This window comes from Hymenobacter sp. AT01-02, from assembly GCF_000961955.2.
In the GTDB taxonomy this organism is placed as follows: domain Bacteria; phylum Bacteroidota; class Bacteroidia; order Cytophagales; family Hymenobacteraceae; genus Hymenobacter; species Hymenobacter mucosus.
The window spans coordinates 1-91,807 of the sequence record NZ_JZIR02000007.1 but is presented as its reverse complement, the minus strand read 5'-3'; the positions used below and the strand labels follow the sequence as shown (position 1 = coordinate 91,807).

Sequence of the window (91,807 nt, the reverse complement as noted above, 5' to 3'; positions counted from 1 at the left end):
GGGCGTGCTCAACGAGGGCGGCGGGCGGCGGGTTTAGGTGGGCAGAGACGCCAGGCGCAAAGCCTAACGACGCGAGGCGGGTGGTTACGGCAGATTGCATCATAAAGCCGAAAACAGGGGGTTGGGTGGGAGTTGGAAGTGTAAGGGCGGAGGGTTGGCTACACGCATCGGTAGCCGATTGGGTACGAAAAGTAGCGAAAATTCGCTAACTAACAAATGGTAGTTAGAGCCATGCCTAACAAAGGGGGCCTGCTACTCAGGGTTAGGAAACTTTTGTAGCTTTACCCAACTGCCTTGCAGATATGGCTGCTTGCTTTTCCCTCTCACTTCTTTTTTATTGCCTTTCATGCAAACAACCTCCGCTGTTCAGGAGCCACCCGTAATGCGGCAAAGTCACCCGCCTGGCCTCTATTTGTTGTTCTTCACCGAAATGTGGGAGCGGTTCAGCTACTACGGCATGCGCGGCTTGCTGGTGCTGTATCTAACCAAGACTGCCCTCGAAGGAGGACTGGGCATTCCGGAAGCTAGTGCAACGCTCCTGTATGGCTACTTCACCGGTTTTGTTTACTTCACACCTATTATTGGTGGCTGGATAGCTGATAAGTTTATTGGCCATCGCCGCGCCATTCTCATTGGCGGTTTAACGATGGCAGTTGGGCAGTTTTTCCTGTTCATGCAGCCGTCGTTGTCTACGCAAGCCGCTGCCTTTGGCATGCCCTGGCCTACCATGCTAGGGCTACTGCTGCTAATTTTAGGCAACGGCTTCTTCAAGCCCAATATCTCGACTATTGTGGGTAAGCTCTACCAGCAGGGTGACCCGCTGCGCGACGCTGCCTTCACGATTTTCTACATGGGCATCAACACGGGGGCATTTATTGCACCACTAGTATGCGGCTTCCTGGCTGAAAACCTGTTTGCTACCAAAGACGCTAGCGGCGCCATCCTCAGCTACGGGTTCCGATATGGTTTCTTGGCTGCTGGTATCGGTATGCTCATTGGTCAGTTGGCATTTAACCTGCTGGGCCGCAAGTACCTCGGCGACGTGGGAATGTACCCCGAGGGCCAGAGCGCGGATTCCACTAAAACCACTGTAAAAGAGCCGCTTACCAAGGAAGAGACCGACCGAATGGCGGTAGTTTTCATCATCACCTTGTTTGTAGTGTTCTTCTGGGCTGGCTTCGAACAAGCTGGTTCTTCGCTTACGCTCTACACAGATAAGTACATCAACCGTGAAGTAGCGGGCTTCCTAATCCCTACCTCATGGTTCCAGTCAGTTAATGCAGGCTTTATCGTACTGCTAGGCGCGCCCGTAGCGGCCCTATGGGTAAGCCTCGGCCGGCGTGGCAAAGACCTGAGTATTCCCGTGAAAATGGGCTTGGGTATGGTGTTGCTCGGGGTAGGCTTCCTGTTCATGGTAGGAGCCGTTATGCAACGCGGTGGCGATGTTGCTGATCAAACTATCAAAGCCAGCATTTGGTGGCTGATAGCTACCTACTTCTTTCACACGGTAGGCGAGTTGTGCTTATCGCCGGTAGGCTTGTCCATGGTGTCACGCCTGTCGCCGCCGGCACTTACCTCAATGCTGATGGGCGTGTGGTTTTTGGCTCCCTTCGTGGCGCAGATTGCTGGCGGCTACATCGCTAAGTATGTAGAAGAACTGGGCGCCCTTAAGGTGTTCGGCCTCATTGCTGCCTTCGTAATCTTGGCCGGTCTCATCCTGATTGCCATTGCCAGAAAGCTGTTCCGTATGATGCACGGACGCGGCTAAGCTTCTGCCTTACGCACGCACGCAAAGAAGGTCTGCCAGATGCATCTGGCAGACCTTCTTTTTGAAGCACCCAGCAAGACAAGTAAGGGGGATATTCAACTTCCTTGCCCAAACCATTCTTTCCGTGTAGTTCTAAGTGCTTGCTGTACATCCAGCATGATATAGAAAAGCAAAAGGCCCGCCGGATTCCTATCCGACGGGCCTTTTTACTGGTCAGCGTACTGACAGGGAAGCTGATTACATCATGCCGCCCATGCCGCCCATGCCGGGAGACACGGCGCCAGCGCCTGCTTTCTCATCTTCTGGCTCATCCGAAATTACGCACTCAGTGGTCAGGAGCAGGCCGGCAATAGAAGCGGCATTCTCCAGGGCCAGACGCGTTACCTTGGTTGGGTCGAGGATACCAGCAGCCATCAGGTTCTCGTAGCGGTCTTCGCGGGCGTTGTAGCCGTAGTCGGCTTGGCCTTCGCGTACTTTCTGCACTACTACCGAGCCTTCACCACCAGCGTTAGCTACAATAGTGCGCAGGGGCGCTTCAATGGCCGTACGAATGATGTTCACGCCAGTACGCTCGTCGCCATTCAGGGTGTCAACGCTTTCCAGCGCATCCAGGGCACGCACTAAGGCTACACCACCACCAGGAACAACACCTTCTTCTACAGCAGCACGGGTAGCGTGCAGGGCATCATCAACGCGGTCTTTCTTTTCCTTCATTTCTACCTCAGTGCTAGCACCGATATAGAGGATAGCCACGCCGCCCGACAGCTTAGCCAGACGCTCTTGCAGCTTCTCTTTGTCGTAGTCAGAAGTAGTAGTGCCGATCTGCGCCTTAATCTCGTTTACGCGGCCGGTGATACCATCTTTGTCGCCACGGCCGTTTACAATGGTCGTGTTGTCTTTGTCGATGATAACTTTCTCAGCCTGACCCAGGTACTCCAGGGTAGCGCTGTCCAGCTTGTAGCCGCGCTCTTCCGAAATTACGGTACCACCAGTCAGCACAGCAATGTCTTCCAGCATGGCCTTACGACGGTCGCCGAAGCCAGGAGCTTTCACAGCAGCAATTTTCAGCGAGCCGCGCAGCTTGTTTACTACCAGGGTAGCTAGTGCTTCGCCGTCTACATCTTCCGAGATGATAACCAGGGGCTTGCCAGTTTGAACAACCTGCTCCAATACGGGCAGCAGCTCCTTCATGGTGCTCACCTTCTTGTCGTAGATGAGGATGTAGGGGTTGTCGAACTCAGCCTCCATTTTCTCCGGGTTGGTCACGAAGTAGGGAGACAGGTAGCCACGGTCGAACTGCATGCCTTCCACCGTTTTTACTTCGGTTTCAGTACCACGAGCTTCTTCTACCGTGATAACGCCTTCCTTGCCTACTTTGTCCATGGCGTCAGCAATCATTTTGCCGATTTCCATGTCGTTATTGGCCGAAATAGCGCCTACCTGGGCAATTTCTGACGAGTTCTCGATTTTTTTAGACTGGGCTTTCAGGTTAGCAACAACAGCCAGTACAGCTTTGTCGATGCCACGCTTCAGGTCCATGGGGTTAGCACCAGCGGCTACGTTTTTCGAGCCAGCGGCATAGATAGCCTGGGCCAATACAGTTGCAGTCGTCGTACCATCACCAGCCTGGTCAGCCGTTTTGGAGGCAACTTCTTTTACCAACTGAGCACCCATGTTTTCAACTGGGTCTGAAAGCTCAATTTCTTTGGCTACTGTTACACCGTCTTTGGTGATGCTTGGGGCGCCGAATTTCTTGTCGATAACCACGTTGCGGCCTTTGGGGCCCAGGGTTACCTTCACAGCGTTTGCTAGCTTATCAACGCCGCGCTTCAGTTTGTCGCGGCCTTCGGTATCGAATTGGATGTTCTTAGCCATCTTGGGTTCGGGTGTTTAGAGTCGGGAGGGGGAAAGCTTACAGTACGGCGAAAATGTCCGACTCCTTCATAATGAGGTAGTCTTGGCCATCAACGGTGATTTCAGTGCCGGCATACTTGCCGTAAAGCACTTGGTCGCCGGCTTTAACCTGGGGCTTGATGGTGGTACCGTTGTCGGCTACCTTGCCTTCGCCTACGGCAACTACTTCGCCACGCTGGGGTTTCTCCTTGGCCGTGTCGGGGATGATGATGCCCGATTTGGTTTTTTCCTCGGCAGCGGCCGGCGCGATGATTACGCGGTCAGCCAGCGGTTTGATGCTAAGCGACATATTGTACGTTTTGGTTGAAAGGTTTACTTGAAGTAAGACGGTGACGGCGGTGCTGCACTTCTTATGCCAGCCCTTGCAAACCTGACAGAATGGACACAGGCAGCCGTTTTTCGGTCAGGTTTGCACCTTATCGTTGTCAGACGTGGCAGATAAGAAGGCAGCAAGCATCCGTGACAGCCCGCGCGGCTGTACGCCTGGCAGGCGCTAGGGTTGGACTTGGCGGGGTAGAAAATTCGGGGCTGTATGTTGTGTCGCTCTGATTTGAAATTGCCGCTAAAGCAACAAGCCGATAGCTCCAGCTAAGGAACTACCGGCTTGCACGCCGAAGCAAAAACTAGGTTACTGACCTGGAGCCGGGGCCGGCTGGGTAGTAGCAGGAGTCGTTTGGGGAGTACCTGCTGGAGCAGCAGCACCAGGAGCGGTAGCACCACCGGGGATGGCTGGAGCAGGCGTGGCAGGAATACGCGTTTCCAGAGCCTTCTGCTGGTTTACGCTGCGTACAGGGCCAGATTGGTTGCCGTCGTCGATAACGTGGCTGCCAAGGCTAAGCACCATCAGGCCGATGGCAAAGCCCCAGGTTAAGCGCTCAAGCAGGTCACCCGTCCGCTTCACACCCATTAGCTGGGCTGCGCCACCCGAGCCAAATTGGCTAGAAATTCCGCCGCCTTTGGGGTTTTGAGCCAGCACCACGAGGCCTAACAGCAGGCATACGAACAGAATTAGAACAATAAGGGCAGCGTACATCTACTCTGAAGGTTGTTTCAATTGTTGAATTAGATCGGCAAAGTACGCCATTTTTTCTGGCTGACGTTGCATCAGCACCTCATATATTTCAATGGCCTTGTCGGTTTTGCCCTGCTTCACCATGATTTTGGCTAGGCTTTCGGAAGCCAATGTGGGAGCGGGTCGCGTGCTCCGCACCGACAAGTCGTCCTGCTCCGTTGCTGTCGGTGGAGGCGGACCCGTCGTCGTTTTAATACGCGGCTTTGCCTGCAAGAAGCGGTTAATCAAATCAATAGAAGAAGCGGATGGCTTAGGACGATTTGCTTTCAAGTAAGCCAGTAGCAAAGGATCTGGCTCAAAGAACGCATCGGCCGGCAAATTCAGGGTGTACCCATCATGCGGCTCCAAGTCGTACCCGAAGCGGCTGCCAGCACTGAGCGCGTAACCAAGTTGCTCATCGGCTCGGAAGGAGGAATTTCCGCCCGAGGTAGCTCACCTGGTACTGTCGAAGGCTCATCGTCATCTTCAAGCCCAAGAAGTTGATAACTAGAAGGGGGAGGCAGCGCTGGTTCTACTAAGCCAAACTCGAAGCGTGAGATACCGGCTTCTACAGGTGGGCGGATAGGCGGTGCCGTAGCGGGCAACAGATCGTCCACCACAGGAAACAACTCCAACGCCTGTTCTCCTACGGTAGCGGCTTCCTCGCCTACAGACGTGGTTTGCTCAGATAGTTGGGTGGCTAGGGTATCAGCAGCGCCATCACCTTCTACTCCTAGGCTAGGTACAACATGCGCCGGTTCTTCTTGCTGGTTTACTTCAGTGGTAGGTGCTTCAGCCTCGTGTTGTGCTATTGGCAGTAAGATGACCTCCGTTTTTTCTGAAATGGAATTAACGGTCTCACTGCTAGCTGTTTCTACAGAAGTGTCGTCTGTATCGGTGCCAGGCGAGAGAACAGGTGTATGGTCATTCCGCTGTTCTGGCTGTTCTTGTTCCGACGTTGCGGGTATTACAAGCAGGTTCTCAGAGGCAAGTGGCAGGTAGGCTTTGAATATTTCGTCTGGCTCGGTAAGCGCAGGCTCTGCCAACTCTGGTTCTGTAGTTGCGGGTGCTAAATGGTCGGCCGCTTCCTGCTTTGGGTCAGCTGCCGGGCGTGACTCGGCAAGCGCTTCCTGCGGCGTCGTAGGAAGTTGATCTGCTTCTAGTTCTGTAACTGCCTCTGGAGTAGCTTCGGCAAGGGTAGTTGCAACTGCCGCGTCATGAACAGATTGTTCGAGCACGGGTGCAGCCTCCCGGACTGATGGGGCTGGGGTTTCCAACAACTGACGCAGGAGGTCCCGGTTGGCCGCATACGTAGCCGCTCGGCGCAAGCGCTGACTCGCTAGCATACTGCCCCGATCATGCGCTGCCTTCGCGAGTAAAACGTGTGCTGTCTGGCAGTACGGAAATGCGGCCGCCAACTGTTCCAGCTCCCGGGTTTCGGCGTCCGAAATCTCGCTTACGTGGTTCAGAATATGTAAAAGCGACGCGCGAGTCATTCAGACTGAAGTTGAGCAGGTGAAATAAGAAAAGAAGCCTAAACCTAAACTGCGGCCGTGCTAACTATGTGTTTTTCAGCGAAGCGCGGGAGCATACCACTATGTCAAGCTCTGCCGTACCCGCTGATGAGGGCGACAAAGGTGGCTATTTTAGCTCGTAACAGCATTGCCCAAACTATATAGCGGCCCGAAATCTTCCGCATTTGGGTGTTGCTTGGCTTCTCTGTTCGCTGGATGATGAGTGCGTACTCTACCAGTTGGCTACCGATTTATTGAACGTATCGGTAATAATATTACGGAATAGCTCCCGCAACGCCGTGGGGTCGTTGTTGATGCTCGTAATGTCGCGAGTGGCTGGGAATGGGCGCGTGGTTTGGAAGGTCTCCTCAAAGTCCTGCTTCGGGTCTTTGGTGTTGGTGAATTTCACACGCACCTGGATAGTCAACTGGTTGGCACCCGCTAAATCTTGACCGTTTTGCTGCTGAATGGCCGCAGGCGCAAAATCATAGGCAATAATCTGCCCATCAAATTGCAAGTCTCCATCGCGCGGCACGAGCTTGAGCGAGGTATTGCGTTGAAAGTAATCCTTGTATTCTTCCGTGAAGCGCTGGGCTAGAAAGGAAGGACCATTGTTGGCGTTGTTGGCAAACGTCGAGATGGAAATAGTTTTAATGGAGGGGTCGAGGGTGGTGCCGTTGAATGAATACACGGCGCATCCACCCAGCAAAGGCAGCAGGAGCACTAGTACGCCCAGCAGCCAGTTACGCTTGTTCCAGGTCATATTGCTTGAGTTTGCGGTACAAGGTGCGCTCCGAGATGCCTAGGTCGTGGGCCGCGTGCTTACGCTTGTTGTTGTGCTTTTTCAGCGCCTTAATAATCATCTCCTTTTCCTTGGCTTCAAGGGAAAGGGTTTCCTCTTCCGTCTCGTGCGTAATATCCTCCACCCGATGGGCTTCGTCTTCATAATCAGCCGCATCATCACGGTTAGTTCCCGGGAGTTGAGGATGTAGTCAGAGGTCGCCCCATCGGTGGGAGCCGGGCGCAGGGGCCGGGCTGCTGCGGGGTTACCGTCGTAAGGTGCTACGCTCACGTTGGTAAACAAGTGGCTGTTTTGGCGCAGGAGCTCCTGCGCTTCCTGGGGGCGCTGCCCACCAGCCAAATCCAGCACTAGCTTCTTGAGGTCCGTCATGTCGCGACGCATGTCGAACAGCACTTTGTAGAGCAAGTCCCGCTCGGAGTATGCGTTGCCAGCTCCATCGGTGGCACTGCCCGCGGCGCTTACCAACATGGGCAGGCGGCTGCTCTGGTCGGCGGGCAGGTAGTTGCGTAAGCGCCGCGAATCTACCTCGCGCTCCGTTTCTAGCACCGACATTTGCTCGGCCACATTCTTGAGCTGGCGGATGTTGCCGGGAAAGCGGAAGCGCTGCAATTCTTGTACCGCATCGGATGTGAGACTAATCGGTTTCACCCGATATCGGTCAGCAAAATCGGTAGCAAACTTTCTAAACAATAGATAGATATCATCGCCACGTTCACGTAGTGGTGGAACTGTAATAGGTACCGTGTTGAGACGATAGTACAGGTCTTCGCGGAACCGGCCTTCGCGCACGGCATCCAGTAAATTTACGTTGGTAGCGGCCACCACACGCACGTCCGTCTTCTGCACCTTGGAAGAGCCAACCCGGATGAATTCGCCGTTTTCTAGCACGCGCAATAGGCGGGCCTGGGTGCCCAAAGGCATCTCCCCAATTTCGTCGAGGAAAATGGTGCCGCCGTTCGTGACTTCGAAATAGCCTTTGCGGGCTTCCTGCGCCCCGGTGAAGGAGCCCTTTTCGTGCCCGAAAAGCTCGGAATCAATGGTGCCTTCGGGGATGGCCCCGCAGTTGATGGCGATGAACTGCCCGTGCTTGCGCGGAGACAGGGCGTGAATGATCTTAGAGAAGGATTCTTTACCGGAACCGCTTTCGCCCGTAATGAGCACGGTCATGTCCGTGGGGGCTACTTGGGCCGCCACCTGGATGGCATAGTTCAGCGAAGGCGCATTGCCAATAATGCCGAACCGCTGTTTGATGGATTGTATTTCGGAAGGAGTCAAGGTCGATGATTGGTTTTCGTGGGGAAGACGAAAAGCGGAGATAGTTTATTTTGGGAGGCCCGGATAAAACATCATCCTGAGCCGTAGCCGAAGGCTCCCGCCGTGCCGATAACTGGTTACCTAGTAACCGTTGGCAGTAGCAGAAGGTCGTGCACTAGACTCAGGATGACAGAAAGTTATACCGCCTCGCCCAGCAGGGTATTGGTTGTAGACTCATGCACTAGCACATCTACATAGTCGCCTTTTTGATACTGTTTTTTGGGGAAAATAACAACCTGGTTCTGGCTATTGCGGCCGCTCAAGTGCTCCTTGCTACGCTTGGAAAAGTTCTCGACCAGCACGCGGTGCACCCGGCCTACGCTGCGTAGGTTACGCTCACGGCTATGCTGCTGCTGCAACGCAATGACCTCTGCCAAGCGACGCTTCTTCACTTCCAGCGGAATATCGTCCTCCAGCTTCCGGGCGGCCAGGGTACCGGGGCGCTCGGAGTAGAAGAACATGTATGCCATGTCGTACTTGACGTACTCCATGAGGCTTAGGGTATCCTGGTGTTCTTCCTCATTCTCAGAGCAGAAGCCCGAAATCATATCGGTACTGATGGCACAGTCTTCGCCCAAAATCCGGCGGATAGCCTGCACGCGGTCCTCGTACCAGGGGCGGTCGTAGGTGCGGTTCATGAGCTTGAGGACACGGGAGTTACCGCTCTGCGCCGGCAAGTGAATGTACTTGCAGATGTTGTCGTGGCGCGCATGGTGTACAGCACCTCATCGGTGATGTCCTTGGGGTGAGAGGTGGAGAAGCGCACGCGTAGTTCGGGGCTCACGAGGGCTACACTTTCCAGCAACTGGGCAAAGTTCACGTGTTCCAGACCGTCCTCGGAGGCCCATTTGTAAGAATCTACGTTCTGCCCCAGCAGTGTTACTTCCTTGTACCCTTGAGCAACTAGGTCGCGGGCTTCCTGCACAATGCTGTGGGCGTCCCGGCTTCGCTCACGGCCCCGAGTAAAGGGCACCACGCAGAACGAGCACATATTGTCGCAGCCGCGCATGATGCTGATAAAGGCCGTGATACCGTTGCTGTTGAGGCGTACGGGAGTAATATCGGCGTAGGTCTCCTCCCGGCTCAGCAGCACGTTCACGGCCTTTTGGCCGCCATCTACTTGCTGAATAAGCTGAGGAAGGTCGCGGTACGCATCGGGGCCTACCACTAGGTCTACAATTTTTTCTTCCTCTAAGAACTTGGTTTTCAGGCGCTCGGCCATGCAGCCTAGCACCCCCACTAGTAAACCGGGGTTACGCTTTTTGTGGCCGTTGATTTGCGAGAGACGCATGCGTACCGTTTGCTCGGCCTTCTCCCGGATGGAGCAGGTATTCAGCAGCACTAAGTCAGCTCCTTCTAATTCCTCCGTGGTGTCAAAGCCTTGCTCGTATAGAATGCTCGAGACGATTTCGGAGTCGGAGAAGTTCATCTGGCAGCCGTAGCTCTCAATATAGAGCTTGCGGGTACGGCCCGTGCGGGTAGCCGGATTCACGCGTACCTCACCCGAGGGTTCGTGGGCATGCGTGGTTGCGTCCACAGCCGGCGTGGGTAAGGAGGGAGTATCGAGGAAATCGAGGGTAATCAGTGGTTGGGACATGGGAAAAGCCTCAAGTAGGCGTCAGCTTCACAGTTCGGAGAACGGCAAAGGTAGGGGTTTTAGCCTAAAAAATGACAGAATGGCAGAGCTCAAAGGGGCGGATTTCCGGCCAGGGGCCCTAAGGCAGGTAATCGAGTACGGCGCGCACGTCACTGACTTGGTGAAAGGCGAGACCTTCTAGCTGCGCGGGGTCAACGTACTCAAAAATCCAGTTGGCGTGGTAAGGTACGTGCACAGCCCGCAGCCCCAGCCGTGCTACTGGTAAAATATCAGATTTAAGAGAGTTGCCAATCATGATAAAATCGGCGGCGGTAGCTCCGTAGCGCGCCAGCAGGCGGCTGTAGGTGGCCTCATCCTTTTCACTGACTACCTCCACGTGGTCGAATAAGTCGCCCAGGCCCGAGCGGGCAATCTTACTTTCTTGGTCAAACAAGTCGCCTTTCGTGAGCACCATGAGGCGGTGGCCACGGTGGCGCAGTTCCGTGAGCACCTCTACCACGCCAAGCAGCGGCTCAATAGGATATCGTAGCAAGTCTTTGCCCATGTCCAGGATTTGCTGAATATCGTGGCCCGTCACGGCACCTTCCGTTAGCTGGATGGCAGTTTCAATCATGGACAGCATAAACGACTTGGCGCCGTAGCCAAACAACTGCATGTTGCGGCGCTGCACATCATTGAGTTGGGTGCTGATGCGAACTACGTCGCCACAATGGGCCAGAATCTCAAACAAGCGGGCCTCCACTTGGTCGAAATGGGGCTGGTTGGGCCAAAGGGTATCGTCAGCGTCGAAGGCAATGAGGAGGGGAACAGCCATAGCAGGAGCAATAGGAAAAAACGCGGGAAGTACCCCACAAAGGCATCAAAGTTATCGAACTTGCCGCCTATGAAACAGCAGATTGACTTAGCTACCTGGAACCGTCGTGAGCATTTTACTTTCTTTTCGAGCTTCGACGAGCCGTTCTTTGGGCTGGTGGCGCCGGTAGAGTGCACGCGGGCGCAGGCCGAAGCCAAACGACTTGGGGTGTCCTTCTTCTTGTACTACCTCTACCACTCGGTGCAAGCAGCCAATCAAATACCTGAGTTTCGCTACCGCATTGAAGACGGGCACGTGTACTGCTACGACCGGGTGCACGCCTCCGCTACCATTGGCCGGCCCGACCATACGTTTGGGTTTTCCTTTATTGAACAGCACGATTCGTTGGAGGAATTTGTGGCAGCAGCCAAGGCGGAGGTGGCTGCTGTACAGGCTAGTACCGGCTTGCGTCTGAGCGAAACCACCGCCCGCCCCGACGTGCTGCATTGCTCGGCCCTGCCGTGGGTGCGCTTCAGTGGTCTTACCCATGCCCGTAGCTTCAGCCACCCCGACAGCTGCCCCAAGATTTCCTACGGCCAGACCTACCAAGAAAACGGCGCCACCTGGATGCCCGTATCGGTAAATGTGCACCACGGCCTAGCCGATGGTTACCACGTAGGACAATTTCTTGCAGCCTTCCAGGAGCGGCTAGCGTAGCAAGGCCCACGGGTAAGCCCCAAGCTTGCGTTGCCCTTCGGCCGACGCGAAGGTTGGCGACCTACTCGCGTGTAACGCCCAGCACGGCTAGCAGGGCGCGAGCTTTCAGCAGGCACTCCTCATATTCATGCTCCGGTACAGAGTCGTAAGTGATGGCAGAGCCCACTTGGAAGCTGACATGACCAGTGTCGGGCCGGTACTGCAAGCTGCGAATAACCACGTTGAAGTCGAAGTCCCCATTGGGAAGCAGGTAGCCAATGCTGCCGCTGTAAAGGCCTCGGCGGCTGTGCTCGTAGTGCTCAATGAGTTGCATAGCCCGTATTTTCGGGGCCCCCGTCATGGAGCCCATGGGGAAGGTCGCCCGCAGTAGGTCTACTACGTCGGCGGTGGGCTGGGCTTGTGCTTGCACCGAGGAAATCATCTGCCACACGTGCTGAAACGGATACAAGCCAAATAGCTGCGGTACCTGCACACTGCCGGGCTGAGCCACGCGAGCCAAGTCGTTGCGAACCAGATCCACAATCATCAGGTTTTCAGCCCGCTCTTTCTCGTTATGAAGCAGGGCGAGGCGCTGAGCATCATCCTCGGCCGGAGTGGTGCCGCGCCGGCTAGTGCCTTTGATGGGCTGAGAAAGGAGGGTGCTGCCCTCGCGGCGCAGAAACCGCTCGGGTGAGGCGCACAGGAGAAACTGCTGCTGATGACGGTAGAAACCCGCGAAAGGAGTAGGAGACGCTGCGTTGAGACGAAGAAAGACATCAACGGGGTCAAGGTGTACTCCTTCAGCGGTAAATTCCTGGCACAAGTTAAGTTCGTACACTTCCCCATTGAGGATGTCTTCCTGCACGGCCCGTACAGCCGCCAAGTAATCAGGCCGCGGAAACCGGGGTTGTAGGGCTACTCCAGTTGGCGGGGTAGCAAATGGCAGGGGCGTAGCTATAATCTGTTGGAAAACAGCAGCCGGAGTTAGCGCGTCGGTCGCATCCGGCGCCACGTAAATTTCTACAGTATTGGCCTGCCAGCACAGCCAAGCGCTAGCATGGAAGAAGTGCAGCATTGGCCACGCTAGGCCCGTTGGGTGGCTGCTGCTTAGCGCTTCAATTTCATCTTTCACCTCATAGGTGAGGAATCCGCAGCGGGGTGCGGTAGTTGGTTGCTGAAGCCAGGGCCGCAGCTCAGCCAGGGAAGCTGGGCCTGCGCTGGCATCGGTTGCAACGGCTAGCAACTGGCGAAAAGCGCCTTGCGGGTAGGAGAGGCCGCTGGGCTCGAAGTACGCACAATACGTAAACTCGGCGGCCCAGTGTAGGGCCTGGGCACGAAAAGAAACAGGGAGTTCGGAAAGTGGAATTGAAAGCACGTGACAAAAGTACGATGCCGCCGGCCCAGGACCTTGAGGCGCCCCTTCGCAGAAACAAACGGTTGTCCATTACAAACAACACAAGCTGCCGAATCGGATAACGTAATCAGGTAGTAGGATGATTGATTACCCTTGGTCTAGCGCTGATTAGGGCTGCTGAAGCTCGCGTAAGGCTAGTTTAGCCTTGGTATCGGTGCTATTCTTGTATTCGTGCCGGGGGTAGCTGAGGGCCTTCTGAAAGTACATCTTAGCTGTATTCTTCTGCCCCTCAGCCTGGTATAAGTACCCCAACTGTAAGGCCGATTGTGGGGCGAAGTAATAGGGCGCATTGCCCGCTCGGGCTACGGTTTGGGCATAAAATAGCCGGGCCGAGTCTAAGCGCCCTAGCAAGTGCCAGGCGCGGGCGCGGCGGTAGGGTTCCTCTAGCTGGTTGCGGAGGGGGGTGCTTGTCGTAGGGCGGAAGCCATTGAGGGTATGCAGGGCTTCTCGGTAGTAGCCACCATCAATTTGCAAACGGGCGCGGGTGAGCTGCCTGTTTAGTGGAAGCTTGTCCTCGAAGAAACGCTGGGCATAGTGATCCTCCTCCAAAATAGTGCGCCCACCCGTGCCGATCTGGCGGCGGTACTGCTCGGCTGCCGCGGCATCGCCCCCCAACCAAGCCGCCAAATACAGTTTAAAGGCTGCATCCTTCTGGTAGTGTTGTCCGTGGTATTCCTGTAGAAAGAGCTGATTGGCTCGTAGCGAGGCCGCATATTGCCCCTGGTACAATAGCAGGTCGGCGGCCATGTGATGCAGGTAGGGAAGGGGCAAGTAGCCCGAACCGGTAGGACGCGCCCGATACGCCGCCAGCGCAGCATCGGTGCGGTGCTGCTTTTTCTGGAGGCTAATAAGTAGGTAGCTAACCAGCAAATTGTCGGGCTGCTGCCGCCGCAGGTTCTCTACTAGGCTCAGAGCGGCCTCCGGTTTCTTGTAGTAGGTTTCCTCTAGTACGGCTAAAATTAAGCGAGCTTCTAGTTGAAAGTCATTGGGCTGAGTAGCTGCTAGGCGCAGGTTGTACAGGCCTGCCTCCACACTGCCCGGCAGGCCTAGCAGCTTCAGAAACCAGCGGTACGACTCAGGCAAGGAGCCGATGAAGAACTGCATCATGCCCAATGTTTTGCGCGCCGGTAAGTAGCGGGGGTAGCGCCGCACTATCTGCTGCATCTGCTGGTAGCTCTGGCGCAAATTCCAAGCTCCCTGAGCTTCGTGGCTGAACACTACCTGGGCGGCGGCTTTATGCAGGCGAATTTCGGCTTGGGCGTATTCAGCCAGGGCACTGCCCTCGGCGGCCTGCTCTAATAAGCGAAGCCGACGGTCTTGGGCAGTTATTATAGCCTCGTAGCGACTGGCGTTCTGGCTGATTAAAAGCTCCGTTATTTCTAAGCAGTCGTAGACCAGCAATGTGCCAGGCGCAGTCGGAGGAGCATCCTGCAGCAGCGCGCGCGCCGGGGCAGGCCGCAGCTTTAATACCTCGGCGTAAGCCCGCGCCTGCATTGTAGTAAACCCAGGCGTAGCAACTCGCTCAAGCTGAGGCTGCACCGCTAGCCCAGAGCGAAAGGACGCGCAGAGCAGTAATATCAACAGCCCAAACAGCCGGCTGGCCCTACGGCCCCTTTCCTTACGCGCTACTGCGGAGAACACACTCATAAACAAAAAAAGAACGGCGCGAGGCCGTTCTTTTTAAAAGGTCAGGAAGTAGTTGCTACGCGTTGCGAGCCTCCACATCGGCCAGCACGCGGCCGCAGTGCTCACATACGATAATCTTCTTGTGGGCAATGATGTCGGCTTGGCGCTGGGGAGGTACGGTGTTGAAGCAGCCGCCGCAGGCATCACGCTTTACCGTTACCACGGCCAGGCCGTTGCGTACGTTGCCGCGGATGCGGGTGTAAGCCGTCAGCAGGCGTTCCTCAATGGGCTGGGAGGCGCCGCCGCGCTCATCCATCAGCTTCTTCTCGTCGGCCTCACTCTCGCTTACGATGACGTCCAACTCGCCTTTCTTGTTTTCGAGGTCCTTTTTACGGTCTTCGAGGCGCTGCTTGGTGCCGGCGATGTCGGTATTTTTGAGTTCGATCTGGTACTGAGCTTCTTTGATTTTCTTCTCAGAAATCTGGATTTCAAGCTTCTGTAGCTCGATTTCCTTGCCAATAGCCTCGTACTCGCGGTTGTTGCGTACGTTCTGCTGCTGCTCTTCGTAGCGCTTAATCAGGCCATCCGCATCCTTGGCGGCTTGCTTGCGCTGCTTGATCTGGTCGTTGAGGGCGGCAATTTCTTCGTCGAACTTGCTCACGCGTACTTCATAGCCGGCAATTTCGTCCTCCAGGTCGCGCACCTCTTCGGGCAGGTCGCCCCGTACGCGCCGGATTTCGTCGAGCTGCGAGTCAATACGCTGCAGGTTCAGAAGGGCTTCCAGCTTGCTAGAAACGGGAGTTTCCGTGGAGGGATTAGAAATCATAACGGACGGGGTTGGTGAGGGTCTCAGCAGTTAAGAGCGCAAAAGTACTCCCAAAGTTGTCGGCAAGCAAATCCCGAAAGATTTCGCCGGTGAATTGCTCGCTCTCAAAATGGCCAACGTCGCAGAGGAGCAGGCGGCCTTCTGCCTGGAAGTATTCGTGATATTTCAGGTCGCCGGTTACGTAGGCGTTGGCACCAGCGGCGCGGGCTTTGCCAATCAGAAAGCTGCCCGCCCCGCCGCAAAGTGCAACGCGGGTGATGGGTTGCCCAAAATCGGTGTGCTTTACTACGGGCACGCCCAGGGCGGCCCGGAGCCGCTGCCGGAACTCCTGTGGGCTCAGATGTTCGGGTAGGTCGCCTACCATGCCCGCGCCGACACCTTGGTGCTCGTTTTCTAGCTTTAGCAGTTCGTAGGCCACTTCCTCGTAGGGATGAGCCTGGCGCAGTGCCCGCAAGGCCGCGCGTTGTAGGTGCAACGGCAGCAGTACCTCCACGCGCTGCTCGTGGGTAGTCTCTGGCTGCAAGGGCGTGCCGGTGTGGGGGTGGGTGCTGGCACCAGGCGTGAATGTTCCGGTGCCATCCATGCGGAAGCTACAGTCAGAATAGTCACCAATCTGGCCCGCACCGGCCTGATACAGGGCATGCAGCACAGCTTCGGTGTGCGTGTGGGCACGTACGTCACAAGCTTACCCAGAATACCTGTTTTGGGGTCGAGGATACGCAGGTTTTGGAGGCCCAGTTTCTCGGCCAGCTTTCGGTTTACGCCCTGATGTACGTTGTCGAGGTTGGTATGGGCGGCATAAATGGCTACGTCGTGCTTGATGGCCTTGATGAGGGTCTGCTCTACCTCGTTGGCTCCCGTAAGGCGCTTGAGGGGGCGAAATACCACCGGGTGGTGGGCCACTACCACGTTGCAGCCCCGGCGTACCGCTTCATCTACTACGGCTAGCGTGCAGTCGAGAGCAATAAGTACGCCTCGCACCTCCATCTGGGGGTCGCCGCATTGCAGGCCGGCATTGTCATACGATTCTTGGTAGGCGAGGGGAGCAGCGCGCTCGAGCACGCGGGCTAAGTCTTGAACAGTGGGCATCACTACTATACTAGGTGAAAGACGACACAAAGGTGGTAAAGGAAATAGAAGGCTGGCGCGGCAGGAGTAGCCCCCTAACCAGTACGGCTGGTTCGCGTTGTGTTATCGTCGCCTGTCAGCAGTGTACTCTGCAGAATTTCCACATAGTGAGCCACGTTTTCGGCCAATGCCTTCCGCTTGTATTGCATCAAAAACCGAGGATGGTCAAGGATGTGGATTTGCTGGAATAAGCCTAGCTCGTTGTTTAGCTTAGTGAAGTACTGTCCATTGCGGCGGCCAAGGCAGATGGCCGCGTGCTGGGCCAGTCCCACCTCATGCACCTGACGCCGCACCGAGTCCTGGATGCTGGGCCAGAGTGCCGCCGTCACGGCCGGGGAGTCGTAGAAATTATAGTTTAGCCCTTCACGCAGGAGCACCAGAGGGTAGAGTGAGCCCAGAAAAAAATGCTGATAAAAGGCCTGTGGCCCGCCCATGGCTTCAATAACGGCCTGCACAAATTCGCTCGATGGTTCTCGTCGGCGCGGCAAGTCGTTGGCAATTCCCCACGTAGTTAGGGCTACGGGGTCCGTGAAGGCTACACCAGTGCGGCCATTGCCGAGACGGCCAGGGTTAATGCCCAAGAGCGCCACCCGGGGTTGGTTGCCGGTGTAGTAGCGCTGAGCAAATTGCCAAAAAAGCTCCCGTGGGGTAGACTCTTGGTATGGACTGTAAGCATGCACGCTTTCCGGTAGCGGCGTAGCCGGGGTAGGAAATTGCGTTAGGAAGTGTAGGAGCCGGTCGGCGAACATAGAGGTAGGGAGCAGAGTGGAACTGCTTGTACGGGGCAGGTCTCAGGTGGTGCCCATTCAAACCAGCCTAATTCTAACCACGGCCAAGTCGTCCATAGGTACAAGCGAGTACCTGTTTTCTAGCCGTTTAAGCTTGATGTTCAACATTTCACTGCGCTCAGTAAGCTCGTCATCTACCAAGAGATAGTGCGCAATAGCACGGGTGTCGGAAGGAGAGGAATCGGTCGATTGAAAGCTGTCGATGCCATCAGTAGCCAGGCCCAGGTTGGTGCAGGAAGTGGAGTGGAATGACTGCTTGTGTTGAGCCAGCCACTCTTCAAAGTGCTGGCCCAAATGATAAGCTAGGTAGTCGGGCTGGTTGTCCTGCTCAAAGCGGGTGATACGCTCATTAATGGCCACGGTAGCATCGCCCACTGCCAACCCATATACCTCCCCCGTGTTTTGGTCGAGCAGCGCCATGACCAGGGTCGTCAGCAATTCGTTGGTGTCGAGCAGCAGGTAGTTACGCGCCTGCTGAAATTCTCCAAACAGGGCCGCCATAATCTCAACCAGTTCCTGCTGCACGGAGGTAGCTGAGATATCTTCGTGAAATTGCTGGTACTGCCGCTCCTTCACCACTTTGCGAATGATTTTGGCCGCCAGGGTAGAGGCAAAATGACTTTCTCGCCCCATCGTACAGCCGTCCATCACGGCGCATAGCCAACGGCCGCTGCCCATTGGCTGCACCACGCTGAAATCTTCGCAAAAGTCAGCGTGGTATTCTCCTCTCCTGAGGAGCTGATATACTTCCATGCAGATACTACCTTCAAACAGCCGGGCTACTGCAGTAGCGGAGAAAAATCGGGAAACTGATTAGGCCATGAAGTGAAGCAAATATCTGGCTTTTCAGGAGCTTTTATGCCTGCCTCTAACGAGCTTCTTGCGCAATATGTAAGGGCAACCCGCCGGAAGCTTTGCGCAACCCGCTATTTTTGCGGCTCCCGTCGCTTCTTTGCCTGCAATGCCTTCTCTGCTCACGCTTGTGCTCTTACCATTCAGCTGGCTGTATGCCACAGTGATGGCCGTGCGCAATGGGCTATATGCCACGGGCATTAAACCCTCAACTAGCTTTGCGGAGGTGCCCGTTATCAATGTGGGCAACCTGCGGGTGGGAGGCACCGGCAAAACGCCCCACGTAGCGTGGCTAGTGAATTGGCTGCTAGCCCAGGGGCAGCGCCCGGCCATGCTGAGCCGGGGCTATGGGCGTCGTACCCAGGCTACCGCCTGGCCAGCGCCGCCGATACGGCCGCCACAGTAGGCGACGAGCCTCTGCAGCAATGGCGCCACTTCCAAGGGAGCGTGCCGGTAGCCGTATGTGAGGACCGTACCGCAGGCATTCGTCAGCTGCTGCGAGACGCGCCTGCTACCAGCGCGCTGGTGCTAGACGACGCCTACCAACACCGGCGGGTACAACCCTCCTTCAACATTCTGCTTACGGAACAGGCCCGACCTTTCTACCAAGATTTTGTGCTACCCGCCGGGCGCCTACGGGAACGCCGTGCCGGGGCCCGTCGGGCCGACTTGGTTGTTGTAACGAAGTGTGAGCCAACACTGTCGGAAGCTAAGCGCCAGGAAATGACGCGCTGCATCCGGCGCTACGCCCGGCCCACTACTGCGGTGCTTTTTTCAACTTACGAATACGGTGCGCCGGTGCCGCTAGCTGCCAACGCCCCGGCAGAAGGCAAGGAAATAGTGCTACTCACTGGCATTGCCCAACCTGCTCCCTTGCGTGAGTTCCTCGAAACGGCGGGCTACCGGATTGTACAGCACGCCCGCTTTTCTGACCATCATACCTTTAGTGTGGCAGAGCTAGAAGCGGTAGCTACGCAATTACAACCTGGACAAAGCGTTTTCACTACGGAGAAAGACGCCGCCCGCCTGCGCGAACCTGCGCTAGCGGCCGTAGTCGCTCGGTTGCCCCTATTTTACCTCCCCATTCACGTCCGGTTTCTTGCTGATGGTGCCGTCCGTCTGCCCGAACTGCTGATGCCCTACTTTCAGCCCCACGCTGTTGTCTGATTTGCTATTAATTTCGCTTCTTCGGGCCGTGGTGCCCACCTTTTGGCTGACGAGAATGTACCGCCAGGGCCTAGCTGTTGGGGCTACGCTGCTGCTGCTGCTGGGGCTCTTGCCCAATGCCCGCGCCCAGGTGCTCGACGACTCTACCAAAAACCGCTACGGTGCCCGCACCACCTTCATCATTCGGGAGGCCGATGTGCTACGCCAGGATACGGTGGGGCGCATGATTGATACCACGCTTACTCGCCTCCCGCAGGTGCGCTACTGGGTGCACGACTCCACGTTTTACCAGGACCTAGGCAACTTCGGCACTGCTGCTCGTCCGTTGCTCTGGCAGCCTAATCTAGAGTTGGGGGCCCGCCTGGGTCGCAACGTATTCGACCGGTACACCCGTAATTCAGCCACCATTCCTTACTACGATACTCGCTCGCCCTATACTTTCTTTCGCTTTAATCAGGGAAATCCCTACGAGCAAGTATTTGAACTGTCTTACACGCGGAGCCTCAAGAAGGCGTTTAACGTGGGCTTTGCCTACGAGCGGTTTGGTGCCAATAAAGCCCTAGCCGTCTCGAACACTAGGTCGTCGCAGGTAGAGCACAGCAACTTCCTGTTGTTTGTGCGTTACCAGTCGCCAAACGACCGTTACCACATGGTCGCCAACCTGAATACGTCGCGGCATCGGGCAGTTGAACAGGGTGGCATTCAGCCCTTGGCTAGTGACACCCTGGAAAATGGGCGCACCGACTTAAGTAAGCTCTTCGAGTACCAGCGGGAAGTAGTCAACCTAACTAATGCTCTTAACCGCGACGACCGGGACGAATTCCGGCTGACGCATACCTATCGCCTCTTAGGCCGTGGCCTCACCGTGTATCACACCTTCGACTGGCGGCGACAGCAGAATAAATACGTGGATACGAAGTTGGAGTCTCCCGGTGGCACCCCACTGTTCTATCCGCAATTTTTAGTCAGCAACGTGGCTACCGATGACCGGACCACGATGCGGCAGGTAGAAAATACTGTGGGCCTTATGGGGCGGACGGCCGCGGTAGAATATCGCCTGTACGGCCGTCAGCGCTACCTCACCCTCACCGATCAGTATCGGCAGGGCAGCACGGAAGGGGTGGAAGTAACCGCTTTCAACATCGACACCTTGCAGCTGTTTGTGGGTGGTACGGCCGCTTTCAGCTACCGGCAGTTCGCCATTGAAACGGCCGGAGAGCTAAAGCCCTCGGCCCAGCTTGACCAAACTGAGTACTGGCTACGCGGGGCTGCTCGCTTGGGACCATTGGTGGGTGAACTGCTGTTGAACAGCTACTCGCCTACTCTCACGCAGCAGCGTTTCAGCGGCAACCACTACGCTTGGGATAACACGGGTGCAACTGCCTTCCGTAACACCAATGTGCAGCAGCTGCGCGTGAGTATTAGCCAGCAAGTGGGGGGGCAATACTTGGAGGCATCGGGCACGGCAGCGCGCATCGGAAACTTGGTGTACTATAACCAGTATGGCGTGCCAGCCCAAGCCGACTCGACCAACAACCAACAGCTATTCATTGCGGCTCTGCGCCACCGCTTTCACGTAGGGCATTTTTACTTCGATAATCAAGCAACCTACACCGCCGGGGCTGGCGAAGACAAAGCCCTGCGCATCCCAGCGCTAGTGGCCGAGTCGCGGATTTACTACCAGGGCTACGTATTCAAGCGTGCTCTGTTCGGGCAGGTAGGAATGCAGACCTACTTCCAGTCGCGCTGGAAAGCCTACAATTACAGCCCCAGCACGCAGCAATTTTATCTGCAGGACTACTTCACCATTCGCAACACGCCTCTGGTAGACGTGTTCCTGAGTGCCGATATCAAGACGCTGAGCATCTTTCTCAAGATGGCGTACATCAACCAGTTTCTTCCGCAGTCCGGTTATTACACCACCCCGTACTATACTGGGCTACCCCGACGGTTCCAATTCGGCATCCGTTGGCAGTTCTTCAACTAATCACTTGGTAGCTTGCTACGGGGGCTAGCAGAAACCCCGCCTGAAGCCTACTTGGCCCATTACCATTCGCTTAGCCACATGCAACCCGAAGGCAAAGAAAAAACCATCCTCAAGCTCAAGCTCAATACTGACCCGCGGTGGGTAGATATTGCCAGCAAAAACATAGAGGATATTCTCGTTGACCATGCTTACTGCGAGCAGAAAGCGGCCAGCACAGGCATTAGCCTAATTGTAAAGTATCCCGAGAAAACGCGCCTCGTGGATGAGCTCACACTTCTGGTAGCCGAGGAGTGGGCCCACTTTGAGCGGGTACTGCTAGAGCTGCGCAAGCGCGGGCACGAACTGGGTCGTCAGCGCCGCGACGAGTACGTGGTGCAGTTGATGACCCACGTGCGCAAAGGCGGAGCCCGCGAACGGCAGCTCATGGACCAGTTGCTGGTAAGTGCCCTGATTGAAGCCCGCAGCTGTGAGCGGTTCAAGCTTTTGTGGAAGCATATTCCTGACCCCGAGCTATCCAAGTTCTACTATGAACTGATGGTGTCGGAGGCAGGACACTTTGTGAGCTACGTGGACTTAGCCAAAGAATATTGCGACCCGAAGGAAGTAGACGTGCGCCTGCAGGAGCTACTCAAGATTGAAGGTGAGATCATCACCAACCTACCCGTCCGCGACGACCGGATGCACTAGTAGTAGTCAAGAGACTGCCAGGAACAAGGGGCGTAGTTCTGGGGTAGCACCAGGACTACGCCCCTTGCTCGTGCAAAGAGACTAGGGAGTGATACCAGGGCTGATAGCATGAGCTACAGCAAAGAGAAGCTTGGGAAAATTTTCTTCAAATGGGACACATACCCAGCAGTAAAAGTACTGTTCTATGGAAAGCAATGATATATTCGCTTCTTCCCTCACTGTACTTGTTCCCGAATGAAGAAACTTCTACTGCTGTTGACTTTAGTAAGTCCAGTGCTAGCGCTGGCACAAGCCCCAACCCCAGATGCCCCTCCCGCAGTGAACTTCTGCGGTATTGACCTAGTGGTGCCGGGCGGCTGCACCCCCGACAATAAGTACCAAGTGCATTGCCAAGGAATGCAACTGACGTGGATGTACCTAGATTACCCGATGCTGAAAGGCTTTCCTGATCAATTTGTGCGACAGCTTGAAAAAAAGCATAAGCACACGGAAAAGCAGCCGCTTGAGTGCTTTATTCTGGAAACGCCCGCGAAAGGCTATCGGCTGAGCTACCCCACCGAAGCGGGGGGCATGACGTATGAACTGGTAGCGTACGGCATTGCCAAGGGCCAGCCCGTGATGGTACAAGTAACTCTCGAAACCGACCCCGATAAAACGGCCGACCTACCAGCGCTGGCTCAGCAAATCATCCGGCTTCCCAAATAAGAAAAGCCTCGACAAAAGCCACCATCGCCCGAGCGCAGTAGTTGCAAAAAGAGTGGTTGCCACCCGACTTTCAGGTAGGACATTGCTTTTACAACTACTGCGCTCGGGCGATGGTGCTACTTTAGAAAAATACTATTCCTCCGGAGAGAAGTCACGGGAGTTTAGCAGGCCGGGGGGGACGGTAAGCTCGCCAGTGTGCGGGTCGATGACGCCATTGCGCTCATCTTCGATATTGGTGGCTTGCGTGTACACGTCGCCGGCAATAGGCCGGCGGCGCAGTTCCTGCTTGAAGGCACGAATGCGGTTGGTTCGCTCTTCTCCTTCCTGGGGCCCACCATAGTCGGCGAAGCCAAATCCGCCCCATTCACTTACAATAAGGGGCTTTTGACGGCGGTAGAAGAAGGCGTCGCCGATTACCAGCGGGAAAGCAGCAACTCCTACTAGCTCACCTCGCACAAGCCGGTCAAGCAAGTCTTGCCAGCGGCCTAGGTCAGGGGTGTAGAGGTGAGCCGTAAGCAAATCGGACTTCAAACGGCCTTCCTGCGAGATATGCTGCCAGCCGTCATTGTCCACTACCAGAAACTGCGGGTGCTCAATTTGCATATAGTGGTAAGTATCCACAATGTAGCGTCGTGTCTCGGGGTTGGTGGCAATATCTTGGCAGCCCCAATCCTCGTTATACAAGCTCCAAATAACTACGGAGGGATGCGACTCAATAAGTGCCAATAGGCGGAGTAGTTCGTCGCGGTGGTTCTGCCGGCTCCGGGTGCTTGACGTATGGGGACTAGGCACTTCTACCCACAAGAGCAGCCCCAACTCATCAGCCAAATTATAGATGCGCGGGTCGATGCCAGCAATGTGCACGCGCACCATATTGCAGCCCAGCTTTTGCATGGCGTGCATGTGGCGCTGCATTTCCTCGTATGTGGCCGTACCCGGCTGATAGAGGATGCCATCAAGATACGTGGGTTCATTGTTTAGGTACACGTGCTTGCCCCGGGACTCTATCTTGCGCAGTCCAAAATGCGTTTCGATTTGCGCTTCGTAGCCTTCCGAATCCACTAGTTGGGCAACCAGCAAGTACAGGTTGGGCGTTTCAGGGGACCATAGCTTGGCATCGGGCATTTCCAAAATGACGCGCTGCTGCTTTTGCCCGGCTTCCAGACGTAGTGGAAACTCAGAGGTATATAGGGGAGGAGAATCTTTGGGGGCGCCGCGTTCCGTTACTTTCAGCCGAAGTGTATAGCAGCCTGGGTCGTGAATGCGGGTAGTGAAGTTGAATCGAACCAGATGGTCTTCAATGATGCTGTCGACCCCGAGGCGGGAGCGGAGCCGGTTGCGCTCTACCACTTCCAGCCACACGCTACGCACAGCGCCGGTGTACGTCTGGTACCAGATTCCGCCGCGCTTATAAATGTGCGATTCTTGCTTGCCGCGGGTGATTTCGGCATCCATGGTATCGGCAATCCGCACTGTAAGCCGATTAACTAAGTGGAGATTTTCTTCTCGTAACTCGTAGGAAAACGAGGTGTATTCTCCGTAGTGGACATCCTCGCCTTCAATGGTGCGCAACTGTCGTCCGTTCAGCCAGACTTGGGTTTCGTAGCCGCAGGCCCCGAAAGTGAGTTGGAGCATGGATCGGCGCAGGGGCTCTTCTACCTCCGGAAGCGTAAATTCTCGCTCGTACCAAGCCACTACTTTATCTTGCCACGCAGTAGGCTGGGCCTGGCCGCGAGCCTCGGCCATGTGTGCTTCAATGGAGCCCGGCCACTGCGCTACGTATTCATAGTCGTGGCCGAGGTACCACCCTTCGCGCAAGCCTCTATCGTCAGGATCAAGGGCAAAATGCCATTGTCCGTCCAGGAGCGCATGGTTGCTGAGGCGCAGTACGGCACGCGGTAGGGGGTTGGCTATTTCTTCTACAGCCGCCGGTTCTTCCTGGCTGGCTGATAGGCTGTAATTGATGTGCTCTGAATTCATACAAGATGTTTCTGGCCACCGGCCGGGCGAGGAAAGGCACGCAATAGGTACTGGGTACGTCCCTTGTCTAGCTAATGATGCACGTACTGTCGAGAAAGAACTCCGCTACGCTTCAATGACAAACGCCCCTACCAGCAAAGGCAGAGGCGTTGGGAAGGCTACACACGCGAAGTAGCCTAGGTTTTTTGCTTCTTTTTCTTGGCTGCCGGAAACAGGATATTGTTCAGTATCAGGCGGTAGCCAGGCGAGTTAGGGTGCAGGGCCAGGTCGGTAGGTTCCTCTTCCACCATGTGCTGGTAGTCCTCGGGGTCGTGGCCCCCATAAAAGGTCCAGGTGCCTTTGCCCAAGGTGCCGTGCATATAGCGCACCTCCCCAGAAGCCTTGTTCTCACCCATTACTACCACGTCAGCCTTCACCAGAGACTTCCGGAAGGCTGTGGTCTGCCCCATGAACCCTTTGATAGTGCGCTCATGGTTCTGGGAAAGCATGGTGGGCACTGGGTCATACTTAGCCGAGAAGTTGAACAGTTGGAAGTAATCATTATCCTCGTACACCCCGCGTTCCTGGGGTTGCATGTCAATGTTGGAGTACTCGTACTCGTACGGGTCGCGCACGAGCTGGAAGTTCTGGAATGCCAGGGTGCGGTTGAAGTTGAGCTTGCTCTGAGCGGCTGGGTCGGCCGGATCACCATCGTACATGCTCTCGACCATATCAAGGCCCAAGCCAGCCAAGGCAATATCGTAGGAGTCAGTAGCCGAACACATAGCAAACATGAAGCCGCCGCCGGCAATAAACTCCTGCATTTTTACCGTCACGGCTCCCTTCATCTGGCTTACTTTTCCGAAGTTATTTCGCTTGGCAGCTGCCTCAGCATCGCGCTGCTGCTGCTGATACCAGGGGCGGTTGCGGTAGTTGCGGTAGAACTTGCCATACTCGCCCGTAAAGTCTTCGTGGTGGAGGTGAAGCCAGTCGTACTTCGGTAGGTCGCCGCGCAATACCTCGTCGTCGTAAATTTCTGTGTAGGGAATTTCGGCGTAGGTGAGCACCATGGTTACCGCATCATCCAAGGTTGCTTGCCTTTGGGCGTGTACACCGCAATTTTGGGTACCTTCTCCAGCTTCATCACATCCATGTTAGCGTTCGGGTCGGCTATTTCCGAGAGGATGCCGGTGTACTGCGCCTCGGAAATTACTTGGTACGTCACGCCGCGCACGGCCAATTCGTTTTCCGCACCTTGCACTACGTCGCAGGCGAAGGCCCCACCGCGGTAGTTCAGGAGCCAGTCTACTTCCACCTGCTTGCCCAGGAGCCAGTAGGCAGCTCCATACGCTTTCAGGTGCTCCTTCTGGGTGTTATCCATCGGGATAAGAATATGGTTGGCCCAAGCCGATAGGGGCTGACCGCAGCAGATTCCTACTACCAACAGTAAGGCAACAAGACGCGGGAAGTGTATCATATGAGAACGTAAGAAGATTTAAGGCAAGGTTTTTGTCAACCCGGGTCCCACGCAAGGAGCGAAAGCCCAAAACTAACCCACTCGTGCTTGCCTCAACGTCCGGTTAATCCGTGATTCTAAAGGTAACGAAACTGTGCGGCAGTTTAGTCCAAACCGCCTACCTTGCGCGACTCGCTGAGGGCCCAAGCGGCCCCGCACGGACCGCCTCAGCCGGGTCAGGATAATTTGCTCCGTTTGCTTGCTGTCGCCCTTATGCATCTGCTGGAAAACATCAAAGAGGCGTTTCGTTCCATTAACAGCAACCTGCTGCGAACTATCCTCACCGCTCTTATCGTCAGCATTGGCATCATGGCCTTAGTTGGTATTCTCACTGCCATTGATGCCATGAAGTATAAGCTCAATAGCACCTTCGCTAGCCTAGGGGCTAACTCGTTTGAAATCAAGGCGAAAGGTACAACAACCGCTCGCGTAGGGGAGGCGTGCAGGGCAAAACGTACCCGGTTCTCACGTATTTGCAAGCCCGCCAGTACAAGGACCGGCTCGGCGACAATGCCAAGGTGGGACTATCTGCTTTTATAGCTGGTGCCGTAGAGGTGAAGGCGAACGGGGAAAAAACCAACCCCAATATGCAAGTAGTGGCCGGTGACGAAAACTACTTGCTAATTCAAAGCTATAATCTGAGTGCGGGCCGCTCCTTTTCCACTAGTGAGTTACATGCGGGCAACAATGTAGCCATTGTTGGCACGGAGATTAAGGACAAGCTGTTCCCAAACCAAAGCCCCATAGATAAGTACATCTATCTGCTGGGACGGCGTTTTCAGGTTATTGGCGAGTTGGAGAAGAGCGGTAGCACGATGGGTGGCGGTGGTGCCGACCGTTTGGTACTTATCCCGCTGGAAACCGGCAATCAACTACCCCGGCAGCGGGCCCTTACCTACGACGTAAAAACGGCTACGCTTGACCCTTCCATGCTCACGTATCTCACGGGAGAAGCAACGGGCATTATGCGCGCCGTACGCCACGACCAACTAGGCCAGGAAGATAGCTTCGAGGTAGAAAGCAGCGAATCCTTAGCGGGTAAGCTAGATGATCTGTCAGGCAAAGTGCGTAAAGGAGGAAGTGTGCTGGCCTTCATTACATTGCTCGGCGCTAGTATTGCCCTCATGAATATCATGATGGTTTCTGTGACGGAGCGAACCCGCGAAATAGGCATCCGAAAGGCACTTGGCGCTACTGCTCAACAAATTCGCCAGCAGTTTCTTATTGAGGCAATTGTCATCTGTTTGATGGGAGGCATTCTAGGTGTACTACTAGGCGTTGCTGGAGGAAACCTGATTCCGTTGCTGATGCCGGGCGCAGGAGGCTTCTTTGTGCCTTGGTTATGGATGGGAGTAGGTATTGCTATTTGCATGTTGGTAGGGCTCATATCAGGTTATTACCCAGCTAGCAAAGCTGCTGCCCTTGACCCAATCGAGAGTTTGCGCTTCGAATAGAGGTAGCCCGCGGTTTGGTTTGTCCTGGACCTTTCTGCGCCCAGCCGCAGATGGTACTTGCGCCTGTACTATGCAACCTGAAGTAAGGAGCAAGAAAATAAACCGACTTTCCTTAGGGGTCGAGGAAAGTCAACTACTAGCATTGTTCAAACGGTAAGCTACAATAGGAAGGAGATAGGAGCGTGCCATATTAGATCCCGCTACATGTTAGTGGCGAGCGGTACCCGAGAAGGCCCATATCAGTAGGCCGCGTCCTCATTAGCAGTACATTCTTGTTTGACTATAGAGAAGCTATCTGATAATTGGGAAGTACCGTATGTAGGAAGTTACAATTAGCATCGACTTCCCTTCACCAAGCTCTCTTTTAGAGCATAAAAACCACAAAAACGGCCCCGAAAAACGCATTTTCGGGCCGTTAGGCGGGATGCAGAATCTATCCAAAAACCGACCGTTTTTGGACGCTCATAAGCCCGGCCTTTTGACCCCATCTTTTCGTATTCTTCGATGTGTAAGGCAGCCTAATACGGCAGCTCCTACCGTCAGCAGGCACATGACTCCCAGCAACAGGGGGAGGCTCGGGCTGGCGTTGCTGATCGATAGCAGGTACAACACGCTACTAAATGTACCCAGCCACGCGAGGCATGAAAATAGCAACGGCCCTGCCAGCCCAATCCTGTAGGCGGGATAGCCGGCCGTCATATACCAACGCGTGACGAGCCCAATGCCCACTGGAGGAAGGAGTCCACATAAAATAGCCCAGTAAATCCAGTTGTTCCCCTTCAGAAAGTCGGGGGTAGCATGTGCTCTGGCCGGTAAGCTCACCAGTAAATAACCGCCAAGCACTAGCGCAGGTAGTAAACGCGTGTTGCGATAAGCCATATCTCGAAAGGTTGAAACTATAGCTCGCTTGTAGGAGCAGCATGACTCTCCTGGCTGTTACCCTCAGCAAAGCACTGCGCCGGCTAGCTCCTCTAGCTGCCACGCTGCCTTAGCGCGAGTAGACGTCCTCGAATTCATGATAGGGTCGGCCCGCAGTTCGGTTCCGGGAAGGATAACGTAAGACTAGTTTATGGTCCGTGAGTTCTTTGACTACGACCGTAACCGAGCTGTAGGTAAAAGTGTCGGAACTCAGGTACGTGAGCTTGTCGCCGCCCAGCGGGGAGTTATCCTTCACGTCGTAGAAGAGGATGGAGTCCTTGGAAATGACGGTGTAAAAATAGAGAGCAGCGGGAGAGGAGTCCGACTTCTGGGTCAGTAACTTGCCCTCGGCGTCATACTCATAGTCTACCAATTCTTTAAGCGTCCAGCGGCCTTCGATGGAAGGTTTGGGCTTGCTTTCTTCTTTCTTACAGGCGGCGGTGAGCAGCGTCAGGCTCAACAGCAGGAGGGATAAGAAACGGGGCATGAAAATGCGTTAGAAGTGTTCTTTGTTTAGCGAGAACCCGTAAAGTGTCGTAGCGCGTGGATCCGGCTCGTTCTTACCTTGGATGGTATCATGCGGTAGCAGCCCACGGCATCTTTGCCCAGCGCTTTGGGGTCGGGGCCTTGTGCTTTGCCATAGCCCTGCCGTCCAACGGCCACTAGTTCTGCTTGGGGTGGAGCAGAATGCCGCAAGGTCAGCTGCTACTGCCTGCGAGTTCCTAGCCGTTTTAGATGATAATAAAGGTCTTAGCACCAAGTGCTCCCGATGCTGGCATGTAATAGGTGGTCGTATCTGAGGAGAAATTGATGAGGCTCCTTGTGCCACGCATTACCTTGATCCATCGTGGATGCTCCTGGCGGATAATGACTGCATCACCAGCCTGTATACGTAGGGCAGGACGGCCACCGAGCGTATCCCGTAGCTGACGATACAACACTGTGCCAGTAGCGAGCTGTAGCCCGCGAGGATTCATGCTACCACGCAGAACTTGTGCAACGTCAACTGGCTGAGGTGGCCTCACCATACGAGGACGTAGGGTGTCTTGCGCCCAAACTGTTGCCGGGACAAGTAAAACGGTACTGAGGAACATGTGCTTCATCAGGTTAGACGGTTTCTATTGCTCCGTAGCAACATCTAGCTCCTCAACCTCTGGTCGGCGCAGCAGGTCGCGGGTGATGATGACAATGACGCCAACTTGCAGAGTAGCGCTTAGCAGATTAAGCCCGGTTTGCGGCCAGGATGCCGTAAGCAGGGGCAGGCGTGCTAGATACAGGAGCAGGCTTGGTATGTGGAGCAGCAGGAGTACTACTTTAGCCCACCGGTGGCCTTCTCGTACTTCCCATCCTAGAATGACTAGCAGAAGGTATGTTACGACCTGACTTATATAGAATGCGTTCTGGCTAAGATGAGGGGTAGGCTTGAGGGGCTGCTGAAAGGCGAGGATTATGGTAACAGACACGGCTAGGCTCAGAAAGTACAGGTTTGATGCCTTGCGGTCATTGGCGGGTATAGTTACGGCCATAGCAATAGGGTTGCTTTTTACTTCTTCAACTGCATTTGCAGCAACTGGATGAGGCAGGAGCTATTCAAATAGCTCGTTTTTAATGGAAGCATTGGGGCGGTGAGTGAAGTTGTTTCGGAATAGAAAGTAGCAGATGATTGAGAGTATAATGAGGGAGAGCAGATTGCGAAGCACAGCCCAATAGTTAGGGGCACTGTCCGCCAGAGTCGGTACTTGACGGAGAATGAGGTAAACGTTCCAAGTGAAGAAGGCTAAAAACAGCGCCTTGGCATATGGTTTACCTGCCCTGATTCCGAAGCCCAGCCATGCTAAGAAGACTGGGGTTAGAATTAAAATGGCAAAGGCGATACTAGTGAGAACGTTGTCTCCTTTACGAGTAACAACCAGGACTATAAGCTTGAAAGAGGTGTAGTAATTAGATGCTAGGTTCAGTGTGGTTAGACCGAAGTACAGATAGGAGGCGATAACATTATCTCGGCGTAATGTTAATTTCATAAACAGGCGTCTAAATAGGTTACTTCTTCACTTGCATTTCCAACAGCTGGATGATGTGCTCCTTATCCTGCACCTGAATCCGAAGCGCCTCCTTCTCGAAGGCTGTAGCCTCTTCCAACCGCTTCGCGTCCGCTACCTGAATAACATCTCGCCTTTGCCGAGTAGAAGCCAAGTGGGGTTTACCTTATCAATTGAAATAGCAACTGTAGCAACGAACTCAGCAAGCGGTTTTGAGCCCTTATCAATGTAGTTGCATATGGCTGAGTCACTGACACCAAGCTTCGTACTGAAGCTTCGAACATTCATTCATAGAGTCTCTATTAGAATTCTTATACTCTGACTTTATAGCGCTTTGTCTCATTTATGCTCTTTGTGTAGAGTAATAATGTTCCTTTTGTAGCGTGTGCTTGTACATGTTCACCGCACAAGTAAGGAACCAGTTGGTGAAACCGCTCAAACACGCTGACGCTATACGTTACCTCTTGTTCAGCATTGCCGACCGATACCAGAGCTGATGCAGTAGCGTCAGACCCTCCAGCACCAGCTCCCGCTCCTCGGCCCAACTCCAGTGAATGTGGGGCGAGGGCGTCAGCAGTTCCAGCAGATCATCCGCCGGTACGGGACCGACGCCTGCTGGGGCAAGTGGGTGAGTAGAAACTCGCGCGCCTGCTCAAGCGGACTCTCGCTGCCGGCGTCGCCCGCCTGCGTGGCCTCTTCCAGGCGCTGGCCGAGGGTCTGTAAGCGGGAAAGAAGCAAGTCAGGTTCCATCAGCAAAGCCATACATACACGTTTCAAATCTACTCTTTTTCCCCATTGCTGTGACGGAAAAGCAGAAATACTATGCCCTGCTCTTGCAGTCACCCTCAACACATAGCAGGGCGTCGACAAGCAAGAACCTGTCAACACACGTACCGGGCAACAGCTCGGAAAGGGGGGCGTATTGGGGGCGGGTCCCTGCATTACGGTACTTAGCCCTACTTAGCGCTGCTGACGAAAATGACCTCTACGTCGCGTAGAGGCCGCTACGTTAAGACCCGGTAAGTACCAACGCAAAAAAGCCGTCCCCACCCGGAAACGGCTTTTCCACAATCGGAGCGCGGAGAAAATTCCCACCCAACTCCGGTCCGATTCTGACCCTGGACTTAGTGGCGGAACAAAAGTTCGCGGTACTTTACCAGAGGCCAGTCCTCATCGGCAACCATCAGCTCCAGCTTATCAACCGAGCGGCGGATGGTGTCGAAATGTGATTTGACAGTATCGCAATAGGCCACAGCCCGCTCGCGTGTATCGTCAATTTTGTTAGCCACTTTGCGGGCGTTGGTCATCTCGTCCACCTGGGTTTTGATGGTGAAGATGTGCCGCGAAATAGCCTTAATAGTATTCAGCGTTACTTCTGAATTCTCATCATCCAAGCCTAGCTCACGCAAGCCCCGAATGTTGGTAATCAGTTTGGTTTGGTAAGCAACAGCGGTAGGTATGATATGGTTTACGGCCAAGTCACCCATTACGCGGCTTTCGATCTGAATTTTCTTGATGTAGTCCTCCAGCAAAATCTCATGGCGAGCGTGCAACTCAACGTGAGAGAAGATGTGGTGACGCTCGAACAGGACGGCAGCCTCGTCTTGTACGAAAGCATCCAGGGCCTGCGGTGTCGTTGGTACGTTAGCTAAGCCGCGCTTAGCTGCCTCATCTTTCCACTCGTCCGAATAGCCATTGCCTTCGAAACGAATGTTCTTCGAGCTAATTACGTACTCGCGCAGAACTTCTACAATAGCTACTTCCTTTTTCTTGCCCTGGTCAATGAGTTTATCAACCGATGTCTTGAAATCGATAAGTTGCTCAGCAACAATAGCATTGAGCGTAGTCATGGCCGACGAGCAGTTCGCCGATGAACCTACTGCACGCAACTCGAACTTGTTGCCAGTGAAGGCGAAGGGTGACGTACGGTTACGGTCCGTATTGTCGAGTAGAATAGCTGGAATCTTATCGATGCCGAGCTTTAAGTAAATGTTGTCTCCTTTATCGAGGGGTACCTTGGCCGTGCGCTCCAGTTCGTCTAGTACCGAATCCAGCATTGAGCCCACGAAAACCGACATGATGGCCGGCGGTGCTTCGTTGGCACCCAGACGGTGGTCGTTGGAAGCGGAGGCAATGCTGGCGCGCAGCAACTCTCCGTAACGGTGTACGGCCTTGATGGTGGTGATAAAGAAAGCCAGGAACTGCAGGTTTTCCTTCGGACGACGACCAGGAGCTAACAGGTTTACACCCGTATCAGTGCTCATCGCCCAGTTGTTGTGCTTGCCCGAGCCATTGACACCCGCGAACGGCTTCTCGTGCAGCAGGACTTTGAAGTTGTGCTTGTCGGCTACGCGCTCCATGATGTCCATCAGCAGTTGGTTGTGGTCAACAGCGAGGTTAGCATCTTCGAACGTAGGAGCGCACTCAAACTGGTGCGGTGCTACTTCGTTGTGGCGCGTGCGCAGTGGAATACCAAGTTTGTTAGACTCTTCTTCGAAGTCCAACATGTAGGCATGCACCCGAGCAGGAATAGAGCCGAAGTAGTGGTCCTCTAACTGCTGGCCTTTGGCGGGGGCGTGACCAAACAAGGTCCGGCCCGTCATTACCAAGTCAGGGCGAGCAGCGTACAGGGCCTTATCTACCAGGAAGTACTCTTGCTCGATGCCCAGCGTAGTGTGTACACGCTGCACATCTTTATCAAAATACTGGCACACATCTACGGCTGCCTTTTCTAAAGCGGCCAGCGACTTCAGCAATGGTGCTTTGTAGTCGAGCGCTTCGCCGGTGTAGGCAACAAATATTGTGGGGATGCACAGCGTTTTGGCGCTGGCTGTTTCAATAATAAAGGCAGGTGAGGTAGGATCCCAAGCAGTGTAGCCGCGGGCCTCAAAAGTGTTACGAATGCCACCGTTCGGGAACGAAGAAGCATCTGGCTCTTGCTGCACGAGCGCCGACCCTTTGAAGTTCTCAATTGGACGCCCGTCGGAGTTCAGATCGAAGAACGAGTCATGCTTCTCCGCCGTGGCCCCAGTCAATGGCTGAAACCAGTGCGTGTAGTGCGTGGCTCCTTTAGCCATGGCCCAAGTCTTCATGGCCGATGCTACGGCATCTGCTACGGAGCGCTCAACAGGAGAACCCTGCTTGATAGCTGCCTGCAGCTTCTTGAAATACTCGCCAGGCATGGTAGCCCGCATCGCATCGAGGTTGAAGACGTTTTTACCGAAAGCGTCGGAACGACGTTCGCCGGTGATGTCGACGGCCAGCGGCTGGCGCTGGTCTACTAATTCGAGAGCTTTAAAGCGAAGAATTGCCATGTATGAGGTAAGCGTGACACTCGGTGGGGTTGAGTATGAGCAAAGGTAGAGGTGCTACTCGTAATTTTCCAAACTGGCCTTTAATTTTTACCCATGCTTTTCGACAAACTGTGGCTTTTTCACTGCTACCCCCTGTTTTTAGAAGGCTATTGCCGTAATATTCTATCTATTTTATCTTGCACAGCTAAATGTAGCATCTATCTGCCGCTGTTGCTGGTGGCTAGAGAATCATAGCGTCTTGTCGTACTGGTAGCCGTCGGCAATATAGTAACTGTTTTGTGCTGCTTCAGGTATCGGCGCGTAGGGCGTAAGCAACTACGGAGTTGGTTCCGTTACTTTTGCTGCTGTGAGAAACCGCTTTGCGTTTCAGCCGCGCTACTTTCTATTCTGGCTGATCTACTTCGTCCTTACCAAGGCCCTGTTTCTGCTTTACCATAGCACGCAAACCAAGGGCTTACTGCCAGAAGTTGTGGCGAGCATCTTCGGCTATGGGCTCCGGCTTGATGCGTCGGCTACTGCTTACCTGAGTGCTATTCCTTTCGGACTATTTATTGTTGGCAGCTTAGCAGGCCCTCGGTTTCCGCTAGAGCGCCTCATCCGTTTCTTTACGGCTGTGGCGGCCATTGTAGTAACTGTGCTGACCGTAGCCGACCTGGAATTGTACCGGGCTTGGGGCTTCCGGCTTGATGCTACGCCCTTACAATACTTGAATACGCCAGGAGAAATGGCAGCGTCGGCTGGTAGTGCTCCAGTCGCACTGTTGCTTCTGCTCCTGGTGGGGCTGCTGGTTGTAGGATGGGTGCTGTACACGAAGGTAGTAGGTAGGATACCGGTGCTACCTGCTGGGTTTGGACGCGGCCGGGCTGCATTGGCAGGCGTGCTCTACATGGCCTTATTAGTGCTTCCTCTGCGAGGTGGGGTGCAGCAGATTCCCGTCAACCAGAGCGACGTGTACTTCTCAAACCGGCCCTTTGCGAATCATGCTGCTGTCAACGTTGCTTGGAACGTTGTCAACTCGTTATTCCTGCAAAATGCCGGCCCTAATCCTTACCAGTTCTTGCCTGACACAACGGCTACGCGGGTAGTACAGGCGCTGTATACTCCTGCTGCTACCCGTAGTGATTCTGTTAGCTTGTTGCGTACGCCGCGGCCCAATGTGTTGTTTATCATCCTTGAAAGCTTTACGGGTAAGCTAGTAGGCCACCTGGGCGGCGAGCAAGGCGTGACGCCGACGCTCGATAGTCTGGCCCGCACGGGCGTGAGCTTTCGCCACCTATATGCTGCCGGCGACCGAAGCCAAAAAGGGCTGGTGGCCTTGTTGTCGGGCTACCCGAACCAGCCCGCCACCAGTATTATTAAGTATCCTCGCAAAACGGAGCGGCTGCCTCATTTGTGTCAATCACTCAAAGCTGCGGGCTATAGTTCAGCCTACTACCATGGGGGAGAATTGGCGTTTGCCAATATGAAAAGCTACCTCGTAACGGCAGGGTACGAACGATTTACGGAACGCTCTGATTTTGCCAGGCAGGAGCAAAACTCCAAATGGGGTGCCCACGACCACGTGCTACTGGCCCGAATGCTGCGCGAACTGCCTCAGCAACGTCAGCCATTCTTTGTGACGGCGTTTACCCTTAGCAGCCACGAACCCTTCGATGTGCCTATGCCTCCCCGCTACCTGGGGACCGACGAAGCTGCTCAGTTTCGCAACTCTATATATTATACGGACCACGTACTAGGGCAATTTCTGGCGCGTGCGCAGCAGCAGCATGGTGGGCCACTACCTTAGTAGTACTGGTGGCCGACCACGGGCATGCCCAGCCCAATGATACGCCACCCCACGCTCCGGAGAAATTTCAGATTCCGTTGTTGCTGACGGGTGGGGCGCTGCGTCCTGACGCAGCAGGGCGCTCCATAGAAACCATCGGCAGCCAAACCGACGTAGCGGCTACCTTGCTACACCAGCTCCAGCTACCTGCCACCAACTTTACCTGGAGCCGGGACTTGCTAAGTCCCGCCCCTGCGGCGGCCCCAGGTGGTTTCGCATTCTACTGCTTCACCGATGGCTTCGGAATGGTGAGCCCAACCGGCTGCGTAACCTACGACAACGTAGCGCGTCAAGTGATTGAGCGGCCTGCGCACGTACCGGCTACCCAGTTGCAGCTAGGCCAGGCCTATGAGCAGAAGTCATTCGGCGACTTTCTTTCCAAATAAAGCATGGCGGCTTCCCTTCCAGAACTTTTGTTTGTGTACAACGCCAATGCGGGGGCACTCAATGGCCTACTAGATACCTTACACAAGACTCTATCTCCATCTACTTACGCGTGTTCCCTGTGCGCCGTCACATACGGCGCAGCGCGCATGCGGCCAGAGTGGCGAGAGTTTCTACAAAGCCTACCCGTCAGTGCTACCTTTCTCCATCGCAATGAATTAGCGCAACAGCACCCATCTTTGTTGGCACACGCGCTACCTGCCGTGTTTTACCGGGCTACCAGCGCCGCGCCCTGGCAGTCGTTTCTTACGGCTGCCGAGTTGCAACGGATTAGCTTGGCTGCGCTTATGCAGCTTGTTCAGAAACGCCTGGCAGCTATTAGGCTGAGGCTATTCAGCAATGAACACGCCCATACGTCCCATTTGGTAATCGCGCATGGCTTCCATAATCTGAGACGTCGTGTTCATCACGTAGGGCCCTTGTTGCACCACAGGCTCGTGCAGGGGCGGTGCACTAGCCAGCAGCACCAAGCTCTCAGCAGTAGCGCGTAGCTGAATAGTGTTGCCATCGGGGCTAAGGTTCACTAGCGTTTGGGCAAGCGCTGATACGCCGTTCACGCTTACTTCCCCACGTATGATATAGAGCAGAATGGTATGACCAGCCGGCACTTCGGCGTATACGCGCCCAGCGCCGCCAGCCGAATCAGCCCTAGCCGCAACTGGGGCAATAGGGAGTGTACTGGCCCGCGCAACTCCTCCCACGGCCCTGCTATCACTGTTAGCAGCCCTTGCCCAGCATCCAGCTCTTTGGTAGGGAGTGCGTTGGCGGGCACGTTATGGTATCGAGGCTGCTCCATCTTCCGGGCAGCGGGTAGGTTTAGCCAAAGCTGCACTAGCTCCAACGTACCCCCATTGCGCCGGAATCTTGGGGTAGTATTTTCGGCGTGAATAATGCCACGGGCGGCAGTCATCCACTGAACACCGCCAGCGCCTACTATTCCTCGGTTGCCACGACTATCTTGGTGTTCTACTTCACCGGCTAGCACAAGCGTTACGGTTTCAAAGCCCCGGTGCGGATGCGGCCCAAATGGCAACCCGCCGTTGTCGGGCGGGAATACCTTGGGCCCGATATGATGAAGCAGCAGAAACGGATCTAAGGCGGGTAGCTTTTCCGAGGGCAACGGCTGCATAATGGCGAGTTCCTGGGCTTGATTGAACGTGGCAGGTACAAGTTGTAGAACGGAGTGCAAGGAGTTAGGCATTAGAAAAACAAGCAAGGGAAGTAGATACTGGCACTAAACTATACGCCTTGTTCTTGGGTTATAGCCGTCCGTTTTGGCGCACAGCCTGCTACTTGGCACTTCTCTAGCAAAGCCGCTTGGTAGCACCTACAACTTCGCGTCTGATCGTTGTATCTTTGCGGTCTTGTTTATGGATACCAGAAAAGTTGCCTTTTACACGCTGGGCTGCAAGCTCAACTTCTCCGAAACGTCGGCCATTGGTCGGCAGTTTGAGGAGCACGGCTTCGTGAAAACCTCTTTTGAGGATGCAGCCGATATTTACGTCATTAACACCTGCTCCGTCACGGACCATGCTGACCGCAAGTGCCGTAAGGTAGTGAAGGAAGCCTTGAAGCATAACCCCGAGGCTTTCGTTGCTATTGTAGGCTGCTATGCCCAGCTTAAGCCTCAGGAAATTGCCGAGATTCCGGGCGTGCACGCCGTCCTAGGTGCGGCCGAGAAGTTTCAGCTGGTAGAAACGTTAGCAGGATTTCAGAAGCCCGCCGCCGGACAGCCGGGCCACGTGTTTGCCTCCCCCATATCGGAGGCCACAGAATTCCACGCGGCTCACAGCTACGGAGACCGGACGCGTACCTTCCTGAAGGTTCAGGACGGATGCGACTATTCCTGCTCGTTTTGCACCATTCCGCTTGCCCGCGGAAAAAGCCGTTCTAACTCAGTGCAAAGCGTAGTAGAGCGCGTGCAGGAATTGGCCACAACGGGCGTAAAGGAAATTGTCCTGACGGGGGTAAACCTGGGTGACTTCGGCTTGCAGGGCCCCGAACGGGAGCGGAAAGAGAACTTCTACGATTTGGTTCGGGCCCTTGATGAGGTAGATGGCATTGAGCGGTTCCGCATTAGCTCGTGCGAACCCAATTTGCTTTCCGATGAGATTATTCGGTTCGTGGCTCGCTCCAAACGATTCATGCCCCACTTCCACATTCCGTTGCAGTCGGGGTCCAACAAGATTCTGGGCCTGATGCGCCGCCGCTACCGCCGGGAATTGTACCAGGAGCGCGTAGCGCTTATCAAGGAAGTGATGCCACATGCCTGCATCGGCGTTGATGTGATTGTGGGATTCCCTGGGGAAACGGAGGCTGAGTTTCAGGAAACCTACCAGTTCCTAAACGATTTGGATGTAAGTTACCTGCACGTCTTTCCATACTCTGAGCGGGAGAATACGTTGGCCCCTTCGCTACCCGGCCGGGTGCAAGACCGGGTGCGCCACGAGCGGACCACACAATTGCGTAGCTTATCGGAAAAGAAAAAACGCTACTTCTACGAGCAGCACGTGGGTATGGAAACGCAAGTTCTCTTTGAGGATGACGTAACCAATGGCAGATGGAAGGCTTCACACCCAACTACATCCGCGTAACGGCCAAATATGATCCGCTGCTGGTGGGCGATACGAAGCGTTTGCGGCTCATTAGTCTAAACCCTCATACTCTTATGGAGGCGGAAGAGGTTGGCATTGAAGTGTTTCACCACTAGCCAAGTCCTACCAAGTCAGTTTCAAACAAAAGCCCTTACTACGCAGTGTAGCAAGGGCTTTTGTTTGAAACAGGTTCTATTGCACTTCATTCTAACGGGCTAGCTGGCGTTGCATCAGGTCCATCATTTGTTGCATAAGCCGTTGTTGTTCCTGCAAATGCTGGTTCCGTAGCTCAGCTAGGGCTAATTGATGGGCCATTTGCTGAGTATAGAGTGCCGTTTGCCAGCTAGTGTCTGATGCGGTAGCCGCAGATGCTGTGGCTGGAGCCATTGCTGGTATTTCGGCAGCAATGGGTGGGGTTGGTACGGGAGGAGTAACCGGCTCGGAGCTAACAGGATTTGGCGCTGCAGGTTGGGGTGTTGGTAAAGGTTGGCTGCTGATTGGGGTTTCCTCTATTTTGGAGGGCGATACATCTGGCTTTTTTTCCTCAACAGCTTCCACCGGCACTTCCGTGGGGGCTGTCATCGGGGCAACGGGAGTAGAGCTAGGTGTAGCATAAAGCATGGGGCCTGTTCCTTGTAGAAGCCAGTCTTTAGATACATTTGGATATACTTCAAAGACTTTGCACAAAAGGTCAAAACCAGGTTTATTCCGCTCATCTACAAGATGTTGGATTACCGTGGCGGTTTTATCTAATGAAGCAGCAAAGGCATTTTTAGATATACCCAAATATGAAATAAGCTGAGTGAAGCGTTGCCCAACTGTTTCTTCAACTGCCATAATCCAAATGGTTTACTAGATGTTTGATGCAAATATATCAACAAATGGTTAATACGCTATGCTTTCTATTTATATTCCCCTTATGGGTATGATTCTTTGCTTAATTAAGCACCTGTTAATTCACACGAGTAGACGACTAGCTGTATCACAGAAATGCACAGGCAGCACACACAGGAACAAGTGTATTCTCTTCGGATTTGGCAAGAGCAGCACGGAGGGGCATGGTGCTGCTTACGCTTTTAAGAAATGGTAACACGTATAAATGCGGCTAAGTATAGCCTCCGATGTACGTGACCAATATCTAGCTTCTATCAAGAATACTGGAGCTATGCCTTTTCGCAGCCACATAGAGTCAAGTGATAGGTACAGCGTATCCGAAAAAGAACCCCAAGAAGAACATCATTTTGTAGGGAAAGTCGTGCAGATCGTGGTTTTGTAAGCCAATGCAACCCTTTTGTTCGCTTGAGGATCTACTATCTGCGTTACTAAATTCCACCCGTGATGAAGCACCTACTTGCCTCCTCCTTATTACTGGTTACATTTCTTTCTTGCCAGAAAGAAGAAATACCAGATGCTAACCTTAACGTCTATCCCCAAACGTGGCAGCTAGCTAAAATGACGGGGAATTTTCCAGTTTTTGTTAAAACAGGCTCTGATCTTCCTTTTCAAGAAACGTATGTTTTCCAGGCAGACAGTACCTTTACTAGAACCCGACAACAAGGTGGTCAGGTGATAGAGGTCAGCGGTACATTTTCCGCACGTAGCTACACGGACGGGCCCCATCTAACGCTCACTTACCCGGCGGATAACAACCTCATTAATAATTGTACCGCTGAGCCAAAAGAGACGCTGATCTTCCAAGCGGAAAACAAGACGCTGACGAGCTCGTCGCAACCCTGTGATGGTCCTTTGCTCGAGTATACTATGTCCAATAGATAGTACTCAACTTCCGGCGCAACAGCCTGACTACCTACGAAAGCACTTGAGACAAAGACCAGGGGCAACGAAATCACATCCACCTACGCTGGAACGCAGCGTTAGACGGCTGTTCTAAACCAAGCCGCTAGCCCAGGCGCGCGCTCTGCTAATCTGGTCGAAGCGCTGAATTTCAAAGCGTACATCAGGAGATGCCTGATGATACATTGACGCAATAGTTAGGCGGTTAAGAGTATCGCTAGACTCTAACAAGGCAAAGCGCTGTAAACCAATAGTGTCTAAGGGGAGCAATATCTTCTCGTGAGTCCATTGCAAATCTCGGGGACGGACCGCCCCCAACAGACGGTCGTCGGCAATCCACCCCTTAACTTGAAGCTGACGGCCTAGTTGCAACGCCTGGGTAAGGGAGGCGCGGAAGTCCGTACTGTTGGCGAATCCAAGCCAGTGAGTTTCGAGGGTAGGTGAGGGTACCTCGTGAATGTAAACGTTTAGGTAGGGGAAAGAGAGAGCGGAACGCATGAATAAGGGCACTAGTGCGTTTGAGAGGCCTAGGTGCAGGCTTCTGTAAGCAGAAAATGAAGTTGCTTGGTACGTAAACTATCTGAAACAGATACGTAAACTTGCTAATAATGAATCAATTGCTAGTGCTTTGGCCTCTTAATCAAGAGCCCAAAGCACTAGCAGGTTGCGGCAATACTACACGGAATAATGCTAGTAGCATAGCGCTGGACTTGCACTATGCGCGGCTCTAATAGCCTTCATTCTAAGGAAATCTTTTTGGCCTGTGGAGCACCTGTGGCAACCAGTACGTTGGGTAAGATATCTTTGAAAAGCCCATACTACGTTGCGCTAGTAAAGAGCTAGTGTGGTTACGCGGCAATGGTAGAAGAGAGGACTGTTCTTAGGTGGCCTCTGCACACCCAGGGGAAGCAAATTATTCTTGTAAGGTCTGCCAAGCAGCAAATGCTGCGTGCATAGCCAAGCTGTCTATTCAACTCCTCATTCCGTGAGTGCTACAGAACAGTGCACAGTATTTTAATCAGCGACTCTTGCGCTAAAAGCCACGTAGCGGGCGCAAGCACGGGCGTAGGGGAAGCAACGGGAGAAAGTAGCGTGGTAACGCGAGAAATCTGATTGATAACCAATGGCTTGCTTGGCACAGAGTCGCCCGTTCGGTTGATATGAGGCCATTCGTCGTGCGGCCATTGCAGGAGAAAATACTCACTCTGATCGGTAAGCCGGGCTAGGCGGGCCGTGGCGTAAGGAGTGGAAGGAGAAAGGGCTCGGGTTTGGCTTAGTAGGCCCCGCAGCACTACGCTGCGGCTGTGTGCGGAACTGAGGGTAGAAGCTGGCATGTCGCGAAGTGACGCAACGGAACGCTGAAGCAGTAGGGGCACGGTATTCTGTGTTTGTACCTTCGTCAACGCCGCTTTGAGTAGCAATCAGGAAATAGTATTACTGGGTAAGAGGGTGAGAAAAGAACTCTTGGGCAGAAAAGATAGTAGCGCGCAGAGCTGCCAAGCAGCGCGCAAGCAGGGAGGAGAGGTACGGTACATAGGCTAAAAATTGTGCTAACGGATGCAGACGAGCTTAGGATGCGTTAGAAGCGCGGTAGTTCACAAAAAGCTTCGCTACCGTTGCGCAGCAAAGCTCTTCGTGAGCTACTTACCTCATTTTTTAACTTCAACTGTTCAGGCGAAAGGCACTAAAGCGGAGAGCAAAATAGTTGTCACCTGCTGCCACCGGGTGTAAGACCACGGGTGAGAAGCAGGCACGTAGGGCTGCGCAGCTTCCCGTTTGGCCGTGGCTACCCAGGATAGTAGAACGTGGCGGGAAGGCAGGGGATGCTCAAGCGTGATACTGTCGGGCCAACAGGTGTCGGGCCATTCCTGCAAGAAGTACTCCGCCTGGTCGGCAATGCGGGCTAGCCGGGAGGCAGCGTACGGGTCGGCGTAGCGGATGTGGCGAGCGGCCCGATACAAGTCGCGGAGGGCTGCCCGGGCCGGCGGGAAGTGGGGGGTGCTTCCGGGCGGCAACAGGTAGGTTGGTCTCATGTGAGGCCACCTACGAAGTCGGTTTCCAGGCTGGATTGCCAGTTTTAGCAGAAAAAAAGATAAAGTGCGCAAATGGCTAAACGGGGAATTTTATAGCCAGTATGCGTGTTTTTGGCCGTTTTTTACGCCGGCAGTTGCCGCGGCAATTCGGTTTCGTCGGGGAGTACTTCCGCGCCGGTACCGTGGTCGGGGGCAATACGTTTCCAGGTTGCCTGCTTAAGCTCGTCGAGGCGCAGAAGGGCTTCCTGAACTGTCGCATGTTCGCGCAGCCTGTCGAGGGCGCCTGTCTTACGCACTACTTTCAGCAATTGCTCGAGCACAACTGGCAGGATCCAGCCTACTACGTTAGAAGCTAAAACTCCACGAAGCCCCAGGCGCACCAGCAAACGGGCCGTCATCCGTTCTAACAGCAACGCACGGGCAGCGGGCAGGGCCTTATCGGCAAGAAAGTCGCGCACCAGTTGCAGATTTCCCTTTTGCACTTCCGCCCGTAACACTTCCTGCACGGCATCGAGGGCCGAGCGGGCAGCCTTCTGAAACAAACGGCCAGTTTGCCAGGCCGCCAAGCCGGTTAGATGTCCAGCAGTGCGCAAAAAGTGGGGCAGGAGGGAAATCTTCTTCATGGTACCTCATGGAACGCAAAACTGAGCCTGCGGATACATTAGCCCCGGTTTCCTTACCTAGGATGGCTAAAGCAGGTAGGCTATACCGCGGCTGCCTACGTACTAGGTGAACTAGATTCGTGGCTAGCAAGTCACTTTACCCACCTTTCCTTTTGCAGATGCATAGTATTCTTATCCGCCAGCCTGGTGGCCCCGATGTGCTGGAACTTGGCACCCAACCCGTGCCTGAGCCTGCCGCCCATGAAGTGCTATTACAAGTACACGCCGCTGGCGTAAACCGCCCCGACGTGCTGCTCCGCCAGGGCAAATACCGGGGAAGTGGCGACGTAACGGGTACAGTACCGGGTTTAGAGGTAGCCGGCATTGTTACGCAATGCGGGGCAGATGTAACGCGCTGGCAGCCCGGTGATGCCGTGTGTGCCCTGCTGGCGTCGGGTGGATATGCTGAGTATGCAGTTGTGGATGCGCGCCATTGCTTGCCCGTGCCGACGGGCTGGACCATGACGGAGGCGGCTTCGCTACCCGAAACAGTGTATACGGTGTGGCACAATGTGTTTCAGCGCGGGGCTCTGCAACCCGGCGAAACGCTTTTAGTGCATGGCGGCAGCAGCGGCATTGGCATCACGGCCGTGCAACTTGCTCATGCCCTGGGTAGCCGAGTGGTGGCCACCGTTGGCAGCCCCGACAAACAGGCCGCCGTGCAGGGACTGGGGGCCGATACGGTGATTAACTACCGGGAGCAGGATTTTGAGCAAGTGCTAGCCGCCGCTGGTGGGGTAGACGTGGTGCTGGACATGGTTGGGGGCGACTACACCGCCAAAAACTTGCGGCTACTACGCGACGACGGGCGCCTAGTGTTCATAAATGCCATGCAAGGTGGGCCGGCGGCCTTCAACGCGTTGGAGATAATGGCGCGGCGACTTACCATCACCGGCAGCACCCTGCGGCCCCGCTCCGCCGACTTTAAGGCGGCGCTTGCCAGGGCCGTTGAGCAGCACGTGTGGCCGCTGCTGGCGGCCGGTAAATTTCGGCCGGTCATCTTTCAAACGTTTCCGCTGGGTAATGCGGCGGCGGCGCATCAATTGCTGGAAAGCAGTACCCACATAGGCAAAATTGTGCTGCAAACGGGGGCATAGATCTTTATGGCTTACAAGAAATATGTAAATAATACAATGGTATCTAAAAAAATAGCGACTCGTACATAAGAAAAGCTGCCCATGTACCGTGGGGGCTCGTGCGGCTGCGTTTGTGGCAGCATGGCGTTCTGCTCTTACCTGACCACCTGTGCATGAAGACTGCCTTACTCTTGGGGGCTACGGGCCTCGTTGGCGACTACCTGCTGCGGCAGCTACTCCTCGACCAGCGGTTCGGAGCCGTTAAAGTATTTACCCGCCGAACTACGGGCTACCAAAATCCGAAGCTTGAGGAGCACATCGTCGACTTTGACCAGCCTCAGCAGTGGAACCACTTGCTCAGTGGCGACGTGCTCTTTTCCACATTGGGTACTACCCTCAAGCAAGCGGGCAGCCAAGAAGCCCAGTACAGGATAGACTACACCTATCAGTACCAGGCCGCACAGGCCGCCGCCGAGAATGGGGTGGACACGTATGTGCTGGTTTCATCGGCGGGGGCCGATGCAGATTCGCTTATTTTTTACAGCCGCATGAAGGGGGAGCTGGAGCGTGACGTGCGCAAGCTACCGTTTCGGCGCATCCGCGTGCTGCAGCCCGGTATGCTGGCCGGCCACCGCAAGGAGCCGCGCACGGGCGAAAAAATTGGGCTGGTGCTAGGTAGTATATTCACTCAGCTGCCTCTCCTAAAGCAATACCGCCCCATTCACGGCCGCGTAGTAGCCCAGGCCATGATCAACGCCGCCCTGGACGAGACCCCCGGCGTGAAGACCGATACTTTAGAAGGTGTATTCACACGCGCTGGAGCCTAGGCTTTCTGTTCTATAGTCCCACAAAAAAGCCGGCCCTTGCGCCGGCTTTTTTTATGAGAAACAACAAACCGCTAGGCCCGCTTCCATTTGATAGAGCAGCCAATGGCTTTGGTGGAGTTAACAGTTGCTGGCTTGCCCGCCAGAATATCCGTCATGGCATTTTCCAGATACTTGGTTTTTACCAGCGTAGCATCTTCCGAATTGTCGTCGATGGCGCCAATGTAGCGCACCACAAAGTCGGCGCCTTGGCGGGCAACCACATACAGGTGGGGCGTGCGGGTAGCACCGTACTGCTTCGCAATTTGCTGCGTTTCGTCTTGCAGGTAGGGAAAGCCATACTGCTTGGCCTTAGCTCGTTTCTGCATCTCGGCGAAGGAGTCGCCGGGGGCCACGCCCGGGTCGTTGGGGTTGATGGCAACTACCGGGTAGCCCTGTGGGGCATACTTTTGGTGAAGAGCCAGAATGCGGCTTTCGTAAGCTTGGGCGTAGGGGCAGGTGTTGCAAGTGAAGATCACAATGTAGCCCTTGGCTGCCTTGTTATCGGCCAACGACACCAGCTTGCCATCCACATTCTTAAGCTTGAAATCAACTACTTTATCGCCCACCTGGTAACCCACTACGTCGGGGCGGAGCATGATAAAGCTGCTTAGTGCCAGCACCAGATACGCCGCCAGCAAAGGAAGAATCTTTTTCATGAGATGATGGAAAAAAAGGTGAATGCTAAACCATGAAAGTAGGTGCGCGGCGTATCCAAAGGCGCTAAAATTTCAGCTTGTGCCGTTGCCTATGCCTAGCCGCGTATTACAAAAACGCCTGCAATTGTTTTTGCAACTCCTCGGCAGTGAATTCCTTTTCAAAAGTGGCTCGTTTGCTTTTGGCATTGTTTACCAGCATAGTGAAGGGCAGTGCCCCGCTCCATTTGGCGTCTATCTTGTTAAGATACGTATTAGGGTCGGGTTCATTGAGCAACACTACTTCCGACCTGAGCCCCCGCTTCAGCACAAAGGGTTTTACTTTCTTATCCAGCTGGGAAGCGTAATCCATGCTTACTAGCAGCACCTTCACTTTCTGCTTAGCGTAGGTAGTGGTGAGTTGGTCGAAGTAAGGAAGCTCCTTAACGCAGGGGGCACACCACGTGGCCCAGAAGTTCACCACGTACGTGGTGTCGGTGGCGCGACTCAGGCGCTTTTGCAGATCTGGGAGCTTAATTACCTCTACCTGCTGGGCCTGGCTAGGTAGGGCCAGGAAACAAATGGCGGCTGAAAAAAGAAGAGTAAGTCGGTTCATGTGAAGGTGAGCTAGTTGAGATAAAGATAAGGTAAAGGCTAGGAAGTTGCGGCCCAGCTCTGAGGCTTCTTCCCCAACGAAGTAGCCCCTAATAACGCGTATCCTGTTTCACGCCATTGCTCGCTCTACTAAGGGCCAGATGCCAGCGTAGCGGGTGGCGCAAAATCAAGCCGGGGCTTACTTCTCCGCAGCCCAACAAAGAAAGCCTCGTACCTTTGCCAACAAGCAACTTTACCAACCCCTACGCAGTTTCTGCTACGCATAATCTGCCTGCCGTATGAGCCTGACTTCCAAAATCTACTGCCCCAGCCTCACCGAATACAAACGCCGCCTCTCCCGGGAAGTAAAAATCGGGGAGTTGCCCATGGGAGGGCTCAACCCCATTCGGGTGCAGAGCATGACCACCGTGGATACCATGGACACGCGGGGCTCGGTGGAACAGACCCTGCGCATGGTAGAGGCCGGCTGCGAGTATGTGCGCATCACGGCCCCCAGCGTGAAGGAGGCGCAAAACCTGCTGGAAATCAAGAAGGAACTGCGTAAGCGCGGCTGCAACGTGCCTCTCATTGCCGATATTCACTTCACGCCCAACGCCGCGGAACTAGCCGCCCGCATTGTGGAGAAAGTGCGCGTGAACCCCGGCAACTACGCCGATAAAAAGAAGTTCGACGTCATTGAGTACACCGATGCTACCTACGCGGCCGAGGTAGACCGCATCCGGGAGCGTTTTCGGCCCCTGGTGCAGATCTGCAAGCAGTACGGCACGGCAATGCGCATCGGCACCAACCACGGCTCCCTGTCCGACCGGATCCTGTCGCGCTACGGCGATACGCCCTTGGGTATGGTAGAGTCGGCGCTGGAATTTCTGCGTCTGTGCGAAGAAGAGAACTACTACGACGTGGTGCTGAGCATGAAAGCCTCCAACACGCAGGTAATGGTACAGGCTTACCGCTTGCTGGTGCAGAAGCTTGACGAGGAAGGCTTGCAGCCCTACCCGCTACACCTGGGCGTAACGGAAGCCGGCGAGGCCGAGGACGGCCGCATCAAGTCGGCCGTGGGCATCGGCACGCTGCTGGAAGACGGCCTAGGGGATACCGTGCGCGTGAGCCTCACCGAAGCGCCCGAAGCCGAAGCGCCCGTTGCCAAAGCGCTCATTGACCGCTACACCACCCGTGCTGCCGATGCCAAGCCCATTGCCCCGCTCACGGAAGACTTTGCAACGGCGGGGGCTGCTGCGGCCTCCGGTGCCCACGTATTCAATGCTGATCTGATTAGCAACGACGCCAATCTGTCGCCGATTGATCCTTTCCAGTACCACCGTCGGGCTACCCGCGAGGTCCTGAACCTTGGGGGCCAGAATGTGCCCCGCGTGCTGGTAGACCTCTCGCGCCTGCCCTCACTGGAGTACGCCGACCTGCGGGCTGCCGGCCACCTGTATTCAGCCTTCCTCGACAAGTTTCAGATGAATGACCTGGGCGCCGACTACGTGTATTCGGGCCAGCGCCCGGTGCCGTTTATGCTGCCCAACGGCCTGAAAGAGGTGCTGGACTTCTCGGCTTGGGTTGATGGCGGCCAGCGCCCCGATCATTACCCGGCATTTACGCCCGCCGAATATGCAGTGGCCAGTGCCAAGCATCCGGAGCTGAACTTCGTGTTTCAGACCCTGGATTCGCTGACGCCTGCTACCCTCGACCACCTGCGGGAAGACCCCACGGCCGTTGTAATTCTGCGCACCGACAATGCCCACGCCATGCCGGAAATTCGACGGGCTTTCTTCCGCCTGATTCATAGTGGCGTCACCAACCCCGTTATCATCAGCCGCCAGTACCCTGAGCTAACGCCCGAACAGACTCAACTCTACGCCGCTACTGACGTGGGAGGTCTGCTCCTGGATGGCCTGGGCGATGGCGTAGTGCTCAGCACGGAACTACTGCCAGAGCGTAGCAAAGCCGAGTGGCTCCAGACCCTAGACCAGCTCAACCAACTCAGTTTTGGGATTCTGCAGGCGGCCCGCACGCGCATGTCTAAAACGGAGTACATCAGCTGCCCCAGCTGCGGCCGTACCTTGTTCGACCTCCAGGAAACCACTGCCATGATCCGCAAGCGCACCGACCACCTAAAGGGCGTAAAAATTGGCATCATGGGCTGCATCGTGAATGGTCCCGGCGAAATGGCCGACGCCGATTACGGCTACGTGGGCGTAGGCAAGGGTAAAATTGCTCTCTACCGCGGCCAGGAAGTCATCAAGAAATCCGTGCCCGAAGAGCAAGCCGTAGACCAGCTCATCGACCTCATGCGCGAGGACGGCAAGTGGATTGAACCTATGCGACTAGAGGAATCGGTGGTCGGGTAGTACAAGCAAAAGCGCGTTCATGATGCATGCGGAAATGATGCGACAGGCTATGGAAATAGCCGGCATCAAGATGAGAGTACATTCTGAACCGTTACGAGACGAGAATAAAGAGGTGCTTCGCCGAATTGGTTTGCCGGAAGAAGCACAACAGTTCTTTGTAGCCTTTTCTTTCAACATAGATCTTGAAATCGGAGAGCTACACTATGACCAGGCAAATTGCTTCAAGAAAAATCTTGAGTGGGAGGATGGTTTCCAACGAGCCCTTCGCGCGGGTTTGCTAGTGATAGGCAGCGGATCAACGGGTGATCCAATTGCCCTGGATATTCAAGATCTGCAGGCTGGCTATCTGTTTCATGATTATTTCTGGGAACAGGAGGCGGAAGACCCAAGAAAGTTCTTCATTAAGATGAACTGCTCGTTAGGCCAGCTCTTTTTGAATTCGGTATCTGTGGAGGAATACCCAGTAGATGCGTACGAAGCCGCTGCGTATATGGGCTCTGAGTTCACTGGTTACGAAGACTTGGAGGATGATCGTTAAAGCATCCGCGCCGCTTATCCGTCTGCTTCCCCATGAAACTACGCGTTATCTTAACGGGGGCTACCGGCATGGTAGGAGAGGGCGTACTGCTGGAGTGCTTGAACAGCCCCGAAGTGGAGCAGGTGCTCTCCCTTAGCCGCAAGCCCAGCGGCCGCCAGCACCCCAAGCTGCGGGAAATCCTGCACGCCGATTTCCACAACCTCTCACCAATCCAAGACCAGCTTGCGGGCTACAACGCTTGTTTTTTCTGCCTGGGCGCCTCGTCCGTGGGTATGAAGGAGGCGGAGTACCGCCGCCTGACCTACGACCTCACCCTGCATTTCGCCCACATACTACTGCCCCGCAACCCCGACCTCACGTTCTGCTTCGTGTCGGGGGCGGGTACGGATGGTACCTTGAAAAGCGGGCAGATGTGGGCGCGGGTAAAGGGCGAAACGGAAAATGCCTTGCTACAACTGGGCTTCGCGCACGCCTACATGTTTCGGCCGGCTTTTATGCGCGCTACCCCCGGGCAGAAGCATGTGAAAGGCTACTACCATTTGATTGGGTGGCTATATCCGGTGTTACGGACGGTAGCGCCCAAGTACGTTTCTAAGCTATCAGAGCTAGGGGAGGCCATGATTCGGGTGGCGCAACGCGGCTACTCCAGGTCAGTTCTGGAGGTGCCCGACATCGTGAAACTGGCTAAGGAATAGGCCACGCAAGCGCCAAAAGCGTAAAACCACAGGAGTAGCCTGGGTAGTGCGTAGGGTCCTCTTCTTATTTTATTGGAGTGGGTTCTGGGCGGTACCGTTACGTATATCTGTATGGCCTCCCGTTTGCTAACCTTGCCTGAGTTGGGCTTGCTGCTTTATATGCTGCGCGGCAAACCGCACGTAGAGCACCTTTTAGCGGTATTGCCCACGGCCCAGGTAGAAGACCTGACCGATGGTGGCGTGGGAAGCATCCGGTTCGTGAGCACAAAGCTGCGCCGCCGCTTGGGTAGCTCCATTGCGGAACTGTGGTACTCGGATGAGGATGGGGTAGCCGTGCTGGCCTCGCTTTACCTAGATGAGGAAGGCGAGCTATACGAACTGGATAGCTGGAAAGTAGACGGTTCTCCTTTGCGGCGCGTACCCGTTTTCTGACCGCCGTACGCTTGCCACTGTGGTCCTAGGGATTAGTGCTGAGCGGAACCCCATGAGCCAAGCGAGTAGGAGCTAAGCCGCCGGCTTTAGGGATAGTACTAGTCACCATTCGGCAAGTAATAAGTTGAGCTTGGTCGGGAGCTGGAACAATTCCCGGATATTTGGTAGAATTTTCCTGCCCTTTATTCGCTTTTCCGCTTGAGTCGGACGCCCGCCCCTGCTTCACCACTGGCCCTGGTACTGCCCTGTTACAACCCGCCCGCCGGCTGGACTGCCAACATTGTATCCAGCTTAGCCCGGTTCGAAGCTCTATTGCCTACCGAAGCCCGCCCCGTGCACCTCTACCTCGTCAACGATGGTAGCGCCGCCGTTACCGACGACGACGTGCACTTCCTGCGGGCCAGCCTGCCCCACTTCACCTACCTCACGTATTCCCTAAATAAAGGCAAGGGCTACGCCTTGCGCACGGGCATCAGTCAGGTAACGGAGCCGATGTGCCTGTTCACCGACATCGACTTTCCGTACGAGGAAACCAGCATGGCTACGGTGCTCGAAGCCCTGCGGACGGGCCAGTGCGATGTAGCCGTGGGCACCCGCGACGAAGCGTACTACGCCAAAGTGCCAGCCGGCCGGGTGTTCATTTCCAAGATGCTACGCCGCAGCACGGGCCTTTTACTAGGTTTGCCAGTTTCGGATACGCAGTGCGGGCTCAAGGGCTTCAACGAACAGGGAAGACACGTATTCCTGCGCGGAAAAATCGACCGGTACCTGTTTGACTTAGAGTTTATCTTTCTGGCTTCGCGGCCTGGCGCCCGCTTGCGGGTGCGGCCAGTGCCGGTACGTCTCAAGCCAGGCGTTATCTTTTCGCGCATGAATCCGAAGATTCTGCTCAACGAAAGTGGGAGCTTCCTCAAAATTCTGCTGGCCCGATTTATATGAGTATGCAAGTGCGCAATCAGCGGAGCCGGCACTGGCTAACGCTGGTCGTGGTGTTGGCCGTTGGGCTGCTGGGTAGTGCGCTGTTTGCGCCCATTGTGGAGCATCCAGGGGGCTACCTCTTCAGTAGTATTGATGATGGTATCAAGAACTACTACACCGCGGCGTGGTATGTGCAGCACGACACTGCGTGGTGGTTCAGCGGTATGAATTATCCCTTCGGTGAACACGTGGTGTTCACCGATAACCAGCCGCCGCTGGCCTATGTCTTAGGGGTGTTCCACCGCCAGGGTGTGGCCTTGGATGTGGTAGCGGTGTTCAACGTGCTGATGCTGCTGGCCCAACTATTGAGCGTGCCGCCGCTGCTGGCACTGTTGCGGCGCTGCCGCCTGCCCGCATGGTATGCGGCCTTGGCTACTGGGCTCATTGTATTGCTGGCGCCTCAGCTAGAGCGCATGCTGGGCCACTACGCGCTGTCGTACTCCTGTGTCATTCCCTTGCTCTGGTATGCGCTGGTGCGGGCCACTGAAACCACTACGCGCCGGCCAGGCTTGTGGTATGCTGCCTACGCCACGCTCACCACGGTATTCGGTTTTCTGCATCCCTACTACTTAGCCATCAGCGCCTTGCTTTTGCTGGCGCACAGTGCTGTAGCGTGGTGGCAGCGGCCTAAGGCGCTGCGCGGTCGGCCGTCTGTCGGTTTTTGGTTGCGGGTGCTGGCCACGGTAGCCGTGCCGATGGTGCTGTTTCAGGCGTCATTGGCACTGACGGACCCTTTCGCCGCCGATCGGCCCACCAATCCCTACGGCTTCTTTGCTTACAGTTCTTCGGTGTGGAGTGTGTTCTTCCCGGTTGAAACGCCAGTGCGCGAAGCGTGGCAGCGCGTCTTCCATACCCCCGATCCTAGCTGGGAAGGCCAGGCGTATGTGGGTCTTGTGGCTACTCTTATCACCCTGGCTACTCTGGTACGGGTAGGGCAGCGGCTGCGGCGCCGGCAGTGGCGCCGACTCCGATGGCCGGCCCTGCCGCCAGTGCTGCGCGTAAGCCTTTGGGCCGGGCTATTGATTCTACTTTTTTCCATGGGCTGGCCGTTTCGGTGGGGCTTAGAAGGGCTGCTGAACTTCCTCGGGCCCATCCGGCAGTTTCGCTCTATTGGGCGCTTTGCCTGGATCTTCTACTACTTCTACTCCGTGTACGCTGCGTATGCGCTCTACCAAGGCTTCCGTTGGTTGCGCCAGCGTGGCCGTAAGGAGGTAGCTACCGGCGTATTAAGCGCCTGTTTGCTGCTGTGGGCCGTGGAGGGCGTCTTCAACACGGCCCACAAATCCTACCGTATTCTGCATCCTGAGCGCGGAAGAGGCCGCACGCTGAGCGCTACTTCCACCACCTACCCCCAGCGGCTGCGGCAAGCTGGTCGCCAAGCCCAAGAGTTTCAGGCTCTGGTGCCACTGCCGTTTTACCTCTTGGGCAGCGAGGTATTCTCAATTGGTCACGGCGACAAAAGCTCATACGAGAGCATGCGTGCTTCGCTGGAGATGGGAATGCCGCTGGCCGCCACTATGCTGTCTCGCACGCCGCTGTATCAGGCCCAAGCTACCGGTCAACTGCTGAGCCACCCAGCCATCGACAAGCCCGTGTTAGCTCACTACCCCGACCAACGGCCTTTGCTGGTGCTCGTAGCGGCCGGGGAAGAGCTAGATTCAACAGAAGCTTCACTGCTTGCCCGGGCCCATATTTTCTACCGCGATTCCACTGTATGGTTGGCCGAGCTACCCATAAGCCAGCTGGAAAACCGGCCCGCACTTACCGCCTCCTTCCGGCAGCAACGCGCTCAGCTAATAGCCCGCCCCGGTTACTGGGCGTCGGCCTCGGCTCCGCAGATAGTGCACCTAGGCTTCGATACGCCCGCCCAGGAGCCTTCCTTTAGCGGGGCCGACAAGCTGCCAGCATTCCAAGGCGGTAGCGCCCAGGGGCTGCGCAAGAACGGATTCTTTCTGCTGAATCAGCCGCAGCAGCAAGCTGGCTGGTACGAAGCCTCCATTTGGGCCTATGCCCGCACCACCGACCTGCCCACCCTGCATGGCAGCCTGCTTAGTGCTACCGGTGCCGTGCTCGATAGTGCGCAGGCCCACACGAAATATAGCCCCGATATTCTAGGCGACTGGGTGCGGCTGACCGTGCGACTGCGCGTGCGCCAGCCCGGTCAGCGCCTGCGCTTCTGGATGCGCGGCCGAAAAGTGTGGTTTGATGAGTTTGAGCTGCGCCCCGCCGCCGTCACTAGTTGGCGGCAGCCTACGCCCTCGGCCCCGTTGGTGCGCAACAACTATCCTCTCATAGCCCCACCTTTCCCCGCCGAGCTGCCAAAAGACCGGCGGAAGTAGCCACGCCCGCTACTTACACTTTTCCTTGCGGCGCGTGTCGATGATGTGGGCAATTTTCCAGCCGTCTGTGAGCTTCACGAGTTGGAAGGAGTTGTATCCACAATGGCTGAAGGTGCTACCCAGGTAAAATTCATACGGCGTCCACACGCTAGCCAAGTTGGCATCAATCAAAACCTTATCGAAGGTGATGCGCTCATCCCAAACTTCCTTGTGCGGGCTTCCTACTGCTTTTACAAACTCCGTTGGGCTTTCCGGTCGGAGCACCGTTTGGCCATTGCGGGAGCTGAGCGTGTGAAACACAGCACCTGGCGCTAGGGTACGGCGCACGGCTGCGCTATCGGCGCGGCGCATACCATCGAAAAACGCCTGAATGGTTTTCTGCACGGCTGCCGTTTCGGAAGCGGGCGTTTGAGCCGTTACGGCGGTAGCCGACCCTACGATCAGCGCAAAAACAAGACGAGTATGGAACATAAAAGGAGGGTAGGAATGGAAAGTACTAGGTAGAACTAGGGATGTGGTGCCCCCGCCAAGTGCTTGGGCGGCGCCAGTGGATAAAATTATGTTATTCTGCTCCCCAACGCACCCATTGGGTTAATTTTGCGGTTTGCAATTGACCTGCGTCTCCCTGCCATCCCGTTTCTGCATGACTTTTCGCCGCACCTTCGACCTGCTTGCTCATCTTGCTACCACCACGCCCCAGGCCGACTGCCTGGTGGCAAAAAAAGACGGTAGCTGGCAACCACTGAGCGCGCAGCGCGTGCAGGAGCTCAGCAACCAGGTTAGCTTGGGTTTGCGCCAGCTGGGCGTTGAGCCAGGTGACAAGGTCGCCATCATTTCCACCAACCGCCCTGAGTGGGTTATTGCTGATTTTGGCATTGCTCAGCTGGGAGCCGTAAGCGTACCAATGTACCCCACCATTACGGTGGAGGACTACCGCCACATATTTCAGGATGCCGGCGTGCGGGTAGTACTGGTGGAAAACAAGAAGCTGTTGAGCCGGGTGCAGGAAGCCGTGGCGGGCATGACACCTGGGCCGGAGCACATTTTCTCGTTCGATGAACTGCCCGAGGTCGGTAATTTCCAGAGCTTGCTAGTCCTGGGTAAGTCCGCCGAGGTAGCCGAGTTGGAGACGCTGAAAGCCGCCGTGCAGCCCGACGACTTACTTACGCTAATTTATACTTCGGGCACTACGGGCCGGCCCAAGGGTGTGATGCTCAGCCACCGTAACATCCTTTATAATTGCGAGAACCTAACGGGTTATCTGCCGCTGCCTGCCGGCAATAAGGCGTTGAGCTTCCTGCCCCTCAGCCATATTTTTGAGCGCACGGCCACCTACCTCTACCTGCAGTTAGGTTTCAGTGTATGGTACGCTGAGAGCGTAGAGCGCATAGCCGACAACCTGCGCGAAGTGCAGCCCCAGGTATTTACCACGGTGCCACGCCTGCTAGAAAAAATCTATGATAAGATTGTGGCGAAAGGCCAGGAGCTGACGGGGGCAAAGAAAAAGCTGTTCTTCTGGGCGCTAGACTTAGGCTTGCGCTACGATACGCAGCAGAACCAAGGCATGTGGTATAACGCCCAGTTGGCACTAGCTAACAAGCTAGTGTTCAGCAAGTTGCGCGAGGCTATGGGAGGTAAAATCTGCTATATCGTGAGTGGGGGTGGTGCCTTGCAGCCGCGCCTGGCTCGAGTGTTCTGGGCCGCCGGTATTCGGGTAATGGAAGGCTATGGCATGACGGAAACGGCCCCTGTTATTGCTGCTAGCCAGCCCGTGCCCGAGGGCAACCTGATTGGGGCGGTAGGCCCCGTAATTCCAGGCGTGGAAGTGAAAATTGCCGCCGACGGTGAAATTCTGACTCGCTCGCCTTCCGTGATGCAGGGCTACTACAATCGACCCGATCTGACCCAGGAAGTTATTGATTCCGATGGCTGGCTGCATACCGGCGACATCGGGGAGTTTATTGCGGGTCGCTTCCTGAAAATCACGGACCGCAAGAAGGAGATGTTTAAAACTTCCAACGGTAAGTACGTGGCTCCGCAGCCCTTGGAATCTAAGCTAGCCGAGTCGCCGTTGGTAGAGCAGGTAATGGTAGTAGGTGAGGGGCAGAAGTTTGCCGCGGCGCTGTTAGTGCCCGCTTTTACCGAGCTGCGCGCCTGGGCTCAGAAACGTGGCTTGCCTACTGACCTTTCCGATGCGGCCTTGGCGGCTCACGCTCAGGTGCAACAGCTCTATGACCAGTTAGTACAGCAGGCCAATGCTGCCTTCGCCCAATGGGAACAAATCAAAAAGGTAGTGCTGCTGCCGGAGCTGTGGAGCGTAGAATCGGGTGAGTTGACTCCCACTATGAAAGTAAAGCGTAAGATCATCAGCCAAAATAACCAACAGCGCATCGAAGCCATTTACCAGTAGCTAGGTAGAGGGTGTTAGGAAAGAAGATACGTGCATATTGCCCGCTCTAAGCAGTGATAACCTTGCGTATAATGCTTGAGTTAGCAGCTCATTATCAGTGCGTTTAGGCCTTCGGGTACTATCGATAGAGCTAGACGCTGAGACGCGGTAGTAGCCAAAATAAATGCCGTTCTTTTTGCCTGAAAAACAAATCTTTCTGCCCTGGCAGATGTTATTTTCGCACATCCACAATTCATCTTCTCATGCGCAAAGACCTGTTTAACCTGGCCCCCGTGTTCGGATACTTCTTCCGCAAGAACGACCCGAACCGCCACACCAATTTTAACCTGCGCACCATGCACTTCATCAACAAGCTGAGCATGGCCATGTTCTTGGTGGGGTTCATTGTACTGCTGTACCGCTGGTTCCTTCGCTAACTTGTAGCGTTTTCTATAGAAGACCGTTGTGCTCCGCTGGGTAGCATGGCGGTCTTTCCTGTTATTAGCCCTCTGACTTGTATGAACATCGAAGATTTCCGTGACTACTGCCTGTTGAAAGCAGGCGTAACCGAAGAAACTCCCTTTGGCCCCGATACGCTTGTGTTCAAAGTGGTAGGCAAACTCTTCGCCCTCACTGATATCAATACCTTTGGCAGCGTTAATCTGAAGTGTGACCCCGAGCGGGCCGTGGAGCTACGCGAGCAGCACGACTACGTGCTTCCGGGCTTTCACATGAATAAAAAGCATTGGAATACCATTCTAATGGGCACTGGCGTTCCGGCTCATCAGTTTCGCGAGCTAATTGATCATTCTTACGACTTGGTACGCGCATCCCTGCCTAAAAAGCAGCGGGAACAACTAGCCGCTGCTGAGCAGGAGTAAACTACGGGTTACTCGTGCCAAGGCCTGTAAGCTAACTTCCGCCACGGCTCAGAGATTCTCATAATAGCCATCTGGATTTCTCGACTGCGCTATTCCGTACGAATAAAAAGGCCCGTTGGAATACTCCAACGGGCCTTTTTTACTAAGAGTCTGCCAGATTACACGACCACGTTTACCATACGGCCGGGTACTACAATCACCTTCTTGGCTTCCTTGCCTTCAGCAAATCGGGCCAGGATATCCGTAGCGCGCACAGCGGCCTCAATTTCAGCGGCCGTGGCGGTAGCCGGGAACTGTAGCTGCTCCCGCACCTTGCCATTGATGGCTACGGGATAGTTCACCGTGTCTTCTACCAAGTATTCCTCCTTAAACTCAGGGTAGGCAACGGAACTGATGCTACCGGCTTCGTGGCCTAGTTTCTGCCACAGCTCCTCCGCCAAGTGCGGGGCGTAGGGCGAGATAAGAACAACGAGCGGCTCTAGAATAGCGCGGTTGTGCGTGTTCAGGGTCGTCAGCTCGTTCACCGTAATCATGAGGGCGCTGACGGTGGTATTGAACGAGAACTTCTCAATGTCTTCCTCTACCTTCTTGATGGCCTTGTGCAAAGCCTTCAGTTCGGCGGGTTTAGGCGCTTCATCAGTTACGGCGAAGTCGCCATCCTGGGGGTGGTAGAGGCGCCAGAGCTTCTTGAGGAAGCCCGCTACGCCGCTCATGCCATTGGTATTCCATGGCTTGAATTGCTCCAGCGGCCCCAGGAACATCTCGTACAAACGCAGCGCATCAGCCCAAACTTCTCGATGAGCGTGTCGGGGTTCACTACGTTGTAGAGCGACTTTGACATTTTTTCCACTAACGTACCGCAAACGTAGGTGCCGTCATCCTCCAGAATGAACTCGGCCGTGGAATATTCTGCCCTCCACTTCTTAAAAGCCTCTAAGTTGAGTATGTCGTTGTCGACAATGTTAACATCGACATGTAGCTCGGTCGTTTTGTATTCGTCCTTTTTGCCAGCACTTACAAAAGTATTGGTGCCCTGAATACGATAAATAAGATTTGAGCGGCCCAGGATCATGCCCTGGTTAATGAGCTTCTGAAAGGGCTCATGCGCAGTTACCAAGCCGAGGTCCTTGAGGAAGAGGTGCCAGAAGCGGGAGTAGAGCAGGTGACCGGTGGCGTGCTCTGCGCCACCCAGGTACAGGTCTACATTTTGCCAGTACTGCTCGGGCTCCTGGCCTACGAAACGCTCCTGGTTTTCGGGGTCCATGTAGCGCAGGAAGTACCACGAAGAACCCGCCCAGCCGGGCATGGTGCTCAGTTCGTAATCATACTGGCCCTTGTACTTCCAGTCCTTGGCGCGGGCTAGGGGCGGCTCACCCGTTTCGGTGGGCTTGTACTCGTCAATTTCAGGTAGCACCAGTGGCAAGTCGGCCTCTGCTACACCGTAGGCTACGCCGTCCTTATAGTAAATCGGGATGGGCTCGCCCCAGTACCGCTGGCGGCCGAAGATGGCGTCGCGAATACGGAAGTTGACTTTGCCCTTACCGATACCCCGTTCTTCCAACTGCTGAATGAGGATTTGGGTAGCTTCCTTATAGCCCAAGCCAGTAATAAGGCCGTGCAGGTAGCTGCCTTCCTTAGTGGGGTCAGCCTGCTCCTCAATCTGCTGCTGATCAACAACCTGCACGATGGGCAGGTTGAAGTGCTTGGCAAATACGTAGTCGCGCTGGTCGCCGGAAGGTACGGCCATAACGGCGCCAGTACCGTAGCCCGCCAGGACGTAGTCGGCAATCCAGATTTGGATGGGTTCGTTGTTGAAAGGATTCAGGGCGTAAGCGCCCGTGAAAGCGCCCGACACCGTTTTGGTATCGGCCATCCGGTCGCGCTCTGAGCGGCGCTTGGTGGCGTCAATGTAGGCCTGTACGGCTTCCTGCTGCTCGGGCGTTGTCAGGGTTTTAACCAACTCATGCTCGGGAGCAAGCACGAGGAAGGTAGCCCCGTAGATGGTATCTACGCGGGTGGTATACACCTTGATTTGCGCCTGCTCGTGGCCTTGTACCGCAAAGGTCACCTCGGCGCCGATGCTCTTACCAATCCAGTTGCGCTGCATCTCCTTCACGGCCTCGGGCCAGTCAATGGTGTCGAGGCCTTGCAGGAGGCGGTCGGCGTAAGCCGTGATGCGTAGGTTCCACTGTGGCATCAACCGACGTTCCACGGGGAACCCTCCGCGCTCCGATACGCCGTCTTTCACTTCATCGTTGGAAAGCACCGTGCCTAAGCCAGCGCACCAGTTTACGTAGGTGTCTGACTGATAAGCCAATCGGTAGGGGTGCACCGCTTGCAGCTTCTGCTTCTCACTCCACATCTGCCACTGGCCCGCCGTGAAATCATGACGCTCTTCGTCGTCCCCGGCGGCGCGTATGCCCTGGCTGCCATTCTCGGCAAACTTATCAAGCAGGGTCTTTAGCGGCTCGGCACGGTCGGTATCGAGGTTGTACCAGCTATTGAACAGCTTCAAGAAGATCCACTGAGTCCACTTGTAGTAATTGGGGTCGGAGGTGCGTACCTCGCGGCTCCAATCGTAGCTGAACCCCAGGGAGTTAAGCTGACGAATGTAGGTATCAATGTTTTGCTCCGTCGTGATGGCTGGGTGCTGCCCCGTTTGAATGGCGTACTGCTCGGCAGGAAGACCAAAGGAGTCGAAGCCCATGGGGTGCAGCACGTTGAAGCCCTGCAGGCGCTTGTAGCGCGACACAATATCGGAGGCAATGTAGCCAAGCGGGTGGCCTACGTGCAACCCAGCCCCGGAGGGGTAGGGGAACATATCTAGCACATAGTACTTGGGCTTCTCAGAAGCGTTGTCAGCCTTGAAGGTATTATGCTCTTTCCAGTGGGCTTGCCACTTCTTTTCAATTTCCTGGGGACTATAGCCGGGCATGGGCTTCCGATTAGGTGGTTACTTGCTGAACTGGCGAAATTAAGTGGAAATGCCGGGAAAGGATAATCATAGGCAAGATTAGGGTCCTAATGGGTAGGAGCATTCCGTGTTCTTGGCGAGGAGTTTTTTCCTGGGCGAATACCGGTTTTAGATAGTCAGGAGAGCACAACCACGAAACCCTACAAGCAAACATGCTACAGCCCAGGCTACCATGCACAGCCCCAGGCCGCTGCTATTGGCCCCAACACTCGGATTGGTAGCGCATGGTGCGGCCCGGCCGTGCACTTACGATGCCCAGCTGGATATCCGCTCCGACGCCAGTGGGCGGAAGCTGCGAGCCTCAGCCACTTAAGCCACGCCGATCTTTTACCAACGGATGCTTATCATCAAGCAGCATAAATCAGGTAAACAAGCTATGCAAAAAGAAGAGACAGGGTACGCGCTACCACGCTTAGAGGACGGTGCTAAGCAGTAGCGTTAACGTTGAGCTAGCTCCACCGTACGCATATAGTGAGTCTACCATGACAACAGCTCATTTTGAACTATCTCTCCGTTGTATTCCGGTTTCTGCGCCAGCGCTTCGACTTGCTTGATGACACCGCCGATCCGGCCGTGATTGAGGAAAGCGTAAAGTCGAACACCTCCTTTCGGGGTACTAATTTATGGGTGCTCATCTTCGCCATTCTTATCGCCTCCGTGGGGCTGAATGTTAATTCCACAGCCGTCATCATCGGCGCCATGTTGATTTCACCCCTGATGGGCCCACTGGTGACCATGGGCTATAGCGCGGCCACGAATAACCCAGACTTGCTGCGACAAGCTTTGCGCAACTTAGCGCTGGCCATTGGTATCAGCCTGCTTACGTCCACCGTGTATTTCATGCTCACGCCCTTACGGGAGGCCCAGTCGGAACTGTTAGCGCGTACGGAGCCCACTATCTGGGACGTGCTGATAGCCTTATTTGGGGGGCTGGCTGGTGCCGTAGGGCTTACGCGCCGCGAGAAAAGCAATGTCATCCCCGGCGTGGCCATTGCCACTGCCCTTATGCCACCCTTGTGTACCGTCGGCTATGGTCTTGCCTCCGGGCAGTGGCACTATGCTCTGGGAGCGTTCTACCTGTTCGCAATCAACTGCGTATTCATCACGCTGGCTTCTTTCTTGGTAATGCGCTTTCTGCGTCTGCCCGCGCATGAGTTTCAGGATGAGAAGCATGCCAAGCGCGTACGCCGCCTGATGCTAGCGGCGGCCGTGGTAGTAGCAGGACCCAGCGTGTGGTTGGGTTACCGCATCGTGCAACGCTCCGTGTATGAGCACGCGGCTGAAGATTTTGTGAGAAAGGAGTTGGATTTTCCTGGCACGTACGTAGTTACCCGCCAGATTGACGCCCGAAAGCGACAGATCAATGTGTTGTTATTAGGGCCTACCATTGATGCGGCTCGCTTGGGTGCCGCCCGCCGTCAATTAATTGAATATCATTTGCTGCCTACCCAGCTTATTGTACGCCAGGGCTTACAGGCCTACGACTCGTTGGATGCAAAAGCCTTGAGCCAAAACTCAGCCGAGGATGTACGTGCCCGCCAGAACAAGTTGCCGGCCCGGCCCGAAGCGGAGCTAACGCAACTCCACCAGCTAGTGGCAGCCTCCCGCTCGTCGTTGCCGGCCCCTGGTGACTTGCTACGCGAGGTGCAGGTAGAACATCCCACGGTGCGCCGTTTGGCTCTAGCTCAACTGGTGCGTCCGGCCGTGTTACGCGACTCTCTTCCGGCGGACACTGTGCTACTAGCCAGCGTTGAAACCCAGGCCGATGTGCCAGAGCCAGAGCAACACCGGCTAGTGCAGTGGCTGCAAGCCCGTACCAACTATCAACGGGTGCAATTGGTGGTAGCAGCCGTGCCCTCCTCAGCAGTTGCCTTAGATTCCGTACCTCCGACTCCCGCCAACCCTCCGCGCAGAGCTACCCGATTAGACCAGAAGCGGGGGCGTTAAGTTAGAAATGGGGTCTTGGCCGTCCCAAGTGCCTTCCGTGCGTAGCACCTGAAATCGGGCAAACAGCTCTTCCCCGTACCACTTCTCCTGGCGAGTTAGCCTGATAACTTCTTTGTGCTTTTCACTGCGGTAGGCGTAGTCCTGCATGGCCTGGGCCGATTCCCAGAGGCTGAACGTGGCCTGGCGCACTACTGGCAATTCGCCGAGCCCAATGGCGGCCCGCACGCCGGGTGCCTGGGCTACGGTGGCGCTGGTAGGAGCCACATAACGCCAAAAGCGGGGTGTTTTCTGCCAGCGGATAGAAGCGCGGGTGAGTACAGCCACGGGGCCGCCGGGTGCTACGTCCGTCGGGTAGTCGAAGGGATTGACTCCGCTCCAAAGCCCGTGAGACTTCAGGGGGGCTAGCTCAGCCGTCCAGATTTCGGTGGTGCGCTGCCGGTACTCCTGCCACAGCGGATGCTCCGCAAAGAATGTTGCGGCGGCAGCGGCTGATTCCCACACGGCCATAAACCCATAGCGGTGCAAGTTAGGCAGGGCCCCAAACCCGCCGGCGCCGCTGCCCAGCAACTTCTGAAACGACAGGCCGGCTACCCGTTGCAGGGGCCGTTGGGCCGTGCCCATCTGCGCAAATGCCCACCGCTTTTGGTCGGGCTGCAGGGTGAGGATGGAAAGTGTAGTGAGCAAGGAAAGGCAGAGTAGGTACGGCAGACAGTTCGGTATGGGCTGCCAGCGAAATGCCTGGGCAGGAGGGCCAAAACCGGGGCGGTACGCGAAACAACAAAAAAGGACCGGAAAAGCTTCCGGTCCTCTTCAAACTACTAGGCTAACGTTAAAGCCTAGAGTGGGTTCACCTTGGTGTGTTCGTCGCCGGTGGGCTGGTACCGCTCGCCGGTAGCCACCGCTTTCACGTAGCCAAAGGCGCGTACAAGCACGTTGCTCGGCTGGTCCCAGTACTCGCCCCGGTCAATGCTGATTTTTAGCAGGGCGATGTTGGGGTCCTCTGGGCCCTTGGGGAACCAGGCGCGCAAGCCTTCCGTCCACAGTTCTTTTACTTTCTGCTGATCGGTAAGTACCGTGGCAGTACCCGAAATTGAAACGTAGAGATTGTCGTCGGGCTTGGAGTAGCCCAGGTTTACGTGCTGGTCTTTGCGGACCTCGTAAATCTTGGCCGAATCTTTCTCAGTGAAAAACCATAGCGTACCATCTTCATCGGGCTTCTGGGTGTACATCGGCCGGCTATGAAGACCACCTTCCGCATCGGCAGAGGTCAGCATGGCAATCTTAATATCTTTAATTCTGTCAATCAGCTTGGTCACATCGTGACTTTCGGCAACTTGCTCAGCCATTATCTTCGGGTTTTGGTGGTGTAAGGATCGTAGCACAGGATACGATAGGGACGCTTGAAGGTTCAGCTGCCCGATTTTGCCGTACTTCCCCTTACTCATGAATTTCCTTGCGCACTTACTCCTTTCTGGCACGCCTACTGCCACGCCCCAGTATGCCGATATTGTTGTCGGTAATTTTGCGGCCGAGGCCGTGCGCGGCCGCGCGGGCTTACTGGCCTACCCCCACGCGGTGCAACAAGGCATCCGCCTACACCGCTTCATCGACTCCTTTACCGACACGCATCCCGTGGTGCGCCGTACTACCGCCCGCCTACGTCAGGCGGGGCTAGGCAAGTGGGCCGGGGTAGTGTCCGATGTGGCTACGACCACCTGCTCGCCCGCAACTTTGCTGATTTCCATGTAGCTGCCGAGCCGCTACCCGCCTTTGCCCAGCGCCTGTACGCCCTTCTGCACCGCCGCCGCCAGGAGTTGCCTCCGCCGTTGCAACAGGTGCTGTACTACATGCGTCGTGACGATTGGCTTACCAATTATGCCCAGCCGGCGGGCCTGGAAAGGGCCTTGCTAGGCCTGAGCCGCCGCGTGCCTGCCGCCGCCGTACTCACGACGGGAGCCGCCGCCTTCCTGGCCGAGCTGCCCGCGTACCAAGCCGATTTCCGCGAGTTCTGGCCGGAGCTACGAGCTGCGGTGGAGGCGGAAGAATGGCGTGGGAACACGGCCTAGCAACGCACGCTCAACGCGTACGAGCAGCACGACTCGCTAAGGCTGATCTGTTACTTTTTCCAGCACGAAGGAGATGATGGTTCCGTCATAAAACCGATACTTCATTTCGGTAAAACCGTATTGGGGGTGGAAGTAAAAGTCTAGGTAGCTGGTGCCGAGTTTACTGTGTCTGCCCACTGCATGCACCAGCCAGCAGTCAGCCAGGGTTAGGTTGCCATACTGCCGGGGTACTTGCTTTTCTACCTCGTAGTGGCTCTTTACTGTTCCCTTGAAGGCTCCCCAGCCGGTCATAATCACGGTCATGCTGTTCCAGTTGCCCCCCACTTGCAACGAGGGGATCTTAATCTGGGGGAAAGGGGCTACCTCCGAATGCTCGTACTGGTTGTTTCGGATAGGATGAATCAGAATTTCCTTTCTATTCTCAATGGCCCCGGTAACTATCGACCTAGACCAGGTATACACCTCGGGCTTTTCCTTGAGCTTCGATTTAGGATTAGGGTAGGCCAGGAAAGTCAGCGAATCCTGCGGGGTATAATGGAACTGAAGCGAGAAGGCGGTTTGCTTGCTTGGTTGGCCAATCCAGGGTGTGCCACTGGGCGTTAAGGTGATGCTTTCTCTGGATAGCGTGTCGCCGGCCGGGCTGACAAACAGCGCCCGATAGTGGTAGTGGCGGCCGGCTTTAAAAATAACAAGGCTGTCGGTTGAGAGTGGTTGCTGCTGAAAAAGAGGCAAGCTGACCAGGCCTATTAAGGCGGCGAGAGATAAGGACATTCACCAAAGGATAAGGGATAGAAGCGGCGGCAAGTATACCATAAGATGCTGCCGTAAGAAGCCCGCAAACTAAAAACGGGGCCCAGAGGCCCCGTTTTTACTGCTACCTAGCGTAGGGAAAGCCTAGTGATGGTGGCCGCCCTCGCCGTGTACGTGGCCGTGGTCGAGCTCCTCGCGGGTAGCCTCGCGTACCTCGGCTACTTTGCCGTCGAAGTGCATAACCATGCCAGCAAGAGGGTGGTTGAAGTCCATTTTCACGGAGTCGTTGCCGATTTCAACCACTTTGCCTTGCATATGGTGGCCCTGGTTGTCGGCCATGGGGAGGAAGTTGCCCACTTGCAGCATTTCGCTGTCAATCTGGCCGTCGATTTCGAACACGTTTTTAGGAATGTCAACGACGGCCTGCTGGTCGTAGTCGCCGTAGGCTTGCTCCGGGGTGAGGGAGAAGCTGAACTCATCACCGGCTTGCTTACCATCGAGCTGGCGCTCAAACTCTTCGGGCAAGCCGCTTTGGCCAAATAAAAAGACCATGGGAGCATCTTCCTCGGCCGACTCGACGAGGACTTTCTCCTGGTTTTCGTCGGTAACGCTCAGGTCGTAGGTGATGGTTACGACTTTGTTTTCGCTGATTTGAGCCATGTGTTGGGGTGGACGCGAATGTCCGGTGCTGGAGGTGGAGGATTGGGTTTCATAAGCTAGTTACGGAAATACCCCGGATTTGTCGGTGCATTATCTATGGGTAGTGGGCGGAAGGAATCGGAAAAGGGCTTTGTAAAATTTTGGCATCAGCTAACTGCCCACCGGGCGTACCGTTAAGCTGCCTACGTGAACAGCTTTCTACCCTGGGCGTTGCGCCCCTATGCTGACCTATGAAATCTCCCCTTGCTTCGCTGCTGCTGGGCGGCACCCTGCTGGCTGGCTGCCAGTCCAATTCATCTCACCCCGAGCAGGCGGCCACCGCGCCGGGCGCATCCCCTGATACGACGGCTGCGCACGTGCCCCCCGCCGCCGACACGGTAGCCGCCATTGGGCGCCCCCAACTGCTCTACACGCTGGACGAGGCCCACAATACGCCCGATGGCCTGGCGCTGGCCCCCAATGGTAGCATCATTCTATCCGTGCCCAACTTGGCAGATAATACCTACCCGGCCGTGCTTATGGAGCTGACCGACGCGGGCCTTACGCCCTACCTTACCAACTTGCCTGTGGAGCCTACCACCCAGAAGGCTGCCCCCATGGACCTGGCCTTTGGACCCGACGGCAACCTGTACTACGCCGAAAATCAGTACGAAAACAGCAAGGATTTCAAATCTCGCCTCATGCGCGTTCGGGTAGAAAATGGCAAGCCCAGCAAGGTGGAAACCGTAGTGGATAAGTTTGGACTGGCTAATGCGGTAGTGTGGAAAGGCAACACCATTTATGTAACCGACAGCCAGTGGGATATGCCTGGCAACGACAAGGGTAGCGCTATTTTGCATTTCACCCTTGCCGAGCTCAACAAGGCGCCTATTCACCTCAAGCCCAAAACCAAGGACCCCCACGTACTGGCCATGTTTACGACAACCGTAAACGAAACTAATGTAGACAACGGCGCCGATGGGTTGGATTACGATAGTCAGGGCCGCCTGTATACCGGCTCCTTCGGCGACGGTAAGTTCTACCGCGTGACGCTAAAGCCTGATGGCAGCCTAGCTCAGCAAGAAACCCTCACGCTCACGGGCAAGCAGATACCGTGCATCGACGGCCTGATAATCGACCGAAAAACCGACAAAGCTTACGTGTGCAACTCCCGCCAGAACGCCATCGAAGTCATCAACCTGAAGGATAATTCCGTCACGACCCTGGCCCAAAATGGCGACACCAATGGTGCGGGTGGTTTGCTAGACCAGCCCGCCGAGGTTCTGCTGAAAGGGAACCGCCTGTACGTGTCCGACTTCGACAAGCCCGAAAAGAACTTTGTCAATACGCGCTCGGATGCCCCGCATACAATGTCGGTGATTGACTTGAAGTAGGGCGGAGAACCGCAAAAGACCAACGTAGTAAACGGTCCGTAGCTTACCGGCCAGTTCTGATGGGGTGTTTATGCCTTTTTCGGAACCGGCCGGTAAGCTGCGGGCCGTTTTGACGGTATTTCAACTGGCGAATGCGCGGGTCTGACTTAGTACCTACCGCCGCGTTGCTTTATCGGGAAGAAGCAAGCGGCTAGGTTACGGTAGTTCCTCGCGCCACACGGCCACGAAGGGTTGTTCGTCGCCGATGCGGTAGGCGCACCGCATGATGTTGGTGTTGCTCTCCACGGCTACGTTTCCATCTTTATCGATGGCAATGAAGCCTTTGTCGCCTTTCAGGTCTTCTGCGCGCAAGTGGAGGGCTTCGCGGCAGGCTTCGGGTGCGGTTAAGCCTTTGTACTTCACCAAGGCATATACTTCATGGGCTAGGGCACCCCGTAGAATAACTTCCCCGTCGCCGGTGCACGATACGGCGCAGGCTTCATTGGCGGCGTAGGTGCCGCCGCCCAATACCGGGCTGTCGCCTACGCGGCCCTTCTGCTGGCCCTCAATGCCTCCGGTGCTGGTAGCTACGGCTAGGTTGCCCTCCTGGTCGAGGGCCACGGCTCCCACGGTATCGTGCTCCTGGGGCTGTTTTTCTTCTTCCTGAATGATTTCCAGCCACTCTTTACGAGCTTTTTCCGTCTCGAAGTAGTGCACAGCTTCCATCGTCAGGCCGTGCTGCAGGGCAAATTCGGTAGCTCCGTCGCCGGCTATGTACACGTGCTCAGACTTCTCCATCACCATCCGGGCCAGGCTGACGGGGTTCTTGACGTATCGGACGCTGTTTACGGCGCCGGCATTGAGGGTACGCCCGTCCATGATGGCGGCATCCATTTGTACTTCGCCCTGCATGTTGAGGCTACTGCCCCGGCCAGCATTGAAGTGCTCGTTGTTTTCCAGGCTTTGCACAGCCGCCTCCACCGCATCGAGGGCACTACCGCCCCGGTGTAAGATTTCCCAGCCTGCTTGCAGGGACTCTTGCAGCCCGTGGCGCTGCGCGGCTTCCTCTTCGGGACTGAGCTTGCTGGGGTCCATCGTGACGGCCCCGCCGTGGATGACAATGGCGTAAGTTTTCATAGGTAGTAAATCGGGGAGGTGGTAAGGCAGGTACGCACAAAAAAAGCCCTCGTTTTTAGCAACGGGGCTTTTCCGTGTTAGTACGGGCTTCTGTATTAATACGGAAGATGCGGTGGTAAACCAGGAGTAGGGCCTACTGTAGCAGGAATTCTCTGACTACTTCACTCAGCACTCGATAGTAGCAACACTACCTGCGCCTTGGTAGGCAGATGAGGACCATCTGCCTTTTTAACACAAGAGCCCGCACTAGCTAGTACGGGCTCTTGTCTGGTGTTGGTTTCATCTTCTTGGAGCGGGGGCTACTGCATTTCCCAGGCCGTGCGGTAGGCCCCAATGCTTTCCACGTAGTCGAGAAATGCTTTGTAGAACGGGTGGGAGCCCAGCGTGCTAGAGTCGCCCACAATCAGCAGCTTGCGGCGGGCACGGGTCATGCCCACGTTCATGCGACGGATGTCGGAGAGGAAGCCAATTTCCCCCTGGGGGTTACTACGGGTGAGAGTAATGGCAATGATGTCGCGCTCCTGGCCTTGGAAGGAGTCAACGGTGCCAATGCTCAGCATGCGGTGCTCCATCAGGCTACTAGCTCGTCGTTGTCTTCCACCGCGTCTTTAAGGTAGTTGATCTGGGCGCGGTAGGGAGCAATGACGCCAATAGTCAGCAGGTCCTCGGTGTGGTCGGCCTGGTCGTAGGGCTCTAGCAGCTGCGAAAGGCGCTTCAGAAGCAAATCGGCTTCCTCTGGGTTGGCAATGGAGCGACTTTCCTCAATGCCTAGCTCCTGGAAGCCAAAGCCAGCCGTATCCAAAAACTCAACCGGCATATCAGGGGCGAAGCGCAGGTCGTAGTCGGGTAGGTCGGCGTGGGCCACGCTGGGCGCTGCCTTAAGCCGACCGCCGTAGAACTGCTCCGAGCTAAATTCCATAATCTGCTCGTGCATACGGTACTGGGTTTCCAGCATGCGGGCCGTGTCGGGCTGGCGCTTAATGCACTTCTCAAATAAGGTCTCGCGCAAGCCCTCGCTAGCGGCTTTTTCGCTCTTGACGGTAGGCGGCAGCTGCTGGTGGTCGCCAGCCAGCACCACACGGTTGGCCTTAGTAATCGGAATCCAGCACCCCGGCTCCAGGGCCTGCGCGGCCTCGTCAATGAACACTGTTTCGTAGGTGAGGTGACGAATGGCGCGGTTGCCGGCCCCCACCAAGGTGCACGTAATCACCTGCACCTGCTCCAGCAGATCCTCCGTGATGTAGCGCTCCAGCTGGTCTGATTCCTGCAGCAGCAAGTGAGCCTGCTCTTTTAAATGGCGGCGCTGCTCCCGCTCCTCCCAGCCAAAGTGACGCTTGAATTTGCCCGCTTGCTCGCGGTACTGCTCCGCCGTCTGGCGCATGCTTTTCAGCTCGGCGTAGCTCTTGTGGTTCATGATTTGCGCGTCCAGCGTATGCTGAAGCAGCAAATCCGACACCCGCGAGGGGTTGCCCATGCGAATGACGTTGACGCCGCGCTCGGCCAGCTTTTCGGTGAGCAAATCTACGGCCGTATTGCTGGGGGCGCACACCAATACCCGCCGTTCGCGCCGGATGGTTTCCAGAATGGCCTGCACCAGGGTAGTAGTTTTGCCGGTGCCGGGCGGGCCGTGAATGATGGCTACGTCCTGGGCGGCTAGCACGTGGCGCACCGCCGCCAGCTGAGAGTCGTTCAGGGGCGAGGGGTAGTACAGGGTGGCTTCGTTTTCGGGCTTGAAGCGGGCCGGCTTGGCCCCCAGCAGTACGTCGCGCAGCTCGGCCAGGCGGGAGTCGTAGGCGCCCATCACCTTACCCAGTGCATACTCCATCTCGCGGTAGCTCACCTCATCGAAGGTCAGGTCCACGCCCAGCTTGCCCTCGTCAATCCAATCGGGGAGGTCCTCCTTGGTCGTGGCTAGCAGGATCTTGTTGCGCTTTACGCTGGTGATGACGCCGCTAAGTGTGGGGCGGTCGGAGCCCGAGCGGCCGGGTATATTGCCAAACAAGGCGGCATTCTTGCCCACCTGAAACAGGTGGAGCCCGCCCGCGCCTACCGGTCGTTCCAGCTCAATGACAAGCTTACCGCCGAAGCCAATGTCTTCCTTCGTGATTTTGACCGGGTACCAGGTCAGGCCCCGCTTTTGGCGCTCGGCAATGGTCGATTGGGCGCTCTTAATTTTGAATTGCTCCAGGTCCTCCTGCTGCTCGAGCTTCATGAGGGCCTGCACCTTGCGCAGCTCTTTTTCCAGGGCGTAAGGATCAGTATAGGTAGGTTGTTCAGCCAACAGATTTGGGTGTTTGGGATTCGTTGATAACAACGAAAACAGCAATAAGGTGGCCGAAGGTCGGGGAGAAATTTAACTTTGGCAGCTTACATCCTATTTGCCAGGAGCTACCTGAGAAAACATGCCTAATCCTCCAAAATCAGGCACTCTACTCAAGAAACTTATTTCGGCGTCTCGCTCAATTATCACCAATCAAGTAGGGTTGCCCTTGGGCATACTGCGTCTGCATACCAGTTTGTATTGGTTGAAACAGCACTGGATTAAGCCTCTGACAGCTGACGAGTTGGGGATAGTAGAAGCATATCACTCCCAAATCATGGACTTCCCGTTGGGAGAGGAGCGTTAGCAGTGGGAGGCCAGCGCTTTGCAGAAGGAGGATGAAGAGCTTGATGCCTTAACTGCAGCGTACCGCCCCCAACTGCTCCCTATTCTGCAAAGGATTCTGACTGAAGCTAGCAGGGGGGCAGCAGCAAAGCAAAAACAAAAAACAGCTTCATAAGCAACATACTACGCTGTCGGTGGCGGCAGGAAGGAACGTTACTACTGTTTATTGAACTCCCCAATGTGCCAGAGAATCCCGGAGGGGTCGTTCACGAATCCTTCCTTGCCCCAGGCCTCCTGCCGGATAGGTAGCACCCGCACACCCTCGTACTGACCGGGCAAATCCAGCGCCATCAGCTCCTGCCAGTACTGTTCCACATCCTCCACTTCCAGAAAGAGCATGGTGTTGTCAATCCAGTCCGGCACGTAGAAATCCTGCAGGTAAAAGCCCACGCCCTGCCGCGCAAAATAACACATGGCCGGCGACAGCACGGTTTCCGTGAAGCCGAGGGTGCGGTAGAAGCTGCGCGACACGGCAAAATCTTTGGCCCCGATGAAAGGCCTCATGGAGCGGGGTTGCAGGGACATATGGTTGGGAGAGGGCTTGGCGGAAGATAAGGGGTAGTAGCGGAGGGCAATATGGCGGTTATCAGCCAAACCGGCTACCAACCAACTGCCCGAAAGCCCGACCGTATAGCCGGGCTTTCGGGCAGTGAAACACCCGATTATACTTTGAAAATTTCCTTTATTCCCTCCCGTAGTGGGGTAGGCGGGCGGCCCAGCCAGTCGGCCAGCTCGGTGGTGACGGTGGATTCCTGGTCGTTTTTGATGTCGGTGAGGAAGCCGGTGATGCGCTCTACGGCTACCGCCGGCAGACCCTGGGCACGTAGGCGGGACATAAACTCTTGCTCTTCAATGGGCGTGTACTCCACGGGTCGGCCGGACAGCTCGCTCAGGGCCTGGGCTACATCAGTGAAGGAATACGTAGCGGCGCCGGTGAAGGTGAAAATGCGGTTCTGGCAGGAGTCGTCGGCGAGGACGTTGGCAATGGCCTCGCCCATGTCGCGGCGGAGGGCGAAGGCCACGCGGCCCTGGCCGGCCGGGAGTTGAATGCCCTTTTCAAACACCTGGGGGCCCACGAACTGCGGCAGTGTGTCCATGTACAAGATGTTGCGGAATAGCAGGTAGGAGAGGCCACTAGCTCGGATGTAGTCTTCCGTCTGGAAGTGGCGCACCATGAGCTGGTTGGTGAGGGGGGCCGGGTTCTGGAGGGCGCGACTGGTGTAGGCCAGGCACCGCACGCCGGCTTTTTTGGCGGCATCCACCACGTTGTAGTGCTGCTGCAGGCCGTCTTCATCGCCCCCGCCGGATACGAGCAGCACTGTACTAATGCCCTGCATGGCCCGCTCCAGGGAGGCCGGGTCGCGGTAGTCGCCTACCCGGATGGTGATGCCCTGGGCTTGCAAGTGAGCGGCTTTTATTTCGTCGCGCACCAGGGCGGCGAGCTGGTGGGCGGAGAGCTTGCGCAGAAGCTGCTCCAGAACAACGGAGCCGATGTGGCCGGTAGCGCCGGTTATCAGAATCATAGGAAACGAGAAAATGGGTTACGGATACACCACAAAGGTGCTCCGTGGGCAGGCCGCCAGAAAGAGCGAAAAGGCGGGAAGGTTGGGCTAAAAGGCGGAAAACGGGCGCCTCCTGAGCCCTAGACGCTTTATGTACAAGCTAGAAAGCTAGTTCCGCTCCTGCAATGATGTTGCGCATCAAGTAAGGAGGAGAACTAGCTCTCTGGCGATGATTTGCAGTGTATACTCACACTACTCAGCTAGCCTGCTTATACGCTGTGGGGGAGAGGCCGAGGCTGTTGCGGAAAAATCGGCTGAAGGCCGAATGATCGGCGAAGTGCAGCAGATCGGCTACCTGAGCGACGGTGAGCTGCCGATTTTGCAGCAGGGCCTTGGCTTCCAGCATTACAGCTTCCTCAATCCACTCACCGGCGGTTTTGCCGGTGGTTTGCTTTACGATTTCGGTGAGGTGCTTGGGCGTGATGCACAGGTGGTCAGCGTAGAATTTCACGCTACGCTCGGCGGTGCTGTGGGCATTTACCAGGTGCTTGAACTCGGCCGTGAGCAGTTGGCTACGCGTTTGCGTGGTCTGGAGTGCCGCCTGCTGCTGATTGTAGAGGCCGACTACCTCAAAGAGTAGACTGTTAATCAGGCTTTTGATGACCTGGTTGCGGTAGGCGGCCGGGGCCTGAAACTTCTGCTGTAGCAGGCGCAACGACGCCGTAATGCTGGCTGCCTCAATGACCGTGAGCGGCAACACATGCCGGGTGGCATTCTCTAGGAACTGAAAATGGTCAATGGGAATGTGGTTGCGGGTGGTGATGAATTCCGGGGTAAAGAAAACCGACAGGCTGTCGTGGTCAGCGGAAAAAGATGTCCACTCTTTGATGATGTGGGGCGTAATCAGCATAAGGCTGCCGGGTCCGATGGCGTAGGTTTCCAGGTTGGCCTTCAGCTCCGCGGTGCCCCGCAGGCAGATTCCAATCTTGTAGTAATTGCCCCGGTACGGCACCCCGAGGGGTGGGCCGCCGGTATGGGTGTGCTCATCAAGGAAAAACACGTCCGCCGTATCCTCGTCGGGGCGGGCGAAGTATTGCAGCCGGTAGGTCGGAATCAGGGTGCTCATCGGGCGGGTGAGGCGAAAGGAAGGGGGGTAGGAGCCCGAGGCCGGGCGGGTTGCCGGACAAAAGGTCGGGAAAAGTTAGGATGGCCGGCGCAAAAACCGCGGACACCGTACGGAGTATATCTAGGTTCCTGCGTACTTGCTGCCCTAACACTATCTACTCCTTCCAACCATGCCCTACCAACCAAATCCTACCCGCTATACCGATATGGTCTACCGCCGCTGCGGCCGGAGTGGCTTAAAGCTCCCAGCCGTGTCGCTGGGTCTCTGGCACAACTTCGGCGACGTGGACGTACTCAGTAACTTCCGCGCCATCCTGCACCGGGCCTTCGACAGCGGCGTGACGCACTTCGACTTGGCCAACAACTACGGCCCGCCGCCCGGCTCGGCCGAAACTAACTTCGGGCGCATCCTGAAGGAGGATTTCCGCGGCTACCGCGACGAGCTTATCATCTCCACCAAAGCTGGCTACCATATGTGGGAAGGGCCCTACGGCGAGTGGGGCTCCCGCAAATATCTTATTTCCAGCCTCGACCAGAGCCTGAAGCGTATGAAGCTGGACTACGTGGACATCTTCTACTCCCACCGCCCCGACCCCGACACGCCCCTAGAAGAAACCATGAGTGCCCTCGACCAGGTAGTGCGGCAGGGCAAGGCCTTGTACGTGGGCATTAGCAACTACCAGCCCACCGAGGCCGCCGAAGCCCTGCGCATTCTGCGGGAGCTGGGCACACCTTGCCTTATTCACCAGCCCAAATACTCGATGTTTGAGCGGTGGGTGGAAGGCGGTTTGCTGGACTTGCTGGGCGAGGAAGGGGTAGGGTGTATACCCTTTTCGCCCCTGGCTCAGGGCCTCCTCACCAATAAATACCTGCACGGCATTCCTGAGGACTCCCGCGTGGCCAAAGGGGTAGGCTTCCTCACCGAAAACCAGCTTACGCCGGAGCGCCTTACCCAGGTGCAGCAACTCAACAGCCTAGCACAGGAGCGCGGCCAGAGCCTCGCCCAGATGGCCCTGTCCTGGATTCTGCGCGATGAGCGCATCACCTCCGTGCTCATCGGCGCCAGCAAGCCCGATCAGCTTTCGGATTCCTTGCGTTGTCTGAATAACCTGCACTTCGGCGAGGACGAGCTGAGCCAAATTGAACAAGTATTACAGGGTTAGCCAGCAGCTCATCTTGCCGCTACAATCACCTGTTTCACTCACTATGCCTCGGCTTAGTAGAGCAGGTGGTTGTGGCGGTGAGATGAGCTGCCGGTCCTCCTTACAACAGCTACGCCGGGCAAGCTATACTACTCCAAGCTATATTACTCTAAGAGTCCGGTTTCATCCTTGAGCTTCACGCCCGACAGTTGTCGCCGTAGAGATTCCTGGATTAGTAGAAACAGCTTTTCGGCCGCGGCGGGGTAGGATAAGCCTTCCGGGCGGATGTTGGAAACGCAGTTGCGTGCATCATCGGTGAGGCCGGGCCGGGGACCATAGGTGAAGTAGGCACCCAGCTGTCGGGAGAGCTGAGGCCGGGCCGCTCGCCAATCAGGATTAGGACTAGTTGGGCGTGCAGGGCAGCGCCAATCTCATCGCTCAGCGCTACCCGAGCCTGCTCGGCTACCGTAAGCGGGGCCAGCTGAAAGCTCGCCTGCTGCAACCGGGGCACTAGCAGGCGCAGCAGGGGCAGGGCGTGCTGGTTGAGCGCCGTAGCCGACAACCCATCGGCCAAAACAAGGGCTACATCCGAGGAGGCGGGGGCACTGTCTTGCAGGGCGAGGCTAGAATCTTCGTGGAGTGTGCGGCCTAAATCGGGTCGTTGGAGGTACTGGGAGCGGTTTTCGGCCTGGCTGCGTACATGGTATACGGGAAGCTTGAACTCTTCTAGCTCTCCAAGTAGCCGTTCCGTTTCCAGCAGCGAGTACACTGCGTCTCGAGCGTGCGCGTGCGCCAGCCGGAACGCTAGCAACTCCCGTAGCGGCACGCTAGTGCCGTGCGGCCCAAGGCAATGCGGGCAGCGGTGTACCTACGCAGCCCTAACCAGGGGTCCGGCGCTGGGTTTTCGGGCAGTGGGGTTGGCGTATCTGACATATCGGACGGGTTAGGCCTTCTTGTGCTGTGCAAGTGGTTTTCTTACAGGGGCGTGCAGGGCGTTAGGTTAGCCGCTTACCTGGGTTAGCAACCGATGCTTTTCCGGCGCGGGTAATAGCTGACCGCCTTCGTTGAAGATACCCTGCTGCTGTAGCCAAGCCTCAAACTCTGGGGCGGGGCGCAGGCCAAGGGTGTGGCGCAGGTAGAGGGCATCGTGAAAGGAAGTAGACTGGTAGCCCAGCATGATGTCGTCGGCGCCGGGGATGCCCATGATGAACGTGCAGCCCGCCACGCCCAGCATTGTCAGCAGGGTATCCATGTCGTCTTGGTCGGCTTCGGCGTGGTTGGTGTAGCATACGTCTACGCCCATGGGTAGCCCCAGGAGCTTGCCGCAGAAGTGGTCTTCCAGCCCCGCCCGAACGATTTGCTTGCCGTCGTAGAGGTACTCCGGGCCGATGAAACCCACCACCGAATTGACCAGCAGGGGCTTGAAATGGCGGGCTACGGCGTAGGCGCGGGCCTCGCAGGTTTGCTGATCGAGCCGTGGTGAGCCCCGGCCGAAAGGGCGCTGCCCTGGCCCGTTTCAAAGTACATAACGTTCTGGCCCAGGGTGCCGCGGTGCAGGCTCAGGGCCGCCTCATAGGCTTCCTGCAGAAGCCCTAGGTGCACGCCGAAGCTGGCGTTGGTAGCTCCGTACCGCCAATGGACTGAAAGGCGAGGTCAACGGGGGCACCCTGCTCAATAAGTTGTAGGGTGGTGGTGACGTGGCTAAGCACGCAGGTTTGGGTAGGAATCTGGTACTGCTCCCGCACGGCGTCGAGCATCTCAAGCAGGTTGCGTACTACCCGTGGGTTGTCGGTGGCGGGGTTGATGCCCAGCACGGCGTCGCCGCTGCCGTAGAGCAGGCCATCTACTAAGCTGGCCGCAATGCCGCGGGCGTCGTCGGTGGGGTGGTTGGGCTGGAGGCGGGTAGCTAGGTGCCCACGCAGCCCTAAGGTGTTGCGGAACTGCGTCACTACCTCGCACTTGCGGGCCAGGGCAATCAGGTCTTGGTTGCGCAGGAGCTTGCTCACGGCCGCTACCATTTCAGGCGTTAGCCCGGGGGCCAGGCCTTGTAAAACGGCGGTGTCGGTAGCTTCGGCCAGCAGCCAGTCGCGTAGCTGCCCCACCGTGAAGTGGCTGATGGGGGCAAAAGCTGCGGCATCGTGGGTATCCATAATAAGGCGGGTGACTTCGTCCTGCTCGTAGGGAATGAGGGCTTCGTGGAGGAAGTTGCGCAGGGGCACGTCGGCCAGTGTGAGCTGGGCAGCCACGCGCTCCTCGTAAGTTTCGGCGGCTAGGCCCGCTAGTACGTCTCCTGAGCGCAGAGGGGAGGCTTTTGCCAGCAGCGTTTTCAGGTCAGGAAACTCGTATACCCGCTGGCGAATGGTGTGGCGGTAGGACATAGCGAAACAAAGCAGAAATAGAACCTGAGACGATAAAAAGCACTCTAAGCCAGTGCAACCAAACCGAGGTAGCAGGCAGCTATAGCAAATCGGTGGGGGTAAGCAGGGTATCTTCTGCTACCGGCTGCCGGTGGCGCCCCAACAGCAAGAATACGCCCAGCACCCCACCCAACCCGGCAAAAAACAGCACACTCAGCCACCAGTTGTAGTACACTATGGCGCCCAGGCTCAGCAGCGTGAGGGCTAGGGCGAGCAGTGGTACGTAGGGGTAGAAGGGCGCGGTGAAGGGGCGCTCCAGCCGAGGCTCCTTGCGGCGCAGCGCAAACAGGCTCAGCAAGCTCATGCCATACATCACCACGGCGCCCAGCACCGAAAGAATAATAACCTGCGCCGTGGTACCCGTGAGCAGGGCCCCCGCGCCTATCAGGCCCCCCGCCGCCAAGGCCCAGTGGGGCGTGCGAAACCGCGGGTTCACCTGGGCCAGAAAGCCCGGCAGGTAGCCACTGCGGGCCAGCGCAAATACCTGCCGCGAGTAGCCGATGATGGTGCCATGAAAGGAAGCAACTAACCCAAATAGGCCGATGCTGGCAAAAAACTGCGTCCAGCGGCTCTGCCGGCCTAGTACTACCCCCAGGGCCTCGGGCAAGGGATAGTCAATGGTGCTGAGGCGGCGCCAGTCCGTGACGCCTGCGGTGAGTATCATTACCCCCAGCGCCAGCACCACCAGCGTACCCAAGCCGTAGAGGTAGCCCTTAGGAATGGTGCGCCGCGGGTCTTGCACTTCTTCGGCTACCATGGCTACGCCTTCAATGGCCAGGTAGAACCAGATGGCAAAGGGCAAGGCCGCGAAGATGCCCGCCGCGCCCAGCGGCACTGGATGACTCAGGAAGTTGCTGGTCTTGAAGTGCGGTGCTACCAGTCCCATGTACACAACCAGTTCCGCTACGGCCAGCAGCGTAACCACCAGGGAAAACCGCGCCGACTCTTTGATGCCTAGCAGGTTGATGCCAATAAATACTACGTAGCAGCCCAGGGCGGTGGCTAGCACCGGCACCTGCGGATGCAAAAAGTGCCCGTAGCTTCCCAAGGCCAGGGCAATGGCCGGGGGCGCAAACAGAAATTCTACCAGTGTAGCGTACCCCGTCACCAGCCCGCCTAGGGGCCCAAAGGCGCGGTAGGAGTAAGCAAACGGGCCGCCCGCGTGCGGAATAGCCGTTGTAAGCTCGGTGAAGCTGAAGATGAACGTGACGTAGAGTACCGTAATCAGCAGGGTAGCTAGCAGAAAGCCCACGGGGCCGGCCACCGCCCAGCCGTAGTTCCACCCAAAGTACTCGCCTGAAATAACGAGCCCCACGGCAATGGCCCACAGATGCAGGGGGCGCAGCACTTTCTTTAGGGCTGGCGTGGCAGTAGCAGGAGGTGTCATAGGAGGCAACGCATAAGGAGGTCTGGTTGCCTAATGTAACTGATAAACGCTGAAGCAGAAGGCGGAAGCCTTGCTCAGCGGGCGTGTTGCCGAAGCCACGTTAGCGCCAGCAGCAGTTCGGCATCCTGCTCCTGAGTAAGCTGGGCCAGGGTAGGCGTCGCCCAAAGGTCGGGGGCAAGGCCGCTACCTTGGTAGGCGTCGCCCCGGGGGATTAGTTGCCGGCCCGTCCAGCTTAAGTGGTAGCTGCGCCCCACGGAAGCCATGTTCATTTCGCCGTTGGTACCGCCCGTCCGCTGCCCTACCAGCAGCCCCAGCCGATGGCGGCGCACGAGTTCCGCTAGGGTTTCGCCATAGCTGTAGGTATCGGGTCCTACCAAAAAGATTGTCGGGGCCTGCAAATAAGGCTGTTGGGCCGGAATAGGGCGCCCCGTAGCACCCTGAAGAAACGCCTGCTGAAAGTTTGGCTGCCGCAACCGGGGCGTAGCTGTGCTGTCAGGTCGCAGGGCAGTAGCGGAAAAGTGGGGCAGTATCCGCAGCATGTCGTACGTAGGGCGCTGGCGCATATCTACCACCACGCCGCGGGCCTTTTGTAATCGGGACATAGCCTGCTGGAAATCCGAGTAGCGCAGGCGTGCCGCATCCAAATAGTACAGGCCGGGCTCTACCTCACGCACAGCGGGCAGTTGATGATACAGGCTGCCGCGCACCTCGCGGAATGCTACAACCTGCTGCCAGACTGGCCCTTCCGTAGCTCGTACTGTGAACAGGCTCGTGGGAGCCCTAGCGGCTAGGTGGCCTACTAGAGCCTCAGCCGCCAGGTGCCGCGCTACCGCCCCCGAAGTAGCCGGAATAGTACTGGCGAGCTGGTGAATCAGTTGGCGTACCGGCTGGCCGTCTACGTGCGTAACAATAGTGCCCGGCGCCAACAAAGGCCGCAACGCAGCGGGCGACTGGCGCACGACGACCAGGCTATCAACCAGGGTGAAGCGCAGGGCCCAGGGCGGCGGCACAATGGAAAGGCCGGTGCGGGTTTTGGGGCTAATGCGCACGTGGCGGTCGGGAAGGCGGGCCAACAGCTGGCGGCAGGTCCGGAGCAAGTCGGCTTGGGTGCGGGCCCGGGCGGCTTGGTGCAGGGCGGCAGGTAGGGCATGGGCCGACCATCGGGCGCTGTCTAGCAGGGCGCGGTAGGGGTAAAAATGCTGGATGATGTTCCACGTGAGCATGATGGTGGCCAGGCGCTGGGCCATATGCTCGGGTTCCAGCCGGCGCACCCGGGACCCCGAGCGCCAGGGCAGACGCTGGCGGTGCTGAGCTGCCGAAAGCACCAAGGGAAAGCACAAGCTAATGGAATCCGTAAGCATAGCGCTGTACTGGCGCACAGACCCGGGGTAGCGCTGCTCGGCCGCCGCCGCCGATACCTGGGGCATGCTGCTAGCATACGGCAGCCCCGCTAACCGAAACATAACGCGCACGATGGGCAGGCCGGCTTTGTCGAGCCCCAGGCCCTGGTGCTCCCAATGGTAGTAAGAACCCGCCACGAGGGGTTGAGCCACAACCGGCACTGGCCGTGCATTGGCTACTAGGCGCGTTTCGGGCGCTACTAGCCGCAACGCACTATCAAGAGTAGCGGCCAGGGCCGCATCGGTGCGGGCGCGGCGCACTACGGGAATACTGCGCACCAGCATGGTCTCCCAGCTCAGGCGTGCCGTATGACGATTGGGATAGAAGTACTTCACGGCGCCAGCTGCCTGGGCAAGAGCCGTAAGGTTGTGGGCTTCCCGCGGGGTTAGCGAATCAGGAGTAGCAGTGCTTGGTGCGGGAACCAGTCCACTGCACAGCAGCCAAAAATAGATAGTATGCATAGAGTAGTAGCAAGAGCCCGTAACGCACCGGGCTCGTTGCATGCGGCTACTCCAATCTTGCTACTATGGAGAAGTAGTAATCTGATTGGCAATTTGAAATGCTTAAAACCGTCCTAGCGCGATTCTAGTGCTATGGAGGCGGCGGGCAACGCTTGGCCCTGGGCTCGAAGAGTAATGGTGCCGGGCTGCCGAGTTGCTTTTACTACCACCAATGCCCGCCCCTGCCAGGTAGTGCGCTGGGGACTTTGGTAGCTTTCGGTGCTGGTTGGGTTGGCATTGCCAACACCGACTATTACGCCGGGGCCCGTGACCTCAAACGTGAGCGGGAACTGTGCTTTTGGATGGCGAGTGCCTTGCTCATCAACAAGTTCAACAGTAATGTAGCTGAGGTCCTGCCCATCGGCACGCAACTCGGTACGGTCGGCTTTGAGGGCGAGGCGAGTTGGTGGGGTAGCCGTGCGCAAGGTGGCGCTGCCTACCGACTGCCCGCCAGTGTGGCCAATGGCCTTGAGTTCACCCGCCTGATAGGGTACCGACCAGGTCGCCGTGTAATGGGTAGACCGATTGGTGGGCTTGATGCCCAGGCTCTGGTTATTAAGCACTAGCTCTACTTGCTCGCAAGACGAGTACACTTCCACAGTTAGGGGTTTGCCTTCCTGCCCGGGCCAGGTCCAGTCGGCTAGCACATCGTGCCATTCCCACTTGCTCCACTCTTCTTTCTTAGGGTTGGTAGGAAAGGAAAGCGTAGGGGCCTGCACAAACAAGGAAACCTGATTTTCCTTCCACAGCGCATCCCGGTAGTACGACTGGGGCCGTTTCCAGCCGCAAATGTCTATGTCCCCGCAAAAAGCAAGATTCCAGGGGTAAAACTCGGGCTTTTGCATGTAGCCCAGCCACCCAATGCTGGCCTCCCCAATATAGTCAACCGCTGTCCACACGAAGTCGCCCACTACGTACGGCTTGTCTCTGACGGCCATCCAGCTGCCGAAGGCTTCCAGCGGGTACGACTCCGACCCGTACATGATACGCTTGGGCAAGCGGGCATGGTCCTGCCCGTAAATGTCGGCCTGGTGATGGTCGCCGGCCGTGGCGTAGTTGTAGCCCGCCACATCCAGCACGGCAAAGTAGGGGTCCTTATCGGGGCCGAGGCCATTGACGGCGGCCGTAATGGGCCGGGTGGCGTCGAGCTTGCGCACGTAGGAAGCCAGCTCCTTAGCCGTTGCTACTCCCTCCGGCTTGCCGCGCTCCGGAATTTCATTGCCCAGGCTCCACAAAATAATGGAAGGGTGGTTTCGGTCGCGCAGGACCATGCTGGCCACATCCCGCTGCCACCAGGCAGCAAAGTAACGGTGGTAGTCCTCGGGGTTTTTGGCTTCCCGCCACATGTCGAAGGCCTCGTCAATGACGAGCATCCCCAGCCGGTCGCAGGCATCCAGCAGAGCCGGGGATGGCGGATTGTGCGAGCAGCGGATAGCATTGTAGCCACTGGCCTTCAGAAGTTCGATTTTACGCTCCTCCGCCCGGTCGTATGCTTTCGCTCCGAGGGGTCCATTATCGTGGTGAATGCAGCCTCCTTTGAGTTTGAGCGCCTGGCCGTTCAGGCGCAAACCCTGTTGGGGGTCGAACGAAACCGTGCGGATGCCGAAGGACGTTTCTACCTGGTCTAGGAGCTGCGGGCCCCGAAACACCTGCGTGCGGGCAGTATAGAGCACGGGCGTATCTACCGACCATAAAGCCGGCGACGGCACGCTGAGGGTTTGCTGAACACGGGCGTTGCTGCCAGCCGTTAGCGTTTGCTTTGTTTCGAGGCGCGCTACTTGTTGGCCCGCCGGGCTGCGCAGGGACGTAACCACAGTGAGGGTAGCCGGCTGGGTTGCCTCGTTGCGCACCTGCGTTTCGGCCTTCACCTGGGCCGTGGCCGCCGTAACCGTGGGCGTGGTAAGGTAGGTGCCCCACGGTTCGATGTGTACGGGCGCCAGCACCCGGAGCCACACGTGCCGGTAGATGCCCGAGCCAGAGTACCAGCGGCTGTTTTGCCCTTCGTTGCGGACCTGCACAGCCAGCACGTTGTTGGCCCCGAACTGCACTTTGTCGGTAACATCGTACCAGAAGCTGGTGTAGCCATAGGGGTGGGCGCCCAGGCGCTGCCCGTTGAGCCACACCTCCGCGTTCATGTACACCCCGTCGAACTGAAGCTGAATGCGCTGCCCGCGCTGAGACTCGGGAACTACAAACGTTTTGCGGTACCAGCCCGTGCCGCCCGTAGTGAAGCCTCCGCTAACTTGGCTGATGGCCTTGGCGCTGAACGGTGAGTTAGTGCCCGGCACGTCTTCACTGCTCCAATCGTGGGGGAGGTCGATGGCGCGCCAGCTGGCGTCGCGGTAGTTAGGAGCCTCGGCACCCTGGGCAGCACCCCGGTAAAAGCGCCATCCGAAATCAAACAGCGTAGTCACGCGCGATGCAGTTGGCGGTTGATTATCAGACTTCAACAACAAGGCATTAACCGTCAGGAGCAGAAAAACAAGACTCAGGATGCGTGTCATAGGCAACTGCTACGGTTCTTTCTAAGCTAGGTGGTTTCGGGCAAGAGCGGGGCGGCAGCCAGACGTGCGGGGCTATACCTGGAGCTTCTGCCCTTGAATGGCGGCGGCCATCAACGCCGGAAACTGGCCCGGCGTGCAGGCAAAGCTGGGAATACCTAGGGCGGCCAACTGTTCAGCCATGCGTCGGTCGAAGCTGGGGGCCCCGTCGTCGGAGAGGGCCAGCAGGGCCACCATGCTCACCCCAGCCGCTTTTAGGGTAGCGGCCCGTTTGAGCATCTCCCGCTCGTTGCCACCTTCGTACAAGTCACTTATAAGCACCAGGATGGTATCGGTGGGGCGCGTAATAAGTTGCTGGCAGTAGGTGAGGGCCAGGTTGATGTCGGTGCCCCCGCCAAGCTGCACTCCAAATAGCAGATCCACCGGGTCTTGGAGGTTCTCGCTCAGGTTTACCACGGCCGTATCAAAGACTACCATGTGCGTTTTCACGGCCTTGATGGACGCCAGCACGGCCCCAAATACGCCCGCGTAAACCACCGACGACGCCATGGAGCCGCTCTGGTCCACGCACAGCACAATCTCCTTGAGTGCCTGCCCGCGCCGCCCGTAGCCAATAAGCTTTTCCGGTACTACCGTTTTGTAGGCTGGCTGATAGTGCTTTAGGTTAGCCCGGATGGTAGCGGCCCAGTTGATTTCGGCGTAGCGGGGGCGGGGGTTGCGCACGGCCCGGCTTAGGGCCCCCTGCACGGCCTGGCGCAACGGGTTGGCCAGCTTCTGTTCCAACTCGCGCACCACTTTTAGTACTACCTCGCGGGCCGTGTGCTTGATCTTCTGCGGCATCACCCGGCTCAAGGACAGGAGGGTGCCTACCAAATGCACATCGGCCTGCACGGTGCGCAGAATTTCGGGTTCCAGCAGCAGCTGGTGCAGACCCAGGCGGTCCATGGCATCCTGCTGCATCACGGCCACCACCGACGATGGGAAGTACGTGCGGATGTCGCCCAGCCAGCAGCTAACCTTAGGCGCGGAGCCGCCCAGGCCCGCCCGCCGCTCCCCGTCATTATCGTAGAGCTGGGTCAGTACCTCATCCATCTGCCCGTAGTCTGGCGACAGAGGAATTTCATTGGCCGCATCGGCGGGCGAGCCGAGCACTAATTTCCAGCGGGCAGCAGAGGAGGAAGACACAGGAAGTAAGGACATAAGAAGGGGAGGAGCATCCAAGTAACAGCATATTCCGCAAATGCTCGCAGTTCAGCGCCAGAAGCTAGAAAACTAGCTCTCTTACTCAGTTACCCGTGCTCACTTGCGTGGGGTTACCTGAGTAGGGGTGCCACTCGGTCAGCAGTGCGCTTTGCGAGCGTCCTGCGGAAAACTTTCCGCGTCTTTATGGTGCATAACGCGCTACCCTTTCTACCTTAAGCCGACCTCAACCTTTCCACTGCATGAAGAAAATTTACTGTTTACTAGTTGGCTCTCTGCTGCTCAGTTCCCATCTAACCTCGGCCCAAACCCTGGCTGAGAAAACTAAAGGCTTGCAGAAGTTTGCCGGCTTCTTCCCCTTTTACTGGGACGAGAAGGGTGGTCGTATTCTGCTGGAAATTGACAAGCTCGATCAGGAGATTCTCTACGTCAGTACGTTGCCCAATGGGGTGGGCTCCAATGATCTGGGCCTGGACCGCGGCCAGATTGGGCAGACGCGCATTGTGAAGTTTGTGAAAAGCGGCCCCAAAATTCTGCTGCTCCAACCCAACTACGACTTCCGCGCCGTGAGCCAGAATGCCGACGAGCGAAAGTCCGTGGAGCAAGCGTTTGCGCAGTCGGTTATCTGGGGGTTTAAGGCCGAAGCCCAGGAAGGCAACAAGGTACTAGTGGACCTGACGCCGTTTTTGCTGCGCGACTCCCACCAGATAGGCGACAAGCTGGAGGAACTGAAACAAGGGGCCTATAAGGCGGAGGAAACCCGCTCGGCCGTGTTTCTGCCCAACACCAAGTCGTTTCCGCAGAACTCCGAGTTTGAGGCCGTTATTACCCTCACTGGCAAGGCCAAGGGCCGTGAAATCCAGTCGGTGACGCCCGACCCCAACGCCGTGACGGTGCACATGCACCACTCCTTCATTCAGCTCCCCGATGCCCAGTACCAGCCCCGCGCCTTCGACCCGCGGGCCGGCTACTTCGCCAACGAGTACATGGACTACGCCACGCCCATCGACCAGCCCATTATGCAGCGGCAACTCGTGCGGCACCGGCTCCAGAAAAAAGACCCCACGGCTGCCGTCAGTGAAGCCGTGGAGCCCATTGTGTACTACCTCGACCGGGGCGCCCCCGAACCCGTGCGCTCGGCGCTCATGGAAGGTGCTGCGTGGTGGAACCAGGCGTTTGAAGCGGCGGGCTACAAGAATGCTTTTCAGGTGAAACTCCTGCCCGAGGACGCTGACCCCATGGACATTCGTTACAACCTGATTCAGTGGGTGCACCGCTCTACTCGGGGCTGGTCCTACGGCGCCAGCATTGTAGACCCCCGCACCGGCGAGATCATAAAGGGGCAGGTGTCGCTGGGCTCGTTGCGGGTGCGCCAAGATTTCCTGATTGCCGAGGGCCTGTTGCAACCCTACGAGGACGGCAAGCCTACCAGCCCGGAAATGCTGAAAATGGGCGTGGCCCGCCTGCGCCAGCTGGCCGCCCATGAGGTGGGCCACACCCTGGGCTTGTACCACAACTATTCGGCTAGCACCAAGGAACGGTCGTCGGTGATGGACTACCCCATGCCCCGCATCACCATGCGCCCCGATGGCAGCATTGATCTGAGCGAAGCCTACGGGGTAGGAATTGGTAGCTGGGACAAGCGCGCCATCCTCTACGGCTACCAGGATTTCGGTCCGAAAGCCGACGAGAAAGCGGGCCTGCAAGCCATTATGCGGCAGACCCTGGCCGATGGCTACGTGTTCATCTCCGATGCTGACGCCCGCGCCGCCGGTGGGGCCCACCCCACGGCCCACCTCTGGGATGATGGCCCCAACGCGGCTGATGAGCTAAACCGCCTCCTGGACATCCGGCAGAAGCTGCTGGCCCGCTTCTCCGAAAAAGCCTTGGCACCCGGCCAACCCATGGCCATGCTGGAAGAGGTGCTGGTGCCCATGTACCTACTGCAGCGCTATCAGGTAGAAGCCGCTTCTAAGGAAATCGGGGGGCTGTATTATACCTACGCCGTGAAAGGCGACGGCCAAACCATCACCAAGTTTGTGGAGCCCGCCGAGCAGTGGAAGGCATTTGATGCTCTGATGCGCACCATTTCGCCTCGGGAACTGGCCCTCTCCGAAGAGCTACTAGCGAAAATTCCGCCCCGCCCCGTGAACTACGGCCGCTCCCGCGAAACCTTCCCCAGCCGCACCGGCCTCACCTTCGACCCCACCAGTGCGGCCGAATCGGCGGCGGCTACTACCCTGGAGTTCCTGCTGAACCCCCAGCGCGCCGCCCGTCTGGAAGAGTACCACGCTCGCCATCAAGACCAACCGGGCTTGGCCGCCGTGCTGGATAAACTCCTGGCCACTACCTGGCGCAGTAAGCCCGAAACCGGCTACGCCGGCGAGTTGCAGCGCCTGGTTAATGCCCTCACTCTGCACAAGATGCTGGCCCTGGCCGCCGCCCCCCAGACTCCTGTGAACGTGAAAGCGCTAGCCGCGCTGAAGGTGGAGGAGCTGAAAAAGCAGCTTGAAAAAGAGCAAAAATCGGCCAAGGACGAAGGCCGCCGGGCTACTGCCTTCGCCGCCCTCCGCACTATCCGCCAGTTCGAAGAAGCCCCCGAGAAGTTCCAGCCCGCCCCCGCACTCCCCATGCCCGACGGCGCCCCGATTGGGATGATGGATGTAAGGAGTTTTAAGTAACACAAACAAAAAAGGGAGGCCCAGGCCTCCCTTTTGTTTGTGTTACTTACTAGCAGAATGATCATGTAGAGCTTGCTTGCGGAAGATATCTAGGTTACCTGCTCCATCAAACTCAAAATTAGCTCTTGCTTTTTTTCTTTCTAATTGACTGAAAACGCGATAGATAAAGAGGAGTTGTATGCGCATCTGCCTCTACTCAAAAAAGTCGCCGGGGTCGGCTTGACTGAGGTGCTTGCTCAGGCTGCCTAGGTCGCCGAAGAAGGGGTGAACAAGGTGCAGGAATTGCTGGGCACTGGCGCGACTATCGGTGTAGGCGCGGAAGATTTCACCTTCACCAGCCAGCTCGATATGGTCGAGCAGCTCTGGGGCGTGTTCCTCTACGATTGTTTCAATGTGCTCAGCCCAGGAGGCGCCACTGCCGCTGAAGCCGTACCGCTCAAACACCGTGTAGTAATCGTCCATATCAGACAGATCCACCACAATGCGGTACTGGCGTTCTGGGGTGGCCTGCTCTTGCAGGTCGTAAACAACGAAGGGGTAATATATATTGGCCATTAGCCCAAAGGTACAGGACGCAACTTGAAGCAGCTTGTACGCCCCAAACCGCACGTCATCCTGAGCTTGTAAACCTAAAGATGGTGGGGCTAAGGTCTTGTCACGTGAGCACGTAGCGCGCAGCCACTTGTTCAGCTTGGTAAGATCCTTTCTACGTCAAGATGACGTGTAGTAGGGCCTGGGACACCACAAATTCACCGCCTCACTATTTCACTTTTGCGCATACGGACTATCGTCGCGGTGCTGGCGCTCAAACTCCTCGCGGGAACAGAGCGACTTCACGTCTACCATGCGGTCAATGGACAAGATGCCGTCGAGGTGGTCAATTTCGTGCTGGAGCAGCTCGGCTAGGTCATCTTCGCGGCCGGCATGGGTTTCGTGCCACTGGCCTTGCTGGTCCTGATAGCGCACGGTTATCCACTCGTAGCGCTCTACCTGCATGAAAATGGAGAGAAAAGACAGGCAGGCGTCCCAGACCACCATCTTCTCAGGGCTATGGTTGATGATGGTGGGGTTGATAAGCGGCCACACCGGACGGCCCGGCAGGTGCAGCAGAATCACGCGCTGCAGCTCGCCAATCTGAGGCGCCGCAATAGCCCGGCCGTAGCCGGTAGTGGCGCGCCAATGGCCTACGGTATCCGTCAGGTCAGTTACAAGGGTAGCCACGGCTGGCGCGGTGGGGTCAGGTACGGGCTGGGCTATCTGGCGCAGTACGGGGTGGCCTAGCTGAAGAATTTCACGAATAGGCATGGCGTGAGATGTAGGATGAGTTTTGCCGCTCGAAAGTTAGTGCTTCACCGCCAGCAGCATCCGGCGTAAATCGGCGGCGGTGTAGACTTGGCCGTGGGCAATTACTGTGTTGATCTGGCGAAGGCTGCGGATGTTGGCCAGTGGGTTCTGTTCCAGCAAAACCAAATCCGCGTCGTTGCCCGCCCGGATGGTACCCGCATGCTGGTCCGCTTTGAGGAAGCGGGCACCGTTGATGGTAGCAGCTTGCAGGGCCTGCACTGGCGAGAGGCCCGCCTGTACCAGGAGTTCCAACTCGCCCAGTAGGGAGGTGCCGGGGTACACGTAGGAGTTCGATGCCCCACTGTCGGACCCCGCCAGCAACACGACGCCAGCTTGCTGCATGGCCGGTACCAGAGCGGTAAACTTCGCCCCGAGTTGCTTATTGAAGGCGCGGGTAGCGGCCGACTGCGCCCGGGCTCCGGCCAGGCGGCGGGCGTAGGTAGCCTGGATTTTAGGGTCGATGTACGCCAGCAGCGTGTCGCGGGAGTGGTCGGTTTCTGGCAGCTCCGCCAGTAGCTTCTGAATGTAGAGGGTGGGCACCACGGCCGTTTTGTTTTTCACCAGGGTGCGGTAGATGCGCGCCGCCGCGGCCGGGTCGTAGGTGCGGTATACGGTGGGCAGTACCGCAAACAGGCCGAGGGGCTTCGCCGTGCGTAGGCTGTTTTGTACGGCCTGCGTGATGCTGTCTTCCTTAGCTGAGCAGGCCTTGAATACGTAGTACAAGTGCTCGGTAGCGTCCAGGCCGCGGTCAGAGGCTTCGCCTAGCGTGGCCGAGTAGGGCATGTGCCCGGTGGTTGTGAGCCCGCGTTTTTCGGCCGCCGAAATGGTGTTCAGGAAAGCCTCGCGGGAAATGGTGCTCTCGTAGATCTTTACATAGTCTACCCGCAGGCGCTGCAAAGAATCCAGCGCCTGCTCTATCTGAGCCGGTGTTTCTACTTCTAGTGAGCCAGCCCAGAAGGCTTTCGGCCCGTCGATTTTGGGCCCTGAGGTGTAAATGGTAGGGCCTGCCAGCCGCCCGGCCCTGATTTGTTCGCGCCAGGCGAAGAGGGCTGGGGTCAGGTCGCCGCCCGCGTCGCGTACCGTGGTGATGCCATGGGCTAAGTAAAGCGGCAGCAAGTTGCGGTTGGCCGTAGTCAGCGAATCGCCGCCCCGAAAATGCACGTGCATGTCCCAAAGCCCGGGAATCAGGTACTTACCCTGGGCATCAATAGTGCGCGTAGCGGCCAACGTCCGGCTCGTATTTTCCAGCCGCCGAATTTGTCCCGCCGTAATTGCCAGCGTTTGGTTGGGGCGCACCTGTCCGGTTTCCACGTCTACTACGTTGGCATGCGTGATAACCAAGTCGTAGGGAGTTTGCGTCTGGTGGCTGGCGCAGCCCAGGGCTAGTAGGGGGCAGAAGCCGGTAAGTAGGCGGGAGAGAAGCTTCATACTACTTCGTAATGGTAAGGAAAAGAGGCTCGAAACGGTTGGGGCAGGTAGCAGCAAGTAGCCTTCAACCACGGTTGACGAACCTACTCCGCGCTTATTTGACGGGGCAGGTTGGTTTCTACTCTTCAGCCGCTCTTATCGAAACAGCGTGGCCAGTTGCTCCACTAGTACGCTGCCGCTCATATAGGTCATAATCAGGACTACTAGCACCCCGAAGGCAGCCAGCGTGAACGGGTGTCGGTAGGTACCTACCACGCTGGGACGGTAAGCGGCTATGAGTAGGGTGCCGAGGGTGATAGGCAGGATGAACCCGTTCAGCGCCCCGGCCCATACCAGCAGACTCACTGGCTTGCCGATGGTGATGAATACGAGGTAGATAAGACAATGAAGCCAATAATCCAGCCGTTTTCGTGAGCGGCTACCTTGGGCAGCATCGACTTAAGAAAGGAAATGGACGTGTAGGCCGAGCCAATGATGGACGTAATGGCCGCCGCAAACATCACCACCCCAAACAGCTTGTAGCCCACCTGGCCGGCCGCTAGCTCAAATACCGAGCCGTGGGGTTGCCAGCGTCGATAGCGGCGCCTTGGCTTACTACCCCCAGCGTGGCCAGAAAGAGAAGCATCCGAATCAGGGAAGCCACCGACACGCCCATAATGGCGCTTTGCGTAACCTGGGGCAGGGCCGCGGAGCCTTTCACGCCGGCGTCGAGTAGGCGGTGGCCGCCGGAAAACGTGATGTAGCCGCCCACCGTGCCGCCCACGAGCGTGATAATGGCCGTGAAGTCGACGGTGGTGGGGGCAATAGTGCGCAGGGCTGCTTCTGCCGCCGGCGGACTGGTAATAACGGCCACATAAATAATGGCGCCAATCATTACTAGGCCCATCAGCTGGGCAAAACGGTCCATGAGGGTTCCGGCCTCGCGTACCAGAAAGATGGCAATGGCCATTACCGCGGCCAGCCCAGCGCAGACCGTTACAGGCAGCCCCGTGAGTACCTCCAACCCCAGGCCGGCCCCGCCGACGTTACCAACGTTGAAGGCCAAGCCCCCCAGCACAATAAGGGTGGAGATGAAGCCGCCCAGGCCCGGCAACACGCGGTTGGCAATGTCTGGGGCCCGCATTTCAGATACGGCAATAACCCGCCAGATATTCAGCTGCACCCCGATATCCATTAGAATAGAGGTGAGAATGACGAAGCCGAAGCTAGCCCCCAAAGACTGGGTAAAAACGGTGGTTTGGGTTAGGAAACCAGGTCCCACGGCCGAGGTAGCCATCAGGAAGGCGGCGCCGAGTAGTACGCCCCAATTGCGCCCGGGCCTCACGCCGAAACAGGCTGATGGACCCGCACCATAATACCTTCCTGCTGCAGGGTGGCCCTAATTTGCTGAGCAAACTTCAGGGCGTGCGCGCCGTCGCCGTGAATGCACACGGTTTCGGCTTGTATGGTTACGTCCTCGCCGGATTGGGCGCGTACCCGTCCTTCCCGTACCATGCGCACACTTGGGCAATGGCCGCGGCGGGGTCGGTAAGGAGGGCATTGGGGTGGCGTCGGGGCGTGAGGGTGCCGTCGGCTTGGTACGTGCGGTCGGCAAAAACCTCCTGGGCGGTAGCGAGGCCCAGCTTCTGACCCGCACCAATGAGGGCGCTGCCGGCCAGTCCATAAAGGGCGGCCGTGGGCTGCACCCGGTACACGGCTTCGGCCAGGGCTTCCGCCAGCGCCGGGTTTACCGCCGCCATATTGTAGAGGGCGCCGTGGGGCTTTACGTGGTGTACGGTGCCACCTTCGGCGTGCGCAAAAGCGGCCAGGGCCCCCAGTTGGTACACCGTTATGTCGTACGCCTCTTCCGGAGAAATAGCCATGTCGCGGCGGCCGAAACCTACCAAATCGGGCAGGCCGGGGTGGGCCCCAATGGCTACGCCGTGGCGCAGGGCCAGGCGCACGGTGCGCTTCATCACGGCGGGGTCGCCGGCGTGGTAGCCACAGGCAATGTTGGCGGAGGTGACGAAGGGCAGAATGGCTTCGTCGTGGCCCAGGGAGTAGGCGCCGAAGCTTTCTCCCATGTCACAGTTCAGGTCAACGGCGTAGAGTTGGTTCATCGAGAGGAAAGCAGGGCGAGGCCCCGTTGGAGGTGCAGAAGGGTTTTTTCTTGGTGCAGATACCAGTAGTGAGCCTCGGCAAGGCTGACTTCCTGAAAGTGTAGGTGCCCGCCCGGCGGCACCTGGGCCAGCTTGCCAAAATCGGCGGTGATAACCTGCGCCAAGCGGGGGTAGCCCCCGGTGGTTTGGTGGTCGGCCAGCAGCACAATGGGGCTGCCCGCCGCCGGCACCTGCACCGTGCCGAAGGTAACGGCCGAGGAGAGAATTTCCAGGTCGGTATGGCGCCGTAGTGGTGGCCCCACCAGCCGGTAGCCCATCCGGTCGGATTGGGGCGTGACGGTGAATTCCGCGCGCCAGAAGGCGGCCTGACTCTCCGGGGTGAACTGCCCATATTCAGGGCCCCACACCGCCCGCACGGTAGGCGAGGCAGTAGGCGCCGGGGTCAGCTGAGGGTCTGGAAACCAAGAAGCGGCGGCCCAAGCGCGGCCCAACTGCCTACTAAGCAGCTGCTGGTGCACGCGCCGCCCCGCGGGCGTGGGCCCGGTGGCTGGCA

The 91,807-nt window shown here is 56.6% G+C and carries 80 protein-coding genes and 11 pseudogenes; 30 read left to right on the top strand and 61 right to left on the bottom strand.

Annotated features, from left to right (window positions below; all coding sequences use genetic code 11):
- The first annotated feature begins 346 nt into the window (after positions 1-346).
- Positions 347-1,768 (top strand): peptide MFS transporter, encoded by a 1,422-nt coding sequence (locus VI25_RS03075; protein WP_045687495.1) that lies wholly within the window; start codon positions 347-349, stop codon positions 1,766-1,768.
- Between the two features lie 237 nt (positions 1,769-2,005).
- Here VI25_RS03075 and groL read toward each other — a convergent pair whose 3' ends face one another.
- The 10 genes and pseudogenes from groL to VI25_RS03030 form a co-directional block, all read right to left on the bottom strand.
- The gene (groL, locus tag VI25_RS03070) at positions 2,006-3,643 is read right to left on the bottom strand and encodes a chaperonin GroEL (protein WP_045687496.1); all 1,638 of its coding nucleotides are present in this window, start codon (positions 3,641-3,643) and stop codon (positions 2,006-2,008) included.
- Positions 3,644-3,680: 37 nt separating this feature from the next.
- Positions 3,681-3,971, bottom strand: a complete 291-nt coding sequence (groES, locus tag VI25_RS03065) for a co-chaperone GroES (RefSeq protein WP_045687497.1) — start codon at positions 3,969-3,971, stop codon at positions 3,681-3,683.
- 339 nt (positions 3,972-4,310) lie between these two features.
- On the bottom strand, positions 4,311-4,715 hold the full coding sequence (gene secG / locus VI25_RS03060; RefSeq protein ID WP_045687498.1) for a preprotein translocase subunit SecG: 405 nt from the start codon (positions 4,713-4,715) through the stop codon (positions 4,311-4,313).
- Positions 4,716-5,102: a hypothetical protein gene (locus VI25_RS03055; protein WP_052695014.1), complete on the bottom strand. Its 387-nt coding sequence runs from the start codon at positions 5,100-5,102 to the stop codon at positions 4,716-4,718.
- Positions 5,075-6,229, bottom strand: a complete 1,155-nt coding sequence (locus VI25_RS03050; RefSeq protein ID WP_045687499.1) for a hypothetical protein — start codon at positions 6,227-6,229, stop codon at positions 5,075-5,077. The genes VI25_RS03055 and VI25_RS03050 overlap by 28 nt, the downstream gene beginning before the upstream one ends.
- Positions 6,230-6,479: 250 nt before the next feature.
- On the bottom strand, positions 6,480-7,010 hold the full coding sequence (locus VI25_RS03045; RefSeq protein WP_045687500.1) for an LptE family protein: 531 nt from the start codon (positions 7,008-7,010) through the stop codon (positions 6,480-6,482).
- Positions 6,991-7,179 (bottom strand): annotated as a pseudogene (locus tag VI25_RS26385) (helix-turn-helix domain-containing protein); the annotation flags it as partial. The pseudogene VI25_RS26385 and the gene VI25_RS03045, both read right to left, overlap by 20 nt.
- Positions 7,107-8,324, bottom strand: coding sequence for a sigma-54 interaction domain-containing protein (locus tag VI25_RS03040; RefSeq protein ID WP_236704852.1), 1,218 nt, complete (start codon positions 8,322-8,324; stop codon positions 7,107-7,109). The gene VI25_RS03040 and the pseudogene VI25_RS26385, both read right to left, overlap by 73 nt.
- 176 nt (positions 8,325-8,500) lie before the next feature.
- Positions 8,501-9,960 (bottom strand): annotated as a pseudogene (miaB, locus tag VI25_RS03035) (tRNA (N6-isopentenyl adenosine(37)-C2)-methylthiotransferase MiaB).
- 118 nt (positions 9,961-10,078) lie between these two features.
- Positions 10,079-10,774, bottom strand: coding sequence for an HAD family hydrolase (locus VI25_RS03030; protein ID WP_045687503.1), 696 nt, complete (start codon positions 10,772-10,774; stop codon positions 10,079-10,081).
- Positions 10,775-10,843: 69 nt separating this feature from the next.
- Here VI25_RS03030 and VI25_RS03025 point away from each other — a divergent pair, with 69 nt between their 5' ends.
- Positions 10,844-11,470 (top strand): chloramphenicol acetyltransferase, encoded by a 627-nt coding sequence (locus VI25_RS03025; protein WP_045687504.1) that lies wholly within the window; start codon positions 10,844-10,846, stop codon positions 11,468-11,470.
- A 61-nt stretch (positions 11,471-11,531) separates the two neighbouring features.
- On the opposite strand, the gene pabB is transcribed toward VI25_RS03025, so the two are convergent.
- The 7 genes and pseudogenes from pabB to VI25_RS02995 form a co-directional block, all read right to left on the bottom strand.
- Positions 11,532-12,824, bottom strand: coding sequence for an aminodeoxychorismate synthase component I (gene pabB / locus VI25_RS03020; RefSeq protein WP_045687505.1), 1,293 nt, complete (start codon positions 12,822-12,824; stop codon positions 11,532-11,534).
- Between the two features lie 147 nt (positions 12,825-12,971).
- Positions 12,972-14,510 (bottom strand): hypothetical protein, encoded by a 1,539-nt coding sequence (locus VI25_RS03015; protein WP_072144746.1) that lies wholly within the window; start codon positions 14,508-14,510, stop codon positions 12,972-12,974.
- A 55-nt stretch (positions 14,511-14,565) separates the two neighbouring features.
- Entirely contained in the window at positions 14,566-15,315 is a 750-nt protein-coding gene (locus tag VI25_RS03010; protein ID WP_045687507.1) for a zinc ribbon domain-containing protein, read from the bottom strand.
- Positions 15,305-15,964, bottom strand: a complete 660-nt coding sequence (locus VI25_RS28255) for a Nif3-like dinuclear metal center hexameric protein (RefSeq protein ID WP_316934250.1) — start codon at positions 15,962-15,964, stop codon at positions 15,305-15,307. Before VI25_RS28255 ends, VI25_RS03010 begins: the two co-directional genes overlap by 11 nt.
- A 110-nt stretch (positions 15,965-16,074) precedes the next feature.
- Positions 16,075-16,404: pseudogene (locus VI25_RS28250) on the bottom strand (Nif3-like dinuclear metal center hexameric protein); the annotation flags it as partial.
- A gap of 74 nt (positions 16,405-16,478) precedes the next feature.
- Positions 16,479-17,192, bottom strand: coding sequence for a uracil-DNA glycosylase family protein (locus tag VI25_RS03000; protein WP_045687509.1), 714 nt, complete (start codon positions 17,190-17,192; stop codon positions 16,479-16,481).
- 57 nt (positions 17,193-17,249) lie between these two features.
- A complete protein-coding gene (locus tag VI25_RS02995) occupies positions 17,250-17,984 on the bottom strand; it encodes a protein phosphatase 2C domain-containing protein (RefSeq protein WP_045687510.1) in 735 nt (244 codons plus the stop codon).
- Between the two features lie 208 nt (positions 17,985-18,192).
- On the opposite strand from VI25_RS02995, the pseudogene lpxK reads away from it, so the two are divergent.
- The 4 genes and pseudogenes from lpxK to VI25_RS02970 all read left to right on the top strand — a co-directional run bounded on the left by lpxK (position 18,193) and on the right by VI25_RS02970 (position 22,629).
- Positions 18,193-19,250, top strand: a pseudogene (gene lpxK, locus VI25_RS02985) (tetraacyldisaccharide 4'-kinase).
- 28 nt (positions 19,251-19,278) lie between these two features.
- Complete coding sequence (locus tag VI25_RS02980; RefSeq protein ID WP_152981471.1) at positions 19,279-21,237, top strand: putative porin; 1,959 nt, start codon at positions 19,279-19,281, stop codon at positions 21,235-21,237.
- Between the two features lie 78 nt (positions 21,238-21,315).
- A complete protein-coding gene (locus VI25_RS02975; protein WP_045687513.1) occupies positions 21,316-21,924 on the top strand; it encodes a tRNA-(ms[2]io[6]A)-hydroxylase in 609 nt (202 codons plus the stop codon).
- A gap of 234 nt (positions 21,925-22,158) precedes the next feature.
- Positions 22,159-22,629, top strand: coding sequence for a hypothetical protein (locus tag VI25_RS02970; protein WP_045687514.1), 471 nt, complete (start codon positions 22,159-22,161; stop codon positions 22,627-22,629).
- Positions 22,630-22,761: 132 nt separating this feature from the next.
- Here VI25_RS02970 and VI25_RS02965 read toward each other — a convergent pair whose 3' ends face one another.
- Positions 22,762-24,609: a glycoside hydrolase family 2 gene (locus VI25_RS02965; protein ID WP_045689457.1), complete on the bottom strand. Its 1,848-nt coding sequence runs from the start codon at positions 24,607-24,609 to the stop codon at positions 22,762-22,764.
- Between the two features lie 176 nt (positions 24,610-24,785).
- Positions 24,786-26,065, bottom strand: a pseudogene (locus VI25_RS02960) (asparagine synthetase B).
- Between the two features lie 252 nt (positions 26,066-26,317).
- On the opposite strand from VI25_RS02960, the gene VI25_RS28245 reads away from it, so the two are divergent.
- Positions 26,318-26,644: a hypothetical protein gene (locus tag VI25_RS28245; protein ID WP_316934249.1), complete on the top strand. Its 327-nt coding sequence runs from the start codon at positions 26,318-26,320 to the stop codon at positions 26,642-26,644.
- Positions 26,578-27,558: an ABC transporter permease gene (locus VI25_RS02955; RefSeq protein ID WP_316934248.1), complete on the top strand. Its 981-nt coding sequence runs from the start codon at positions 26,578-26,580 to the stop codon at positions 27,556-27,558. The genes VI25_RS28245 and VI25_RS02955 overlap by 67 nt, the downstream gene beginning before the upstream one ends.
- A gap of 988 nt (positions 27,559-28,546) precedes the next feature.
- Here VI25_RS02955 and VI25_RS02950 read toward each other — a convergent pair.
- From VI25_RS02950 to VI25_RS02925, 7 genes are all read right to left on the bottom strand, one after another.
- A complete protein-coding gene (locus VI25_RS02950; protein WP_045689460.1) occupies positions 28,547-28,963 on the bottom strand; it encodes a hypothetical protein in 417 nt (138 codons plus the stop codon).
- Positions 28,964-29,207: 244 nt separating this feature from the next.
- Positions 29,208-29,453 carry a hypothetical protein gene (locus VI25_RS02945; protein WP_152981470.1) on the bottom strand — a complete coding sequence of 82 codons (246 nt, stop codon included), beginning with the start codon at positions 29,451-29,453 and terminating at the stop codon, positions 29,208-29,210.
- Between the two features lie 141 nt (positions 29,454-29,594).
- Entirely contained in the window at positions 29,595-30,002 is a 408-nt protein-coding gene (locus tag VI25_RS02940) for a hypothetical protein (RefSeq protein WP_045689462.1), read from the bottom strand.
- 60 nt (positions 30,003-30,062) lie between these two features.
- Complete coding sequence (locus VI25_RS02935) at positions 30,063-30,497, bottom strand: hypothetical protein (protein WP_045689463.1); 435 nt, start codon at positions 30,495-30,497, stop codon at positions 30,063-30,065.
- A gap of 19 nt (positions 30,498-30,516) precedes the next feature.
- Positions 30,517-30,669 (bottom strand): hypothetical protein, encoded by a 153-nt coding sequence (locus VI25_RS24985; RefSeq protein WP_161806862.1) that lies wholly within the window; start codon positions 30,667-30,669, stop codon positions 30,517-30,519.
- 416 nt (positions 30,670-31,085) lie between these two features.
- Positions 31,086-31,292 (bottom strand): hypothetical protein, encoded by a 207-nt coding sequence (locus VI25_RS02930; protein ID WP_152981469.1) that lies wholly within the window; start codon positions 31,290-31,292, stop codon positions 31,086-31,088.
- Positions 31,293-31,639: 347 nt separating this feature from the next.
- Positions 31,640-33,829, bottom strand: coding sequence for a glutamine synthetase III (locus VI25_RS02925; protein ID WP_045689465.1), 2,190 nt, complete (start codon positions 33,827-33,829; stop codon positions 31,640-31,642).
- A gap of 346 nt (positions 33,830-34,175) precedes the next feature.
- On the opposite strand from VI25_RS02925, the gene VI25_RS02920 reads away from it, so the two are divergent.
- Both VI25_RS02920 and VI25_RS23865 read left to right on the top strand, forming a co-directional pair.
- Positions 34,176-35,615: an LTA synthase family protein gene (locus tag VI25_RS02920; protein WP_055562252.1), complete on the top strand. Its 1,440-nt coding sequence runs from the start codon at positions 34,176-34,178 to the stop codon at positions 35,613-35,615.
- An 8-nt stretch (positions 35,616-35,623) separates the two neighbouring features.
- A complete protein-coding gene (locus VI25_RS23865) occupies positions 35,624-36,040 on the top strand; it encodes a hypothetical protein (protein WP_055562251.1) in 417 nt (138 codons plus the stop codon).
- A 387-nt stretch (positions 36,041-36,427) separates the two neighbouring features.
- Here VI25_RS23865 and VI25_RS23860 read toward each other — a convergent pair whose 3' ends face one another.
- A complete protein-coding gene (locus tag VI25_RS23860) occupies positions 36,428-36,706 on the bottom strand; it encodes a pirin-like C-terminal cupin domain-containing protein (protein WP_161806861.1) in 279 nt (92 codons plus the stop codon).
- Positions 36,658-37,299, bottom strand: coding sequence for a pirin family protein (locus tag VI25_RS02905; RefSeq protein WP_052695370.1), 642 nt, complete (start codon positions 37,297-37,299; stop codon positions 36,658-36,660). Before VI25_RS02905 ends, VI25_RS23860 begins: the two co-directional genes overlap by 49 nt.
- Before the next feature lie 169 nt (positions 37,300-37,468).
- Between VI25_RS02905 and mtaB the strand changes: the two are divergent.
- A pseudogene (gene mtaB / locus VI25_RS02900) lies at positions 37,469-38,808 on the top strand (tRNA (N(6)-L-threonylcarbamoyladenosine(37)-C(2))-methylthiotransferase MtaB).
- A 91-nt stretch (positions 38,809-38,899) separates the two neighbouring features.
- Here the strand turns inward: mtaB and VI25_RS24580 are convergent.
- A complete protein-coding gene (locus VI25_RS24580) occupies positions 38,900-39,529 on the bottom strand; it encodes a hypothetical protein (protein ID WP_152981468.1) in 630 nt (209 codons plus the stop codon).
- Positions 39,530-40,030: 501 nt separating this feature from the next.
- Between VI25_RS24580 and VI25_RS02890 the strand changes: the two genes are divergently transcribed.
- A complete protein-coding gene (locus tag VI25_RS02890; protein ID WP_045689467.1) occupies positions 40,031-40,468 on the top strand; it encodes a hypothetical protein in 438 nt (145 codons plus the stop codon).
- Between the two features lie 111 nt (positions 40,469-40,579).
- Here the strand turns inward: VI25_RS02890 and VI25_RS02885 are convergent, their stop codons facing one another.
- From VI25_RS02885 to VI25_RS02870, 4 genes are all read right to left on the bottom strand, one after another.
- Positions 40,580-40,984 carry a hypothetical protein gene (locus VI25_RS02885; protein WP_045689468.1) on the bottom strand — a complete coding sequence of 135 codons (405 nt, stop codon included), beginning with the start codon at positions 40,982-40,984 and terminating at the stop codon, positions 40,580-40,582.
- Between the two features lie 494 nt (positions 40,985-41,478).
- Positions 41,479-41,820, bottom strand: a complete 342-nt coding sequence (locus VI25_RS02880; RefSeq protein ID WP_143436942.1) for a hypothetical protein — start codon at positions 41,818-41,820, stop codon at positions 41,479-41,481.
- Positions 41,821-42,156: 336 nt separating this feature from the next.
- Positions 42,157-42,519: a hypothetical protein gene (locus tag VI25_RS02875; protein WP_055562248.1), complete on the bottom strand. Its 363-nt coding sequence runs from the start codon at positions 42,517-42,519 to the stop codon at positions 42,157-42,159.
- A 122-nt stretch (positions 42,520-42,641) separates the two neighbouring features.
- Positions 42,642-43,142 (bottom strand): hypothetical protein, encoded by a 501-nt coding sequence (locus tag VI25_RS02870; protein WP_045689471.1) that lies wholly within the window; start codon positions 43,140-43,142, stop codon positions 42,642-42,644.
- A gap of 158 nt (positions 43,143-43,300) precedes the next feature.
- Here VI25_RS02870 and VI25_RS02865 point away from each other — a divergent pair, with 158 nt between their 5' ends.
- Positions 43,301-44,278 carry an NAD(P)H-quinone oxidoreductase gene (locus tag VI25_RS02865; protein WP_045689472.1) on the top strand — a complete coding sequence of 326 codons (978 nt, stop codon included), beginning with the start codon at positions 43,301-43,303 and terminating at the stop codon, positions 44,276-44,278.
- Positions 44,279-44,430: 152 nt separating this feature from the next.
- Positions 44,431-45,084 (top strand): NAD(P)H-binding protein, encoded by a 654-nt coding sequence (locus VI25_RS02860; RefSeq protein ID WP_045689473.1) that lies wholly within the window; start codon positions 44,431-44,433, stop codon positions 45,082-45,084.
- A 71-nt stretch (positions 45,085-45,155) separates the two neighbouring features.
- Here the strand turns inward: VI25_RS02860 and VI25_RS02855 are convergent, their stop codons facing one another.
- The gene (locus VI25_RS02855; protein WP_045689474.1) at positions 45,156-45,779 is read right to left on the bottom strand and encodes a thioredoxin family protein; all 624 of its coding nucleotides are present in this window, start codon (positions 45,777-45,779) and stop codon (positions 45,156-45,158) included.
- A gap of 106 nt (positions 45,780-45,885) precedes the next feature.
- Positions 45,886-46,371, bottom strand: coding sequence for a TlpA disulfide reductase family protein (locus VI25_RS02850; protein WP_045689475.1), 486 nt, complete (start codon positions 46,369-46,371; stop codon positions 45,886-45,888).
- A gap of 277 nt (positions 46,372-46,648) precedes the next feature.
- Between VI25_RS02850 and ispG the strand changes: the two genes are divergently transcribed.
- The 6 genes from ispG to VI25_RS02820 all read left to right on the top strand — a co-directional run bounded on the left by ispG (position 46,649) and on the right by VI25_RS02820 (position 53,706).
- Complete coding sequence (gene ispG / locus VI25_RS02845; RefSeq protein ID WP_055562247.1) at positions 46,649-48,724, top strand: (E)-4-hydroxy-3-methylbut-2-enyl-diphosphate synthase; 2,076 nt, start codon at positions 46,649-46,651, stop codon at positions 48,722-48,724.
- A gap of 19 nt (positions 48,725-48,743) precedes the next feature.
- Positions 48,744-49,262 (top strand): hypothetical protein, encoded by a 519-nt coding sequence (locus VI25_RS02840; protein WP_045689476.1) that lies wholly within the window; start codon positions 48,744-48,746, stop codon positions 49,260-49,262.
- Between the two features lie 32 nt (positions 49,263-49,294).
- Positions 49,295-49,957, top strand: a complete 663-nt coding sequence (locus tag VI25_RS02835) for an epimerase (protein ID WP_045689477.1) — start codon at positions 49,295-49,297, stop codon at positions 49,955-49,957.
- A gap of 111 nt (positions 49,958-50,068) precedes the next feature.
- Positions 50,069-50,389, top strand: coding sequence for a DUF6984 family protein (locus VI25_RS02830; protein ID WP_045689501.1), 321 nt, complete (start codon positions 50,069-50,071; stop codon positions 50,387-50,389).
- Between the two features lie 198 nt (positions 50,390-50,587).
- Positions 50,588-51,328: a glycosyltransferase gene (locus VI25_RS02825; RefSeq protein WP_052695371.1), complete on the top strand. Its 741-nt coding sequence runs from the start codon at positions 50,588-50,590 to the stop codon at positions 51,326-51,328.
- On the top strand, positions 51,325-53,706 hold the full coding sequence (locus tag VI25_RS02820; RefSeq protein ID WP_143436943.1) for a hypothetical protein: 2,382 nt from the start codon (positions 51,325-51,327) through the stop codon (positions 53,704-53,706). The genes VI25_RS02825 and VI25_RS02820 overlap by 4 nt, the downstream gene beginning before the upstream one ends.
- Positions 53,707-53,715: 9 nt before the next feature.
- On the opposite strand, the gene VI25_RS02815 is transcribed toward VI25_RS02820, so the two are convergent.
- Positions 53,716-54,177 (bottom strand): nuclear transport factor 2 family protein, encoded by a 462-nt coding sequence (locus VI25_RS02815; protein ID WP_045689480.1) that lies wholly within the window; start codon positions 54,175-54,177, stop codon positions 53,716-53,718.
- Between the two features lie 172 nt (positions 54,178-54,349).
- Here VI25_RS02815 and VI25_RS02810 point away from each other — a divergent pair, with 172 nt between their 5' ends.
- From VI25_RS02810 to VI25_RS02805, 3 genes are all read left to right on the top strand, one after another.
- Positions 54,350-56,116, top strand: a complete 1,767-nt coding sequence (locus VI25_RS02810) for an AMP-dependent synthetase/ligase (protein ID WP_045689481.1) — start codon at positions 54,350-54,352, stop codon at positions 56,114-56,116.
- Between the two features lie 242 nt (positions 56,117-56,358).
- Positions 56,359-56,532 (top strand): DUF6728 family protein, encoded by a 174-nt coding sequence (locus VI25_RS25580; RefSeq protein ID WP_173664779.1) that lies wholly within the window; start codon positions 56,359-56,361, stop codon positions 56,530-56,532.
- An 81-nt stretch (positions 56,533-56,613) separates the two neighbouring features.
- A complete protein-coding gene (locus VI25_RS02805; RefSeq protein WP_045689482.1) occupies positions 56,614-56,976 on the top strand; it encodes an MmcQ/YjbR family DNA-binding protein in 363 nt (120 codons plus the stop codon).
- A 158-nt stretch (positions 56,977-57,134) separates the two neighbouring features.
- On the opposite strand, the pseudogene leuS reads toward VI25_RS02805, so the two are convergent.
- Positions 57,135-59,911: pseudogene (leuS, locus tag VI25_RS02800) on the bottom strand (leucine--tRNA ligase).
- A gap of 537 nt (positions 59,912-60,448) precedes the next feature.
- Here leuS and VI25_RS02795 point away from each other — a divergent pair.
- The gene (locus VI25_RS02795) at positions 60,449-61,897 is read left to right on the top strand and encodes a DUF389 domain-containing protein (protein ID WP_052695372.1); all 1,449 of its coding nucleotides are present in this window, start codon (positions 60,449-60,451) and stop codon (positions 61,895-61,897) included.
- Here VI25_RS02795 and VI25_RS02790 read toward each other — a convergent pair.
- On the bottom strand, positions 61,874-62,581 hold the full coding sequence (locus VI25_RS02790; protein ID WP_045689483.1) for a hypothetical protein: 708 nt from the start codon (positions 62,579-62,581) through the stop codon (positions 61,874-61,876). The genes VI25_RS02795 and VI25_RS02790 overlap by 24 nt on opposite strands.
- Before the next feature lie 152 nt (positions 62,582-62,733).
- On the bottom strand, positions 62,734-63,243 hold the full coding sequence (locus VI25_RS02785) for a pyridoxamine 5'-phosphate oxidase family protein (protein ID WP_045689484.1): 510 nt from the start codon (positions 63,241-63,243) through the stop codon (positions 62,734-62,736).
- Between the two features lie 97 nt (positions 63,244-63,340).
- On the opposite strand from VI25_RS02785, the gene VI25_RS23855 reads away from it, so the two are divergent.
- Positions 63,341-63,646, top strand: coding sequence for a hypothetical protein (locus tag VI25_RS23855; RefSeq protein WP_052695373.1), 306 nt, complete (start codon positions 63,341-63,343; stop codon positions 63,644-63,646).
- A complete protein-coding gene (locus VI25_RS23850; protein ID WP_082455374.1) occupies positions 63,577-63,963 on the top strand; it encodes an acyl carrier protein phosphodiesterase in 387 nt (128 codons plus the stop codon). The genes VI25_RS23855 and VI25_RS23850 overlap by 70 nt, the downstream gene beginning before the upstream one ends.
- A 36-nt stretch (positions 63,964-63,999) precedes the next feature.
- Here the strand turns inward: VI25_RS23850 and VI25_RS02770 are convergent, their stop codons facing one another.
- A complete protein-coding gene (locus VI25_RS02770; RefSeq protein ID WP_045689485.1) occupies positions 64,000-64,734 on the bottom strand; it encodes a hypothetical protein in 735 nt (244 codons plus the stop codon).
- A gap of 123 nt (positions 64,735-64,857) precedes the next feature.
- Complete coding sequence (locus tag VI25_RS02765) at positions 64,858-65,373, bottom strand: peptidylprolyl isomerase (RefSeq protein ID WP_045689486.1); 516 nt, start codon at positions 65,371-65,373, stop codon at positions 64,858-64,860.
- Between the two features lie 230 nt (positions 65,374-65,603).
- Here VI25_RS02765 and VI25_RS02760 point away from each other — a divergent pair, with 230 nt between their 5' ends.
- Positions 65,604-66,746 (top strand): SMP-30/gluconolactonase/LRE family protein, encoded by a 1,143-nt coding sequence (locus VI25_RS02760; protein ID WP_045689487.1) that lies wholly within the window; start codon positions 65,604-65,606, stop codon positions 66,744-66,746.
- Between the two features lie 195 nt (positions 66,747-66,941).
- Here VI25_RS02760 and VI25_RS02755 read toward each other — a convergent pair whose 3' ends face one another.
- The 3 genes from VI25_RS02755 to VI25_RS02750 form a co-directional block, all read right to left on the bottom strand.
- Positions 66,942-67,862, bottom strand: a complete 921-nt coding sequence (locus tag VI25_RS02755; protein WP_045689488.1) for an isoaspartyl peptidase/L-asparaginase family protein — start codon at positions 67,860-67,862, stop codon at positions 66,942-66,944.
- Between the two features lie 299 nt (positions 67,863-68,161).
- The gene (locus VI25_RS28240; protein ID WP_316934247.1) at positions 68,162-68,434 is read right to left on the bottom strand and encodes a C-terminal helicase domain-containing protein; all 273 of its coding nucleotides are present in this window, start codon (positions 68,432-68,434) and stop codon (positions 68,162-68,164) included.
- Positions 68,434-70,143 (bottom strand): AAA domain-containing protein, encoded by a 1,710-nt coding sequence (locus tag VI25_RS02750; RefSeq protein ID WP_316934246.1) that lies wholly within the window; start codon positions 70,141-70,143, stop codon positions 68,434-68,436. The genes VI25_RS28240 and VI25_RS02750 overlap by 1 nt, the downstream gene beginning before the upstream one ends.
- Positions 70,144-70,264: 121 nt before the next feature.
- Here VI25_RS02750 and VI25_RS02745 point away from each other — a divergent pair, with 121 nt between their 5' ends.
- Positions 70,265-70,489 carry a hypothetical protein gene (locus VI25_RS02745; RefSeq protein WP_045689489.1) on the top strand — a complete coding sequence of 75 codons (225 nt, stop codon included), beginning with the start codon at positions 70,265-70,267 and terminating at the stop codon, positions 70,487-70,489.
- A 194-nt stretch (positions 70,490-70,683) separates the two neighbouring features.
- Here the strand turns inward: VI25_RS02745 and VI25_RS02740 are convergent, their stop codons facing one another.
- The 3 genes from VI25_RS02740 to VI25_RS02730 all read right to left on the bottom strand — a co-directional run bounded on the left by VI25_RS02740 (position 70,684) and on the right by VI25_RS02730 (position 73,155).
- Positions 70,684-71,052: a VOC family protein gene (locus tag VI25_RS02740; RefSeq protein ID WP_045689504.1), complete on the bottom strand. Its 369-nt coding sequence runs from the start codon at positions 71,050-71,052 to the stop codon at positions 70,684-70,686.
- Positions 71,053-71,189: 137 nt separating this feature from the next.
- Positions 71,190-72,050, bottom strand: a complete 861-nt coding sequence (locus VI25_RS02735) for an SDR family oxidoreductase (protein WP_045689490.1) — start codon at positions 72,048-72,050, stop codon at positions 71,190-71,192.
- Positions 72,051-72,285: 235 nt separating this feature from the next.
- Positions 72,286-73,155 (bottom strand): helix-turn-helix domain-containing protein, encoded by an 870-nt coding sequence (locus tag VI25_RS02730; protein ID WP_052695375.1) that lies wholly within the window; start codon positions 73,153-73,155, stop codon positions 72,286-72,288.
- A gap of 169 nt (positions 73,156-73,324) precedes the next feature.
- Between VI25_RS02730 and mgrA the strand changes: the two genes are divergently transcribed.
- Complete coding sequence (mgrA, locus tag VI25_RS02725) at positions 73,325-74,317, top strand: L-glyceraldehyde 3-phosphate reductase (RefSeq protein ID WP_045689491.1); 993 nt, start codon at positions 73,325-73,327, stop codon at positions 74,315-74,317.
- Between the two features lie 143 nt (positions 74,318-74,460).
- On the opposite strand, the pseudogene eutC reads toward mgrA, so the two are convergent.
- The 6 genes and pseudogenes from eutC to VI25_RS02695 form a co-directional block, all read right to left on the bottom strand.
- A pseudogene (gene eutC / locus VI25_RS02720) lies at positions 74,461-75,122 on the bottom strand (ethanolamine ammonia-lyase subunit EutC).
- 174 nt (positions 75,123-75,296) lie between these two features.
- Positions 75,297-76,674, bottom strand: a pseudogene (locus VI25_RS02715) (ethanolamine ammonia-lyase subunit EutB).
- A 79-nt stretch (positions 76,675-76,753) separates the two neighbouring features.
- Entirely contained in the window at positions 76,754-78,100 is a 1,347-nt protein-coding gene (eat, locus tag VI25_RS02710) for an ethanolamine permease (RefSeq protein ID WP_045689492.1), read from the bottom strand.
- A gap of 74 nt (positions 78,101-78,174) precedes the next feature.
- Positions 78,175-79,962: a S41 family peptidase gene (locus VI25_RS02705; protein WP_045689493.1), complete on the bottom strand. Its 1,788-nt coding sequence runs from the start codon at positions 79,960-79,962 to the stop codon at positions 78,175-78,177.
- A 113-nt stretch (positions 79,963-80,075) separates the two neighbouring features.
- Positions 80,076-82,505: a glycoside hydrolase family 2 TIM barrel-domain containing protein gene (locus VI25_RS02700; RefSeq protein WP_045689494.1), complete on the bottom strand. Its 2,430-nt coding sequence runs from the start codon at positions 82,503-82,505 to the stop codon at positions 80,076-80,078.
- A 72-nt stretch (positions 82,506-82,577) separates the two neighbouring features.
- Entirely contained in the window at positions 82,578-83,702 is a 1,125-nt protein-coding gene (locus VI25_RS02695) for a VWA domain-containing protein (RefSeq protein WP_045689495.1), read from the bottom strand.
- 242 nt (positions 83,703-83,944) lie between these two features.
- Here VI25_RS02695 and VI25_RS02690 point away from each other — a divergent pair, with 242 nt between their 5' ends.
- The gene (locus VI25_RS02690; protein ID WP_045689496.1) at positions 83,945-86,383 is read left to right on the top strand and encodes a zinc-dependent metalloprotease; all 2,439 of its coding nucleotides are present in this window, start codon (positions 83,945-83,947) and stop codon (positions 86,381-86,383) included.
- Positions 86,384-86,575: 192 nt separating this feature from the next.
- Here the strand turns inward: VI25_RS02690 and VI25_RS02685 are convergent, their stop codons facing one another.
- From VI25_RS02685 to VI25_RS02660, 8 genes and pseudogenes are all read right to left on the bottom strand, one after another.
- On the bottom strand, positions 86,576-86,938 hold the full coding sequence (locus VI25_RS02685) for an Imm51 family immunity protein (RefSeq protein WP_045689497.1): 363 nt from the start codon (positions 86,936-86,938) through the stop codon (positions 86,576-86,578).
- A gap of 210 nt (positions 86,939-87,148) precedes the next feature.
- Positions 87,149-87,688 (bottom strand): peptide deformylase, encoded by a 540-nt coding sequence (locus tag VI25_RS02680; RefSeq protein ID WP_045689498.1) that lies wholly within the window; start codon positions 87,686-87,688, stop codon positions 87,149-87,151.
- A 36-nt stretch (positions 87,689-87,724) separates the two neighbouring features.
- Entirely contained in the window at positions 87,725-89,155 is a 1,431-nt protein-coding gene (locus VI25_RS02675) for an amidohydrolase family protein (RefSeq protein ID WP_045689499.1), read from the bottom strand.
- A 135-nt stretch (positions 89,156-89,290) separates the two neighbouring features.
- Positions 89,291-89,500 (bottom strand): hypothetical protein, encoded by a 210-nt coding sequence (locus tag VI25_RS28235; protein WP_316934245.1) that lies wholly within the window; start codon positions 89,498-89,500, stop codon positions 89,291-89,293.
- Complete coding sequence (locus tag VI25_RS28230) at positions 89,497-89,682, bottom strand: hypothetical protein (RefSeq protein WP_316934244.1); 186 nt, start codon at positions 89,680-89,682, stop codon at positions 89,497-89,499. Before VI25_RS28230 ends, VI25_RS28235 begins: the two co-directional genes overlap by 4 nt.
- Positions 89,683-89,693: 11 nt before the next feature.
- Positions 89,694-90,479 carry an NRAMP family divalent metal transporter gene (locus tag VI25_RS02670; RefSeq protein WP_316934243.1) on the bottom strand — a complete coding sequence of 262 codons (786 nt, stop codon included), beginning with the start codon at positions 90,477-90,479 and terminating at the stop codon, positions 89,694-89,696.
- A pseudogene (locus tag VI25_RS02665) lies at positions 90,476-91,218 on the bottom strand (LamB/YcsF family protein). Before VI25_RS02665 ends, VI25_RS02670 begins: the two are co-directional and overlap by 4 nt.
- 32 nt (positions 91,219-91,250) lie before the next feature.
- Positions 91,251-91,807: pseudogene (locus VI25_RS02660) on the bottom strand (KipI antagonist); the annotation flags it as partial.

Bases quoted from the DNA above. Each gene is read 5' to 3' on its own strand.
- VI25_RS02820 (WP_143436943.1), top strand. From the start codon at position 51,325: ATGAGTATGCAAGTGCGCAATCAGCGGAGCCGGCACTGGCTAACGCTG.
- VI25_RS02935 (WP_045689463.1), bottom strand. From the start codon at position 30,497: ATGAAATTAACATTACGCCGAGATAATGTTATCGCCTCCTATCTGTAC.
- VI25_RS02870 (WP_045689471.1), bottom strand. From the start codon at position 43,142: ATGAAGAAGATTTCCCTCCTGCCCCACTTTTTGCGCACTGCTGGACAT.
- VI25_RS02865 (WP_045689472.1), top strand. From the start codon at position 43,301: ATGCATAGTATTCTTATCCGCCAGCCTGGTGGCCCCGATGTGCTGGAA.
- VI25_RS02680 (WP_045689498.1), bottom strand. From the start codon at position 87,688: ATGCCTATTCGTGAAATTCTTCAGCTAGGCCACCCCGTACTGCGCCAG.
- VI25_RS03025 (WP_045687504.1), top strand. From the start codon at position 10,844: ATGAAACAGCAGATTGACTTAGCTACCTGGAACCGTCGTGAGCATTTT.
- VI25_RS03045 (WP_045687500.1), bottom strand. From the start codon at position 7,010: ATGACCTGGAACAAGCGTAACTGGCTGCTGGGCGTACTAGTGCTCCTG.
- VI25_RS02690 (WP_045689496.1), top strand. From the start codon at position 83,945: ATGAAGAAAATTTACTGTTTACTAGTTGGCTCTCTGCTGCTCAGTTCC.
- VI25_RS02945 (WP_152981470.1), bottom strand. From the start codon at position 29,453: ATGAATCCTCGCGGGCTACAGCTCGCTACTGGCACAGTGTTGTATCGT.
- VI25_RS02850 (WP_045689475.1), bottom strand. From the start codon at position 46,371: ATGAACCGACTTACTCTTCTTTTTTCAGCCGCCATTTGTTTCCTGGCC.
- VI25_RS25580 (WP_173664779.1), top strand. From the start codon at position 56,359: ATGCGCAAAGACCTGTTTAACCTGGCCCCCGTGTTCGGATACTTCTTC.
- VI25_RS02925 (WP_045689465.1), bottom strand. From the start codon at position 33,829: ATGGCAATTCTTCGCTTTAAAGCTCTCGAATTAGTAGACCAGCGCCAG.
- VI25_RS02705 (WP_045689493.1), bottom strand. From the start codon at position 79,962: ATGCATACTATCTATTTTTGGCTGCTGTGCAGTGGACTGGTTCCCGCA.
- VI25_RS28240 (WP_316934247.1), bottom strand. From the start codon at position 68,434: ATGGAGCACCGCATGCTGAGCATTGGCACCGTTGACTCCTTCCAAGGC.
- VI25_RS02860 (WP_045689473.1), top strand. From the start codon at position 44,431: ATGAAGACTGCCTTACTCTTGGGGGCTACGGGCCTCGTTGGCGACTAC.
- VI25_RS02940 (WP_045689462.1), bottom strand. From the start codon at position 30,002: ATGGCCGTAACTATACCCGCCAATGACCGCAAGGCATCAAACCTGTAC.
- VI25_RS02730 (WP_052695375.1), bottom strand. From the start codon at position 73,155: ATGAGCACCCTGATTCCGACCTACCGGCTGCAATACTTCGCCCGCCCC.
- VI25_RS02760 (WP_045689487.1), top strand. From the start codon at position 65,604: ATGAAATCTCCCCTTGCTTCGCTGCTGCTGGGCGGCACCCTGCTGGCT.
- VI25_RS24580 (WP_152981468.1), bottom strand. From the start codon at position 39,529: ATGGCAGTTGAAGAAACAGTTGGGCAACGCTTCACTCAGCTTATTTCA.
- VI25_RS02685 (WP_045689497.1), bottom strand. From the start codon at position 86,938: ATGGCCAATATATATTACCCCTTCGTTGTTTACGACCTGCAAGAGCAG.
- VI25_RS02905 (WP_052695370.1), bottom strand. From the start codon at position 37,299: ATGCCTAACTCCTTGCACTCCGTTCTACAACTTGTACCTGCCACGTTC.
- VI25_RS02840 (WP_045689476.1), top strand. From the start codon at position 48,744: ATGATGCATGCGGAAATGATGCGACAGGCTATGGAAATAGCCGGCATC.
- VI25_RS02855 (WP_045689474.1), bottom strand. From the start codon at position 45,779: ATGAAAAAGATTCTTCCTTTGCTGGCGGCGTATCTGGTGCTGGCACTA.
- VI25_RS02735 (WP_045689490.1), bottom strand. From the start codon at position 72,050: ATGATTCTGATAACCGGCGCTACCGGCCACATCGGCTCCGTTGTTCTG.
- VI25_RS02950 (WP_045689460.1), bottom strand. From the start codon at position 28,963: ATGCCCCGTTTCTTATCCCTCCTGCTGTTGAGCCTGACGCTGCTCACC.
- VI25_RS02805 (WP_045689482.1), top strand. From the start codon at position 56,614: ATGAACATCGAAGATTTCCGTGACTACTGCCTGTTGAAAGCAGGCGTA.
- VI25_RS02695 (WP_045689495.1), bottom strand. From the start codon at position 83,702: ATGTCCTTACTTCCTGTGTCTTCCTCCTCTGCTGCCCGCTGGAAATTA.
- VI25_RS02830 (WP_045689501.1), top strand. From the start codon at position 50,069: ATGGCCTCCCGTTTGCTAACCTTGCCTGAGTTGGGCTTGCTGCTTTAT.
- VI25_RS23855 (WP_052695373.1), top strand. From the start codon at position 63,341: ATGAATTTCCTTGCGCACTTACTCCTTTCTGGCACGCCTACTGCCACG.
- VI25_RS02835 (WP_045689477.1), top strand. From the start codon at position 49,295: ATGAAACTACGCGTTATCTTAACGGGGGCTACCGGCATGGTAGGAGAG.
- secG (WP_045687498.1), bottom strand. From the start codon at position 4,715: ATGTACGCTGCCCTTATTGTTCTAATTCTGTTCGTATGCCTGCTGTTA.
- groES (WP_045687497.1), bottom strand. From the start codon at position 3,971: ATGTCGCTTAGCATCAAACCGCTGGCTGACCGCGTAATCATCGCGCCG.
- VI25_RS02745 (WP_045689489.1), top strand. From the start codon at position 70,265: ATGCCTAATCCTCCAAAATCAGGCACTCTACTCAAGAAACTTATTTCG.
- VI25_RS02890 (WP_045689467.1), top strand. From the start codon at position 40,031: ATGAAGCACCTACTTGCCTCCTCCTTATTACTGGTTACATTTCTTTCT.
- VI25_RS02880 (WP_143436942.1), bottom strand. From the start codon at position 41,820: ATGCCAGCTTCTACCCTCAGTTCCGCACACAGCCGCAGCGTAGTGCTG.
- VI25_RS02675 (WP_045689499.1), bottom strand. From the start codon at position 89,155: ATGAAGCTTCTCTCCCGCCTACTTACCGGCTTCTGCCCCCTACTAGCC.
- VI25_RS03015 (WP_072144746.1), bottom strand. From the start codon at position 14,510: ATGAGTGTGTTCTCCGCAGTAGCGCGTAAGGAAAGGGGCCGTAGGGCC.
- VI25_RS02965 (WP_045689457.1), bottom strand. From the start codon at position 24,609: ATGAATTCAGAGCACATCAATTACAGCCTATCAGCCAGCCAGGAAGAA.
- ispG (WP_055562247.1), top strand. From the start codon at position 46,649: ATGAGCCTGACTTCCAAAATCTACTGCCCCAGCCTCACCGAATACAAA.
- VI25_RS02975 (WP_045687513.1), top strand. From the start codon at position 21,316: ATGCAACCCGAAGGCAAAGAAAAAACCATCCTCAAGCTCAAGCTCAAT.
- VI25_RS02755 (WP_045689488.1), bottom strand. From the start codon at position 67,862: ATGAAAACTTACGCCATTGTCATCCACGGCGGGGCCGTCACGATGGAC.
- VI25_RS02815 (WP_045689480.1), bottom strand. From the start codon at position 54,177: ATGTTCCATACTCGTCTTGTTTTTGCGCTGATCGTAGGGTCGGCTACC.
- VI25_RS03010 (WP_045687507.1), bottom strand. From the start codon at position 15,315: ATGATTTCTAATCCCTCCACGGAAACTCCCGTTTCTAGCAAGCTGGAA.
- VI25_RS02875 (WP_055562248.1), bottom strand. From the start codon at position 42,519: ATGAGACCAACCTACCTGTTGCCGCCCGGAAGCACCCCCCACTTCCCG.
- VI25_RS03000 (WP_045687509.1), bottom strand. From the start codon at position 17,192: ATGTTCGCCGACCGGCTCCTACACTTCCTAACGCAATTTCCTACCCCG.
- VI25_RS03075 (WP_045687495.1), top strand. From the start codon at position 347: ATGCAAACAACCTCCGCTGTTCAGGAGCCACCCGTAATGCGGCAAAGT.
- VI25_RS02885 (WP_045689468.1), bottom strand. From the start codon at position 40,984: ATGCGTTCCGCTCTCTCTTTCCCCTACCTAAACGTTTACATTCACGAG.
- VI25_RS28245 (WP_316934249.1), top strand. From the start codon at position 26,318: ATGCATCTGCTGGAAAACATCAAAGAGGCGTTTCGTTCCATTAACAGC.
- VI25_RS02770 (WP_045689485.1), bottom strand. From the start codon at position 64,734: ATGTCCTTATCTCTCGCCGCCTTAATAGGCCTGGTCAGCTTGCCTCTT.
- VI25_RS03030 (WP_045687503.1), bottom strand. From the start codon at position 10,774: ATGGCTGTTCCCCTCCTCATTGCCTTCGACGCTGACGATACCCTTTGG.
- VI25_RS02995 (WP_045687510.1), bottom strand. From the start codon at position 17,984: ATGGAAGTATATCAGCTCCTCAGGAGAGGAGAATACCACGCTGACTTT.
- VI25_RS02765 (WP_045689486.1), bottom strand. From the start codon at position 65,373: ATGGCTCAAATCAGCGAAAACAAAGTCGTAACCATCACCTACGACCTG.
- VI25_RS02970 (WP_045687514.1), top strand. From the start codon at position 22,159: ATGAAGAAACTTCTACTGCTGTTGACTTTAGTAAGTCCAGTGCTAGCG.
- VI25_RS02810 (WP_045689481.1), top strand. From the start codon at position 54,350: ATGACTTTTCGCCGCACCTTCGACCTGCTTGCTCATCTTGCTACCACC.
- eat (WP_045689492.1), bottom strand. From the start codon at position 78,100: ATGACACCTCCTGCTACTGCCACGCCAGCCCTAAAGAAAGTGCTGCGC.
- VI25_RS02700 (WP_045689494.1), bottom strand. From the start codon at position 82,505: ATGACACGCATCCTGAGTCTTGTTTTTCTGCTCCTGACGGTTAATGCC.
- VI25_RS02785 (WP_045689484.1), bottom strand. From the start codon at position 63,243: ATGGCTGAGCAAGTTGCCGAAAGTCACGATGTGACCAAGCTGATTGAC.
- groL (WP_045687496.1), bottom strand. From the start codon at position 3,643: ATGGCTAAGAACATCCAATTCGATACCGAAGGCCGCGACAAACTGAAG.
- VI25_RS03050 (WP_045687499.1), bottom strand. From the start codon at position 6,229: ATGACTCGCGCGTCGCTTTTACATATTCTGAACCACGTAAGCGAGATT.
- mgrA (WP_045689491.1), top strand. From the start codon at position 73,325: ATGCCCTACCAACCAAATCCTACCCGCTATACCGATATGGTCTACCGC.
- VI25_RS02740 (WP_045689504.1), bottom strand. From the start codon at position 71,052: ATGTCCCTGCAACCCCGCTCCATGAGGCCTTTCATCGGGGCCAAAGAT.